107 protein-coding genes, 1 other RNA gene and 2 pseudogenes (2 of these 110 running past the window's edge) are annotated in these 112,037 nt (G+C 60.2%); 64 read left to right on the top strand and 46 right to left on the bottom strand.

Annotated features, from left to right (window positions below):
- The 4 genes in view from GJU48_RS23775 to GJU48_RS23760 are tightly spaced (at most 35 nt apart) and all read right to left on the bottom strand, a layout consistent with a single transcriptional unit that may run on beyond the window.
- On the bottom strand, positions 1–718 hold the 5' portion of the coding sequence (locus GJU48_RS23775; RefSeq protein WP_094948767.1) for a penicillin-binding protein activator LpoB. The gene continues 23 nt to the left of window position 1, outside the view; only the first 718 of its 741 coding nucleotides appear in the window; it begins with the start codon at positions 716–718; its stop codon lies off the left edge, out of view.
- A gap of 3 nt (positions 719–721) precedes the next feature.
- Complete coding sequence (gene lpoB / locus GJU48_RS23770; protein WP_094948768.1) at positions 722–1,309, bottom strand: penicillin-binding protein activator LpoB; 588 nt, start codon at positions 1,307–1,309, stop codon at positions 722–724.
- A 35-nt stretch (positions 1,310–1,344) separates the two neighbouring features.
- Complete coding sequence (locus GJU48_RS23765; RefSeq protein ID WP_008439304.1) at positions 1,345–1,716, bottom strand: YcfL family protein; 372 nt, start codon at positions 1,714–1,716, stop codon at positions 1,345–1,347.
- 10 nt (positions 1,717–1,726) lie between these two features.
- The gene (locus tag GJU48_RS23760) at positions 1,727–3,121 is read right to left on the bottom strand and encodes a COG3014 family protein (RefSeq protein ID WP_094948769.1); all 1,395 of its coding nucleotides are present in this window, start codon (positions 3,119–3,121) and stop codon (positions 1,727–1,729) included.
- Between the two features lie 267 nt (positions 3,122–3,388).
- On the opposite strand from GJU48_RS23760, the gene GJU48_RS23755 reads away from it, so the two are divergent.
- Both GJU48_RS23755 and GJU48_RS23750 read left to right on the top strand, forming a co-directional pair.
- Entirely contained in the window at positions 3,389–5,284 is a 1,896-nt protein-coding gene (locus tag GJU48_RS23755; protein WP_094948770.1) for an FTR1 family protein, read from the top strand.
- A gap of 2 nt (positions 5,285–5,286) precedes the next feature.
- Positions 5,287–5,742, top strand: a complete 456-nt coding sequence (locus GJU48_RS23750) for a YaiI/YqxD family protein (RefSeq protein ID WP_094948771.1) — start codon at positions 5,287–5,289, stop codon at positions 5,740–5,742.
- A gap of 77 nt (positions 5,743–5,819) precedes the next feature.
- Here the strand turns inward: GJU48_RS23750 and elbB are convergent, their stop codons facing one another.
- A complete protein-coding gene (gene elbB, locus GJU48_RS23745; protein ID WP_094948772.1) occupies positions 5,820–6,485 on the bottom strand; it encodes an isoprenoid biosynthesis glyoxalase ElbB in 666 nt (221 codons plus the stop codon).
- A gap of 116 nt (positions 6,486–6,601) precedes the next feature.
- Between elbB and GJU48_RS23740 the strand changes: the two genes are divergently transcribed.
- Positions 6,602–7,837, top strand: coding sequence for a sterol desaturase family protein (locus tag GJU48_RS23740; RefSeq protein ID WP_094948773.1), 1,236 nt, complete (start codon positions 6,602–6,604; stop codon positions 7,835–7,837).
- Here the strand turns inward: GJU48_RS23740 and GJU48_RS23735 are convergent.
- Positions 7,818–8,462 (bottom strand): DedA family protein, encoded by a 645-nt coding sequence (locus GJU48_RS23735; protein ID WP_094948835.1) that lies wholly within the window; start codon positions 8,460–8,462, stop codon positions 7,818–7,820. The genes GJU48_RS23740 and GJU48_RS23735 overlap by 20 nt on opposite strands.
- Positions 8,463–8,670: 208 nt before the next feature.
- On the opposite strand from GJU48_RS23735, the gene hemB reads away from it, so the two are divergent.
- Both hemB and ppk1 read left to right on the top strand, forming a co-directional pair.
- Positions 8,671–9,684 (top strand): porphobilinogen synthase, encoded by a 1,014-nt coding sequence (gene hemB / locus GJU48_RS23730; RefSeq protein WP_094948774.1) that lies wholly within the window; start codon positions 8,671–8,673, stop codon positions 9,682–9,684.
- An 18-nt stretch (positions 9,685–9,702) separates the two neighbouring features.
- The gene (ppk1, locus tag GJU48_RS23725; protein WP_094948775.1) at positions 9,703–11,925 is read left to right on the top strand and encodes a polyphosphate kinase 1; all 2,223 of its coding nucleotides are present in this window, start codon (positions 9,703–9,705) and stop codon (positions 11,923–11,925) included.
- Between the two features lie 136 nt (positions 11,926–12,061).
- Here the strand turns inward: ppk1 and ppx are convergent, their stop codons facing one another.
- Positions 12,062–13,564: an exopolyphosphatase gene (gene ppx, locus GJU48_RS23720; RefSeq protein ID WP_094948776.1), complete on the bottom strand. Its 1,503-nt coding sequence runs from the start codon at positions 13,562–13,564 to the stop codon at positions 12,062–12,064.
- Between the two features lie 483 nt (positions 13,565–14,047).
- On the opposite strand from ppx, the gene GJU48_RS23715 reads away from it, so the two are divergent.
- The 4 genes from GJU48_RS23715 (at position 14,048) to GJU48_RS23700 (ending at position 18,573) form a co-directional block, all read left to right on the top strand.
- Positions 14,048–14,701 (top strand): DUF1120 domain-containing protein, encoded by a 654-nt coding sequence (locus GJU48_RS23715; protein WP_094948777.1) that lies wholly within the window; start codon positions 14,048–14,050, stop codon positions 14,699–14,701.
- A gap of 135 nt (positions 14,702–14,836) precedes the next feature.
- Positions 14,837–15,523, top strand: coding sequence for a fimbria/pilus chaperone family protein (locus GJU48_RS23710; protein ID WP_256589191.1), 687 nt, complete (start codon positions 14,837–14,839; stop codon positions 15,521–15,523).
- A 7-nt stretch (positions 15,524–15,530) separates the two neighbouring features.
- Entirely contained in the window at positions 15,531–18,032 is a 2,502-nt protein-coding gene (locus GJU48_RS23705) for a fimbria/pilus outer membrane usher protein (protein WP_094948779.1), read from the top strand.
- Positions 18,022–18,573: a DUF1120 domain-containing protein gene (locus tag GJU48_RS23700; protein ID WP_094948780.1), complete on the top strand. Its 552-nt coding sequence runs from the start codon at positions 18,022–18,024 to the stop codon at positions 18,571–18,573. The genes GJU48_RS23705 and GJU48_RS23700 overlap by 11 nt, the downstream gene beginning before the upstream one ends.
- Here the strand turns inward: GJU48_RS23700 and GJU48_RS23695 are convergent.
- The 4 genes from GJU48_RS23695 to GJU48_RS23680 are packed head-to-tail and all read right to left on the bottom strand — an operon-like array spanning position 18,545 to position 21,387.
- Entirely contained in the window at positions 18,545–19,282 is a 738-nt protein-coding gene (locus GJU48_RS23695) for an amino acid ABC transporter ATP-binding protein (protein ID WP_094948781.1), read from the bottom strand. The two genes, GJU48_RS23700 and GJU48_RS23695, sit on opposite strands and share 29 nt — an antisense overlap.
- The gene (locus tag GJU48_RS23690) at positions 19,269–19,919 is read right to left on the bottom strand and encodes an amino acid ABC transporter permease (RefSeq protein ID WP_094948782.1); all 651 of its coding nucleotides are present in this window, start codon (positions 19,917–19,919) and stop codon (positions 19,269–19,271) included. Before GJU48_RS23690 ends, GJU48_RS23695 begins: the two co-directional genes overlap by 14 nt.
- Complete coding sequence (locus tag GJU48_RS23685; protein ID WP_094948783.1) at positions 19,916–20,584, bottom strand: amino acid ABC transporter permease; 669 nt, start codon at positions 20,582–20,584, stop codon at positions 19,916–19,918. The genes GJU48_RS23690 and GJU48_RS23685 overlap by 4 nt, the downstream gene beginning before the upstream one ends.
- Before the next feature lie 17 nt (positions 20,585–20,601).
- Positions 20,602–21,387, bottom strand: coding sequence for a transporter substrate-binding domain-containing protein (locus tag GJU48_RS23680; RefSeq protein ID WP_017530859.1), 786 nt, complete (start codon positions 21,385–21,387; stop codon positions 20,602–20,604).
- Positions 21,388–21,642: 255 nt separating this feature from the next.
- Between GJU48_RS23680 and GJU48_RS23675 the strand changes: the two genes are divergently transcribed.
- The 6 genes from GJU48_RS23675 to GJU48_RS23650 all read left to right on the top strand — a co-directional run bounded on the left by GJU48_RS23675 (position 21,643) and on the right by GJU48_RS23650 (position 28,939).
- Positions 21,643–22,338 (top strand): FadR/GntR family transcriptional regulator, encoded by a 696-nt coding sequence (locus tag GJU48_RS23675; protein WP_094948784.1) that lies wholly within the window; start codon positions 21,643–21,645, stop codon positions 22,336–22,338.
- A gap of 121 nt (positions 22,339–22,459) precedes the next feature.
- Positions 22,460–22,789, top strand: a complete 330-nt coding sequence (gene trxA, locus GJU48_RS23670) for a thioredoxin TrxA (RefSeq protein ID WP_094948836.1) — start codon at positions 22,460–22,462, stop codon at positions 22,787–22,789.
- A 236-nt stretch (positions 22,790–23,025) separates the two neighbouring features.
- Positions 23,026–24,285 carry a transcription termination factor Rho gene (gene rho, locus GJU48_RS23665; RefSeq protein ID WP_094948786.1) on the top strand — a complete coding sequence of 420 codons (1,260 nt, stop codon included), beginning with the start codon at positions 23,026–23,028 and terminating at the stop codon, positions 24,283–24,285.
- A gap of 156 nt (positions 24,286–24,441) precedes the next feature.
- The gene (locus tag GJU48_RS23660; protein WP_094948787.1) at positions 24,442–26,445 is read left to right on the top strand and encodes an acyltransferase family protein; all 2,004 of its coding nucleotides are present in this window, start codon (positions 24,442–24,444) and stop codon (positions 26,443–26,445) included.
- Between the two features lie 59 nt (positions 26,446–26,504).
- The gene (gene ubiD / locus GJU48_RS23655) at positions 26,505–27,971 is read left to right on the top strand and encodes a 4-hydroxy-3-polyprenylbenzoate decarboxylase (RefSeq protein ID WP_094948788.1); all 1,467 of its coding nucleotides are present in this window, start codon (positions 26,505–26,507) and stop codon (positions 27,969–27,971) included.
- Positions 27,971–28,939 (top strand): CDP-6-deoxy-delta-3,4-glucoseen reductase, encoded by a 969-nt coding sequence (locus tag GJU48_RS23650; protein ID WP_094948789.1) that lies wholly within the window; start codon positions 27,971–27,973, stop codon positions 28,937–28,939. Before ubiD ends, GJU48_RS23650 begins: the two co-directional genes overlap by 1 nt.
- A 52-nt stretch (positions 28,940–28,991) precedes the next feature.
- Here GJU48_RS23650 and GJU48_RS23645 read toward each other — a convergent pair whose 3' ends face one another.
- Entirely contained in the window at positions 28,992–29,468 is a 477-nt protein-coding gene (locus GJU48_RS23645) for a sn-glycerol-3-phosphate transporter (RefSeq protein ID WP_094948790.1), read from the bottom strand.
- Positions 29,469–29,768: 300 nt separating this feature from the next.
- Between GJU48_RS23645 and GJU48_RS23640 the strand changes: the two genes are divergently transcribed.
- Together GJU48_RS23640 and GJU48_RS23635 are read left to right on the top strand one after the other, a co-directional pair.
- Entirely contained in the window at positions 29,769–32,156 is a 2,388-nt protein-coding gene (locus GJU48_RS23640; RefSeq protein WP_094948791.1) for a TonB-dependent receptor plug domain-containing protein, read from the top strand.
- 53 nt (positions 32,157–32,209) lie between these two features.
- A complete protein-coding gene (locus tag GJU48_RS23635) occupies positions 32,210–32,863 on the top strand; it encodes a gamma-glutamylcyclotransferase (RefSeq protein WP_094948792.1) in 654 nt (217 codons plus the stop codon).
- Here GJU48_RS23635 and glpT read toward each other — a convergent pair.
- On the bottom strand, positions 32,860–34,197 hold the full coding sequence (glpT, locus tag GJU48_RS23630; protein ID WP_094948793.1) for a glycerol-3-phosphate transporter: 1,338 nt from the start codon (positions 34,195–34,197) through the stop codon (positions 32,860–32,862). The two genes, GJU48_RS23635 and glpT, sit on opposite strands and share 4 nt — an antisense overlap.
- A gap of 285 nt (positions 34,198–34,482) precedes the next feature.
- Positions 34,483–35,460 (bottom strand): NADPH:quinone oxidoreductase family protein, encoded by a 978-nt coding sequence (locus GJU48_RS23625; protein WP_094948794.1) that lies wholly within the window; start codon positions 35,458–35,460, stop codon positions 34,483–34,485.
- A 150-nt stretch (positions 35,461–35,610) separates the two neighbouring features.
- Between GJU48_RS23625 and GJU48_RS23620 the strand changes: the two genes are divergently transcribed.
- Complete coding sequence (locus GJU48_RS23620) at positions 35,611–36,018, top strand: flagellar basal body-associated protein FliL (protein ID WP_094948795.1); 408 nt, start codon at positions 35,611–35,613, stop codon at positions 36,016–36,018.
- A 141-nt stretch (positions 36,019–36,159) separates the two neighbouring features.
- On the opposite strand, the gene GJU48_RS23615 is transcribed toward GJU48_RS23620, so the two are convergent.
- From GJU48_RS23615 to GJU48_RS23600, 4 genes are all read right to left on the bottom strand, one after another.
- Positions 36,160–37,278: an ABC transporter permease gene (locus GJU48_RS23615; RefSeq protein ID WP_094948796.1), complete on the bottom strand. Its 1,119-nt coding sequence runs from the start codon at positions 37,276–37,278 to the stop codon at positions 36,160–36,162.
- Positions 37,278–39,995, bottom strand: a complete 2,718-nt coding sequence (gene rbbA, locus GJU48_RS23610; protein WP_094948797.1) for a ribosome-associated ATPase/putative transporter RbbA — start codon at positions 39,993–39,995, stop codon at positions 37,278–37,280. The genes GJU48_RS23615 and rbbA overlap by 1 nt, the downstream gene beginning before the upstream one ends.
- Positions 39,992–40,960, bottom strand: coding sequence for an HlyD family secretion protein (locus GJU48_RS23605; protein WP_094948798.1), 969 nt, complete (start codon positions 40,958–40,960; stop codon positions 39,992–39,994). The genes rbbA and GJU48_RS23605 overlap by 4 nt, the downstream gene beginning before the upstream one ends.
- Before the next feature lie 65 nt (positions 40,961–41,025).
- Positions 41,026–41,469 carry an EVE domain-containing protein gene (locus GJU48_RS23600; protein WP_155296084.1) on the bottom strand — a complete coding sequence of 148 codons (444 nt, stop codon included), beginning with the start codon at positions 41,467–41,469 and terminating at the stop codon, positions 41,026–41,028.
- A gap of 193 nt (positions 41,470–41,662) precedes the next feature.
- Here GJU48_RS23600 and GJU48_RS24975 point away from each other — a divergent pair, with 193 nt between their 5' ends.
- The gene (locus GJU48_RS24975) at positions 41,663–41,812 is read left to right on the top strand and encodes a hypothetical protein (protein ID WP_010207387.1); all 150 of its coding nucleotides are present in this window, start codon (positions 41,663–41,665) and stop codon (positions 41,810–41,812) included.
- A gap of 6 nt (positions 41,813–41,818) precedes the next feature.
- Here GJU48_RS24975 and GJU48_RS23595 read toward each other — a convergent pair whose 3' ends face one another.
- The 4 genes from GJU48_RS23595 to GJU48_RS23580 form a co-directional block, all read right to left on the bottom strand.
- Positions 41,819–42,448, bottom strand: a complete 630-nt coding sequence (locus GJU48_RS23595) for a 5-formyltetrahydrofolate cyclo-ligase (RefSeq protein ID WP_094948800.1) — start codon at positions 42,446–42,448, stop codon at positions 41,819–41,821.
- Between the two features lie 58 nt (positions 42,449–42,506).
- A non-coding RNA gene (gene ssrS / locus GJU48_RS23590) (6S RNA) lies at positions 42,507–42,685 on the bottom strand.
- Positions 42,686–42,715: 30 nt separating this feature from the next.
- Positions 42,716–43,033, bottom strand: a complete 318-nt coding sequence (locus GJU48_RS23585) for a cell division protein ZapA (protein WP_003213956.1) — start codon at positions 43,031–43,033, stop codon at positions 42,716–42,718.
- Positions 43,030–43,239 carry a TIGR02449 family protein gene (locus GJU48_RS23580; RefSeq protein ID WP_003177365.1) on the bottom strand — a complete coding sequence of 70 codons (210 nt, stop codon included), beginning with the start codon at positions 43,237–43,239 and terminating at the stop codon, positions 43,030–43,032. Before GJU48_RS23580 ends, GJU48_RS23585 begins: the two co-directional genes overlap by 4 nt.
- 138 nt (positions 43,240–43,377) lie before the next feature.
- On the opposite strand from GJU48_RS23580, the gene GJU48_RS23575 reads away from it, so the two are divergent.
- The 9 genes from GJU48_RS23575 to gcvH all read left to right on the top strand — a co-directional run bounded on the left by GJU48_RS23575 (position 43,378) and on the right by gcvH (position 52,770).
- Positions 43,378–43,935 carry a YecA/YgfB family protein gene (locus tag GJU48_RS23575; protein WP_094948801.1) on the top strand — a complete coding sequence of 186 codons (558 nt, stop codon included), beginning with the start codon at positions 43,378–43,380 and terminating at the stop codon, positions 43,933–43,935.
- 20 nt (positions 43,936–43,955) lie between these two features.
- Positions 43,956–45,278 carry a Xaa-Pro aminopeptidase gene (gene pepP, locus GJU48_RS23570; protein WP_094948802.1) on the top strand — a complete coding sequence of 441 codons (1,323 nt, stop codon included), beginning with the start codon at positions 43,956–43,958 and terminating at the stop codon, positions 45,276–45,278.
- Positions 45,275–46,462 (top strand): 2-octaprenyl-6-methoxyphenyl hydroxylase, encoded by a 1,188-nt coding sequence (gene ubiH / locus GJU48_RS23565; protein WP_094948803.1) that lies wholly within the window; start codon positions 45,275–45,277, stop codon positions 46,460–46,462. Before pepP ends, ubiH begins: the two co-directional genes overlap by 4 nt.
- On the top strand, positions 46,455–46,940 hold the full coding sequence (locus tag GJU48_RS23560; RefSeq protein WP_094948804.1) for a DUF4442 domain-containing protein: 486 nt from the start codon (positions 46,455–46,457) through the stop codon (positions 46,938–46,940). Before ubiH ends, GJU48_RS23560 begins: the two co-directional genes overlap by 8 nt.
- Before the next feature lie 9 nt (positions 46,941–46,949).
- Positions 46,950–48,167 (top strand): 2-octaprenyl-3-methyl-6-methoxy-1,4-benzoquinol hydroxylase, encoded by a 1,218-nt coding sequence (locus tag GJU48_RS23555; protein WP_176462877.1) that lies wholly within the window; start codon positions 46,950–46,952, stop codon positions 48,165–48,167.
- Between the two features lie 151 nt (positions 48,168–48,318).
- The gene (locus GJU48_RS23550) at positions 48,319–49,323 is read left to right on the top strand and encodes an extracellular solute-binding protein (protein ID WP_094948806.1); all 1,005 of its coding nucleotides are present in this window, start codon (positions 48,319–48,321) and stop codon (positions 49,321–49,323) included.
- A gap of 155 nt (positions 49,324–49,478) precedes the next feature.
- Positions 49,479–51,095 carry an ABC transporter permease gene (locus GJU48_RS23545; RefSeq protein ID WP_094948807.1) on the top strand — a complete coding sequence of 539 codons (1,617 nt, stop codon included), beginning with the start codon at positions 49,479–49,481 and terminating at the stop codon, positions 51,093–51,095.
- A gap of 156 nt (positions 51,096–51,251) precedes the next feature.
- Complete coding sequence (gcvT, locus tag GJU48_RS23540; protein ID WP_094948808.1) at positions 51,252–52,334, top strand: glycine cleavage system aminomethyltransferase GcvT; 1,083 nt, start codon at positions 51,252–51,254, stop codon at positions 52,332–52,334.
- Positions 52,335–52,386: 52 nt separating this feature from the next.
- On the top strand, positions 52,387–52,770 hold the full coding sequence (gcvH, locus tag GJU48_RS23535) for a glycine cleavage system protein GcvH (RefSeq protein ID WP_094948809.1): 384 nt from the start codon (positions 52,387–52,389) through the stop codon (positions 52,768–52,770).
- Positions 52,771–52,893: 123 nt separating this feature from the next.
- Here the strand turns inward: gcvH and GJU48_RS23530 are convergent, their stop codons facing one another.
- The 6 genes from GJU48_RS23530 to GJU48_RS23505 all read right to left on the bottom strand — a co-directional run bounded on the left by GJU48_RS23530 (position 52,894) and on the right by GJU48_RS23505 (position 58,144).
- Positions 52,894–54,036: a DegT/DnrJ/EryC1/StrS family aminotransferase gene (locus GJU48_RS23530; protein WP_094948810.1), complete on the bottom strand. Its 1,143-nt coding sequence runs from the start codon at positions 54,034–54,036 to the stop codon at positions 52,894–52,896.
- Between the two features lie 156 nt (positions 54,037–54,192).
- Positions 54,193–54,507, bottom strand: a complete 315-nt coding sequence (locus GJU48_RS23525) for a DUF2388 domain-containing protein (protein ID WP_043046966.1) — start codon at positions 54,505–54,507, stop codon at positions 54,193–54,195.
- 69 nt (positions 54,508–54,576) lie between these two features.
- A complete protein-coding gene (locus tag GJU48_RS23520) occupies positions 54,577–55,023 on the bottom strand; it encodes an NfeD family protein (RefSeq protein WP_094948812.1) in 447 nt (148 codons plus the stop codon).
- A 10-nt stretch (positions 55,024–55,033) separates the two neighbouring features.
- Entirely contained in the window at positions 55,034–55,954 is a 921-nt protein-coding gene (locus tag GJU48_RS23515) for an SPFH domain-containing protein (protein WP_024077991.1), read from the bottom strand.
- A 77-nt stretch (positions 55,955–56,031) separates the two neighbouring features.
- A complete protein-coding gene (locus tag GJU48_RS23510) occupies positions 56,032–57,723 on the bottom strand; it encodes a GspE/PulE family protein (RefSeq protein WP_094948813.1) in 1,692 nt (563 codons plus the stop codon).
- An 82-nt stretch (positions 57,724–57,805) separates the two neighbouring features.
- Entirely contained in the window at positions 57,806–58,144 is a 339-nt protein-coding gene (locus GJU48_RS23505) for a hypothetical protein (RefSeq protein WP_094948814.1), read from the bottom strand.
- A gap of 127 nt (positions 58,145–58,271) precedes the next feature.
- Between GJU48_RS23505 and GJU48_RS23500 the strand changes: the two genes are divergently transcribed.
- On the top strand, positions 58,272–58,736 hold the full coding sequence (locus GJU48_RS23500; protein WP_094948837.1) for an Lrp/AsnC family transcriptional regulator: 465 nt from the start codon (positions 58,272–58,274) through the stop codon (positions 58,734–58,736).
- 88 nt (positions 58,737–58,824) lie between these two features.
- Here the strand turns inward: GJU48_RS23500 and GJU48_RS23495 are convergent, their stop codons facing one another.
- Positions 58,825–60,192 (bottom strand): CYTH domain-containing protein, encoded by a 1,368-nt coding sequence (locus GJU48_RS23495; RefSeq protein ID WP_094948815.1) that lies wholly within the window; start codon positions 60,190–60,192, stop codon positions 58,825–58,827.
- A 158-nt stretch (positions 60,193–60,350) separates the two neighbouring features.
- Here GJU48_RS23495 and argE point away from each other — a divergent pair, with 158 nt between their 5' ends.
- A complete protein-coding gene (argE, locus tag GJU48_RS23490) occupies positions 60,351–61,499 on the top strand; it encodes an acetylornithine deacetylase (RefSeq protein WP_094948816.1) in 1,149 nt (382 codons plus the stop codon).
- A 133-nt stretch (positions 61,500–61,632) separates the two neighbouring features.
- Positions 61,633–62,931, top strand: coding sequence for an amino-acid N-acetyltransferase (gene argA / locus GJU48_RS23485; RefSeq protein WP_094948817.1), 1,299 nt, complete (start codon positions 61,633–61,635; stop codon positions 62,929–62,931).
- Positions 62,932–63,078: 147 nt separating this feature from the next.
- On the opposite strand, the gene tauA is transcribed toward argA, so the two are convergent.
- Positions 63,079–64,065, bottom strand: a complete 987-nt coding sequence (gene tauA / locus GJU48_RS23480) for a taurine ABC transporter substrate-binding protein (protein WP_094948818.1) — start codon at positions 64,063–64,065, stop codon at positions 63,079–63,081.
- Positions 64,066–64,435: 370 nt separating this feature from the next.
- Here tauA and GJU48_RS23475 point away from each other — a divergent pair.
- The 8 genes and pseudogenes from GJU48_RS23475 to GJU48_RS23440 form a co-directional block, all read left to right on the top strand.
- A pseudogene (locus GJU48_RS23475) lies at positions 64,436–64,717 on the top strand (OprD family outer membrane porin); the annotation flags it as partial.
- A gap of 398 nt (positions 64,718–65,115) precedes the next feature.
- Positions 65,116–65,754, top strand: a complete 639-nt coding sequence (locus tag GJU48_RS23470) for a peroxiredoxin (protein ID WP_094948820.1) — start codon at positions 65,116–65,118, stop codon at positions 65,752–65,754.
- Positions 65,755–66,072: 318 nt separating this feature from the next.
- Complete coding sequence (ssuE, locus tag GJU48_RS23465; RefSeq protein WP_094948821.1) at positions 66,073–66,666, top strand: NADPH-dependent FMN reductase; 594 nt, start codon at positions 66,073–66,075, stop codon at positions 66,664–66,666.
- A gap of 94 nt (positions 66,667–66,760) precedes the next feature.
- Positions 66,761–67,729 carry a sulfonate ABC transporter substrate-binding protein gene (locus GJU48_RS23460; RefSeq protein WP_094948822.1) on the top strand — a complete coding sequence of 323 codons (969 nt, stop codon included), beginning with the start codon at positions 66,761–66,763 and terminating at the stop codon, positions 67,727–67,729.
- A 25-nt stretch (positions 67,730–67,754) separates the two neighbouring features.
- Positions 67,755–68,903, top strand: coding sequence for an FMNH2-dependent alkanesulfonate monooxygenase (ssuD, locus tag GJU48_RS23455; protein WP_094948823.1), 1,149 nt, complete (start codon positions 67,755–67,757; stop codon positions 68,901–68,903).
- Positions 68,904–68,912: 9 nt separating this feature from the next.
- Positions 68,913–69,701: an aliphatic sulfonate ABC transporter permease SsuC gene (ssuC, locus tag GJU48_RS23450; RefSeq protein ID WP_094948824.1), complete on the top strand. Its 789-nt coding sequence runs from the start codon at positions 68,913–68,915 to the stop codon at positions 69,699–69,701.
- A complete protein-coding gene (gene ssuB, locus GJU48_RS23445) occupies positions 69,698–70,501 on the top strand; it encodes an aliphatic sulfonates ABC transporter ATP-binding protein (protein ID WP_155296083.1) in 804 nt (267 codons plus the stop codon). The genes ssuC and ssuB overlap by 4 nt, the downstream gene beginning before the upstream one ends.
- A gap of 20 nt (positions 70,502–70,521) precedes the next feature.
- Positions 70,522–70,737, top strand: a complete 216-nt coding sequence (locus tag GJU48_RS23440; protein ID WP_003213899.1) for a TOBE domain-containing protein — start codon at positions 70,522–70,524, stop codon at positions 70,735–70,737.
- A gap of 60 nt (positions 70,738–70,797) precedes the next feature.
- Here GJU48_RS23440 and GJU48_RS23435 read toward each other — a convergent pair whose 3' ends face one another.
- Both GJU48_RS23435 and GJU48_RS23430 read right to left on the bottom strand, forming a co-directional pair.
- Positions 70,798–71,439 carry a TetR/AcrR family transcriptional regulator gene (locus GJU48_RS23435; protein WP_094948826.1) on the bottom strand — a complete coding sequence of 214 codons (642 nt, stop codon included), beginning with the start codon at positions 71,437–71,439 and terminating at the stop codon, positions 70,798–70,800.
- A 237-nt stretch (positions 71,440–71,676) separates the two neighbouring features.
- Positions 71,677–73,053, bottom strand: coding sequence for a glutamine synthetase family protein (locus GJU48_RS23430; RefSeq protein WP_003213894.1), 1,377 nt, complete (start codon positions 73,051–73,053; stop codon positions 71,677–71,679).
- Positions 73,054–73,807: 754 nt separating this feature from the next.
- Here GJU48_RS23430 and GJU48_RS23425 point away from each other — a divergent pair.
- The 7 genes from GJU48_RS23425 (at position 73,808) to GJU48_RS23395 (ending at position 82,149) form a co-directional block, all read left to right on the top strand.
- A complete protein-coding gene (locus GJU48_RS23425) occupies positions 73,808–75,166 on the top strand; it encodes a glutamine synthetase family protein (RefSeq protein WP_094948827.1) in 1,359 nt (452 codons plus the stop codon).
- A 60-nt stretch (positions 75,167–75,226) separates the two neighbouring features.
- A complete protein-coding gene (locus tag GJU48_RS23420; protein ID WP_094948828.1) occupies positions 75,227–76,591 on the top strand; it encodes an aspartate aminotransferase family protein in 1,365 nt (454 codons plus the stop codon).
- Positions 76,592–76,798: 207 nt separating this feature from the next.
- Positions 76,799–77,893 carry a polyamine ABC transporter substrate-binding protein gene (locus tag GJU48_RS23415; RefSeq protein WP_094948838.1) on the top strand — a complete coding sequence of 365 codons (1,095 nt, stop codon included), beginning with the start codon at positions 76,799–76,801 and terminating at the stop codon, positions 77,891–77,893.
- Positions 77,894–78,041: 148 nt separating this feature from the next.
- The gene (locus tag GJU48_RS23410) at positions 78,042–79,136 is read left to right on the top strand and encodes a polyamine ABC transporter substrate-binding protein (RefSeq protein ID WP_094948829.1); all 1,095 of its coding nucleotides are present in this window, start codon (positions 78,042–78,044) and stop codon (positions 79,134–79,136) included.
- 72 nt (positions 79,137–79,208) lie between these two features.
- Positions 79,209–80,351: an ABC transporter ATP-binding protein gene (locus GJU48_RS23405; RefSeq protein ID WP_094948830.1), complete on the top strand. Its 1,143-nt coding sequence runs from the start codon at positions 79,209–79,211 to the stop codon at positions 80,349–80,351.
- Positions 80,348–81,268, top strand: coding sequence for an ABC transporter permease subunit (locus GJU48_RS23400; protein WP_094948831.1), 921 nt, complete (start codon positions 80,348–80,350; stop codon positions 81,266–81,268). Before GJU48_RS23405 ends, GJU48_RS23400 begins: the two co-directional genes overlap by 4 nt.
- Complete coding sequence (locus tag GJU48_RS23395; RefSeq protein WP_083356229.1) at positions 81,265–82,149, top strand: ABC transporter permease subunit; 885 nt, start codon at positions 81,265–81,267, stop codon at positions 82,147–82,149. Before GJU48_RS23400 ends, GJU48_RS23395 begins: the two co-directional genes overlap by 4 nt.
- Positions 82,150–82,274: 125 nt before the next feature.
- On the opposite strand, the gene GJU48_RS23390 is transcribed toward GJU48_RS23395, so the two are convergent.
- Positions 82,275–82,916, bottom strand: a complete 642-nt coding sequence (locus GJU48_RS23390) for an HD domain-containing protein (RefSeq protein WP_094949232.1) — start codon at positions 82,914–82,916, stop codon at positions 82,275–82,277.
- Positions 82,917–83,187: 271 nt separating this feature from the next.
- Here GJU48_RS23390 and GJU48_RS23385 point away from each other — a divergent pair, with 271 nt between their 5' ends.
- A complete protein-coding gene (locus GJU48_RS23385; RefSeq protein ID WP_094949231.1) occupies positions 83,188–84,153 on the top strand; it encodes a GlxA family transcriptional regulator in 966 nt (321 codons plus the stop codon).
- Here the strand turns inward: GJU48_RS23385 and GJU48_RS23380 are convergent.
- On the bottom strand, positions 84,131–84,484 hold the full coding sequence (locus GJU48_RS23380) for a carboxymuconolactone decarboxylase family protein (RefSeq protein ID WP_083356232.1): 354 nt from the start codon (positions 84,482–84,484) through the stop codon (positions 84,131–84,133). The two genes, GJU48_RS23385 and GJU48_RS23380, sit on opposite strands and share 23 nt — an antisense overlap.
- Before the next feature lie 99 nt (positions 84,485–84,583).
- On the opposite strand from GJU48_RS23380, the gene GJU48_RS23375 reads away from it, so the two are divergent.
- Positions 84,584–85,486 (top strand): AraC family transcriptional regulator, encoded by a 903-nt coding sequence (locus tag GJU48_RS23375; protein ID WP_094949230.1) that lies wholly within the window; start codon positions 84,584–84,586, stop codon positions 85,484–85,486.
- 131 nt (positions 85,487–85,617) lie between these two features.
- On the opposite strand, the gene GJU48_RS23370 is transcribed toward GJU48_RS23375, so the two are convergent.
- Positions 85,618–87,972, bottom strand: coding sequence for a penicillin acylase family protein (locus tag GJU48_RS23370; RefSeq protein ID WP_094949229.1), 2,355 nt, complete (start codon positions 87,970–87,972; stop codon positions 85,618–85,620).
- Positions 87,973–88,139: 167 nt separating this feature from the next.
- On the opposite strand from GJU48_RS23370, the gene GJU48_RS23365 reads away from it, so the two are divergent.
- Both GJU48_RS23365 and GJU48_RS23360 read left to right on the top strand, forming a co-directional pair.
- Positions 88,140–89,246 (top strand): GNAT family N-acetyltransferase, encoded by a 1,107-nt coding sequence (locus GJU48_RS23365; RefSeq protein WP_094949228.1) that lies wholly within the window; start codon positions 88,140–88,142, stop codon positions 89,244–89,246.
- Complete coding sequence (locus tag GJU48_RS23360) at positions 89,243–90,121, top strand: hypothetical protein (RefSeq protein WP_094949227.1); 879 nt, start codon at positions 89,243–89,245, stop codon at positions 90,119–90,121. The genes GJU48_RS23365 and GJU48_RS23360 overlap by 4 nt, the downstream gene beginning before the upstream one ends.
- Here GJU48_RS23360 and GJU48_RS23355 read toward each other — a convergent pair.
- The 4 genes from GJU48_RS23355 to GJU48_RS23340 all read right to left on the bottom strand — a co-directional run bounded on the left by GJU48_RS23355 (position 90,099) and on the right by GJU48_RS23340 (position 92,757).
- Complete coding sequence (locus GJU48_RS23355; protein WP_094949226.1) at positions 90,099–91,322, bottom strand: DegT/DnrJ/EryC1/StrS family aminotransferase; 1,224 nt, start codon at positions 91,320–91,322, stop codon at positions 90,099–90,101. The genes GJU48_RS23360 and GJU48_RS23355 overlap by 23 nt on opposite strands.
- Positions 91,319–91,732, bottom strand: coding sequence for a DMT family transporter (locus GJU48_RS23350; RefSeq protein WP_094949225.1), 414 nt, complete (start codon positions 91,730–91,732; stop codon positions 91,319–91,321). Before GJU48_RS23350 ends, GJU48_RS23355 begins: the two co-directional genes overlap by 4 nt.
- Positions 91,732–92,088 carry an EamA family transporter gene (locus tag GJU48_RS23345; RefSeq protein ID WP_094949224.1) on the bottom strand — a complete coding sequence of 119 codons (357 nt, stop codon included), beginning with the start codon at positions 92,086–92,088 and terminating at the stop codon, positions 91,732–91,734. The genes GJU48_RS23350 and GJU48_RS23345 overlap by 1 nt, the downstream gene beginning before the upstream one ends.
- Before the next feature lie 90 nt (positions 92,089–92,178).
- Positions 92,179–92,757, bottom strand: a complete 579-nt coding sequence (locus tag GJU48_RS23340; protein ID WP_094949223.1) for a DUF6436 domain-containing protein — start codon at positions 92,755–92,757, stop codon at positions 92,179–92,181.
- Between the two features lie 99 nt (positions 92,758–92,856).
- Between GJU48_RS23340 and GJU48_RS23335 the strand changes: the two genes are divergently transcribed.
- Entirely contained in the window at positions 92,857–93,798 is a 942-nt protein-coding gene (locus tag GJU48_RS23335) for an alpha/beta hydrolase (RefSeq protein WP_094949222.1), read from the top strand.
- A gap of 7 nt (positions 93,799–93,805) precedes the next feature.
- Here the strand turns inward: GJU48_RS23335 and GJU48_RS23330 are convergent, their stop codons facing one another.
- A complete protein-coding gene (locus GJU48_RS23330; protein ID WP_094949221.1) occupies positions 93,806–94,558 on the bottom strand; it encodes a DUF2059 domain-containing protein in 753 nt (250 codons plus the stop codon).
- Between the two features lie 131 nt (positions 94,559–94,689).
- On the opposite strand from GJU48_RS23330, the gene GJU48_RS23325 reads away from it, so the two are divergent.
- Both GJU48_RS23325 and GJU48_RS23320 read left to right on the top strand, forming a co-directional pair.
- Positions 94,690–95,322: a 2OG-Fe(II) oxygenase gene (locus tag GJU48_RS23325; protein ID WP_094949220.1), complete on the top strand. Its 633-nt coding sequence runs from the start codon at positions 94,690–94,692 to the stop codon at positions 95,320–95,322.
- Positions 95,323–95,324: 2 nt separating this feature from the next.
- Entirely contained in the window at positions 95,325–95,810 is a 486-nt protein-coding gene (locus tag GJU48_RS23320; protein ID WP_094949219.1) for a DUF523 domain-containing protein, read from the top strand.
- Between the two features lie 54 nt (positions 95,811–95,864).
- Here GJU48_RS23320 and GJU48_RS23315 read toward each other — a convergent pair whose 3' ends face one another.
- On the bottom strand, positions 95,865–96,350 hold the full coding sequence (locus GJU48_RS23315; RefSeq protein ID WP_094949218.1) for a transporter substrate-binding domain-containing protein: 486 nt from the start codon (positions 96,348–96,350) through the stop codon (positions 95,865–95,867).
- Positions 96,351–96,484: 134 nt separating this feature from the next.
- Here GJU48_RS23315 and GJU48_RS23310 point away from each other — a divergent pair, with 134 nt between their 5' ends.
- Positions 96,485–96,925 carry a DUF4399 domain-containing protein gene (locus tag GJU48_RS23310; protein ID WP_094949217.1) on the top strand — a complete coding sequence of 147 codons (441 nt, stop codon included), beginning with the start codon at positions 96,485–96,487 and terminating at the stop codon, positions 96,923–96,925.
- Between the two features lie 67 nt (positions 96,926–96,992).
- Here GJU48_RS23310 and serA read toward each other — a convergent pair whose 3' ends face one another.
- On the bottom strand, positions 96,993–98,222 hold the full coding sequence (gene serA / locus GJU48_RS23305) for a phosphoglycerate dehydrogenase (protein ID WP_010167810.1): 1,230 nt from the start codon (positions 98,220–98,222) through the stop codon (positions 96,993–96,995).
- A 225-nt stretch (positions 98,223–98,447) separates the two neighbouring features.
- Here serA and GJU48_RS23300 point away from each other — a divergent pair, with 225 nt between their 5' ends.
- From GJU48_RS23300 to GJU48_RS23285, 4 genes are all read left to right on the top strand, one after another.
- Positions 98,448–99,842: an FAD-binding oxidoreductase gene (locus GJU48_RS23300; RefSeq protein ID WP_094949216.1), complete on the top strand. Its 1,395-nt coding sequence runs from the start codon at positions 98,448–98,450 to the stop codon at positions 99,840–99,842.
- A gap of 22 nt (positions 99,843–99,864) precedes the next feature.
- On the top strand, positions 99,865–100,530 hold the full coding sequence (locus GJU48_RS23295; protein ID WP_094949215.1) for a fumarylacetoacetate hydrolase family protein: 666 nt from the start codon (positions 99,865–99,867) through the stop codon (positions 100,528–100,530).
- A 241-nt stretch (positions 100,531–100,771) separates the two neighbouring features.
- Complete coding sequence (locus GJU48_RS23290; RefSeq protein WP_094949213.1) at positions 100,772–101,695, top strand: SdiA-regulated domain-containing protein; 924 nt, start codon at positions 100,772–100,774, stop codon at positions 101,693–101,695.
- Between the two features lie 120 nt (positions 101,696–101,815).
- Entirely contained in the window at positions 101,816–102,724 is a 909-nt protein-coding gene (locus tag GJU48_RS23285; RefSeq protein WP_094949212.1) for an SdiA-regulated domain-containing protein, read from the top strand.
- Here the strand turns inward: GJU48_RS23285 and GJU48_RS25420 are convergent.
- Positions 102,725–102,844 (bottom strand): annotated as a pseudogene (locus GJU48_RS25420) (hypothetical protein); the annotation flags it as partial.
- Positions 102,845–103,027: 183 nt separating this feature from the next.
- A complete protein-coding gene (rpiA, locus tag GJU48_RS23280; protein WP_094949210.1) occupies positions 103,028–103,699 on the bottom strand; it encodes a ribose-5-phosphate isomerase RpiA in 672 nt (223 codons plus the stop codon).
- A gap of 137 nt (positions 103,700–103,836) precedes the next feature.
- On the opposite strand from rpiA, the gene ilvA reads away from it, so the two are divergent.
- Genes ilvA through GJU48_RS23260 form a run of 4 tightly spaced genes read left to right on the top strand, consistent with a single transcriptional unit; the run spans position 103,837 to position 107,544 of the window.
- On the top strand, positions 103,837–105,351 hold the full coding sequence (gene ilvA, locus GJU48_RS23275; protein ID WP_094949209.1) for a threonine ammonia-lyase, biosynthetic: 1,515 nt from the start codon (positions 103,837–103,839) through the stop codon (positions 105,349–105,351).
- A gap of 40 nt (positions 105,352–105,391) precedes the next feature.
- Positions 105,392–105,805, top strand: a complete 414-nt coding sequence (locus GJU48_RS23270; protein WP_094949208.1) for a DUF2269 family protein — start codon at positions 105,392–105,394, stop codon at positions 105,803–105,805.
- Between the two features lie 9 nt (positions 105,806–105,814).
- A complete protein-coding gene (locus tag GJU48_RS23265) occupies positions 105,815–107,080 on the top strand; it encodes an SDR family oxidoreductase (RefSeq protein WP_094949207.1) in 1,266 nt (421 codons plus the stop codon).
- On the top strand, positions 107,077–107,544 hold the full coding sequence (locus tag GJU48_RS23260; RefSeq protein WP_094949206.1) for a DUF2269 family protein: 468 nt from the start codon (positions 107,077–107,079) through the stop codon (positions 107,542–107,544). The genes GJU48_RS23265 and GJU48_RS23260 overlap by 4 nt, the downstream gene beginning before the upstream one ends.
- A gap of 101 nt (positions 107,545–107,645) precedes the next feature.
- On the opposite strand, the gene GJU48_RS23255 is transcribed toward GJU48_RS23260, so the two are convergent.
- Positions 107,646–108,302, bottom strand: a complete 657-nt coding sequence (locus GJU48_RS23255; RefSeq protein ID WP_094949205.1) for a histidinol-phosphatase — start codon at positions 108,300–108,302, stop codon at positions 107,646–107,648.
- Positions 108,303–108,445: 143 nt separating this feature from the next.
- Here GJU48_RS23255 and GJU48_RS23250 point away from each other — a divergent pair, with 143 nt between their 5' ends.
- Together GJU48_RS23250 and ptsP are read left to right on the top strand one after the other, a co-directional pair.
- Positions 108,446–108,925 carry an RNA pyrophosphohydrolase gene (locus GJU48_RS23250; protein WP_003176750.1) on the top strand — a complete coding sequence of 160 codons (480 nt, stop codon included), beginning with the start codon at positions 108,446–108,448 and terminating at the stop codon, positions 108,923–108,925.
- A 22-nt stretch (positions 108,926–108,947) separates the two neighbouring features.
- Positions 108,948–111,227, top strand: a complete 2,280-nt coding sequence (gene ptsP, locus GJU48_RS23245; protein ID WP_094949204.1) for a phosphoenolpyruvate--protein phosphotransferase — start codon at positions 108,948–108,950, stop codon at positions 111,225–111,227.
- Between the two features lie 99 nt (positions 111,228–111,326).
- Here the strand turns inward: ptsP and GJU48_RS23240 are convergent, their stop codons facing one another.
- A protein-coding gene (locus tag GJU48_RS23240) for an NRDE family protein (RefSeq protein ID WP_094949203.1) crosses the window boundary here: on the bottom strand, positions 111,327–112,037 show its 3' portion. The gene runs 36 nt beyond the window's last position; 711 of the gene's 747 nt are visible here — the last part of the coding sequence; its start codon lies beyond the right edge, outside the window — the gene reads right to left on this strand; it ends in the stop codon at positions 111,327–111,329.

The following is a 112,037-nucleotide window of genomic DNA, read 5'->3' as shown; positions in this document are numbered from 1 at the left end:
CATCCCTTGGCAGGTTATTGCGCAGCGCAGGCTTGCCCGGGTCTTGATACCCGCCGCCCAATTGCTCCGCCAACTGCCGTGCCACATCCTCACCCAAGGCTTTCGACACTTCCTTCACCACGCGCGGCCGGTTCAAGCTCACGCGAACATCGCGGCTGTTCACCAGCTTCGTGTCCTGGCCTTCACCCATGGCGGTAAACGCCGAGGTGATCTCAAAGGTGCGCGTGTTGATCAGGCTAAAATCCGCCACCAGCGTCAGGCCGAGCACGGCCGAATAGCTATTGGTGTGGTCCAGGGCGTTGATGTCCTGGGTGAAGTCGATGTCTGACAGGGTGCCGAACAACACGTAGTCCGCGCCCTTGAAGTTGCCGGCCTTGATGCGCTTGATCACGTCATACACGTCACCCTTGGCATCGGCGGTGTAAGGCGTGCCCTGCACCAGCTGGAACTGGCGCGACTTGAGAATCTCGCCCTTGATATCACCGCTGAATTTACGCAGCTCGGTCTGTTCGATGTAGCTGGTGCGGCTTTCGTACTCGCTGTAGCTCGACGCACCGCTGGCGTTATACGCGCTGGCTTGGAAGTTATTGCTGGCCGAAACCGCGTGGATGTATTCCTCGACCCGCGCCTCGTAGGCAAGGTCGGTCACCGCGATCTTCGGGGCGGCCGAGGCGCCAAAGGCGCACAGCAGGCCGATCATGCCGATCCATGCACGCATTGCTTAGCGCTCCGTGGTTTTGCGGATTTCTTTTTCGTCCATCCATTCGGCCAGGCCGCTCTCGACGTCGATCAGTTGCAGGCTGAACTTGTAGAACACGTCCTTGTAGTCCGAGCTGCGTTTGACGATGGAGCTGATGGAGCCTTCCAGGCGGTACTTGGCGGCGACCATGTTGCCGGTCTTGCTGACCGTGGATTTCTTGTACAAGCCGCTCTGGTTCTGCAACTTGAGCTGGTCGACCTGGCTTTGCATGTCGGTGTTATCGCTGGCGAAGCGGGCGGTGCCGGTCTTCATCAATTGGGTCTTGATCGACGTGGTGATCTCGCGGGTGTCGATGTACTCGCTGGTCTTGTTCTTCACGTCATACACCTGCACCACCGGGCGGCCTTGCAGGATGCCGGACTGAGCCAGGGAGCGGGTCATGCTTTCGGCGATCATCTGCAGGTCGGTGGAACCGAACTCGTTGGTCACCAGTTCCACAGCCTTGGTGTCGCCGTAGCTGATGTTCTTGCCGCCGAGTACCGGCGAGGTGTTGGAGCAACCGCTGGCCAGAAGGGCGACGACGGCGATGATCGAGAAGCGTGCAAACATGGGGAAATCTCTCTGAATTCTGATAGAGCAGCGGCTCAAGGGGTTTTCACTTCAAGACGGAAGTCCGCGGCCTGGGGCAGGTTAGCGATGGCCGGCAGGAAGGTTGCCTGGTTGGCGTACAGGTTCAGCACTTTCCAGGTTTCTTCATCGCCTACCGGGAAGCCATCGGCACCCAGCCAGGCGAAGCGGTAGTACATCATCTGGTTGCTGCTGGTGATGTTGCTCAACTGCACCTTGGCGGTGAGGAAGCCGTTTTCACGGGCCACACGAATGGCGCCGACGGCGATGCCCTTGAATTTGCCCATCACCACGATTTTGCTGGCGGCGCTGCCAGGCTCCGGCGGCGGCGGGGTGGCGCAGCCGGCGAGCAGGACCAGCGCCAGGGCGCCGAGGATGAAATGACGCATAGCGTGCTCCTTAAGGTTGTTTGAGGGCGATGGCTTGAGTGGAAGTGCTCGGCACTACACGGGCCGCGAGGCCGCCGGCGAATACTTGGTTGCCGACCACGCGCAGGGTGATCACTTGGTAGCGCTGATCGGCCTTGACCGTCACCAGCGTGCCGCCCAGGGCGTTGGGCAGGCTGACCTGATGGTCACCGTGCTTGAGGCGCAGGCGCGTCACTTGGGTCATGTCCGGCAGCGTGCGCCAGGTGCGGGTGTCGGCCCCTTCGGTCACGGCCGAGGCGATGCCCAGTACCAGACCTGCCATGGGGTTGGCCTTGTTCAGGTTGTTTTGCGCAATGCCACGGCTGACCGCACGCACGGTGGTGCGCAGGATGATCCCCGGCATGTCGTCACGCAGGGCGCGGCGCGACATGGCGGTGGTGCTGTTGAGTGCGGTGAGGTTCTGTTGCTTGCCGTCGACGCCGATCTGGGCAAAGGTCGCCGTGGAGTTGTCAGCCTTGATCACCGGGAACGACAGCGGCGTGATCACCAGGCGGCCGTCGATCGGGATCGGCAGTGGCAGGCGAATCGAGTCGCGCGCCGGTGCCAGGCCGCTCTGGACCACAATCAGCACGTCGGTCTCGTCGGCACCGACCTTGGATTTGTCCAGGTTCAGCAACGCTTGCTCCAGCAGCGGCGTATTGGGGCGCAGCTCGGCGGCCTTGCGATAGCCGGGCGCCGCCAGGTCTCTTTCGCCCAGGGCTTCGTAGACAAAGCCCGCCAGGTAATGGCTGAACGCACTCTGGTAGCTGTTTTTCAGGCCGACCACTTCCGGCGCATCCAGTGCTTCTATCGGGTAGCCGCGCAGGTCTTTGATCTGGGTAGTGACGCCCTGGCGCTCGGCTTCGTTTTCGCGCTTGAGGTATTCCTTATCGCGCAAGTCGGCGATGACCGCTTCGCGCTCGTGGGTCTTCTTGATCTCGGTGCGGGCACCATCGAAGTCGTTCAAAGCCAGCAGGTTCAAGGCCATCTGGGTGGTCAGCATGACTTTTTCGTAGTCATAACCCTCGTAGCGACGCACTTTGTCGTTGACCATGAAGCTGCCGAACTGGGCGAGGTACTTCTCGCTGTCGAACTTGACCGACTCTTCCCACTTGTAGACTTGCAGGTCGGCGCTGCGCCAGGCGGTCTGGCTTCCGGTGAGGTCGCCTTTGGCCCGTAACAGCTCGCCCTTTTCAAAGAAATAGAGCAGGTCCTTGTCTTCGCCGGTGTTGTTCTTTTCCAACAGGGTCAGGGCGCCGTCGACATTGCCGGTGGCCAGCTGTTGGTTGGTGGCTTGCAGCTCGGTGTCGTAGCTGCGAAACATCGTACAACCGGATAACAAGGTAACCGCCGCGAGTGCGAGTGGGGTCAAGGCGCGAAATGCCATGTAAACGTCTTCCCTGAAAGTCATCAGCCGATGTGCTAGTTCCTCATAAGAACGAGGAAATAAATTCCCTTTCGCAATAACAGGGCGCGGCATTATAGGCGCCGCGAGTGGCAAAACAATGGCTTTTTGCTGTGATGTAATCGACAAATGCCATCGCCGGTATCTCGAAATAACGCATCCCTTCCGACGAGAAATCATTAACGCCTTGAGTCAAACCTTTTAACGATAAACAATGTGTTACTTCGCATTTCCACTTGAGATTCATTCATGACTGCCCCCTACCGTTTTCTCGCCTGGCTGCTGTTGCCGGTGTTGATGTCGTGCAGCTTCAACCTGCTGGCTGCGACTGCCGAAGGCGCCCCGCAAGCCCTGCATCTGCTGGATTACATTGGTGCTGACTACCCACCGACGGTGGAGGCGGGCAAGGTTATCGATGAGTCTGAATACCGCGAACAGCTAGAGTTTCTCGGCGTTTTGCAGGGCTTGGTGGCTGAACTGCCGCAAAGGCCGGAGCGCGCGGAGCTGGTCAAGGGCGTCGACGAATTGTTAGCGGCTGTAACCGCTCATCAGGATGGCGCGACAGTCGCCCGCCAAGCCCGTCAGTTGGGCGCCAAGCTCGCGGTGGCGTATGAAGTCAGCCAGGCGCCGGCGATCACGCCAGACCCCGCGCGTGGCGCACCGCTCTATGCCCAGCATTGCTCGGTATGCCACGGCACTGCGGGCGCGGGTGATGGCCCAGCGTCCACAGGCATGACGCCGCCGCCCGCTAACCTGCGCGATGCCGTGCGCCTTGATCGCCTCAGCCTCTATGCGATCTACAACACGCTCGGCCTGGGCGTTGAAGGCACCGACATGCCGTCCTTCGCCGATCAGTTGGACGACCGTCAGCGCTGGGACTTGGCAACCTACATCGCCGGCTTCACGGCTGACCCGGCCGCGGCCAAAAGCGAACAACCGTTCAACCTGGCCGACCTGGCCCGCCAGACCCCCAATGAAGTGCTGGCGGCCAGTGGTCCGGGCGCGGCCGCGACGTTCCGCGCCCAGCGCGCGCAACCGCCGCAGGTCAAGCGTGGCCCGGCGCAGTTGCTCGATTACACCGCCAGCACACTGGACAAGAGCCTCGCCGCGTTCCGTAACGGTGATCACGAGCAAGCTTACGACTTGTCGGTGGCCGCGTACCTGGAAGGCTTCGAGCTGGTGGAAAGCTCGCTGGATAACGTCAATGCCAACGTGCGCAAGGACACCGAGAAAGCCCTGATGGCGTACCGGCAGTCGTTGCAGGACGGCCTGCCGATCGAGCAGGTGCAACAGCGCCTGGACGTGGCCAAGGGCAAACTCACCGAATCTGCCGGCTTGCTGGGCAGCGATGGCTTGAGCTGGTCGTTGAGCTACATCTCCGGCTTGCTGATCCTGTTGCGTGAAGGCCTGGAAGCGATTCTGGTGCTGGCGGCGATCCTGGCGTTCCTGCGTAACACCGGCCAACAGTCGGCGGTGCGCAGCGTGAACGTCGGCTGGGGCCTGGCGCTGTTGGCCGGCCTGGCGACCTGGGCATTGGCGGCGTATGTGATTGACGTCAGCGGCGCCCAGCGCGAATTGCTTGAAGGCTGTACGGCGTTGTTCGCCAGCGTGATGGTGTTGTGGCTGGGCGTGTGGATGCACGACCGACGCCACGCAGCGGCTTGGCAGGATTACATCAAGAGCAGCCTGGTGGGCGGCGGCGGGCGATTTGGCTTTGCGGTGCTGGCGTTCTTCTCGGTGTACCGCGAGTTGTTCGAAGTGATCCTGTTCTACGAAACCCTGTGGCTGCAAGCCGGCCCCGCCGGGCACAACGCGGTACTGGCGGGCGGCGCCACGGCGCTGGTGTTGCTGGTGGGCCTGGCGTGGGTAATCCTGCGCGGTTCGGCGAAGCTGCCATTGGCGTTGTTCTTTGGCATCAACGCGGCGCTGCTGTGTGCCTTGTCGGTGGTGTTCGCCGGGCATGGCGTCAAAGCGTTGCAGGAGGCGGGCATTTTCGGCACGCGGCCGGTGGCGTTCTTTGACTTCGACTGGCTGGGCATCCACGCCGATGCCTACTCATTGAGTGCGCAGGCGGTGGCGATCCTGGCGATTGTGGTGCTGTACGGCCGCAGCCGCCTGACTGAAAAACGCCGCGTGGCGGCCTAACCATGCGCGTATGGATCGATGCCGATGCCTGCCCACGGGCGGCCAAGGACCAAGTGGTGAAGTTCGCCCTCAAGCGCGAGTTCGAGGTGGTGCTGGTGGCGGGGCAGAGCCAGATCAAGCCGAGTTTCGCCTGTGTAAAGCTGATTGTGGTGCCCAGCGGCCCAGATGCGGCGGATGACTACCTGGTGGAGCACGCGGTGCCTGGGGAGTTGGTGATCTGCAGCGACGTGCCCCTGGCCGACCGCCTGGTGAAGAAGGGCGTGACGGCCCTCGACCCACGCGGTAAGGAATTCAGCCCGGCGAACATGAGCGAACGGTTGGCGGTGCGTAACCTGTTTACCGATCTGCGTGAGCAGGGCCAGATGGGCGGCGGCCCACCGCCCCATGGGGAAAAGGATAAGCAGGCTTTTGCCAATGCGCTGGACAGGATACTGACCAAGTTGATGCGCCAGGCCTGACCTCTTGTGAGCAGGCTTTTGTGGCGGGCTTTTCGTGGCAAGCCCGCTAGCCACAACATAAGTGTTCGGCGACCCGATCAATCATTCTCGTGGGTCAATTCCAACACCCGATCCACCAGTTTGTTGATGCCTGACGCCACTTCACTGATGCTCTTGCCGAGCATGTAGGCCGGGGTGCTCACCAGTTTGCGTGCCTTGTCCTCGACAATATCCTCAACCCCGCATTCCTGGTGGGTGGCGCCCATCTTGTCCAGGGCAGCGGCGGTGTCGGCGCAATTGCCGATGGTGCAGGTGACGCCGGGGCCGTAGATCTTCGCGGCGAGTGCTGGCGAGATACAGATCAGCCCCACCGGCTTGCCCGCTTCAGCAAACGCTTCAGCCAGCGCCAGCACCTGCGGGTTGACGCTGCAACCGGCGCCTTCCACGGCAAAGTTCGACAGGTTCTTCGCCGCGCCAAACCCGCCGGGCACGATCAGCGCATCGAAGTCTTCGGCGCTGGCCTCACGGATGTCCTTCACGTCACCCCGGGCGATGCGCGCCGATTCGACCAGCACATTGCGCGACTCAGGCATTTCCTCGCCGGTGAGGTGGTTGATCACGTGGTGTTGAGCGATATCCGGCGCAAAGCATTGAACCTGGGCGCCACGCTGGTCCAGGCGCAGCAAGGTGATGACGCTTTCGTGTATCTCTGCACCGTCGTACACGCCACAGCCGGAAAGGATCACTGCAACTTTTTTGCTCATGAGTATTTCTCCCTATTTCATGGCGTTAAATGTCTACTAATTTGTCACCTGTTGCCAATGGGATCTTGCTCCGCTACACCTAATCTTGATGTAACAAAAATAGACCGGACTAGCCCATGGACTTCGTGCCTTACGCGGTACCGTTTTTCATCGCCTTGATCGTGGTTGAGCTGCTCGCCGACCACTGGCGCGGCGAGCGCAACTACCGGGTGGCGGACGCCATCAACAGCCTCAGCACCGGCGTGCTCTCGACCACCACGGGGCTGCTGACCAAAGGCGTGGGCCTGCTGACCTACGCGTTCGCCCTCAAGCACCTAGCACTGATCGAACTGCCTGCCCAGAGCGTGTGGACCTGGGTGTTCGCCTTCGTCTTCTACGACTTCTGCTACTACTGGCTGCATCGCTGCGGCCATGAGCGCAATATTCTGTGGGCCGCGCACTCGGTGCATCACCAGAGTGAGGACTACAACCTGACCACCGCTTTGCGCCAGACCAGCACCGGCTTTCTGCTGAGCTGGATCTTCTACTTGCCTCTGGCCGTGGTGGGCGTGCCGCTGGTGGTGTTTATCAGCGTGGCGTCGCTCAATCTGCTGTATCAATTCTGGGTGCACACCCGCCATGTGCCCAAGCTCGGCTGGTTCGAGTGGTTCTTCGTCACACCGTCCAATCATCGGGCCCACCATGCACAGAACGCTCTCTACATGGATCGCAACTACGGCGGGGTGTTCATTATTTGGGACCGCCTGTTCGGCAGTTTCCAGGAAGAAGACGATAACGAACCGGTGATCTTTGGCGTCACCACGCCTTTAGCCAGTTGGAACCCGCTGTGGGCCAACCTGCAGTTTTATGCGCAGTTATGGAGTGACGCACGACGTACCGAGAGCGGGTGGGACAAGCTGCGCATCTGGTTCATGCGCACCGGCTGGCGCCCGGCAGACGTTAAAGCCAAATACCCGCTGGCTAAGCCTGACTTGAGCCAGTTCCGCAAATTCGAAGTGCCGTTGGACGCGCGCCAGCAGGTCTACATCGCCCTGCAATTTGCAGCGTATGTGGGGTTTGGCAGTTATCTGATGAATTTTGGCGAAGGGCTGTCTACGGCGGCGCTGATCCTGGGCTGGAGTGCGATGGCGTTGGGGTTGTTTACGCTGGGCGTGGCCCTGGAGAACCGCCCTTGGGCGCTAAAGGCTGAGCTGGTGCGCCTGGGGCTGAATGTGCCGCTGGTGTGGCTGGCGCCGGCGGTCGGGCTGTGGCCGGCCAGCAACTTAGGCTGGCTGGGCCTGGTGAGTTACAGCTTGCTCAGCGTGATCGGCCTCTACTGTTGCAGAGACCGGCTTACTCGATTGGCGTCTTAGGCGCCTCGACCGCCTCGACCGCGGCGGGCTCGGCGGCGAGCCGGGCTTTTGCATCTTCGCAGGCCTGGCGGGCAATGCGTGCGTTTTTGAAGCGGCGACGCAGCCACAGGCCTAAGCCCAGCAGCAGTAGCGCGCCCAACACCCACAGCTCATATTTCTTGATGCTGCCCAGCATGCCTTCCAATACCGCGCCAAAATGGTACGCCGCAGCGCCAAGCGCTGCCGCCCACACCGCTGCGCCAATGCCGTTCAGCACCAAATAGCGCAAAGGCGGGTAACCGGACAAGCCAATCGCCACAGGCATGACGGTGCGCAGACCATAGACGAACCTGAAGCTCAGCACCCAGATGTCCGGATGCTTACGGATATGTTCCAGCGCTTTGTCGCCCATCAATTGCCAGCGCGGCTTGCGCGCCAGCAGTTTGCGGCCGTGCTTGCGCCCCATGAAGTACCACAGCTGGTCGCCGGCGTAGCTGCCACAAAAGGCAACGACCACGACCAGATTGATATCCATGTATCCACGGAACGCCAAGAAGCCTGCGAGAACCAGGATGGTCTCGCCTTCAAAGAACGTGCCCAAGAAGAGCGCAAAGTAGCCGAAGTCATGCAGAAATTGTTGAAGCATGGTCTGGGGTGCTGGCGAAATGAACGCGCAGCCTACGCCTTCGTGAACATTCATGAAAGTATCGAGATGTGTCACGAAGTGAACAATTCCTACATAAACGACGAATGCGACTACAGGTCGCATCGATAAGCACAACTGTCATTCCTTCGTCATAATGGCCGCTTATAACTGCAACGCTCGCCCGTAAACGCGGGCTCAGGAGTCTGTCGTGAGCTTTACCCCTGCCAATCGCCTGTTCCCTGCCACCCGCCTGCGCCGTAACCGTCGTGATGATTTTTCTCGCCGCCTGGTCCGTGAAAACGTGCTGACGACGAATGATCTGATCCTGCCGGTGTTTGTGCTGGACGGTGAAAATCGTCGGGAAGCAGTGGCGTCGATGCCGGGTGTGGAGCGTTTGACCATTGATCAGTTGCTGATCGAGGCGGCGAACTGGGTCGAACTGGGGATCCCGGCGGTTGCGCTGTTTCCGGTGACGCCGTCTGAACTCAAGTCGCTTGATGCTGCGCAAGCCTGGAACCCGCAAGGTATCGCTCAGCGCGCCACCCGCGCCTTGCGCGAGCGTTTCCCGGAACTGGGGGTGATCACCGACGTGGCGCTGGACCCGTTCACCACCCACGGCCAAGATGGCATTCTTGACGAAGACGGCTATGTTCAAAACGACATTACCGTCGATGCGCTGGTTAAACAGGCGTTGTCCCACGCAGCCGCAGGCGCCCAGGTCGTCGCGCCGTCGGACATGATGGATGGCCGCATCCAGGCGATTCGCGAAGCCCTGGAGCTGGCCGGTTACGTTAACGTACGGATCATGGCCTACTCGGCCAAGTACGCCAGCGCCTATTACGGCCCGTTCCGCGATGCGGTGGGCTCGGCGCTGAACCTGGGCAAGGCCAACAAGGCCTCGTACCAGATGGACCCGGCCAACAGCCATGAAGCCCTGCACGAAGTGGCGGCCGACCTGGCCGAAGGTGCCGACATGGTGATGGTCAAGCCTGGGATGCCTTACCTGGACATCCTTTATCGGGTCAAAGAGGAATTCAAGGTGCCGACCTTTGTCTATCAGGTCAGCGGTGAATACGCCATGCACATGGCCGCGATCCAGAATGGTTGGTTGAGTGAAGGGGTGATCCTCGAATCCCTGACTGCCTTTAAACGTGCTGGCGCTGATGGCATCCTGACCTACTTCGCCGCCCGCGCTGCCCAATTGCTTAGAGAGCAACAATAGCCCTCACAGGAACACTCGATGAATACCGAAGGACTCTCAGAAGTTGCCGTAAAAGACGCTCACCCGGTGGTGGAACAAGTCACCGAGACCCCGCCGGAGCTGGAGCCCGCAGCGCCTGCGGTAGTGGCCGAAGCCCCGGCGCCAGCCCCGGTGGTCGCGGTGACCAACCTGGATGACAGCAGCCTGTACATCCACCGCGAGCTGTCACAACTGCAATTCAACATTCGCGTGCTCGAGCAGGCGCTGGATGAGTCCTATCCGCTGCTGGAGCGGCTGAAATTCTTGCTGATCTTCTCCAGCAACCTGGACGAGTTCTTCGAGATCCGTGTCGCCGGCCTCAAGAAGCAAATTACCTTCGCCCGCGAACAAGCCGGCGCCGACGGCCTGCAGCCGCATCAAGCCCTGGCGCGCATCAGCGAGCTGGTGCACGGCCATGTAGACCGCCAATACGCGATCCTCAACGACATCCTGCTGCCGGAGCTGGAAAAACATCAGGTCCGCTTCATCCGTCGTCGCCACTGGACCACCAAGATCAAGACCTGGGTGCGCCGTTACTTCCGTGACGAGATTTCACCGATCATCACCCCGATCGGCCTCGACCCGACGCACCCGTTCCCGCTGCTGGTAAACAAGAGCCTGAACTTCATCGTCGAGCTGGAAGGCATTGACGCCTTCGGTCGCGACTCGGGCCTGGCGATCATCCCGGCGCCGCGGTTGTTGCCACGGATCATCAAGGTACCGGAAGAGGTGGGTGGCGCTGGCGACAACTATGTATTCCTGTCATCGATGATCCACGCGCATGCCGATGACCTGTTCCAGGGCATGAAGGTAAAAGGCTGCTACCAGTTCCGCCTGACCCGTAACGCCGACTTGGCACTGGACTCCGAAGACGTCGAAGACTTGGCCCGCGCCCTGCGCGGTGAGCTGTTCTCGCGCCGCTACGGTGACGCAGTGCGCCTGGAAGTGGCCGATACCTGCCCTAAACACCTGTCCGACTACCTGCTCAAGCAGTTCAACCTGGCTGAGTCCGAGTTGTACCAGGTCAATGGCCCGGTGAACCTGACGCGCCTGTTCAGCATTACCAGCCTGGACAGCCACCCGGAACTGCAATACACGCCGTTCACGCCGCAGATCCCGAAACTGCTGCAAAACAGCGAGAACATCTTCAGCGTGGTGAGCAAGCAGGACATTCTGCTGTTGCACCCCTTCGAGTCCTTTACCCCGGTGGTCGACCTGCTGCGCCAGGCCGCCAAAGACCCGCATGTATTGGCCGTGCGCCAGACCCTGTACCGCTCCGGCGCCAACTCAGAAATCGTCGATGCGCTGGTAGACGCCGCGCGTAACGGTAAGGAAGTCACCGCGGTGATCGAGTTGCGTGCGCGGTTTGACGAAGAGTCCAACCTGCAATTGGCCAGCCGCCTGCAGGCAGCCGGTGCGGTGGTGATCTACGGCGTGGTCGGCTTCAAGACCCACGCCAAGATGATGCTGATCCTGCGTCGCGAAGCCGGTGAGATCGTGCGTTACGCGCACTTGGGTACCGGTAACTACCACGCCGGTAACGCCAAGCTCTACACCGACTACAGCCTGTTGACCTCCGACGATGCCTTGTGTGAAGACGTCGGCAAGTTGTTCAGCCAGTTGATCGGCATGGGCAAGACCTTGCGCATGAAGAAGCTGCTGCACGCGCCGTTCACGCTCAAGAAGGGCATGCTCGACATGATTGCCCGCGAAACCCAGTTCGCCCTCGACGGCAAACCGGCGCACATCATTGCCAAGTTCAACTCGCTGACCGATCCGAAGATCATCCGCGCGCTGTACAAGGCCAGCCAGTCCGGTGTGCGCATCGACCTGGTGGTGCGCGGCATGTGCTGCCTGCGCCCAGGTATTGTCGGCGTGTCGCATAACATCCATGTGCGCTCGATCATCGGCCGCTTCCTGGAGCACACGCGGGTGTTCTACTTCCTCAACGGCGGCGAAGAGCAGATGTTCCTCTCCAGTGCCGACTGGATGGAGCGCAACCTCGATAAGCGGGTGGAGACGTGCTTCCCGGTGGAAGGCAAGAAGCTGATCATGCGCGTCAAGAAAGAGCTGGAAAGCTACCTGACCGACAACACCCACAGCTGGAGCCTGCAATCGGACGGCCGTTACGTGCGTAACACCCCGACCGGCAACCAGAACCCACGCAGTGCGCAGGCGACGTTGCTGGAGAAGCTGGGTAGCCCGATTCTTGTGGTGAATTAAGGCTGTACCTGGCACCCAAAAAATGGCCCTTTAGAGGGCCATTTTTATTTGCACTTTTGAGTGATGGGCAGGGCAGTGGTGGCAAGCCCGCTCGTCACAACAAGCCCGTCTGCCACGATAGCCATCAGCGCCCGGGTTAGCGCAGGTTTAATGTGAACCCCACCCGCGTCAGCCACTCCGCTTCCTGGGCGAAGTCCGCCTGGGTCAGTTGGTTTTCATCGAGCCAGCCTTTGGGGAACACCACGTCCAGGCTGTCGCCGTTGGCGCGCAGGGCCACCTGGGGCATTTCCTGGGTGCCACGGATGTGGTGGAACAGGATCGCAAAGCGCAGCAGCACGCACAGGCGGATCAGCTTGCTGCCCTCGCTGCCGAAGTCGGCAAACTTGTCCTTGGGGATGTTGCGGCGATGGCCGCGCACCAGCAGGGCGAGCATCTGTTGGTCTTCGCGGGAGAAGCCGGCGAGGTCCGAGTGCTCGATCAGGTAGGCGCCATGCTTGTGGTAATGGTAGTGGGCGATGTCCAGGCCCACTTCATGCACCTTGGCGGCCCAGCCGAGCAGCTCGCGCCAGACGCCGTCTTCCAGGTCCCAGTCTTCGGCTACTTGGTCGAAAGCATGCAGGGCTTTGCGTTCCACGCGCGCGGCTTGTTCCAGGTCGACGTGATAACGCTCCATCAACGAGCTGAGGGTGCGCTCACGCACGTCTTCATGGTGATGGCGGCCCAGCAGGTCGTAGAGCACGCCTTCGCGCAGGGCGCCGTCGCAGTGGTCCATGCGTTGCAATTCGAGTGCGTCGAAGATCGCCTCGAGGATCGCCAGGCCGGCCGGAAAGATGGTGCGACGGTCGGGCTTGATACCGTCGAAATCGATTTTCTCTGCATCGCCCAGCTTGAACAGCTTGCGCTTGAGCCACGCCAGGCCTTCGGCGTTGACCTCACCGGTGCCATGGCCGCCAGCTTTCAGCGCCAGGCCAATAGCGCGAATGGTGCCGGACGAGCCGATGGCCTCATCCCAGGTCAGGCGGTGCAGGGCGTGCTCGATGCTCATGATTTCCAGGCGCGCGGCCGTGTAGGCCTGGGCATAGCGCGCCGGGGTGATCTTGCCGTCCTTGAAATAACGTTGGGTGTAACTGACGCAACCCATCTGCAGGCTTTCGCGCAGCAGCGGTTCAAAACGCTGGCCGATGATGAATTCGGTACTGCCGCCACCGATGTCGGCCACCAGGCGCTTGCCGGGGGTGTCAGCCAGGGTGTGGGACACGCCGAGGTAGATCAGGCGTGCTTCTTCGCGGCCCGAGATGACTTCTACGGGGTGCCCGAGGATTTCCTCGGCGCGGCGGATGAATTCGCCGCGGTTGCGTGCTTCACGCAAGGCGTTGGTGCCGACGATTCGCACGGCGCCCAGGGGCATGCCGTTGATCAGTTGGGCAAAACGCTTGAGGCAATCGAGCCCGCGCTGCATGGATTCTTCATTGAGCTGGCGCTCGTCGTCGATCCCGGCAGCCAGTTGTACTTTTTCGCCGAGCCGCTCAAGGATGCGGATTTCGCCGTTCTGGGCCTTGGCCACGACCATGTGAAAGCTGTTGGAGCCCAGGTCGATGGCGGCGATCAGGGACAGATTCTTGGCTTGGGATTGCGGCATGGTTTGGGGGTCTCGGTCGATAACCCGACCATCGTGCCACGATCGACCGCCGCCGCCAACGCGTGTGCTTCAGTAATTTGCGTGATGCTGTCTGTGAGGAATTCTTGTGGGAAATGTAGGATTGTTTTGTAAGTGTGCGTTGAATGAGGTGTTCGATACTGTAGGGGGTTTTAACTGTCTACTGTTGCAAGGCGCCTTAATGTTTTTCCTACAGTGGAAGAGTCGATAGGGATCTTTATTGTTTTGCTCAGTACTACATTGTCGATGGGTTAAGGCGATTATTTGTTTTTACTATTCCCACAGTGACTGATGTGTTGTCTGATTCTTTAAGTCAGTGCCAAAGCGACAGACTGTCATCGGCAATTTTGCCTGGGTGGTATTTATTTATCGTCGTGCATGTCCCGGAAGATAGTTGTTAGGCGATGGAGTCGCCAAGGCGCAAATAAAAAACACCTGATAACTTATTTTAGTGACAGGATAAAAATGAAAAGAATTGTTGGATTGACTCTCGGTATCGCGTGCCTGACTGCAGCCTTGAGTGCTCAGGCAGCGGGCAGCGCCCAATTAAGCGTCAAGGGTACGATCAAACCTGCAGCCTGTAGTCTTAGCCTGACGGGCAACGGTGAGATCAACTACGGCACGATTCACTCCGGCGATTTGTCCCAGGCAGCGTTCACCCCGCTCGCAGAGAAGACCACTGGCTTTAACGTCAGGTGCGATGCGAAGAGCACGTTCGCAATCACCTTCTCCGATTTACAAATGGGCAGCAAGGTGACGAATATCCTGGGTGCGGGGTATAGCGAATCGCAAAACTTTGGTTTGGGGGCTGTAGGCGCCCAGCGCACCGGTGGCTATTCGGTCACTATCCGGGACCTGGTGGCGTCCGGTACAACCCTACAGCCAATCATGCGTAACAGCAGTGGTAACTCTTCCGCCCCGTGGCAGCTCAGTGATGGCAAAGTTGCACAACTCAGCCAGTACTCGTGGCGCTATGGTGCTGCCGTCGCACCCGCTTCTATTAGCCAGTTGACGGGCACTATTGCGGTGAAAGCGGTCATCAATAGGGCGGCGGATCTAAACTTGACCAACGAAGTCCGCCTTGATGGGCGCGCGACGATTGTATTGAATTACACCTAAGCAACGGAAAACAGCCGATCAAGAAACTAACACTTCCTGATGGGCTGTTTTTTTATGGGTGTTTGTCTGCCAATGGTCAGCTTTATCGGTTGCGGGGAACATTGAGTGCGTAATTGTTCAGTACTAAGTTGTGCCGTGTTGTTGAGTGCAAGTGCTTGTCTGTTATTTACTGCCGTTGCAGCGGCGGACGGCATGCAGCCTGAAACAACTGTGGTGGTGCTTTATGAAGAAGAAGGCGAAGCCACAATAAATGTTAAGAATACCGATGCAGGGCCGGCGTTGCTTCATTCGGTCGTGGAGAACGTGCCCGAAGACCTGGAGCTGCTACTGATCGTCACACCGCCCATCGCCCGTGTGGAGGCGGGAGACACGCAATTGGTGCGTTTCATCAGCACCTTGAAGGAGCCGCTCAAGACTCAACGGCTCAAGCGCGTTTCCTTCGAGGGCATTCCCCAGGCGCGCGCAGCGAAAGGCGCGACCATCGGTATCACCATTCGCCAGAACTTGCCGTTGATCCTGCACCCACAAGGCCTGCCTCGGCATAACACACCCTGGGAGTTGCTGAAGTGGAAACGCGTGGGGGAGCGTCTTACCGTTCATAACGACAGTGCCTATATCGTGCGCATGACGGCGGATGTGCAGCTGCTTCCACAAGGCGTCAACGCTGTGATGCCGCGTACTTACATCTTGCCGGGCGAGGCGCTGGCGGTGACAGTCGACAGCCCTTTGGGCAGTGTGGCTGAGGTCGAGATTCAGCCGGCTACTGTCTATGGGTTCGCAGTAGACAGGTATCGGGCCCCGATCAATGCCGATGAGGGTTGATCGACGCATGGCAAGCCCATCGAATAGGACCATCACGGCGTCTTTTTGGCTTGGCAGGCCGACGCTGCTCATGGGGTTTGCGACGCTGTGGGGGTTGCCCGGCCTTGTATCTGCGCAGGAGCTTGGTGAGGGGTTCGACCTTGCGGCACTGACAGCCCACGGTATCGACCCGAAGGTCTCCGATTACTTTCGCAACGCGGCGCGCTTTCGTGAGGGCGTCCAAGTGGTGGGGTTGCGCGTCAATGGCAACCCGCTTGGGCTGGTAGATGCACGGTTCGATCAAGAAGGCCGGTTATGTTTCACCCCTGGGTTTCTGGAAAAAGCCGGGCTGGTAACGCCTCGCGCAATCATTCAAGAGAACGCCACGCCGGACCAGGCCTGCCATGACTTCTTCGGGCAATTCCCGACGACGATGGTGAGGCTGCGTCCCGGCATTGACGAGGTGACGCTGGTAGTACCGACCCAGTCATTGCGTGATCCCCAGTGGGATGCGGGGCATTTCTCCAAAGGTGGGGCAGCGGCGTTGTTCAACTATGAAGTGCTGGGTTTCGACAGCCGTTCGCGCAGTGGGCCCAGCCGGTTCGTCTCCGCCTATACCGAGGCGGGTTTTAACCTTGATGACTGGATTGTTCGCAGCCGCCAGTTCTATGTGTCTGACAACGGTAAGGCCCGTACCGAACACCTCTACGCTTATGCACAGCGGGATATCGCCGCGCTGCAGTCGACTTTTCAGGTGGGCCAGATCTCCAGTAATAACCCACTGTTTGGCGGCGTGCAGTTGTCCGGCCTGCAGTTTTCCCCTGATGGGCAATCACGCACGCCTGCAGGCAGCAACAATGCCGTGGTGGAAGGGCTTGCGCAGAGCCAGTCACGCATTGAAGTTCGTCAGTCCGGCGTATTGGTCCACAGCACGCTAGTGCCCGAGGGCCCCTTCCGTTTGACGGGGCTGGCATTGCTCAATGGCACCAGTGACCTGGAGGTCAGCGTAATCGATGTGCGTGGCGCCAGGCGTAGCTTCGTGGTGCCGGCGGCTTCATTCGCGGGGGCTGTGCCGGCGGCACCGGGTTACTATTTTTCTGCCGGTAAGCTGCGCAAAAATGCGGGCGAAGAAGGCCCGACGCCGGTGGTTGCCATGGGCAGCGGCACCTGGGGGTTGGGTCGCGACTCGTCTGCAGGCTTTGGCTTGTTGAGTACCGATGACTACTGGGCGGCAGGCGGCACACTGAGCAGCATATTCTTCCAGCGGGTTTCCGTGGGCACACGGCAGAACTTGTCCAGAGACAGCAAAAATGCAGTGTCCGGGGTGCGTAGCAGTGTGTCGGTTAGCAGCCCGCTGGCCGCCAATATCGACGTCAGCCTCAGCGCAACGAACCAAACGCGGGGTTATCGCGAGGTACTTGAAGTCGGCCGGTCATACAGGGGCGATGAGCTCAATTCGCGTTTCAAGAACCAGTACACGGCAAGCGTGAGTTGGGCGGATGCCACGCTAGGCGTTTTCTCTGCGGGCTATACCCGCAGTTCTCAATTTGACGGGCAAACCGCCGAACATGTGTCGGCCTCGTGGAACACATCATTCAGTCGCGCTGATGTTGCATTGATTGCCGATGCGCAAGTAGGCGGCACGCAGTCTGGCCGCGACACCACGCTTGCCGGCCGGCGACGTGATAACAGTCAGGAGAATGACCTGTCCTTGCGGCTACAGGTCAGCGTGCCCCTGGGCGGGGACCGTCGCGTGAGCAGCTACACCAGTCGCCGTGGCGACCGGTTCACCGCGGGTGCAGCGCTCAGTGAGCGGGTCAATGAGTACGTGAATTACGAAGTAGGCGTCGAACGGGACATCAGGGCTCGGGAGCAATCTGTTCGCGGGAACGTGGACGTCCTGGCGCGTTATTCCCGCGTTGGCCTGGGTGTCAGCCGTGATCCGCTGGGCACCAACTACACAGGGCAGTTGCAAGGTGGCGTGGTGGCTCACGAAGGAGGGGTGACCTTCTCGCCTTATACCGTGCAGGACACATTCGGCATCGTCTCGGTAGGCGACATTGGCGCTGCAAAAGTCGAAACGCCCCAAGGCCCGGTGTGGACCGATTCCAGCGGGAAGGCGGTGATCGCCGGTTTGCCGGCCTACACCAACAGCCGAGTCGAGGTACAGACCCAGTCCTTGCCCAAGCGCGTGGACCTGAAAAACGGCACCCAGGTGCTCACTGCCGGGCGCGGTTCCTTTAATGCCGTGAATTTCGACGTAGTGAAAGTGCGCCGCGTATTGCTCACCGCGAATGATCAGCAGGGCCGACCATTGCCCCAGGGCGCCTCGGTGTTCGGTAAGAACAATCGCTTCCTGACCAGCGTGGTGGGTGAAGGCATGATTTTCCTCAACGACGTCGATGAGGCGCAAAGCCTGCGGGTTTCGTTGCCGGATTCTTCCACCTGCCTGTTGCGCATTGACCTCGAGACCCCGCCAGACAATGACAAGTTCTATGAAACCAACTCGGCGGTGTGCCATGGCCAATAAGCTTAAGAACCTACCTTTGGCGTTGCTCTGCACAGTGCTGGCAGTGCCTGACGCTTGGGCCGAAAACTGTCGGTTATCGCTGAGTCAGCCGCGCATCGACTATGGCGCTATACGCCGAGAAGCGCGCGTTGAAAGCGCCTCCTTGGTGCTCGGCACTCGCTCGTTGCGCCTGAGCGTTCTTTGCACTGAGCCTGCGGCCATAGCGCTGCGTTTTATCGGCATAGCGGCCGATGGGCAGGGTTTTCAGTTTGGTCGCCAGGGGCGTTTTCGCTTGACCCTCAAACACGCCCAGGTGGATGGGCATGCAGTCGGCTGGGTTGCTGCGCAGCTGCCCGGCGAGCCTGCCAGTGGGCAACTGCTGCCCGGCCAGACGTTGATGGCGCGAATAGCAGGGATGCCCTTGGTAGGCCGGCAATTGACCGCCCAAGTTGATATCGACACCGAACTGCCCGCCGACGCCTTGCACGTGCGCGACGAGACGCGCCTGGAAGGGCTGGGCAGTTTCGAGCTGGTCAGCCCGGCTGTTCCACCGAGCCAATGAAGTTGGCAAGTTCCGGCGTTCTGGGGTTGGCGAACAAGGTCTTGGGATCGCCCACTTCATGCACCTTGCCTTGGTGCATAAACACCAGCTTGTCGCCGACTTCCCGGGCAAAACGCATTTCGTGGGTCACCATGATCAAGGTCATGCCGTCTTTTGCCAGTTGGCGCACCACACTGAGCACTTCATTGACCAATTCCGGGTCCAGGGCCGAGGTGATTTCGTCGCACAGCAGCACCTTGGGTGACATGGCCAGTGCACGCGCAATGGCCACGCGTTGCTGCTGGCCGCCGGACAGGCGATCCGGGAAGGCGTCGAACTTCTCGCCCAGCCCCACGCGTTCCAGCATCTGCCTGGCAAGCTGTGCGGCTTTGGCCTTGGGCACTTTCTGCACCACTTGCGGCGCGAGCATGACGTTTTCGCCCACTGTCAGGTGTGGGAACAGGTTGAACTGCTGGAACACCATGCCGACCTTCTGCCGCAGGCTGCGCAGGTCGGCGCGCGCGGCGTCAAGGTACTCGCCGTCGACTTCGATCACGCCGTCGTTAATCGATTCCAGGCCATTGAGGGTTCGCAGCAACGTGGATTTGCCCGAGCCACTGCGGCCGATGATCGCCACCACCTGGCCTTCATCCACCGTCAGGTCGATGCCCTTGAGTACGTGGTGGTCGCCGTAATACTTATGCAGGGCAGAAATTCTAAGCAGAGGCATGCAGTCTCCTTTCCAGGTAGCGGGCACTGAGGGACAAGGGGTAGCAGAGCAAAAAGTAACCGAGGGCCACCAAGCCGTAGACCATAAAGGGCTCGAAGGTGGCATTGGCGAGCATGCCGCCGGTCTTGGTCAGTTCGGTAAAACCGATAATCGAGGTCACGGCGGTGCCTTTGACCACTTGCACCGAGAACCCCACGGTAGGCGCCACGGCAATGCGCAGGGCTTGGGGCAGGATCACGTAGCGCAGTTGTTCAAGCGGGTTGAGGGCCAGGCTGGCCGACGCTTCCCATTGCCCGTGGGCGATGGATTCGACGCAGCCGCGCCAGATCTCGGCCAGGTAAGCGCTGGTAAACAGGGTCAAGGCAACTGCCGCCGCCAGCCAGGGCGAGATATCCACCCCCAGCAGGGCAATGCCGAAAAACACCAGGAACAGCTGCATCAACAGCGGCGTGCCCTGGAACAGTTCGATATAGGTGCGCGCAACATTACGCGGGAAGGCTTTGCGGCTGATGCGCATCGTCATCACCAGCAAGCCGATCAGACCGCCGCCGATAAACGCTACCAACGATAGCAACAGCGTCCATTGCAGGCCGGTGGCCAGGTTGCGCACGATGTCCCAGAACGAAAAATCACTCATCGGCTGTTCCTCATCACAAACCGGCGGCCAATCCAGTTGAGCAACTGGCGAATCATCAACGCCATGCACAGGTACACCAGCGTGGTCAGTGCGTAGGTTTCAAAGGCGCGGAAGTTACGCGACTGAATAAAGTTGGCGGCAAAGCTCAGCTCTTCGGTGGCGATCTGCGAACACACCGCCGAGCCGAGCATCACGATGATGATCTGGCTGCTCAGCGCCGGCCACACTTTGCCCAGCGCCGGCAGCAGCACCACGTGGCGGAACGCCTCGAAACGCGTCATCGCCAAGGCGGCAGCGGCTTCCAGCTGGCCGCGCGGGATGGCCTGGATGCCGGCGCGGATGATCTCGGTGGAATAGGCCCCCAGGTTGATCACCATCGCCAGCACGGCGGCTTGCCATTCGGTGATTTTCAGCCCCAGGGACGGCAGGCCGAAGAAGATGAAAAACAACTGCACCAGGAACGGCGTGTTGCGGATCAACTCGACATACACACCGAAGAACCAGGCGAACGGCTGGATCTTCCACGCCCGCACCACGGCGCCGACGGTGCCCAGGGCCACCCCCAATATCGCGCCGATGACCGTCAGCTCAAGCGTGAACAGCGCGCCGCGCAACAGCAGGTCGGTATTGGCCAGCACGGGCATAAAGTCGAATTGATAGGCCATCAATCAGCTCCATTGCTTCAAAGATCAGCAGGCAGCGGCTCTTTAAGCCACTGCATTGCATTCTTTTCCAGGCTGCCGTCGGCCTTGGCCGCCACCAGGATCTGGTTGACCTTCTCCAGCAGCGCCGGCTCGTTCTTGTTCACGCCCACGTACACCGGCGAGTCCTTGAGTTTCACTTTCAGCGCCGGTACGCGTTTTGGGTTGCGCTCACTGATCGCCACCATCACCACGTTACCGCTGGCGATCAGGTCGACCTGGCCGGCCAGGTAGGCGGCGATGGTCGAGTTGTTGTCTTCAAAGCGCTTGATGGTGGCTTCCTTGGGCGCAACAGCGGTCAGCTCGATGTCTTCAATGGCGCCACGGGTCACGCTGATGGTCTTGCCCTTGAGGTCGTCGGTGCTGCTGATGGCGGCGTCAGGTGGGCCGAACACGGCCAGGTAGAACGGCGCGTAGGCCTTGGAGAAATCGATGACCTTTTCCCGCTCGGGGTTCTTGCCCAGGCTGGAAATCACCAGGTCGACCTTGCCGGTGGTGAGGAACGGAATACGGTTGGTGCTGTTGACCGGGGTCAGCTCCAGCTTGACCTTGAGTTGGTCGGCCAGCAGCTTGGCCGTGTCGATGTCCAGGCCGCGGGGCTTCATGTCGGGGCCGACCGAGCCGAACGGCGGGAAGTCCTGAGGCACGGCGACCTTGAGGGTGCCACGGGCGACGATATCGTCCAGACCATTGGCCTGGGCGGGTGCCTGGCTCAGCATCAGGCTGGCAAACAGGGCAGTGAGCAGGGCGCTGTAGCGCTTGGTCATGGCAACTCTCCGAAAAAGGCGAAGGGGTTTTCTGACTTTGCTCAGTGCACAGCCCATGCCATCACTGTCTGAATCGTCCGCGAAGCCGGTATTTGTTGAGCTGCAGTGGTCTTACTGGTCTGAACAGTGCTTAGGCTTTTCGCACCCTTTTCGAGCGTCGACAAAACCGTGCGAGCCCCTTTGGGGCGTGGCTTGCCGCCAGCCGCGAATAGCTTTACAACTACTCGCTACGTTGACTGCAACCTTGAGTTTTTTATGAATTCCATCGCCCAAGCCGTACCGGAAGCGGCCCTGCAGGCCATCCGCAAACTGATCAAGGAACAGGGCTTCGCAGCGGGCGATGCGTTGCCGTCCCAGCGCGACCTGGCGGTGCAGTTGGGCGTCAGCCGGGCGTCGTTGCGCGAGGCGTTATCGTCTCTGAGTGCCTTGGGCGTGGTCAGCGTGCAGCCCGGCAAAGGTGTGTTTGTGCAGGCGGCCGACGAGTCTCCGGGGTTTGCCTGGCCGTTCGCAGCCCAGGCCACGCCGCTGGATATCTTCCAGTTGCGCTATGCCTTGGAAGGGTTTGCTGCGGGGCTGGCTGCCGTGACGCTGACGGTCGAGGAGCTGGATGGCCTGCAAGATAATGTCGAGGCCATGCGCAAGGTGCTCAAGGCCGGCGACTTTGAAGCCGCCGCCCGGCTGGACTTCGAATTTCACCAGCGGATCCTGCTGGCCAGCGGTAACCAGGCGATGGTGAGCATCCTGAGTGCCAGCGCCGAGGTGTTCCTGGAGAGCCAGAAGCTACCGTTCATCCGGCCGGAACGGGCGATGGAAACCTGGCAGGAGCACCGCAAGATCCTGCGCGCGCTGGCCCGCCGCGCCAGCGCGGCGGCACAGAAAACCATGCAGGAACACGTGCGCAATGCGGCATTGCGCACGGGCATCGCGTTCGTCACGCCCGTGTCGCCCTGAGGTGGGCTATACCCAAACTCATGCACGGTCATAGCAAGACTCAATTAGAGGCGGCTTCCTGAACGAGGGAAGGGCAGCTATGATGGGCAACGTTTTTTTTGCTTACAATCCGGAGACATCCATGAGCAACGATCTTATCAAGCACGTCACCGACGCGACCTTTGAGGCCGAAGTACTCAAGGCTGCTGGCCCGGTGCTGGTTGACTACTGGGCTGAATGGTGCGGCCCTTGCAAAATGATCGCTCCGGTTCTGGACGACATTGCAACCACCTACGAAGGCAAGGTAACCATTGCCAAGCTGAACATCGACGACAACCAGGATACCCCGCTCAAGCACGGCGTGCGTGGTATCCCGACGCTGATGCTGTTCAAGAACGGCAACGTCGAAGCCACTAAAGTGGGCGCGTTGTCGAAGTCTCAGTTGCAAGCTTTCCTCGACGCGAACATCTAAGCGTCGTCAAAAAAGCCCCGCAAAATAGCGGGGCTTTTTCGTGAAACAGGGCTAGACGCTCCGAAACTCAGGTGGTACATTCGGCCCCGCACTGGTTTCTCCACTGCCCCCTGCAAGCCGTCGCCGACGCATTCCTTTTCGATTAGTACGCGATCCTGTCGCCTTCTCTGCGGCGCGGCCTCATTAAGCCAAAAGCTTAATTTTCCCCCCTCCATAAATGATTACGTCATTCCTATATGAATCTGACTGAACTCAAGCAAAAGCCGATTACCGACCTGCTCCAACTGGCCGAAGAAATGGGCATAGAAAATATGGCCCGTTCGCGCAAGCAGGACGTGATTTTCTCCCTGCTCAAAAAGCACGCGAAAAGCGGCGAGGAAATCTCCGGTGATGGCGTGCTGGAGATTCTCCAGGACGGCTTCGGCTTCCTCCGCTCCGCTGACGCTTCCTATCTCGCCGGCCCAGACGACATCTACGTCTCGCCGAGCCAGATCCGTCGCTTCAACTTGCGCACCGGTGACACCATCGTTGGCAAGATCCGTCCTCCGAAGGAAGGTGAGCGTTATTTCGCCCTGCTCAAGGTCGACACGATCAACTTCGATCGCCCCGAGAACGCGAAAAACAAGATTCTCTTTGAGAACCTGACGCCGCTGTTCCCGACCGTGCGCATGAAGATGGAAGCCGGTAACGGTTCCACCGAAGACTTGACCGGTCGTGTCATCGACCTGTGCGCCCCGATCGGTAAAGGCCAGCGCGGCCTGATCGTCGCACCGCCGAAAGCCGGTAAGACCATCATGCTGCAGAACATTGCAGCGAACATCGCCCGTAACAATCCTGAAGTTCACCTGATCGTGCTGTTGATCGATGAGCGTCCGGAAGAAGTAACCGAAATGCAGCGCACCGTGCGCGGCGAAGTGGTTGCCTCGACGTTCGATGAGCCGCCAACCCGCCACGTGCAGGTTGCCGAAATGGTGATCGAGAAGGCCAAGCGTCTGGTTGAGCACAAGAAAGACGTGGTGATCCTGCTCGACTCCATCACCCGTCTGGCCCGTGCCTACAACACCGTGATCCCGAGCTCCGGCAAGGTCCTCACCGGTGGTGTCGATGCCCACGCCCTGGAGAAACCAAAGCGTTTCTTCGGCGCCGCGCGGAACATCGAAGAAGGCGGCTCGCTGACCATTATCGCCACCGCGCTGGTTGAAACCGGCTCGAAGATGGACGAAGTGATCTACGAAGAGTTCAAGGGTACCGGCAACATGGAACTGCCTCTGGACCGCCGTATCGCGGAAAAGCGTGTGTTCCCTGCGATCAACATCAACCGCTCCGGCACCCGCCGCGAAGAGTTGCTGACCGCCGACGACGAACTGCAGCGCATGTGGATCCTGCGCAAGCTGCTGCACCCGATGGACGAAGTCGCCGCCATCGAGTTCTTGCTCGACAAGCTGAAAGCCACCAAGACCAACGACGAGTTCTTCTTGTCGATGAAGCGTAAGTAATACGACGCTTCAGGTCCGAAAAATGGCGCCCTTTGGGGCGCCATTTTTTTTGCGCTGAAAAAAGGGAGGTTTGCACGGCAGGAGTGTCAGTAAAGAAACAAAAAGGGTAAGTGCGCCTACGCTTGCCTCCATCTGTATCAGAACTGACTACGATTTATGACTGCGCTTGCTTACCGAAGAGACATTGACGGCCTGCGTGCCATCGCTGTCCTGGCTGTTGTGCTTTTCCACTTTGGGGTTCCAGGCGTTACCGGCGGCTTTGTCGGCGTTGATGTGTTCTTTGTGATTTCAGGTTTCCTGATCACCTCGATCATCTGGCGCGAACGCGAAACCGGGCGTTTCAGTTTCCTCGATTTTTGGGCTCGACGCGCCCGGCGTATCCTGCCGGCGCTGATTGTCATGATGCTGGCGTCATTGGTGGTCGGCTGGTTTCTGATGGCGCCCAAGGACTACGAAGAGTTGGGGCGCTCGATTCACAATCAGGCGATTTTCATCTCTAACCTGTTCTTCATGCGTCAGGACGGCTACTTCGATACGGCCTCCGACATGAAGCCGATGCTGCATACCTGGTCGCTGTCGGTTGAAGAGCAGTTCTACATCGCATTTCCGCTGCTGCTGGTGTTGCTGTCGAGCCGGCTGAAGCAATGGCGTGGTGCTTTGTTTGTGCTGTTGCTGGTTTCATTTGCGGCGAGCGTGTGGGCGGTCTCTCATGAGCCTGAAAAGGCCTTTTTCCTGTTGCCTATGCGCGCCTGGGAGTTGTTGGCAGGCGCCATGCTGGCCGTCTTGCCGGTGCGTACTCAACGCGTAAGCCCGAGGCTGGCCCAGGCTGTCAGCCTGATCGGCCTGGGCCTGATTCTAGTGGCGGTATTGGGTTATGACGCCGACACGGCCTTCCCTGGGGCCACGGCCCTATTGCCGGTGTTGGGTGTGGTGGGCCTGATTTGGGCCAACGGCCAACACACGACGCTGGTCGGGCGGTTGCTGGGCAGTCGTGTATTGGTGGGCATAGGGCTGATTTCCTATTCCTGGTACCTGTGGCACTGGCCGGTGCTGGTGTTTGGCAAGTACGCCAGTATCTTTGGCCTGGCGCCCTGGGAGCTGACGGCGCTGTTCTTCTTGAGCCTGTTACTGGGTTATGGGTCCTGGCGGTTTGTCGAGGGGCCGTTTCGTGAGCGGCGCCTTTTAGCGGGGAGCCGGTCGGTCCTGGTTGCGGGTGTCATGGCCCTCGTAGGCCTGGGCCTGGCCGGCAAAGGCCTGGTCTGGTCGGATGGGTTTGCAGAGCGCTTGTCACCCCAAGCACTGCAGTTTGCCCAGGCGCATACTTGGAGCCCTAAGCTCATGAGTTGCCTGGGCGATGACAAGAAAAACACTCACCGTGAACCTTGCCATTTTGGCCCGCAAACGAGCGCGGCGCGGGCCCTGGTATGGGGTGACAGCCATGCCTCGGCGCTCATTCCGGCGCTAAGCGACGCTTCGAGCAGGTACGACTTCAGCATCACCCAGGCCGGTTACGCCGGTTGCCTGCCTTTCTACAGAAAAGAAAACACGCCCGGATGCAGAGCCTTCAACGAGCACGTCACCCAACTGCTGAGCCGCGAGCAGTTCAGTGATGTGGTGCTGGTCGCGCGTTGGAGCCTTTACGTTTATGGAGAGCGTTCCGGTGATACGGGCGCGTCCATTCATGACCCGGCGACCGGGAAGTATGACCGCGCCATCGCTCAACAACTGTTTGCCGACGGTTTGAGTGCGTTGGTGCAGCAAATTCGGGCCAGTGGCCACCGGGTATGGCTGGTCAAGGAAGTGCCGCTGCAGGACTTCAACGTCCCTTATCGGCTCGCCCGCTTGGCGATGTTGGGGCGCCCAACCGATAAAGAAGGCTTGCCACTGGCCGAACATCTGGAGCGCCAGGCTTATATAAGCCGCGTGTTTGAGCGAATCGCGGCGGCGGATTCAGGGGTTCGAGTTCTGGATCCGGCGCCTAAGCTGTGTGATGTGAACGGCTGGTGTCGGGTCGAGCTTGATGGCCACTCGCTCTATACCGATGACAACCACCTATCAATCGCGGGCTCGCGGCTTGTTGAGGGGTTCCTTGAACCCTTCTTCCACGCGCTGCGCAACACATCCACTGAATCAGATGTGAGTCGCACTGACGTGCAATAAGCTGTCAGCGCTCTTAAGAGCAGGTAGGATGTACGCCTATTTTACGGGTGGCATGGTTAATGAAATTCAAGGATCTTCGGGATTTCGTGCAGCAACTTGAGCAGCGCGGAGAGTTGAAACGCATCCAGGTGCCGGTTTCCCCGGTACTGGAAATGACTGAGATTTGCGACCGTACCCTGCGCAACAAGGGCCCGGCGCTGCTGTTCGAAAAACCGACCGGCTTTGATATCCCGGTGCTCGGCAACCTGTTCGGCACCCCGGATCGCGTCGCCTTCGGCATGGGCGCTGAATCGGTCAGCGAACTGCGCGAGATCGGCAAGCTGCTGGCCTTTCTCAAGGAGCCCGAGCCACCCAAGGGCCTGAAGGACGCCTGGTCGAAGCTGCCGATCTTCCGCAAGATCATTGCCATGGCGCCTAAAGTGGTCAAAGACGCCGTGTGCCAGGAAGTGGTCATCGAAGGCGATGACGTCGACCTGGCCATGCTCCCGGTGCAAACCTGCTGGCCCGGCGATGTCGGCCCGCTGATCACCTGGGGCCTGACCGTTACCAAAGGCCCGAACAAGGATCGTCAGAACCTCGGCATCTACCGTCAGCAAGTGATTGGCCGCAACAAGGTCATCATGCGCTGGTTGAGCCACCGTGGCGGCGCCCTGGACTTCCGTGAATGGTGCGAAAAGCACCCCGGCAAGCCATTCCCGGTGTCCGTGGCCTTGGGCGCTGACCCGGCGACCATCCTCGGCGCCGTTACGCCTGTGCCCGACAGCCTGTCCGAATACGCCTTCGCCGGCCTGTTGCGCGGCAACCGTACCGAACTGGTGAAGTGCCGCGGCAACGACCTGCAAGTGCCGGCCACTGCGGAAATCATCCTCGAAGGTGTGATTCATCCGGGCGAAATGGCCGATGAAGGCCCTTACGGCGACCACACCGGCTACTACAACGAAGTCGACAGCTTCCCGGTGTTCACCGTCGAGCGCATCACCCACCGAATCAAACCGATCTATCACAGCACCTACACCGGCCGCCCGCCGGATGAGCCGGCCATTCTCGGCGTGGCACTCAACGAAGTGTTCGTGCCGATCCTGCAAAAGCAGTTCCCGGAGATCACCGACTTCTACCTGCCGCCCGAAGGCTGCTCGTACCGCATGGCCATCGTGACCATGAAGAAGTCGTACCCAGGCCATGCCAAGCGGGTAATGCTCGGTGTGTGGTCGTTTTTACGACAGTTCATGTACACCAAGTTCGTTATCGTCACCGACGACGACATCAATGCACGGGACTGGAACGACGTGATTTGGGCCATCACCACGCGCATGGACCCCAAGCGCGACACGGTGATGATCGACAACACGCCGATCGACTACCTCGACTTCGCTTCGCCGGTGTCGGGCCTGGGCTCGAAGATGGGCCTGGATGCTACCCACAAATGGCCGGGTGAAACCACTCGCGAGTGGGGCCGGGTGATCGTCAAGGATGAAGCCGTGACTGCTCGTGTCGATGCGATGTGGAAAGAATTGGGAATAGATTGATGCGTGTAACCCTGCAACCTTCCGGCGCGGTACTGGAACTTGTCCCTGGCGAGCGAATCCTCGAAGGCGCGCGCCGCCTGGGCTACGAGTGCCCGCAAGCGTGCCGCAATGGTGTGTGTCATGTGTGCGCGGCATTGCTGGTGGAAGGCCGGGTGCAGCAAGCCGGTGAGGTGCGTGACCATGGTGAGTTCTACACCTGCATCGCCGAGCCGCTGGAAGATTGCATCGTGTTATGGGATGGCGTGTTGGCGCCGGGAGAGTTGCCGTTGCGCAAGTTGTCGTGCCAATTGAGTGAGTGCGTGGAAGTCGGTGGCGATGTATGGCGCGTGCGCTTGCGGGCTCCGGCCGGCAAAGCAGTGCGTTACCACGCCGGGCAATACCTGATGATCGAGCGGGAGAATGGCGAAAAGTCGGCGTTCTCCCTGGCCTCGGCGCCCCACGCCGGGCGTGAGCTGGAGTTGCATGTGCTGGTCCGCGAGGACAGCGCCCGCAGCCTGATTGAGCAACTGCAGCGTAATCAGATGGCCCGTATCGAGCTGCCGTTTGGTGATACCCACCTGGCCGAGCTGCCAGACGGGCCGTTGGTGCTGATCGCCGCCGGCACCGGCATGGCGCAAATGCACAGCCTGATTGAGCATTGTCGCGCCTCTGGCTTCAAACACCCGGTGCACCTGTACTGGGGCGTGCGTCGCCCGGAAGACTTCTACGAAATCGAGCACTGGGACCAATGGAAGCAACTGCCTAACTTGTTCCTGCACAAAGTCGTCAGCGACCTGTGCGGTTGGGAAGGGCGTTGCGGGTTGCTGCATGAAGCAGTGTGCGAAGACATCAGCGACCTCAAGGCCGTGCACGTCTACGCCAGTGGTTCACCGGCGATGATCTACGGCACCTTGGATGCGCTGGTCGATGCTGGCATGGACGCGCACCAGATGCGCGCCGATGTCTTCGCCTACGCGCCGCGCCCTTAATGTGGGGCTGGCTCGCATGCAGCAGCCAGCCCCACACTGATAAGCGGTGCTGTCAGAAACGCACCCCCGCCGTCAGCATCGCCGCATTAAAGCCCAGCAACACCAACTCGCTGGCCACCGGGCCGAAGTTCACGCCCACCGAGGGGATGATCGCCGGTGCCACGCCAAAGCGGTTGAGGGGGATTTTGTCTCGGTACTTGCCGCGATACCCCTGAAGCGCGCCTGCAGTCACCTTCACGTAGAACGGCGAATCGCCAAGGTCGTAGCGTTTGCCTGCGTAAACGTAATATGAACGCTGGCTGAACGAGTTGCGAAAGGTCGCCCCGCCATACACCAGCCCGGACGCTTCGTTGCGTTCCAGGTTGATCAAATCCTGGTTGTTGTTGTGCTTGGGGTCCGGTGAAAAGTGCTGGGTGTAGACGCTCGTCTGGGCATACCAGAAGCCCTTATCGTCTTTGGCGGTAGCCTCAGAGGCCAAGGCGGTGGCGGCTTGTGCCATAAGCAGCAAGCCGGAATAAAAGTACTTCATGGTCCGACCTCGATAGTCGTTTGAATAGGCGGCTAATGTGGGGTCGCTAAACTTCTACAGTTTGGCGGCTAACGTCCTGCGCGGCCTGAACCTGCGCTGAAGGTTTGGTCGCCTATGCTTATGCATTTACGGTATTATTTATGTAGGAAAAATCTCCTTAAGCTATAAGCAACGGACTACCGACTATCTGCCAATAACCAATAGATGACCGCCACCGCCCGCCAGCCGGATCGATCGTATGAACTCAGAGCATTGACGTTCTGATTGTCGATTCCTGGGTTTTAAAAGGAGGGGAGCGGTATGGGGCGCTACAACAAGCACGCGCTGTACACAGCGATTTTGTCGGCTAATTTGCTGACCGCTGTGGGATTCAATCCAGTCCAGGCGGCCGAAACAGCGGCTGGCGACGCACCAAAACTCGACACCGTGATCGTCACCGGCACCCGCGCCCAAGAGCGCACCGCCAGTGCTTCGCTGTCGCCCATCGATGTGATCTCCGGCGAAACCCTGCGCAGCACCGGCTCCGATGAGCTGGGTGCGGTGTTGGCGCGCTTGATTCCGTCGATCAACTTCCCACGCCCAAGCCTGGTGGATGGCGCCGAACTGGTGCGCCCTGCGCAGTTGCGCGGCTTGTCGCCGGACCAGGTGTTGGTGCTGGTCAACGGTAAACGTCGCCACACCAGTGCCTTCGTCAACCTCGGCGGCGCCGTGGGCCGAGGCTCGGCACCGGCGGACTTGAATGCCATCCCGCTGTCGGCGGTCGATCATGTCGAAGTGCTGCGCGATGGCGCGTCCGCGCGTTATGGCTCGGATGCAATTGCCGGGGTGATCAACGTGATCCTCAAGCACGACGACCACGGCGGTTCGGTCTCGACCCAGTTCGGTGAGTACAAGAAGGGCGACGGCATCCAGCGCAATGTCAGCGGCAATACCGGGTTTGCCTTGGGCGACAACGGCTTTATTAACGTCTCCGGCGAAGGTGCCGACAACGACTACACCAACCGCGCCGGTGACGATTTGCGCCCGGGCAGCGTAGGCTCCACCACCTACGGCCAGCGCGTATTCCGTCAGGGCGAGCCGGCCACCAATGAAGGCAAGTTCCAGTTCAACTCTGAATACTCCTTCAACGATGCAGCCGAGTTCTACACCTTCGGCGGCTACAGCAAGCGGCGCGGCGAGACGGCGGCGTTCTACCGTGCGAGCAATGCGTCCAATAACATCCGCGCACTCAACCCCAATGGCTACCTGCCGCTGATCAAGGGCAACCTGGAAGACACCTCATTGGTCGTCGGCCTGCGTGGCTTGCTGGCCTACGACTGGCATTACGACCTGTCGGCCAACTACGGCAAAAACCAATACGCGTTGAGCACTGAAACCATCAACACCTCGCTGGGCCTGGCCACCCCGCGCAAGTTCGACAACGGCACCCTGAGCAACGACCAGAAACAAATCAGCCTGGACCTGTCGCGCGAATTCGACGTGGGCTTCCTGCCGTATCCGGTTTCCGTGGCGTTTGGCGGCGAATACCTACGCCAAGGCTATGAAATCGAAGCCGGTGAGCCTGCGTCCTACTACCAGACCGGCAGCTCGGGCCTGGGCGGTTTCCGTGATGCCGACGCTGGCAGCAGCTCGCGGCACAACTGGGCCCAGTACCTGGACCTGGAAACCAACTTCACCGAAAAACTCAGCGCTTCGGCCGCCGTGCGGCATGAGGACTACAGCGACTTCGGCTCCAACGTCAGCGGCTCGCTGTCGGCGCGTTATGACTTCACCCCACACGTAGCGTTGCGTGGCAGCATTTCCAACGGCTTCCGCGCGCCTTCGCTGGCCCAGCAGAACTTTGCCTACACCTCGTCACAATTGATCGGCAGCACCATTCAGGAAGCGGGCACGTTCCCGGCCAACAGCAAGGTGGCCCGCCTGCTGGGCGCTGAAGACCTGAAGGCCGAGAAGTCGCGCAACTACAGCCTTGGCCTGGTGCTGGAGCCGGCGGATGACCTGACTGTGACAGTCGACGTCTACCGCATCGACATCCGCGACCGCATCAGCCTGTCGTCCAACCTCACGCTCAACCCGGCGACGGTGGCTTACCTGCAAGCCAATGGTGTGGGCAACATCAACTACACCACCGCGCGTTACTTCACCAATGCCACCGACACCAGCACCGACGGCGTCGACCTGGTGGCCAACTATCGCTATCAGTTCGATAACGGCATCCGCTGGAACAGCACCGTGGGCTACAACTACAACCACACCAAAGTGACCGACGTGAAACCCAACCCGGCCATTCTGGACAGCCTGGGTGCCAACCTGGTGCGGGTGGACCGTCGCGAGCGCATCGGTTTGCTCGGTGATACCACGCCGCAGCACAAACTCAGCCTGGGTAACGACTTCACCTACGGCAATTGGGCGCTGCACAGCAACCTGGTGCGCTATGGTGAATTCACCAGTTACCAGGCGGACAAGGTCAACGACCAGACCTTCAAGGCGGCGTGGGTGTTGGACCTGTCGGCGGATTACAAGTTGAAGAACTGGACCTTCACGTTGGGCGGCGACAACGTCACCGACAAATACCCGGAAAAGGTCAATGCCTACGCCAGCAGCGGCGGCAACCTCGCCTATAGCACTTTTTCGCCGTACGGTTACAGCGGTGCGTTCTATTACGGTAAAGTTGCTTACAACTGGTAATAGATTCTCGTAGCAGCATTGTGCAGTGGTAAAGGAGACCTAATCGATCCGCCATGACCGTCATTGAAACCGATCTTTTGCAATTGGCTTACCCTCCGCGGCTCGATCTGGGGCCGCAACTCACTCACGAACAGTTGATGAGCTCGATGCAGGCCACCATGGCCAAGCATAAGGGTGGGCCGGTCTGGCTATTCGCTTATGGTTCGCTGATCTGGCGGCCTGAATGTTCGTCGACCTTGAGAATGCGGGCGCGAGTTCACGGTTATCACCGGGGCTTGTACCTGTGGTCCCACGAGCATCGGGGCACGCCGGAGTCACCGGGTTTGGTGTTCGGGCTGGATCGCGGGGGTTCCTGCAGCGGGTTTGCCTACCGCTTGCCGGAAGATCAGCTGGAGGCCTCGCTTTACGCCTTGTGGCAGCGCGAGATGCCTTACCCCTCTTACCGGCCGCACTGGCTCAGCTGCCGTCTGGAAGATGGCAGTCAGGTGCAGGCATTGGGGTTTGTGTTGGAGCGGCATTTGCCCAGCTATGCCGGCAACTTGCCCGACATCGTGCTTAACCACGTACTGCAAAGCGCTTGCGGGCGTTACGGCACTACTCGCGATTATGTCGAGCAGACCGTGAACGCCCTGCGTAGCCACGCCATGCCAGATAAGAATCTGGAGGCGCGGCTCAAGCGTTGTGCAAAGGATTGCTCAGGCGGTTAACGCGCTGTGCTGACGCTGTTGGTGTGCCACAGCGTTGGGATCAGGAAGGCGATCGCCAACAGGCATGCGCCCACCAGCAACACAAAACCACCATCCCAGCCGAAATGGTCAACCGTGTAGCCCATGGCTGCACTGGCTGCCACCGAACCACCCAGGTAACCGAACAAACCGGTGAAGCCCGCAGCGGTGCCAGCGGCTTTCTTCGGTGCCAGTTCCAGTGCCTGCAGGCCGATCAGCATCACTGGGCCGTAGATCAGGAAGCCGATGGAGAACAGCGCGATCATATCGACCATCGGGTTGCCTGGCGGGTTGAGCCAGTAAACCAGGGTGGCCACGGTCACTAGGGCCATGAACACGATGCCGGTCAGGCCACGGTTGCCACGGAAGATCTTGTCCGACATCCAGCCGCACAGCAGCGTGCCCGGAATACCTGCCCACTCGTAGAAGAAGTACGCCCACGAGGTTTTATCCACGTCGAAGTGCTTGGCTTCCTTGAGGTACGTCGGTGCCCAGTCGAGTACGCCGTAGCGCAGCAGGTAGACGAAGACGTTGGCGAAGGCGATGTACCACAGCATTTTGTTGCGCAGCACGTACTTGACGAAGATTTCCTTGGCGCTGAATTCGTCTTCGTGGGTGGAGTCGTAACCTTCCGGATAGTCGTTCTTGTATTCCTCAATCGGTGGCAAGCCTACCGATTGCGGGGTGTCGCGCATGGTAATGAAGGCAAACGCCGCCACCAGCAAGGCCACGGTCGCGGGCACATAGAACGCCGCGTGCCAGTCGTTGAACCACGCCATACCCAGCAAGAACAGCGGGCCGATCAGGCCGCCGCCGACGTTATGCGCCACGTTCCATACCGACACCACGCCGCCGCGTTCTTTCTGCGACCACCAGTGCACCATGGTGCGTCCGCTGGGTGGCCAGCCCATGCCTTGGGCCCAACCGTTGATGAACAGCAAAATGAACATCATGGTCACGCTGGACGTTGCCCAAGGTGCGAAACCGAAAATGAACATCACCCCGGCCGATATCAGCAGGCCGAAGGGCAGGAAGTAGCGCGGGTTGGAGCGGTCGGACACCAGGCCCATGAGGAACTTGGACAAGCCGTAGGCAATCGCGATTGCCGACATCGCCAAGCCCAGCTCACCACGGGTGTAACCCTCGTCGATCAAGTAGGGCATGGCCAGGGAGAAGTTTTTGCGCAGCAGGTAGTAGCCGGCGTAGCCGAAGAAAATACCGGCGAAAATCTGCCAGCGCAGTCGTCGGTAGGTACTGTCTATTTTTTCTTCAGGCAGAGGCGCCTGGTGTGCGGCAGGACGAAAGAAAGCAAACATTCAAGAGCTCCAAATTTCTTGTTTTGACTGCGGATGCGAATGTTACAGTTTCGTTACCGAAAATAGCATCGCCTCTTATCTGCAAACACAGGAAATCAGAGCAATTGCATGTTCTCTTATGAGCATGTCGCAAATGGATAAGTGTGGGTCGGTATCAGTGCTTGAGACCTATGGAGATCAACTGTGGGAGCAGACAAGCCAGCTCCCACAGTTAGTTGAGACCTATGGAGATCAACTGTGGGAGCAGACAAGCCAGCTCCCACAGTTAATGGCATTTCAAGTCGGTCAGCGGGTTTGCACGACGACCTTGCCCACCGCCTTGCGCTGCCCCAGGTCATTGATCGCTTGGGCAGCCTGCTCCAGCGGATACACCTTCGACACCAATGGCTTCAACTTCCCCTCGGCATACCAACTGAACAACTGCTGGAAGTTCGCCGCATTGTCCTGCGGCTGGCGCTGGGCGAACGAGCCCCAGAACACCCCGACCACCGAGGCACCTTTGAGCAGCGCCAAGTTCACCGGCAACTCGGGAATGCGCCCGCTGGCAAAACCCACCACCAACAGGCGGCCGTTCCAGGCGATGCCCCGAACGGCTTGGTCAAACAGGTCGCCGCCGACCGGGTCGTAGATGACGTCGACACCGTTGCCGTCGGTCAGGCGCTTGATTTCATCCTTGAGGCTGGCTTCGCTGTAGTTGATCAGCTCATCCGCGCCGGCCGCCTTGGCCACGGCGAGTTTGTCGGCACTGCTGGCGGCGGCGATCACCCGCGCGCCCATGGCCTTGCCGATTTCCACGGCGGCCAGGCCCACGCCACCCGAGGCGCCGAGCACCAACAGGGTTTCGCCGGGTTGCAGGTGGGCGCGTTGTTTCAGCGCATGCATCGAAGTGCCGTAGGTCATGCTGAACGCGGCGGCGGTGTTGAAATCCATGCTCGGCGGGATCGGCAGCACGTTGTAGCCCGGCACCGCGACCTGCTCGGCAAAGCTGCCCCAGCCGGTCAAGGCCATGACCCGGTCGCCGACTTTCAGGTGGCTGACCTTCTCGCCCACTTCACTGACCACGCCCGCTGCTTCGCCCCCCGGTGAAAACGGGAAGGGCGGCTTGAACTGGTATTTGCCCTCGATGATCAAGGTGTCCGGGAAATTCACCCCGGCAGCGTGCACGTCCAGCAGGATTTCGTTCTTCTTGATCGCGGGGCTGGCGATCTCTTCCAGCACCAGGGTTTCGGCGGGGCCGAAGGCTTTGCACAGCACAGCTTTCATCGGGCTATTCCTTTTGGTGTCGTGGCCGATAAGTGTAGGAGGGTACGCCCGTGGGTCAACGAGCATGCCCGGGCCTGATAAGTCGCCATAAGCTTGTGCTCAGCCTTGCTAGCGTTATGCTACCCGGCAACCGAATTTGAGGAATGAACTGTGAAAGCGTGGATCCTGTTGATGCTCGCCCTGACCTTGCCGATGGCAGCCCAGGCCGAAGAAGCAAAAGAAGGTGAGGCACCGAAGGTCAGCTATATCAGCCTGACTCCGCCGTTCGTGGGCAACTACGGGCTGGATGGCACGGCAAAACTCAAGGTATTCAAAGCCGATATCGCTCTGCGCGTGACCGGGCCGGAAGCCGCGGCGGCGGTCAAAGCCAACGATCCGCTGATTCGTAACCAGTTGGTGGCGTTGTTCACTCAGCAGACCAACGAGGCCATGAGTACGGTTGAAGGCAAGGAAAAGCTGCGCCAGGAAGCCCTGAAGCAAACTCAGCAAGTGATGAGCGACGAGACCGGCAAACCGGTGGTGGAAGACCTGCTCTTCAATAACCTGATCATCCAGTAAAGCGGGCGCTTCGCGCCATCGCGGGCAAGCCCGCTCCCACATTTGGAATGCACTCACCTGTGGGCGCGGGCGCCGCCCCACATTTGGAATGCACTCACCTGTGGGCGCGGGCTTGCCCGCGATGACGGCAGTAGATACGCCTCAAGACGCCAGGCTCTTCCTGAACCTGGCCAGCGCCACGGAAAAAAACACCAAGCCAATCCCCGCCAGCGCCAGCAAGTCCGGCCACACCACGCTCACGCCCGCATCCCTGAATAAAATCGCCGCGCTCAAACTCACAAAGTGCGTGGACGGCGAGCCCTGCATCACCCACTGCAACCACTCGGGCATGCTGTCCAGCGGCGTGCTGCCACCTGACAGCAACAGCATTGGGATGATCACCGGAATCGCCAGCAAGCCGAACTGCGGTGTCGAGCGGGCGAGGGTGGCGAGGAAGATCCCCAGCGCGGTACTCGCAAACAGGTACAGCGCCGTCACAAACAGGAACAGACTCAAGGAGCCGGCCAGCGGCACGCCGAGCAAGCCTTTGACCACCAGCTCCAGCGACAGCCACGTACACAGCACCACCACCAGCATGTTGCTCCAGATTTTCGCCAGCATGATTTCCAGCGCGGTCAGCGGCAGCACCAGCAAATGATCGAGGGTGCCGTGCTCGCGTTCGCGCAGCAGTGCGGTGCCGGTGAGCACGATGGCGAGGATGGTGATGTTGTTGACGATCTGGATCACCGCCAGGAACCAGCCGCCTTCCAGGTTGGTGTTGAACAGCGCACGGGTCGTCAGCAATGCGGGCGCCTTTTGGCTAGCGTCGGCCTGGCCGCTGTAGTTGAGCAATTCACGCTGGAAAATTCTGCCGATGTAGCCTGCGCCCATAAACGCCTGGCTCATCGCCGTCGCATCCACATTGACCTGCACACCCGGCTGGCGACCCGCCAACAAGTCGGCTTGGAAATTCGCCGGCACGTTGATCACAAAGGTGTACTCACCGCTGTCCATGACCTTGTCCAGTTGGTCGTAGGCCAGCGGCGCGGGCGGCTGAAACTCGGGAGGCTGCAACGCCTCGGCCATCTGCCGCGAGAGCGCGCTGTGGTCTTCATCGACAAACGCCACGCTGGCGTTGTGCACGCCAATCACCGAACCGGCGGCGGGCATGTAGATCGCGACTGTGAAGGCATAGGCCAGAAACAGCAGCAATACGCTGTCATGGCGCAGGCTGGTGAGTTCCTTGAGGCCCAGGCGCAGGATGTGAGCGAGCTTGTGCATCAGGCCTCCTGCTTCTTGAGCATGATCAGGCTTAACCCGGTGAACCCGACAAAAAAGCCGAACAGCGCTAGGCATTGCGGCCACAGCTGGCGCAGGTCCAGGGCCTTGGTGAAGGTGCCCACGGCGATGTCCAGAAAGTGCCCCGCCGGAAACAGCATGCCCATCCATGCGGCCGCGCCTTCCAGGGATGAGCGCGGCACGATCAGCCCGGAGAATTGGATGGTCGGCAGGCTGGTGATGATCATGGTGCCGAGGATCGCCGCGATCTGGGTGCGGGTGAATGCCGAAATCAACAAGCCCATGCTGGTGGTGGCCAGCACATACAACAGGCCGCCGACTGCCAGCGCCAAGGCGCTGCCCTTGAACGGTACACCGAACAGCCAGCGGTTCATCGCCACCAGCAGCGCCAGGTTGACCAAACTCACGGCCAGATACGGTGCCTGTTTGCCCAGCAGGAACTCCAGGCGGGTCAGGGGCGTGGCATAGAAGTTGGTGATCGAACCCAGCTCCTTTTCGCGCACGATGCCCAGGGCGGTGAGCATTGCCGGGATAAACGCCAGGATCAGCGCCATCACGCCCGGGCCGATGGCATTTACGCTGACCACGTCCTGGTTATAGCGAAAGCGCGTTTCCAGCTTGGCGGCGGCTTGGCTGCTGCGGGGCACGCTGCTCAATTCGGCCAGTTGCGCAAGATTGCCTTGGTGCACGGCCTCCACGTAATTGCGGCTGGTTTCCGCGCGAAACGGCATGCCGCCGTCGATCCACGCCGCTACCGTGGGTTGGCGACCGGCGTACAGGTCACGGCCAAAGCCCGGCGGGATTTCCAGGGCTAATTTGATTTCCGAGCGTTGCAGGCGTCGGTGCAGTTCGGTCGCGTCGCGGATGGGCGCCTGTTCGGCGAAGTAGCGCGAACTGCGGAAGGCTTCTAAGTAAGCGCGACTTTGTGGGGTCTGGTCCTGGTCGTAGACGGCGAAGGCGAGGTTTTCCACGTCCAGGGAAATGCCGTAGCCGAAGATCACCATCATAAACATCGCCCCGAGCAGGGCGAAGGCCATGCGCACTTTGTCGCGCAGCAGCTCTTTGCCTTCGCGGCTGGCGACCGCCAATAGCCGAGACACGCTGAAGCCACGTTTGCTCACGGGCGGCGCGCTGGTTTCGCTGACGGTAGCGCTGGGCGTGGCAGGTTCGGCTTCGCCTTGGGCCTGCTCCAGGCAGGTAACGAAGGCGGCTTCCAACGTGTCGCCGTGGAATTGCTGTTGCAGTGCCTCGGGTGTGTCGCAAGCCAGCACCTTGCCTGCATGCATCAGCGAGATGCGGTCGCAGCGCTGGGCTTCGTTCATGAAGTGGGTGGACAGGAAGATCGTTACGCCTTGCTCGCGGGACAGTTCAATCAGCAGCCGCCAGAAATCATCCCGTGCTGCCGGGTCAACGCCCGAGGTGGGTTCATCGAGGATCAGCACTTCCGGGCGGTGCAGCACCGCCACGGCCAATGACAGGCGCTGGCGCAGGCCGAGGGGCAATTCGCCGGAAGGCTGCTCGGCCACCTCGCCGAGGTCGAAGCGCTGAATCAACTCGTCGATACGCAGGCCGCTGTCAGCCTTGGGTAAGTCGAACAGTTGCGCGTGCAGCACCAGGTTCTGGCGCACGCTGAGTTCGCCGTACAGCGAGAAACTTTGCGACATGAACCCCACACGCTTGCGGGTCGCCAGATCCTTGGCGTTCACCGGGTTGCCGAGCAGCGTGGCACTGCCTTCGGTGGCCGGCATCAGCCCGGTAAGGACTTTCATGGTGGTGGTCTTGCCGCAGCCGTTGGAGCCGAGAAAGCCAAAAATCTCGCCGCGGCCGATGGCGAAGCTGACGGTGTTTACTGCCGTGAAATCACCAAAACGCAGCGTCAGGTCGTGGGCTTCGATGGCGATATCGGTGTTGCCGCTTTCGCGCGGGGGGATCACCAGTGGCTGATTGTTGTGGGCGCTGTCGCCCTGGAAATGGGTAAAGGCTTCATCGAGTTTGCCGCTGGGTGTGGCGGCCGCCAGTTCGCTGCTCAAGCCATCGGCAATGAGTTTGCCGCGATCGAGCATCAGGCAATGTTCGAACTGTTCGGCTTCTTCCATGTAGGCCGTAGCCACCAGTAGCGTCAGTTGCGGGCGCTCTCGGCGTACGCTGTCGACCAACTCCCAGAAGCGTCGGCGCGACAGTGGGTCGACGCCGGTGGTGGGTTCGTCGAGGATCAGCAGGTCCGGGTCGTGGATCAGCGCGCAGCACAGGCCGAGCTTTTGTTTCATGCCGCCGGACAACTTGCCGGCCGGCCGCTCGGCGAAGCGCGCAAGGTCGGTGGCCAGCAACAGGTTGTGCATGCGCTGCTCGCAGTCAGCTTTCGACAGGCCGAACAGTGTGGCGAAGAAGCGGATGTTTTCGCTGATGGACAATTCGGGATACAAGTTGCCGCCCAGGCCTTGAGGCATGAAGGCAATGCGCGGGTACAGGCTGTTGCGGTGACGGCGGTCTTCGATGGAACCGCCGAGCACTTCCAGCTGCCCGACTTGAAGCTTTTTAACCCCGGCGATCAACCCCAGCAGGCTCGACTTGCCCGCGCCATCCGGGCCGATCAGCCCGCAGCGAGTGCCGGCGGGCAAGCTGAAGGCGATGTCGACCAGTGCCTGTTGCTTGCCGTAGCGGTGGTTGATACCCGTGGCGTGCAGCGCCAGGCCGGTCATTGCAGGTTGGCCGGCCAGTCGATATCAGCCGTGCGCACGTAGCCGGCGCCGGGCATGCCCGGTTTGGCTTGCGGTACAGCACTGGGTTGAGTCAGGCGTAGTTTGACGCGGAACACCAGCTTCTGGCGTTCGTCGCGGGTTTCCACTTCCTTGGGCGTGAACTGCGATTTGGCGGCGACAAAGCTGATTTTGGCCGGCAACGGTTGCTGGGGCAGGGCGTCGAGCAGGATGCGCGCATCACTGCCGACGGTCAGGCGACCGGTGACGGAGGCGGGCAGGTAGAGGTTCATGTACTGGTCATTCGGATCAATCAGCAGCAACACGCGGCCGCCCGCGCCGAGCACTTCACCCGGCTCGGCCAGGCGTAATTGAATAATGCCGTCGATGGGCGCGCGCAGGCTGCTGTCGTCGATTTCGCTGGTGAGCTGGGCCACTTGGGCCACGGCGGCGCCGATGGCGGCCTTCACCGAGTTGACCTGGGCTTGCGCGGCAACCACGGCAGCATTGCCGGTGTTCTGGCGCGCTTGTTGTTGGTCGATCAACTGGCTGCTGGCGAAGCCGCGCCGGTACAGCTCTTGGGTGCGCTTGAGTTCCTGATTGGCCAGCAGTTGTTCGCTCTGGCGCAACTGCACGTTGGCCTCGGCGGCGGCGAAGTTTTCTTTGGCACGCAGCACTTCGGCTTCGGCCTGGGCGCGCTGGGCTTCGAGGGTGCGGGTGTCCATGCGCGCGAGCAATTGGCCCTTGAGCACCTTGTCGCCTTCATCCACGCGCACTTCGGCCAGGCGCCCGGGTATCTTGGCGGCGATCTGCACTTCGGTGGATTCCAGGCGGCCGTTGCCCATGCTCAAACCTTCGGGCAGGCGGTCCTGGGTCGATCGCCAGTAACCGAAGCCACCGGCGCCCAGCAGCAGCACGATCAGGGCGATGGCGAAAAGGCGCGACATAGTAGGGTGGTTCGTTGACATGGCTGCATCCTGCGGCATTAGCATCCTAGTTTGACCGGTATCGCCCCGAGGGCCGTTGATACGGGTCAAGAGGCAAGCGCCGCCCATTGATCGGCCGTCACCGGCATTACGGATAACCGGCTGCCTTTTTGCACCAGCGGCAACTCGGCCAGTGCCGTTTGTTGTTTCAGGTAGCCCAGGCCCAGCACCTTTGAAAACGTCTCGACGTGCGCCACGTTGATCGCACTCCACGGATTTTTCTCCGGGCTGGCCTTGGCGTCGAAATAGTGGCTATCCGGTTCCAGCGCGGTGGGGTCCGGATAGGCGGCTTCGATGATTTTGCCAATGCCGGCAATGCCTGGTTCGGGGCAACTGGAGTGGTAGAAGAAGAACTCATCACCCACGGCCATTGCGCGTAGGAAATTGCGCGCCTGATAGTTACGCACCCCGTCCCAACGGGCTTCGCCGAGCTTTTCAAGACCCGTGATGGACAGTTCATCGGGCTCGGATTTCATCAGCCAGTAGGCCATTTTTGGGCTCCTGAAAAAGGCATTGGGCAAGTTGTCCGGCAATTCCATGACAAACCGACAGTCGGTTGGCGTCAAGGTTTGCGTGTTGGTTCACGTTACCGCAGAATGCCCGCTTTTAAGCTTGACGCAGCTGCAACGGACTACATTGGAACGTTGTTGTCATCGTGTACGAGTGCCTGAAGGGGGGCAATCGATGCAACGTAAACCGGATTTACTATGGATTTTGGTTATTTTGTTTGGTCTGGGCGTCGTGACCACCGGGTATGCCCAGAGCTTGTGGTCGAACAAGACGGATGCACCTGTTGAGCTGGCTCAGCAGCAGCCACAACCGTTCAAGCGTTAAAACTATTCAAGACGTCGCTGGTTCCAGCGACGTTTCTGCGACATACCAGTGCTTATCGGTGATGGTGCCCGCCAACGGCACGTCCCAGCTCGCCTGCGCCAAGCGCTCGACCTTCTGACATTCATGGGCCAGCCCCAGCAGCGTCGGCTTGCGCCAGCTCTGGCGCCTGGCGAGGTAGGCCAGGCTGCGGTCGTAAAAGCCGCCGCCCATGCCCAATCTTCCGCCCCCATCGTCGAACCCCACCAGCGGCAGCAACACCAGATCGAGTGTCCAGACTTGGCGCTGGCGATTGGCGTTCACTCGCGGTTCTAGGATGCGAAAACGGTTGGGCAGCAACTTATCCCCAGGCCGCACGCGCTGGAACACCATCTTGGTTCGCGGCCAGGCGCTGAGTACCGGCAGATAGGTAGCCTTGCCCCGGCGCTGAGCGGCGCGCAGCAGCAGGAGCGGATCGATTTCACCGTCCGTCGGTAGGTATAAAGAAATATGCTTGGCCCGGCGAAACAGCGGGTGCTGTGCCAGTTGCCGATACAGGCCTTGGGCGGCCTGGCGCTGCTTGCTCGGCGTGAGGGCGCGGCGGGCTTTGCGCAACATGCGTCGAAGTTGCGGACGGGAAAGCGGCGCAGGTTCGGTCATGGTTTTTCGGCTCATAAAACAATGCCAGTCCTAAGACTGGCATTGAGTTTGGGAATTCAGGCTCCCCGACAGAGCCGCTGTCGACTTAGCCCTTGAACCCGAAAGTTCAAGGTGGAAGATGCAGTAGGCTTTAAGGCTTTCCGTCTAGCGGACATGCACACCAGCCCAACGTGCAACTTCCAGGGTAGTGCGAATCGGCTCAGGGACATCGCCGACTGGCAAACACGCCAGGGAGTGGGGCGAGTATACCTTAAACAGACTCGGCAATCAGCCCTTGGGTGGCTCTGGATCGGTAGAAAGTACCAGATCAACCCGCTCCAGCAGGTCACGCACTTGCTCGCGCGTCGAGCCGCTGGCCTGCACGTCAGGCCGCTCCTGCTTATGCAGCAAATCGTGGGTAATGTTCAGTGCGGCCATCACAGCGATACGATCGGCGCCGATAACTTTGCCGCTGCTGCGGATTTCACGCATCTTGCCATCCAGGTAGCGGGCAGCACTCACCAGGTTGCTGCGTTCTTCCTGGGGGCAGATGATCGAATATTCTTTGTCGAGGATCTGCACGGTAACGCTATTGCTTGAACTCATGAGTCTTGCTCCAGGGCCTTCAGGCGCGAAATCATCGATTCGACCTTACGCCGGGCGATTTCGTTTTTTTCAATGAGGTGCGCGCGTTCCTCGCGCCAGGTCTTTTCCTGAGCTAATAGGAGTCCGTTTTGACTCTTAAGTTGCTCGACCCGATCAATTAGCAGCTCGAGTCTGGCCATCAGCGCTTGCAGGTCGGTGTCTTCCATTGGGTTCCACTGGATTTGTCTGATGAATGGCAGCTGCAGGATAAACGATCTGACGCCCTCGATAGTCTTGGTACGTCTGCCGGTGCTAGGATACAGCGCTTCATTCTAGACATTGCGCCGTCTGGCGCCTAGCTCACCATGCCTATTCAGAACTCCCCGTACGATGCTTTTTCCAAACTGCTGAGCACCAGCGGTCATCCTTGCTCGCCTGCCGAACTGCACGGCGTGCTGTTGGGCCGCAGTTGCACCGGTGTTGGCTTTGATGCTGACAACTGGCTGGCTGATGTGGCCGAGCTGCTCGAAACCGAGCCGACCGAGAACGTGCGTAACGCGCTGATCGGCCTGCAAGAGATGGTCAAAGGCGAGCTGACCGGTGACGACGTCACCGTAGTCCTGCTGCTGCCGACCGACGACGCGCCGCTCGCCGAACGCGCTGCCGCGCTGGGCCAATGGTGCCAGGGTTTCCTCCACGGTTTCGGCGTGAACGCCGGCGGCCTGGAGCTGAGCACCGACGCCAAGGAAGTGCTGCAGGACCTGGCGGCGATCTCCCAGGTGCAAGACGCCTTGGAAGAATCCGAAGACGGTGAAGGCGACTACATGGAAGTGATGGAATACCTGCGCGTCGCGCCGCTGCTGCTGTTCACCGAGACCAAAAAATCCGCTGAGCCAGCCGCAGCCAAGCCGTCGCTGCATTAAGAAAGGAAGCCCATCTGCCCATGATCCATATCCCGAAAGCGGAATACACCCGTCGCCGCAAGGCGCTCATGGCGCAGATGGAACCCAATAGCATCGCAATCCTGCCGGCTGCCGCCGTGGCGATCCGCAACCGTGATGTCGAGCACGTCTACCGCCAAGACAGCGACTTCCAGTACCTGAGCGGCTTCCCCGAACCGCAAGCGGTGATCGTGCTGATGCCCGGTCGCCAACATGGCGAGTACGTGCTGTTCTGCCGCGAGCGCAATGCCGAACGCGAATTGTGGGACGGCCTGCGTGCCGGTACCGAAGGCGCGATCCGTGACTTTGGTGCCGACGATGCGTTCCCCATCACCGATATCGACGACATCCTGCCCGGCCTGATCGAAGGTCGCGACCGGGTGTACTCGGCTATGGGCAGCAACGCCGAATTCGACCGGCATGTGATGGAGTGGATCAACGTGATCCGCTCTAAAGCGCACCTGGGCGCCCAGCCGCCGAATGAATTTGTTGCCCTGGATCACCTGCTCCACGACATGCGCCTGTATAAATCGGCGGCAGAAGTGAAGGTGATGCGCGAGGCCGCACGAATTTCCTGCGCCGCCCACGTGAAGGCGATGCAGGCCAGCCGCGCGGGGTTGCATGAATTCAGCCTGGAAGCCGAGCTGGATTACGAATTCCGCAAGGGCGGCGCGAAAATGCCCGCCTATGGCTCCATCGTCGCCGCCGGGCGCAATAGCTGCATTCTGCATTACCAGCAGAATGACGCGGTGCTCAAGGACGGCGACCTGGTGTTGATCGACGCCGGTTGCGAGATCGACTGCTACGCCAGCGACATCACCCGCACCTGGCCGGTTAACGGCACGTTTTCGCCCGAGCAGAAGGCGATCTACGAGATTGTGCTGGCCTCCCAGGAAGCCGCTTTTGCCGAGATCGCGCCGAACAAACATTGGAACCAGGCCCACGAGGCGACGGTGCGCGTCATCACCGTCGGGCTGGTGAAGCTGGGGTTGCTGCAAGGCGACGTCGACGAGCTGATCGCCGGCGAAGCCTGTCGCGCCTTTTATATGCACCGCGCCGGCCATTGGCTGGGCATGGATGTGCATGATGTGGGCGAGTACAAGGTGGGCGGTGAATGGCGGGTGCTGGAAGTCGGCATGGCGTTGACCGTGGAACCTGGCATCTATATTTCGCCCGACAACCAGAACGTGGCGAAGAAATGGCGTGGCATTGGCGTACGCATCGAGGACGACGTGGTAGTGACCAAGCAAGGCTGTGAAATTTTGACCGGCGGCGTGCCCAAGACCGTCGCCGAGATCGAAGCGCTGATGGCGGCTGCCCGATGAGCCGGGTCAACGTGGCGATTATTGGCGGCGGTCTGGTGGGTGCCAGCCTGGCGTTGGCGTTGCAGGCGGGTGCCAAGGCACGCGGCTGGAAGATCGTGCTGATCGAACCGTTCGCGCCGGGTGACAGTTACCAGCCGAGCTATGACGCGCGCTCTTCGGCGTTGTCCTACGGCGCTCGGCAGATTTATCAGCGCTTGGGCCTGTGGCAGGACATTTCCCGCCGCGCCGAGCCGATCAAACAGATTCACGTGTCGGACCGTGGCCGCTTCTCCACTGCGCGCCTGTCTGCCATGGAGGAGGGTGTGCCGGCCCTCGGCTATGTGGTGGAAAACGCCTGGCTCGGCCAATGCCTGTGGAAAGGCCTGGACAAAGACGTGGTCAGTTGGCGTTGCCCGGCGGAAGTCACCCGCATGGAGCCGCTGGCCGATGGCTATCGCCTGACCCTCAACGATGAAACCGTGCTGGAATGCGACCTCGCGGTATTGGCCGATGGCGGTCGCTCCGGTTTGCGCGAGCAATTGGGCGTCGGTGTGAAAACCCGGCCCTACAACCAGAGCGCGTTGATCGCCAACATCACCCCAAGCGAAGCCCACAATGGCGAGGCCTTCGAGCGTTTCACCGATGAGGGCCCCATGGCCCTGCTGCCGCTGCCGGACAACCGCTGCGCGCTGGTGTGGACGCGCATCGGCATGGACGCCCAGCGCCTGGCCAACCTTGATGAGCGCAGCTTCCTCAGCGAATTACAGGGCGTGTTCGGCTATCGCCTGGGCACGTTGAAGCAAGTCGGCGCGCGGCACCTGTACCCGCTGACGCTGGTGGAGGCCGAAGAACAAGTACGCTCGCACCTGGCCATCCTCGGTAATGCCGCCCACAGCCTGCACCCGATTGCCGGGCAGGGTTTCAATTTGTCCCTGCGCGATGCCAACGCCTTGGCCGAAGCCTTGCTGGCCGGGCCTGAGGTGCCGGGCGATTTGGCAACCTTGGAACGCTATCGCGAGCGCCAACGCCTGGATCAGAAATTGACCGTAGGTTTCTCCGATCAAGTCACGCGGCTGTTTGGCAGTGCTCAACCGTTGGTGGCCTTGGGCCGTAACATGGGCTTGCTGGGCCTGGATTTGTTACCGCCGGCCAAACGCTGGTTCGCCCGTCAGGCCATGGGCCTGGGCACGCGCCCCGATGCGTAACTGGCTGACCCGACGCCTGGGCAAGGCGCGGCTGTTGCGCTGGGCTCTGTCCTTGTACCCGCCGTACCTGGGCGCTGGAATCCGGGTGCAGGCACTCAGTGCGGATTTGCGCTATGCCAAGGTGCGCATGGGCCTGGGCTGGTACAACCGCAATTACGTCGGCACGCAATTCGGCGGCAGCCTGTATTCGATGGTCGACCCGTTCTACATGCTCTTGTTGATGGAAAACCTGGGCCGCGACTACATCGTCTGGGACAAAGCCGCGAGCATCGACTTCGTGTCGCCGGGCAAAGGCCCGGTGTACGCCGAATTTTCCATCGACGAGGCCTTGCTGGACGAGATTCGCAGGCAGACCGAAGGTGGCGAGAAGTACTTGCCCCACCTCAAAGTACAGATTCATGACGGCTCCGGCACCTTGGTGGCGCGGGTCGAAAAAACCCTTTACGTGCGGCGCAAGCCGCCAGCAAAGCAGGCTTAAAGCATGGACATGCGCGCAGATGTGCTGATTGTCGGGGCCGGAATGGTCGGGAGCGCCCTGGCGCTGGCGTTGCAGGGCAGTGGCCTGCAGGTGCTGCTGCTGGACGGCAGCCCGCTGAGCGTCAAACCGTTCGACCAGGATGCGGCCTTCGAACCCCGCGTGAGCGCCTTGTCGGCCGCCAGCCAGCGCATCCTCGAGCGCCTCGGCGTGTGGGACGGCATCGTGTCGCGACGCGCCAGCCCTTATGGCGAGATGCAGGTGTGGGACGGCAGCGGCACCGGGCAGATCCACTTTTCGGCGGCCAGCGTGCATGCCGAAGTGCTTGGGCATATCGTCGAGAACCGTGTGGTTCAGGATGCCTTGCTCGACCGCCTGCACGACTGCGACCTGGGCCTGCTGGCCAACGCGCGCTTGGAACAGATGCGCCGCTCCGGCGATGACTGGCTGCTGACCCTGGCCGATGGGCGCAAATTGCGCGCGCCGCTGGTGGTGGCCGCCGACGGCGCCAATTCCGCCGTGCGCCGCCTGACCGGCACCACGACCCGCGAATGGGATTACCTGCATAACGCCATCGTCACCAGCGTGCGCAGCAGCCAACCGCACCAGCGCACGGCCTGGCAGCGCTTTACCGATACCGGCCCGCTGGCATTCCTGCCGCTGGTACGCGATGGGCAAGAGGACTGGTGCTCAATCGTCTGGTCGACCACGCCGGCGGAATCCGAACGCCTGATGGCGCTGGATGACGAAAATTTCTGCCGTGAACTGGAGCGCGCCTTTGAAGGGCGACTCGGTACGGTGATCAGCGCCGACCCGCGTGTCTGTGTGCCGTTGCGCCAGCGCCACGCCAAACGCTACGTGGCCGAAGGCCTGGCGTTGATCGGTGATGCGGCCCATGTGATCCACCCGTTAGCGGGCCAGGGCGTTAACCTGGGCTTCCTCGATGCGGCGGTGCTGGCCGAAGTGCTGTTGGCGGCGACCGAGCGCGGCGAGCGCCTGGCGGATGTGAAGGTGCTGAGCCGTTACGAGCGTCGGCGCATGCCGTATAACCTCGCGCTGATGGCGGCGATGGAAGGCTTTGAACGGTTGTTCCAGGCTGACCAGCTGCCATTGCGCTGGTTGCGCAATGCCGGGTTGAAAATGGTCGACCAGATGCCGGAAGCCAAAGCCATCTTCGTGCGCCAGGCCTTGGGCCTGACTGGCGATCTCCCGGAGCTGGCCAAGCCCTGAACTTGAAATGCGATCGTCTGTGGGAGCGCTCCGCGATGAGACAGCCTCACGTAAATCGCGGCCATGCAACATCTGGTAACGCCTCCACCGAGCGCCACTAAATGTGAGTCCCTATCATTTGCTTTCCATTTGCATATGAGAGACCGCACCCATGTTGGCACCCAAACGCCTCCTGACTGCCCTGGCACTCACCCTCATCGGCAGCACCACCGTGCAGGCAGCCGACGAAGTCGTGGTCTACTCCTCGCGCATCGACGAACTGATCAAGCCGGTGTTCGACGCCTACACCCAGAAAACCGGCGTACAGGTGAAGTTCATCACCGACAAGGAAGCCCCGCTGATGCAGCGGATCAAGGCCGAAGGCGAAAACGCCACCGCCGACCTGCTGCTCACCGTCGACGCCGGTAACCTCTGGCAGGCCGAGCAAATGGGCATCCTGCAGCCGTTCACCTCGGCGGTAATCGACAAGAACATTCCTCTGCAATATCGCTCTTCAAAGCATGCCTGGACCGGCTTGAGCTTGCGCGCGCGGACCATCGCCTATTCCACCGACCGGGTAAAACCGGGTGACCTGACCACTTACGAAGCCCTGGCCGACAAGCAATGGGAAGGCCGCCTGTGCCTGCGCACGGCGAAGAAGGTCTACAACCAGTCGCTGACTGCCACCCTGATCGAAACCCACGGCGCGGCCAAGACCGAAGAAATCGTCAAAGGCTGGGTCAATAACCTGTCCACCGACGTGTTCTCCGATGACATCGCCGTGCTCGAAGCCATCAACGCCGGGCAGTGCGACGTGGGTATCGTTAACACTTACTACTACGGCCGCCTGCACAAGCAGAAGCCGGACCTGGCGGTGAAGCTGTTCTGGCCGAACCAGGGCGACCGTGGCGTGCATGTGAACCTGTCGGGCATTGGTCTCACCAAGCATGCGCCACACCCGGAAGCCGCCAAGGCGTTGGTGGAATGGATGACCACGCCTGAGGCGCAGAAAATATTTGCCGATGTGAACCAGGAATTCCCGGCCAACCCGGCCGTGCCGCCATCGGCGGAAGTGGCGACCTGGGGCAAGTTCGTGGCCGATACACTGCCGGTGGAAGTGGCCGGTAAGCGTCAGGCGGAGGCCATTCGCTTGATGGATCGCGCTGGCTGGAACTAAGTACAATTTGTAAAACGCCGCCGATCTAGAATGTGGGAGCCGGGCTTGCCCGCGATGCAGGCACCTCGGTGTGTGCCGAGCCCGCTCCCACGCCAGCCCGCTCCCACATTGGTTGGTGGTGTTTTCAAGACAACTGACACTCTGAGAGTTTTTCCTTGGCCCACCCCGCCCAACGTCGCTGGTACCTGCCGGTCTTCACCGTCGCCGCATTGGTGCTGCTGCCGCTGAGCGTGCTGTTGCTGTCCTGGCAAAGCATCGATCAACAGATCTGGTCCCACCTGTGGGAAACCCAGATGCCGCGCCTGTTGGGCAACACCCTGACCCTGGTGTTGGGCGTCGGTGTCGGCGTGACACTGTTGGGCGTGAGCCTGGCCTGGTTGACCAGCCTGTGCGAGTTCCCCGGGCGGCGCTGGCTCGACTGGGCGTTGATGCTGCCTTTCGCGATTCCCGCCTACGTGCTGGCCTTTGTGTTTGTCGGCCTGTTGGATTTCGCAGGCCCGGTGCAAACCCTGCTGCGTGAATGGTTCGGCAGCGGCTTGCGTCTGCCACGTGTGCGCTCCACCAGCGGCGTCATCATCGTGTTGGTGCTGGTGTTCTATCCCTATGTCTACCTGCTGGCGCGCACTGCGTTCTTGGCTCAGGGCAAAGGCTTGATGGAGGCGGCACGGGTGCTTGGCCAATCGCCATGGCAGGCGTTCTGGCGTGTGGCGCTGCCCATGGCACGGCCGGCGATTGGTGCTGGCGTAGCCTTGGCGCTGATGGAAACCCTGGCGGATTTCGGCGCCGTCTCGGTATTCAATTTCGACACCTTCACCACGGCCATCTACAAGACGTGGTACGGCTTTTTCAGCCTGTCCAGCGCCGCCCAACTGGCCAGCCTGTTGCTGCTGGTGGTGATGTTGGTGCTCTACGGCGAACGGCGTGCTCGCGGAGCCAGCCGCCCGAGCAATGAGCGGCCACGGGGCAAGGCGTTGTACCACTTGCGCGGGTTCAAGGCCGCAGCGGCCAGTACCTGGTGTGGCTTGGTGTTCGCGTGCGCCTTTGTCATCCCCATGCTGCAACTGGTCGTCTGGTTTTGGCAGCGCGGCCGGTTTGACCTGGATGAGCGCTATAGCGGCCTGATCGTCCACACCCTCTACCTGGGCGGCATCGCCGCGCTGATCACGGTCAGCGTTGCGCTGATATTGGCGTTTGCCAACCGTCTGGCGCCGACCCGGGCGATTCGCTCTGGTATCAGCCTGGCTAATGTCGGCTATGCCTTGCCGGGCTCGGTGTTGGCGGTGTCGATCATGCTGGCGTTCAGCTACCTGGACCGTGAGCTGGTGGTGCCGTTGTCGGGTTGGCTCGGCGGTGCGGGCAAGCCCTTGTTGCTCGGCAGCCTGTCGGCGTTGGTGCTGGCGTATTTGGTGCGTTTCCTGGCGGTGGCCTATGGGCCGTTGGAAAACAGCCTGGCGCGAATCCGGCCCTCTTTACCGGAAGCGGCGCGCAGCCTTGGCGTGAGTGGGCCACGACTGTTTTGCAAAGTGTATCTGCCACTGCTGTTGCCCGGGACGTTGAGCGCGGCGCTGCTGGTGTTCGTCGATGTGCTCAAGGAAATGCCCGCGACCCTGCTGATGCGCCCGTTTGGCTGGGACACCCTGGCGGTGCGGATTTTTGAAATGACCAGCGAAGGCGAGTGGGCGCGTGCATCGTTGCCGGCGCTGACACTGGTATTGGTGGGGCTGTTGCCGGTAATCGGGCTGATCCGGCGCTCTGCCCGGCAAATCGCTTAGGTGCCAGTCCTACGGCTTACGGCTACAATGCGCGGCATTCGGTGCGCTCCGTCTTTCGGAGCGAGTCGCTGTATGTCACTGCAGGCCTTGTAATACGGGGTTCTCAGCGTAAACGGTAACTCTGCGCATCTTCGCCAAGCCCGGAAGGAGAAACCCATGGGACAGCGTACGCCTCTGTATGACCTGCATCTCGCCCTCGGCGCGAAAATGGTCGATTTTGGCGGTTGGGATATGCCTTTGCACTACGGCTCGCAAGTTGAAGAACACCATCAGGTGCGACGCGACTGCGGGGTGTTCGATGTATCTCATATGACCGTGATCGATGTTACAGGCCAACAGGCCAAGGAATGGCTCCAGCACCTGCTGGCCAATGATGTCGATCGTTTGCATGGCTGCGGCCGTGCACTTTACAGCGCCATGCTTAATGAGCAGGGCGGCGTAGTGGACGACATGATTGTCTACCGCACCGAGACCGGTTATCGGCTGGTGGTAAACGCCGCCACGCGTGATCAGGATATGGCCTGGATGCAGGCGCAGTTGGGCAACTACGCGGTGCAACTGCATGAGCGGCCCGAGTTGGCCATGCTCGCCATACAAGGCCCGCACGCCCGGCAGAAAATCGCCGAGCTGGTTACCCAGTCTCGTGGCACCCTGATCCACCAACTCAAGCCCTTTGAAGGCCAGGCAGACGGCGACTGGTTTATCGCCCGCACGGGTTATACCGGCGAAGACGGCCTGGAAATTGTCCTGCCGGCCGATCAGGCGCCAGGCTTTTTCAACGACTTGGTCGGTGCCGGTATTTCACCCATCGGCCTCGGCGCCCGCGATACCCTGCGCCTGGAAGCCGGCATGAACCTGTATGGCCAGGATATCCACCAGAATGTTTCGCCCCTGGCGGCCAACATGGCTTGGAGCATTGCCTGGGAACCTGTCGAGCGCCAATTCATCGGCCGCGCCGCCCTGGAGGCGGAAAAAGCCGCCGGTGTGCAGTTCAAATTGGTCGGTTTGGTACTGGAAGAACGTGGCGTTTTGCGCGCTCACCAAGTGGTTCGTATCGCCAATGTTGGCGAAGGGGAGATCACCAGTGGTAGTTTCTCTCCTACGCTGAGCAAATCCATTGCCCTGGCGCGCGTACCGACGGCAACCGCCGACCGGGCCGAAGTGGAAATCCGCGGCAAGTGGTACCCGGTTCGAGTGGTCAAACCGACCTTCGTGCGCCATGGCAAAACCTTGATCTAACGATTACCGGCAGCCCAGAGGCCGCTGACATTTCTTCTTGAGGACACAGACTATGAGCAATATCCCTGCCGACCTGCGTTTTGCCGAGAGTCACGAATGGGCCCGTCTAGAGGCTGACGGCACCGTGACCGTCGGTATCTCCGACCATGCTCAGGAAGCTTTGGGTGATGTGGTGTTTGTTGAGCTGGCTGAAGTTGGCGCCAACTTTGAAGCTGAAGGCCAGGCGGGTGTGGTCGAGTCGGTGAAAGCGGCGTCGGATATCTACTCGCCGATTGCTGGCGAAGTGATCGCGGTGAACGACGCCTTGAGTGGCGAGCCTGAGCTGCTGAACTCCGACCCGTACGGCGCCTGGATCTTCAAACTCAAGCCAAGCAACCCGGCTGATCTGGAAAAACTGCTGGATGCTGCTGGCTACAAAGCCGCCATCGGCGAGTAAACACAAGCAGCTGTAACAGCACAAATCAATGTGGGAGCTGGCTTGTGTGGGAGTCGGGCTTGCCCGCGATGCATGCACCTTGGTGTTTCAGTCACACGGGGCACAAGCCAGCTCCCACATGGTTTAACCGGCTTTCAATACCGCTTTAACCGCTGCTACAGACCGTTCCACGTCCGCCTCTGTCATCGCCGTGAACATCGGCAACGACACGATCAAACGCCCAACACGCTCCGCCACCGGGAACATGCCTTCCTTGAAACCTTGTGCCCGATACAGGCTCAGCAGGTGGATCGGCGGGTAGTGATAGCCAATGCCGACGCCGTGGGCCTGCATTTGCTCCATGAAGGTAGCGCGCGCCGGCAGCCCATCCTGACGTTCCGGCAATACAAGCTGGAACAGGTGCCAGTTGCTGTTTTCGAAATCCGCCGGCGGCAATTGCGCGCCGTATTGCTCTTCAAAGTCACTGCCGAAGCACTTGAAGTAATGTCGCGCCAGGTTCTGGCGATGCGCCGTGATCTTCTCGATATACGCAAACTGCCCCAGGCCGATGGCTGCAGCAATGTCGGTCATGTTGAACTTGCCACCCAACACGTCCACATCCAGGCCGTCGAAACCTGTACGGGTAACGCCCTGCAGGCGATACTTTTCGGCCAAGCGGGCCTCTTCGGCGTTGTTCAACACCAGGCAACCGCCTTCGGATGACGTGATGTTCTTGTTCGCCTGAAAGCTGAACGATACGAAATCACCGGTAGCGCCGATACGCTCGCCATCCCAGCTCGACCCCAAGGCCTGGGCGGCGTCTTCGACGATGCGCAGGTTGTACTTGTTGGCCAGTGCATACAGCATCGGCATGTCCAGGGGCAGCCCCGCCAGGTACACGGGGATAATTGCTTTGGTACGCGGGGTGATCGCGGCTTCCACCTGGGCCAGGTCGATATTGCGGGTGACCGGGTCGATATCGGCAAACACCGGCGTGGCGCCCACTTCCAGAATCACGTTGGCCGTCGCGACCCAGGAAATCGGCGTGGTGATCACTTCATCCCCAGGCCCGATACCGGCGATGCGCAACGCGATCTCCATGGTGCAAGTGCCGGAGTTGAAGGTGCGTACCGGGCGGCCGCCAAAGTATTCCGACAGCTGTGCCTCGAATGCCTGCACTTTCGGCCCGCTGGTGATCCAGCCCGAGCGTAAGACATCGCCGACCGCCGAGATGGTGGCTTCATCAATGGTAGGTTTGGAAAACGGCAGAAAGGGCTGTTGGCTCATAACGACGAAGGCATCCGTTTCAGGTAGGCGATGAGTAAAGGGTGTATCCGTACCGGCATGGTTACACGGTTCGACTGAATATAGCCTGTCGCCCGTGAATGAATCGTCATCTAGCGCACAAAAAATCCGCTAAGCGGATTTTTTTTGGTTCGGGGTTTACTCGGTTACGGCATTTTTTGCGAGGATGGCGTTGGCCAGCTCCATGTCCGTGGCTTTGAGGCCAGGGTTGTCGGCGCGGACTTTCTGCATGGCAGCTTCAAGGTATGGGCCGCGGATGCCGCCGTCGCTGGCAACGAAGCTGCCCGCGTCGTCTTGGGCGGCGACCACCAGCTTATGGTCCTTGAAGGTCAGGTACGTCGAGCCGGTAGTGGCGCCCGACGAAATGACGTTGCGCCAGAAACTGTCGGCCATGGCTGAGCCGACAGGAAGGGAAAGCACAGCGAGGGTTGCGACAGCATATTTGAGACGCATGATGGGTGACTCCGACTGGGTTATCTGAACAGTTTGATTGTAGTTAGCCCAAGCGAGTTCCATCACTGACTAAACAGTTTCCACCTGTAAAATTACACCGTCCTGACCCGTGACACGCACATGAGCGCCCACGGGACTGTCCGGTCCGGTTGCCATCCACACACTGTCGCCGACTTTTATTTTGCCCCGGCCATCCATGATCGCCTGATGCACCACAAAGGTGCGGCCGATCAACTCCGAGCCACGCATGTTCAGCCCTGGCTGGTCGCTGACCTTCGCGCTGCTGCGCTGGCGTTTCCACCAGTACACCGCAGTCAGGATCGATAACACGGCGAACAACAGCAGTTGCCATTCCAGCCCGAGCGGCGGGACCAGGAACTTGATCACGCCCACGGCGGCGGCGGCGATCCCCATCCACAACAGGTAGCCACCGGTACCGAACACCTCAAGAATCAATAGCACCGTACCCAGTGCCAGCCAATCCCAGAACGACAGATGCTGCAGGAAATCCCACATGGCGATGGCCTCAGCCTTTCTTATTGTCGAAGGTTGCCTTGACGATTTCGCCGATACCGCCGACGGCGCCAATCACCTGGCTGGCTTCCAGCGGCATCAAGATGACTTTGCTGTTGTTGGCCGAGGCCAGCTTGCCCAACGCATCGATGTATTTTTGCGCGACGAAGTAGTTGATGGCCTGCACGTTACCGGTGGCGATAGCTTCGGACACCACTTGGGTCGCACGGGCTTCAGCTTCGGCCTGACGTTCACGGGCTTCAGACTCCAGGAACGCGGCTTGACGGCCACCTTCTGCTTCGAGGATCTGCGCCTGCTTCTTGCCTTCGGCGGTCAAAATCGCCGAGGCCCGCAGGCCTTCGGCTTCGAGGATCTGCGCACGCTTGATCCGCTCGGCTTTCATCTGGCCGGACATGGCGGCCATCAGGTCGGCAGGCGGGCTGATGTCCTTGATCTCGATCCGAGTGATCTTGATGCCCCACGGCGCTGTGGCTTCATCAACGGTACGCAGCAGCTTTTCGTTGATGCCGTCACGCTGGCTCAGCATTGCGTCCAGCTCCATGGAGCCGAGCACGGTACGGATGTTGGTTTGCAGCAGGTTACGGATGGCGTGCTCGAGGTTGTTGACCTCGTAGGCGGCCTGGGCGGTATTGACCACCTGGAAGAAGCACACAGCGTCGATCTGCACGGTGGCGTTGTCGGCGGTGATGACTTCCTGGGGCGGGATATCCAGCACGCTTTCCATCACGTTGATCTTGCGACCGATGCGGTCCATGACCGGGATGATGATGTTGAGGCCGGGTTTGAGAGTGTTGGTGTAGCGGCCGAATCGCTCGACTGTCCATTGGTAGCCCTGAGGCACTACTTTAAAGCCCATGAACAGGATGGCCACGGCCAAACCCACGAAAAGAAGCAGTACGGTTCCGATCTGCATTGCGATTCCCTATCTGATGATGTCAGTGAAACAACGTTCGGGCGATTGTAACGGTCTGGTCACAGATAAGGACGGTTTCACGGCCCAACAATAAAAGCATTTGTATCTGAATCCCCGGGCGTTACCCGCATTACTTCTGCCGGGGTTGTCAGCCCGGCGTTCACCTTGTCGATACCGGCCATGCGCAAGCTGTGCATGCCTTGCCCCAGCGATGCCCGGCGCAGAGCCTGCACGTCGGCGCCGGGAGTGATCAGCGCCTTGAGTTTTTCGTCCACAACCATGATTTCGTAGAGCCCGGCCCGGCCGCGATAACCGCTGTCACGGCATTGCGCACAGCCCACCGCCTCATGAACATTATCCAGCGCATTCGCCGGACGTTTGCAGTGCGGGCACAAAAGCCGCACCAAGCGCTGCGCCATCACGCCTATCAGCGTAGCTTTGATCAAATAATGAGCAATGCCCAGTTCTTGCAGGCGACTGATGGCGCTGGGCGCATCGTTAGTGTGCAGTGTGGACAGAACGAGGTGCCCGGTCAGCGCGGCCTGGATCGCCATCTCTGCGGTTTCCTGGTCACGAATCTCGCCGATCATGATGATGTCCGGGTCCTGTCGCAGCAGGGCGCGGATGCCACTGGCAAAGGTCAGGTCGATGTTGTGCTGCACTTGCATCTGGTTGAAGGCGGGCTCGACCATTTCTATCGGGTCCTCCACCGTGCACAGGTTGACCTCGCGGGTCGCCAGGCGCTTGAGCGTGGTGTAGAGCGTGCTGGTCTTGCCCGAGCCGGTCGGCCCGGTGACCAGGATGATGCCGTTGGCCTGGCCGGTCATGGCGTGCCAGCGCTGTTGGTCCTCGGGCGACAAGCCAAGCTGGTCGAAATCCTTGAGCAGCACCTGCGGGTCAAAAATCCGCATCACCAGTTTTTCGCCAAACGCCGTCGGCAAGGTTGAAAGGCGTAGTTCCACTTCAACGCCCGCTGGGCTTTTGGTCTTGACCCGGCCGTCCTGGGGTTTGCGTTTTTCCGCCACGTTCATCCGGCCCAGGCTCTTCAGGCGGCTGACCACGGCCATGGTGACCTGGGCTGGAAATTGGTAGACGTCATGCAGCAGCCCGTCGATGCGAAAACGCACACGGCCCTGGTCGCGACACGGTTCGATATGGATATCACTGGCCCGCTGCCCGAAGGCGTACTGCAACAGCCAGTCGACGATATTGACGATATGCGCGTCATTGGCGTCTGGTTCTTTGTCGCTGGCACCCAGGTTGAGCAGTTCGAAATTGCCGGCCGCCGCGACCTTTTGATCAGCGCCGCTGACCGACTTGGCCAACCTGTAAAACTCGTTGATGCAGCGCTGAATGTCCTGGGGGTTGGCGACCACGCGCTTAACCGAGCGCTTGAGCACCTGCGCCAACCCGGCTTCCCATCCGCTAATATGCGGCTGTGCGCTGGCGACGGTGACACTCTGCGCATCCACGGCCACCGCCAGAATGGCGTGGCGCTGCGCGAAGGCGTGAGACATCAGCGGCACAACCGTTGCCACGTCGATCTTCAGCGGGTCGATACGCAGATAGGGTTGGCCGACATGCCCTGCCAGCCATTGAGTCAGCGCTTCCAGGCAAGGCCCTTGCGCCGCGATGCATTCCAAAGGGTGTTGCGTGGAGGGCGCCGTCGCCAACCTTTGCGCCACGCCCGCTGTCACCAGCCCTTGCTCAAGCAAGGCAGGCAGCAGTTGATGCAGTTCCAGTGGGTGATCGTGCAAGGCCGCGGGCATGAAGATTTCCTGGGTGGCGTGGGCTGTAATCCCAGGCTAGTCAGCCCCTGAAAATCCTCCTCCCAGTGTGTATTGCAGGCTTTTACTGAGCTGCTGCCGCCACCGCCTGAGGCCGCACGGAATCAGCTGGCCACAGCTCCAGCGTGCATACGCTGATCACGTTTCGAATCTTTTCACCGATCACTTGGGCGCGGTGCCAGCTCAAACCGTCCATCACAATTTCAATGTTCAGCAGGTCGCCCTCGCGGTTCACATTAACCTGTTGCGGCGTCAGAAATTGCAGCGCGAAGTAGTTGAGCACCCGGCACAGCACATCCGGCTCAGCCTCGGCGATGATCTGATAATGCGCCTGGCAATGGGCGCTGTTGACGGCCCACGCATCGACGCGGGTAGCGGGGTGGCGGGTTTCGACGGCGTGCATGCTGACTCTCCAAGTTCGACTGGAGAAATTTTTACATTCGCCTGCGGAGATTTCTTATCTAAGATGAGCCGTATTAACAGTAAATCGACTTAAATAATTCAAGTTAAGCATCATCATGGGTATTTTTATGCACAGCGAGTTGGACGCCTACGACCGCCGCATCCTGGCCTTGTTGCAAGAGGATGCCTCGCTTTCCAGCGCACAGATCGCCGAGCAGGTCGGCCTGTCGCAATCGCCGTGCTGGCGGCGTATTCAGCGGCTCAAGGAAGAAGGCGTGATCCGTGGCCAAGTCACCTTGCTGGACCGCAAGAAGATTGGCCTTAATACGCAGATTTTTGCCGAGGTCAAACTCAACGCCCACGGCCGATCCAACTTCACGGAGTTCACTGAAGCAATTCGCGGGTTTCCGGAGGTGTTGGAGTGTTATGTGCTGATGGGGGCGGTGGATTTTCTGCTGCGCATCGTCACCTCTGACATTGAGGCGTATGAGCGGTTTTTCTTCGAGAAGCTGTCGATGGTGCCGGGGATTCAGGAGGTGAACTCGATTGTGGCCTTGTCGGAGATCAAGTCCACCACCAGCCTGCCGGTTTAGCGCTAAACCTGTGGGAGCGAGCAAGTCGCACCGCCGCTCCCACATCTGCGTGCACCGCCGCTCCCACATCTGATCGATTTGCCTGGTATTACAGGCGCAGCAGGGTTTTCCAAGCACGATTCTGATACACCGCAATCGCCTGATGCATACGCGCATCCAGAGACTCATCGGTAATCGGCTGGTTAGCCAATTGCGCCAGCTTGTTCAGCTCGCCGTACAAACGGTCCAGTTCAGGAATGTCCACCACCTGACGTGCATGGTGCAGCCAAGCCTGGATACGTTCGATGCGCGGCAGTTGCTCGGCCAGGTCTTCCGGTTGCTGCTGGTAACGCTGCAGTTGCAGGGCAACGGCGTCGTCAGCCAACAGGCGTGGCAGCCAGTTGGTGATCTGCGCGGCGCCCTGGCGGTTGCCACGTACGTTGCGATCGGCGGTCCAAGTGCGGGCCAGCAGCCAGCGCGAGGTGTTCAACGAGAACAAGCCCCAGCGCACGTCTTGCAGTTCTTCAACAAACTGTTCAGGTGCGGCTTTGCGGATGTCTTCGTCGTCGTCACCGGCCTGCACCAGTGGGCGCCAGTCTTCCAGCAACGCATCCAGTGCGCTGCGCAGTTCGCTGGTGGATTGACGCGGTGCGGCCTGGCCGAGGCTGCCGATCAGCGCGCGCAGTTCGCCGAGGTTTTCGACCCAGTCCTGCAGCAGGCGCCAGTGGCCATTGAAGCGATACTGCTCAGCCAGGCGCTGGCTGCTGCCGAGCAGGTGCCACATGATCGCGGCGAACGCATCATCCAACGGCATTTCGGCCTGAATCTGTGGGGCCGGCAGGCTCAGCGAGTAGCTGCTGGCGTCATACAGACGGTAGCCGCGTTCGGCCTTGCTGATGTCGCACGGCATCAGGGCCAGGGTCGCGGCGAGTTCGGCGGCCAGCTCAAGCAGGGCGGCCGGTTCACCTTCGCGCAGTTCCAGTTCCAGCTCGCAGATTTCTTCTTTCTGCTTGCCGACCACAACATGGCCCAGGTCCAAAGCGGCTTCGATCACTACCTTGGCCTTGCCACGGCCCCAGGCGATTTCGGCGCGTTCACGCACAAAGTCGGTGGTGAAGATCGGCTTGAGGGTCTTTTTGTCCAGCTCGGCCAGTTGCTCGGGCCAGCATTCGCCGTCGAGTTTCTTCACGTCGAGCTTGGCTTTGGGCAGGTCCCAGTTGTACTCATTACGTTCCGACAAGCCTGCGACGCTTTGGCCGCGGGTCTTGAGGGTCTGGATGATTTCGTCACCGTCCTTGCGCAAACGCAGGGCGACTTTAGCCTGGGCCAGGTCGCGCTCAGGGGTGTCGAAATACTGGTTCATCAACTCACGGCGTTCCCAGCCACTTTTGTTGCGTTTTTTCAGTAACGGGTGCTCACGCAGCGCGGCGAGTGTTTCGCGGCTGACGCGGAGCTTGATTTCGGTTTCTTTCTGCATGGCCGGAAAATCCAGGATCGGGAGCGCAGCCGGGAAAAAGAGTGGCTGCCAAGGTCGTGCAGTGTACAGGACTGAGCCCGGCAACGCGCCGCAACGGTTTATTGTCGCGTGCAGATGGTTCTATAGTGGGGCTCATCCGGGAAGTTGAGAGGCCGCGCATGCCGTTACCGTCTATGAAAGAGCAATTCGCCGCGCTGATTGCCGCGCCGTCGGTCAGTTGCACCCAAGCGTCTCTCGACCAGACCAACCGCCCGGTGATCGATCTGCTCGCCGGTTGGCTGGGCGACCTGGGTTTCGCCATCGACATCCAGCAAGTCAGCCCCGGCAAGTTCAACCTGCTGGCCAGTTTCGGCAGCGGCCCTGGCGGCCTGGTGCTGGCCGGCCATAGCGATACCGTTCCCTACGATGCTGCGCTGTGGAAGACCGACCCGCTCAAGCTGACGGAAGTTGACGGCCGCTGGGTAGGACTGGGCAGTTGCGACATGAAGGGCTTTTTCGCACTGGCGATTGAAGCCGTGCTGCCGCTGCTGGACCAGCCGTTCAAGCAACCGCTGCTGATCCTCGCCACCTGTGACGAAGAAAGCTCCATGTCTGGTGCCCGTGCGCTGGCCGAGGCCGGGCGCCCGTTGGGCCGCGCAGCGGTGATCGGTGAGCCGACGGGCCTCAAGCCTATCCGCCTGCACAAAGGCGTGATGATGGAACGCATCGACATCCTTGGCCAAAGCGGCCATTCGTCGGACCCAAGCCTGGGCCACAGCGCCCTTGAAGCCATGCACGACGCCATCGGTGAGCTGCGCGGCCTGCGCCTGGCCTGGCAGCGTGAGTACCGCAACCCGCAATTCAGTGTGCCGCAACCGACCATGAACTTCGGCTGCATCCATGGCGGCGACAACCCTAACCGCATCTGTGGCCAATGCTCCCTGGAATTTGACCTGCGGCCCTTGCCGGGCATGGACCCGCAGGTATTGCGCGCGGCGATCCGGCAGAAGCTCGCGCCTTTGGCCGAGCGCCATAAAGTCAAGATCGACTACGCGCCGTTGTTCCCCGAAGTGCCGCCGTTTGAGCAGGCCGAAGACGCTGAGCTGGTGCGGGTGGCGGAACGATTGACCGGCCATCGTGCCGAAGCAGTAGCGTTCGGCACAGAAGCGCCTTATCTTCAGCGCCTTGGTTGTGAAACCCTGGTGCTTGGCCCTGGCGATATCGCCTGCGCCCACCAGCCGGGTGAGTACCTCGAAATGTCACGCTTGACGCCTACAGTGCGTCTATTGCGGGAACTGATCGACTATTACTGCCTGAAACCCGCATAAATTAACCCCTGCCCATTCGTACATAAGGAGAGCGAGCGTGTCGCCAAGCCTGTTCCGACGATAACCATCAGCCCGCTGTGCGCTTTTACGATTCATCCTTTTTTGGCTGCTTTTTATTACAGGCCCAGGTTTTATGCCCGAATACGTCAATTGGCTTCGTCACGCTTCGCCCTACATCAACGCCCACCGCGACTGCACCTTTGTGGTCATGCTGCCCGGCGATGGTGTGGAACACCCCAACTTCGGCAATATCGTCCACGACCTGGTGCTGCTCCATAGCCTGGGTGTGCGGTTGGTATTGGTTCACGGTTCGCGCCCACAAATCGAAGCGCGCCTTGAAGCACGCGGCCTCACCCCGGCTTACCACGAAGGTTTGCGCATCACCGATGCCGCGACGCTGGAGTGTGTGATCGACGCGGTCGGCCATCTGCGGATCGCTATCGAAGCGCGCCTGTCGATGGACATGGCCTCCTCGCCAATGCAGGGCTCGCGCTTGCGCGTGGCGAGCGGCAACTTGGTCACCGCGCGGCCAATCGGCGTGCTTGAGGGCGTGGATTACCACCACACCGGCGAAGTACGTCGTGTCGACCGCAAGGGCATCAATCGCCTGCTGGACGAGCGCTCCATCGTGTTGCTGTCACCGCTGGGTTATTCGCCCACCGGCGAAATCTTCAACCTGGCCTGCGAAGACGTCGCCACCCGCGCCGCCATCGACTTGGGTGCCGACAAGCTGCTGCTGTTTGGCGCCGACTTGGGCCTGATCGACGAACAGGGGCGGCTGGTTCGTGAGCTGCGCCCGCAACAAGTGCCGGCGCATTTGCAACGCTTGGGCAGCAACTACCAAGCTGAACTGTTGGATGCGGCTGCCGAAGCGTGCCGTGGTGGAGTAGGGCGCAGCCATATCGTCAGCTACGCCGAAGACGGCGCGTTGCTCACTGAGCTATTTACCCGGGACGGTGGCGGTACGCTGGTGGCCCAGGAGCAATTCGAACTGGTGCGCGAAGCGGCGATTGAAGACGTCGGCGGCTTGCTCGACTTGATCAGCCCGCTGGAAGAGCAGGGCATTCTGGTTCGGCGCTCGCGAGAAGTGCTGGAGCGTGAGATCGAACAGTTCAGCGTGGTCGAACGCGAAGGCATGATCATCGCCTGTGCGGCGCTGTATCAGATCGCGGATTCGGATGCGGGTGAACTGGCGTGCCTGGCGGTCAACCCCGAGTACCGCCACGGCGGGCGCGGCGATGAGCTGCTGGAGCGCATCGAGACGCGTGCTCGGGCAAAAGGCTTGAAGACGCTGTTTGTACTCACCACCCGCACCGCGCACTGGTTCCGTGAGCGGGGGTTTGTGCCGAGTAGTGTGGACCGCCTGCCATCGGCGCGGGCCTCGCTGTACAACTATCAGCGTAATTCGAAGATTTTCGAGAAGGCTCTCTAAGCCCGTTTTTCCTGCTTAATAAAGAGCTGGTTCTTGTGGGAGCTGGCTTGCCTGCGATGCTGGCGACTCGGTCTTTCGGATAAAACCGAGGTGATGCTATCGCAGCGATGCGGCGTTCCGACAAGCCAGCTCCCACATTTGATTGCCTTACTTGCTGATAAATTTGTCAGTCACAAAGGCCGAGTAGTCCGGCAACACCGCTTCAACCTTCCCCTGCTCCTTCAAAAACTTCGCTGTCTCCCCAATCGCCTTCGCCGTGCCGCCTTTAAGCAGGGCATCGGTTTGTTGCGCCTGGGCATCTGGGAACGTGGTGCCGGCCAGCAGCTCAGGAATGTCGGCCGCATTTGAGCCTGTCAATTTAGCGATTTTCTGCACGGGTTCGGAATCTACCGTCCAGCTGTCTTTGTGGGCGGCATAGTCGGCGAACGAGTCGAGGGTGACTTTGGCAAACTTGGCCACTACGTCAGGATGTTTTTCCGCGAAATCCTTACGCGCCACCCACACTTCGAACGTCGGTGCGCCCCACTGGCCCACCTGGGCTGCGTCTGTCAGGGTTTTCCCGGTCTTGCGAATCTCGCCCAGGGCCGGTGACCACACGAACGCGCCGTCGATATCGCCACGTTTCCACGCGGCGGCAATTTCCGCCGGTTGCAGGTTCACTACTTTGACTTGCTGAGTGTTCAGCCCCCAATGCTTGAGCGCACCGAGCAGGCTGTAATGAGAGGTTGAGACGAACGGCGTGGCGATGGTCTTGCCGACCAGATCTTGCGGTTTGTCGATACCGCTGCCGTTACGCACCACCAAGGCTTCAGAAGCATTGATCTGGGCCGATACGACAAAGGCCACGATCGGTAGATTGCGTGAAGCCGCCGCTGCAAGGGGGCTGGAACCGAGGTTACCGATTTGCACATCGCCGGAGGCAATGGCAGTGACGACTTCGGGCCCGCTGTTGAATCGGCGCCAGGCGATCTTCTCGCCAATGGCCTTTTCATAGAGGCCGTCGGCCTGGGGAACTTTGCTGGGGTCGATGCCGGTTTGGTAGCCAATGGTTAAATCGGCCGCTTGGACACCAAAAGAAATTATTAGTGACACAAAAACTGTAACAAATTGACGGGAGGATGTGCGTTTGGCCATGATGGCGTCGCCTTTTTGATCGTGAGTGACGTATGCAACCGTACGGCAACACTAATCGATCTAAAAAAAGGCTGGTAAATACCCTTTAGGAATTAGCTTATGGAGCAGGTGGTCTATGCTGATCAGCTTGCTGCGTGAAAAGTCTTATTCCTGAATCGTATGAAAAAGGATGAAACAATTCTTTTTGGGTGTATGAAAAACTCATTACCCTGCAGGGACCAAATCAACTGCGGTTAGACGAAGGTAGTAGACGTCAAAAGTTACGATTGACTTGGTAGTCACTATCCGGCGCTAATCGCGCATCTGTGGATCGAGGGCGTTAGACCCGAGACCAAAGAAATACAAAAATTAGAAATGAGAGGAGCGGTACATGAAGAAGTCCACCTTGGCTTTGGCTGTTGCTTTGGGCGCAATCGCCCAGCAAGCAGGCGCTGCCGGTTTCATTGAAGATAGCAAGGCAAGCGTCAGTTCCCGAACGTTGTATTTCGATAACGACCAGCGTGATGGCGGGGCAGATCAGCGCGAAACAGCCACAGGCTTGAAGTTCAACTACCTGTCTGGTTTCACTCAAGGCGTTGTTGGCTTTGGGATTGACGCTCAGGCACTGGTTGGTTTTCATCTGGACGGTGGTCGTGGCCATCACCCAAACAGCCTCTGAAGGGCTTCGGCACCACACTGCGTCACGGTGCTTATCGTGGCAGCGGTACTGGTATCCAGGACCAGGATCAGACTCGCCTGATCTTCAACTACACCTATAGCTTCCTGTAACACCAAGGGAAGTTGTTGAAAAACCTCGCGCTTGCGCGAGGTTTTTTTTGCGTTTTCTCAAGTCGGGCTCAACCCCCGCAAGCCCTTCTTGAATTCCTCTTTGTACAGCGTCTCAAGGCCTTCTCGAACCTTGGAATGGATGTTGATCCTCACCAGTAGAAAAGTCCAATGAACAGAATTTTAATATTCGTTTATCGTCTAAATAAATCGATATTTATTCTTTTTAAATAATCTCCAACCCATGCACAGTGGGCTCCATAAGCACTCACTAGGAGCCACACCATGAGCCTAAGATTGGGCGACATCGCCCCCGACTTCGAGCAGGATTCCAGCGCCGGCAAGATCCGCTTCCACGAATGGCTGGGCGATAGCTGGGGCGTGCTGTTTTCCCATCCGGCGGACTTCACTCCGGTGTGCACCAAAGAGCTTGGCTTTACCGCCAAGCTCAAGGACGAATTCGCCAAGCGCGGCGTCAAGGCGATTGCTTTGTCGGTAGACCCGGTGGACTCGCACCACAAGTGGATCGAAGACATCAACGAAACCCAGAACACCGTCGTCAACTTTCCGATCCTGGCGGATGCCGATCGCAAGGTCTCGGACCTCTACGACCTGATCCACCCGAATGCCAGTGACACCCTCACCGTGCGTTCCTTGTTCGTGATCGACCCGAACAAGAAGATTCGCCTGACGATCACCTACCCGGCCAGCACCGGCCGCAACTTCCACGAAATCCTGCGGGTTATCGACTCGCTGCAGTTGACCGACACCCACAAGGTCGCCACGCCCGCTAACTGGCAGGACGGTGATGAAGTGGTGATCGTGCCGTCGCTCAAGGACGAGGAAGAGATCAAGAAGCGCTTTCCGAAGGGCTATCGCGCGGTGAAGCCGTACCTGCGGCTTACCCCACAACCTAACCGCTAAGGCTGAGACCGCCATCGCGGGCAAGCCCGGCTCCCACAGTTGACCGCATTCCCCTGTGGGAGCCGGGCTTGCCCGCGATGGCGGCCTCCAGGCTGATGCAGGATTCAAGGTGTAAACCGTCTCACATAGCAGGGGTTTTCAGGCCGTTTCGACGGCCTTTTTTTTCGTCCTAAGCTCTATAAACTTCATATGCATTTATGGAATAAACAAATGAATAAATAAGATTTATAGATATATAAATCTGCTGCTAAGGTCTGTCACACCTTGGCGCCATCGCCACACAGCGAACCGCCGACACTTGCTCAAGGAATTTCCTACATGCTGGTCGTAACACTTGGAGGCAGTCCCAGCCAGCGTTCCCGCTCTGGGGTCTTGCTGGAAAAAACCCGTCAGTGGCTGCAAGACAAAGGCGTGGAAGTGGTGAGTTATCAGATACGCGACTTCCCGGCCGAAGACTTGCTGCACGCGCGCTTTGACAGCCCAAAAGTCATCGACCTGCTGCAACAAGTCGCCAACGCCGATGGCTTGGTCATTGCCACGCCGGTGTACAAGGCCTCGTTTTCCGGCGCGCTGAAAACCGTGCTGGACCTGCTGCCCGAACGCGCCCTGGCGCATAAGATCGTGTTGCCCATGGCGACCGGCGGCAGTATCGCGCACATGCTGGCAGTGGATTACGCCTTGAAACCCGTGTTGTCGGCCCTGAAAGCCCAGGAGTTGCTCCACGGCATTTTTGCCGAAGACAGCCAGATCGCTTACGCCGAAGGCAGTGCCCAGGCGCAATTGGTGCCGGTGCTTGAACAGCGTTTGCACGAGGCCCTGGAAACGCTCTACGGCGCCATGGCCCGTCGCCCGAAACCGCTTGACCCCAATGTGTTGAATGAACGTTTGTTGAGTGCTCGCTGGAGCATCTGAGCCTTACCCGATTGTGTAGTACTCACCTTACTCAGCCGCCAACGGCCAAGCAGGTGCAGCCAACCCCCTAATCGCAATTTTTGGAGAGAGCGCCATGCGCACTGTCATCTTGCGTCGTGGTCTGGTCGCACTGTTTGCTGCGGCTGTGTCCTTCGGCGCCATTATTCAAGCCCAGGCCGCCGAAACCCTGCGCATCGGTTATCAGAAGTACGGCACGTTGGTGCTGCTCAAGGCCAAGGGCACGCTGGAAAAACGCCTGGCCGCCCAGGGCGTACAGGTGCAATGGACTGAATTCCCCGGTGGCCCGCAATTGCTGGAAGGCCTGAACGTCGGCTCCATCGACTTCGGCGTCACCGGCGAAACCCCGCCGGTGTTCGCCCAGGCGGCCGGTGCCGACCTGCTCTACGTCGCCTACGAACCGCCAGCGCCGACCAGTGAGGCGATCCTGGTGCCCAAAGATTCGCTGATCAAATCCGTGGCTGAGCTCAAGGGCAAGAAAGTCGTGCTCAACAAAGGCTCCAACGTGCACTACCTGCTGGTACGTGCGCTGGAAGATGCCGGCCTGAAATACACCGACGTACATACCGTGTTCCTGCCGCCCGCCGATGCCCGCGCTGCATTCGAGCGTGGCAGCGTGGACGCCTGGGTGATCTGGGACCCGTACCAGGCCGCCGCCGAGAAACAACTGCAAGCGCGCACCCTGCGTGATGGCACCGGCATCGCCGACAACCACCAGTTCTACCTGGCCACTAAGCCGTATGCCACGCAGCACCCGGAAGTGATCAAGGCGCTGGTGGAAGAAGTGCGCGCGGTGGGCGAGTGGTCCAAGGCCAACCCGCAAGAAGTCACCGAACAAGTCGCCCCGCTGCTTGGCTTGCCGGCTGACATCACCCTGACGTCGGTGAAGCGCCAAGGCTATGGCGCGCTGTTCCTGACCCCGGAAGTGGTCGCCGCCCAGCAGAAAATCGCCGACAGCTTCTACCAGCTCAAATTGATCCCCAAACCCTTGAGCATCAAGGACGTGATCTGGACTCCACCCGCCGCCGTCGCCACAGCGCCGTAAGCCGATTTATTCAGGAGACAACTCCATGAGCCTCAATATTTTTTGGTTCCTGCCTACCCACGGCGACGGCCATTACCTTGGCACCGCCGAAGGCGCCCGCGCCGTTGACCACGGTTATCTGCAGCAAGTGGCCCAGGCCGCTGATCGGCTGGGTTTTGGTGGTGTGCTGATCCCTACCGGCCGCTCCTGCGAAGACTCCTGGCTGGTGGCCGCCTCGCTGATCCCGGTGACCCAGCGTTTGAAATTCCTTGTCGCACTGCGCCCCGGGATCATTTCCCCGACGGTGGCTGCGCGCCAGGCCGCGACCTTGGACCGTTTGTCTGGCGGGCGCGCACTGTTCAATCTGGTGACCGGTGGTGACCCGGAAGAGCTGGCCGGTGACGGTTTATTCCTCAGCCACGAAGAACGCTACCAGGCCTGCGTCGAATTCACGCGCATCTGGCGCCGCGTGCTGGAAGGCGAAACCGTGGATTACGACGGCGAGCACATCAGCGTCAAAGGCGCCAAGTTGCTCTACCCGCCGATCCAGCAACCGCGTCCGCCGCTGTATTTTGGTGGTTCCTCTGAAGCGGCCCAGGACCTGGCAGCCGAACAGGTGGAAATGGTGCTGACCTGGGGCGAGCCACCGGCTGCGGTCGCGGAAAAAGTTGAACAGGTGCGCGCCAAAGCCGCAAAACTTGGGCGCACTGTGCGCTTCGGCATTCGCCTGCATGTGATCGTGCGCGAAACCAACGATGAAGCGTGGAAAGCCGCCGACAAACTGATCTCCCACCTGGACGACGAGACCATCGCCCGTGCCCAGGCATCCCTGGCGCGCTTCGATTCCGTCGGCCAGCAACGCATGGCCGCTTTGCACGGTGGCAATCGCGACAACCTTGAAGTCAGCCCCAACCTGTGGGCCGGCGTCGGTCTGGTACGTGGCGGTGCCGGCACCGCGCTGGTGGGCGATGGCCCAACTGTTGCTGCACGCGTCAATGAATACGCTGCATTGGGCATCGACACCTTCATTTTCTCCGGTTATCCACACTTGGAAGAGTCGTATCGGGTTGCTGAGCTGTTGTTCCCGCACTTGGATATCGAACGTCCCGAGCTGCCGAAAAGCGCCGGTTACGTCAGCCCGTTCGGCGAAATGGTCGCCAACGACATTCTTCCCAAAGCTGCGTCGCAGAGCTGAGGCGTCGTTATGAACTTTGAAAAATTGAGCCATCGTGTCGCGCCCTGGGTGCTGCCGATCTTGTTACTGGCGGTGTGGCAGCTGTCGGTGTCGGCAGGCTGGTTGTCGACCCGTATTCTGCCGGCGCCGAGTGCGGTGATCGAAGCCGGGGTCAACCTGGTTCGCACTGGGGAAATCTGGACGCACCTGGCCATCAGCGGCTGGCGTGCGGGCTTGGGCTTTGTGATCGGTGGCAGCATCGGTTTGGCCTTGGGTTTTATCACCGGCCTGTCGAAGTGGGGCGAACGCCTGCTCGACAGCTCGGTGCAGATGATCCGCAACGTGCCGCACCTGGCGCTGATTCCGTTGGTGATCCTGTGGTTTGGCATTGACGAGACCGCGAAGATTTTCCTGGTCGCCCTCGGCACGTTGTTCCCGATCTACCTGAACACCTATCACGGCATCCGCAACGTCGACCCGGCGCTGGTGGAAATGTCGCGCAGCTACGGCTTGTCTGGCTTCAGCCTGTTCCGCCAGGTCATCCTGCCGGGCGCGCTGCCGTCGATCCTGGTGGGCGTGCGCTTTGCCCTGGGCTTTATGTGGCTGACGCTGATCGTGGCGGAAACCATCTCGGCCAGCTCGGGTATTGGTTACCTGGCGATGAATGCCCGCGAATTCCTGCAAACCGACGTGGTGGTGTTGGCCATCGTCATGTACGCCATCCTCGGCAAGCTGGCCGACCTCGCCGCTCGTGGCCTGGAGCGTGTGTGGCTGCGCTGGCACCCGGCTTACCAAGTGAATAAAGGAGGTGCGGCATGACTGCTCAACAACCTCCGCGCCTGCTCAAGGGCATCCCGCTGGCAGTGCGCAAATTGCGCAAAGCCTTTGGTGCGCGGGAAGTACTCAAGGAAATCGACCTGCACATTCCGGCTGGCCAGTTCGTGGCGGTGGTCGGTCGCAGTGGCTGCGGCAAAAGTACCTTGCTGCGCCTGCTGGCCGGTTTGGACAAAGCCAGTGGCGGCGAGCTGTTGGCCGGTTCCGCGCCGCTCGCCGAGGCGATTGAAGACACGCGGTTGATGTTCCAGGAAGCGCGCTTGCTGCCGTGGAAAAAGATCATCGACAACGTGGGCCTGGGGCTCAAAGGCAACTGGCGGCCCAAGGCTTTGGAAGCCCTGGAAGCGGTCGGCCTGGCCGAACGCGCGAATGAGTGGCCTGCGGCGTTGTCCGGTGGCCAGAAGCAGCGTGTGGCCCTGGCGCGTGCGCTGATCCACCAACCGCGCTTGTTGTTGCTGGATGAGCCGCTGGGCGCGTTGGATGCCCTGACCCGCATCGAGATGCAGCAACTGATCGAAAACCTGTGGCAAAAGCACGGTTTCACCGTATTGCTGGTGACCCACGATGTCAGTGAAGCCGTGGCCATTGCCGACCGGGTGATCCTGATCGAAGACGGCGAAATCGGCCTCGACCTGATCGTCGACCTGCCGCGCCCACGTGCGCGAGGCTCTCATCGCTTGGCCGCACTGGAAGCCGAAGTGCTCAATCGTGTGCTGTCGTTGCCAGGCGTGCCGCCGGAACCTGAACCTGTTTCACCGCTGCCTACGCAATTGCGTTGGGCATAGCCGACCCGAGGAGAAATCGTATGACTATTAAAGCCATCAACGTGCGTAACCAGTTCAAGGGCACCATCAAGGAAATCGTCGAAGGCGACGTGTTGTCGGAGATCGACGTGCAGACGGCGTCCGGCATCGTGACGTCTGTGATCACGACTCGCTCGGTCAAAGAGTTGGAACTGGTGATTGGCAGCGAAGTGATTGCCTTCGTTAAATCCACCGAGGTGTCGATCGCCAAGTTGTGATATACGCTCAATGTGGGAGCGGGCTTGCCCGCGATGGCGCCCGCCCAGGCAGTACATGACTCAGGCAGCCACCACCCGCTTGGGCAAATACGCCGGCAAATAAAGCCCCACATACGCATCGAACACCCGCATCCCTTCCTCGGCCATGCGCGAGGTAATCTGCCCATGCTGATGCACCGAGCGCGCATACACGCGGTCGCTCAACTCCAGCGCTAGGGCAAACACGTCCACCTCTTCAGGCAAGGTCGGCACCTCGAAGTGGCGGTTGAAGACTTCGAACATCAAGTCGCCCAATTCCAGATCATGCTGACGATCAGCCTGTGTCACCTCGGTAAGCCCATGCTGCGCCAGGATCAACTGCCGCGCGGCAGCGTCGTTGCTGTAGATGCTGAGCATGCGCTGTTCGACGATGTAGGACAGGTCGCGCCAGTGCTTGAGTGAATCATGGTCGATAGGTGCCTGAATCGCGGCGCGGAAAGCGGCGTGCACATCGGCGGTCAACGCCTCCAGCAATGCCGGCACACTCGCGAAGAAGTGATACACCGACGACGGCGGAATCTGCGCGCGCTCGGCCACGCTGTAGATCGACAAACTGGCCACGCCTTCGGTCGCCAGCAAGGTGCGGGCGGCATCGAGGATCGCACCGATCCGGGCCTGGCTGCGGGCGCGGGGTTTGCGAGGGGCGGCGGGGCGAGTTGTCATGGAAGTCTCCTACAAGGCAGCGGGCATTGTATGAGCAGGAAGGTGTGTTGTCTGCCGGGCCGCCATCGCAGCGGTGCGACGATTCGACAAGCCCGCTCCCACCTTTTTGATTTGTGAATACATTCAAGTGTGGGAGCTGGCTTGCCAGCGACAAAGCCACCGCGGTCTACCTGACGAAACCCATAAAAAAAGCCGCAGGCCCTAAAGCCTGCGGCATTCTTTTATTGCAGCAACCGCTTACACGGTATGCAGGTACCAGTTGTACTCAAGGTCGGAGATGGAGTGTTCGAACTCTTCCAGCTCACTTTCCTTACAGGCAACGAAGATATCGATGTACTTAGGATCGATGTACTTGGCCATCACCTCGCTGTCGTCCAACTCGCGCAATGCATCGCGCAGGTTGTTTGGCAGGCTTTGTTCGTTCTGCTCGTAGCTGTTGCCTTCCACTGGTGCGCCAGGTTCGATCTTGTTGGTCAGACCGTGGTGCACGCCTGCCAGGACCGAAGCCATCAGCAGGTAAGGGTTGGCGTCGGCGCCGGCCACGCGGTGTTCGATACGTACGGCATCGGACGAGCCGGTCGGTACGCGAATCGCCACGGTGCGGTTATCCAGGCCCCAGCACGGCGAGTTCGGCACGTAGAACTGTGCGCCGAAACGACGGTAGGAGTTGACGTTAGGGCACAGGAACGCCATTTGGGCGGGTAGGGTCTCGAGCACACCGCCGATCGCGTGACGCAATGCGGCGTTCTGCTCGGGATCCTCGCTGGCAAAGATGTTCTTGCCGTCCTTGTCCAGGATCGAAATGTGTACGTGCAAACCGTTGCCTGCCTGGCCTGGGTAAGGCTTGGCCATGAAGGTGGTGTCCATCTCATGGTCGTAGGCGATGTTCTTGATCAGGCGCTTGAGCAGTACCGCGTAGTCGCAGGCCTTGATCGGGTCGGCCACGTGGTGCAGGTTCACTTCGAACTGCGCCGGGGCACTTTCCTTGACGATGGCGTCAGCCGGGATACCTTGCTCTTTGGCACCTTCCAGAATGTCCTGGAGGCAGTCGACGTATTCGTCGAGGTCGTCGATCAGGTAGACCTGTGTCGAGTGCGGACGTTTGCCGGAGATCGGCGAGCGGGGCGGTTGTGGGCGGCCGTTCACGTTCTCCTGGTCGATCAGGTAGAACTCAAGCTCGAAGGCGGCGCAGATGGTCAGACCAAGGTCGTCAAATTTGCTTACAACTTGGCGGAGCACTTCGCGAGGATCGGCGAAGAAAGGTTCACCTTCAAGTTCGTGCATGGTCATCAGCAATTGCGCGGTTGGGCGCTTTTGCCAAGGTTCATTGCACAGGGTGTCGGGGATTGGATAACAGATTCGGTCAGCATCACCGATGTCCAGACCCAGGCCGGTGCTTTCCACCGTCGAGCCGTTGATATCCAGGGCAAATAAAGAGGCAGGCAGGTTAATGCCCTTCTCGTAAACCTTGTGGAGGCTGGTGCGTTCGATGCGCTTGCCGCGCACCACACCATTCATATCCGCAATTAGAAGGTCTACGTACAGAACCTCAGGATGATCCTTAAGGAACGCGTTCGCTTCGTTAAGCTGAACGGCACGCGGGGGTACCGACATGATGCAACACCTTTGTTGTTAAAAATATCAATCATTGATCTTTCTGGTTTCAGTCAACCCGAACGGCATGCCGAAGTCAAGCGAGGCCTTTTTTGCCCTAAAAAAGCGCCTTGAGGCCTTTTTTGAGGCTTTTTGGGGCGATTTTTTGGGTTTGACCGGCTTGGGACTAGCAGGCTTGAGCGGGCCGTGTTGTATTTTTTACGGGGGTGTTGTGTAAAAAAATGAACAAGGCTAAGCTCGATTCAAACCCATAACAGCAATAATACCGGGGTGCTTCATGTCTCGCCTGCCGCTACTCGGCGTTTCAACCTGCTTCAGACAAGTCTTGTCACCAGTCCAATTTTTCCTTGTCAATGATCGCGCCCCGGCCAATATTCTTGACGCCTTGGGCGACCTCTTTTTTGCCTCCTCATTTCCCTCGCGCCTGCCACTGAGCGGCTCCCACCCAGGGTGCTGCTCATGATTCTGCACGAGTTTGGCCTGAGGAATGCACGCTGCAGTGATCGCGCCCCGGCCAATATTCTTGACGCCTTGGGCGACCTCTTTTTTGCCTCCTCATTTCCCTCGCGCCTGCCACTGAGCGGCTCCCACCCAGGGTGCTGCTCATGATTCTGCACGAGTTTGGCCTGAGGAATGCAACGCTGCAGCAAATGGCAGGTAAGCTCCTAACCTGAACGAAAAAGACGACGCGGATGCTGCGTCAAACAACGCCTGACCTTTAATGGATGTCAGGAAACCCAGCCCAGAGGCATTTATGAGTAACAACCTCGACCAGCTCACCGATTGGTTGAAAGACCACAAGATCACAGAAGTCGAATGCATGATTGGCGACCTGACGGGCATCACCCGGGGCAAGATCTCGCCGACCAACAAGTTCATCGCCGAAAAAGGCATGCGCCTGCCCGAGAGTGTTCTGTTGCAGACCGTGACCGGCGACTATGTCGAAGACGACATCTATTACGAATTGCTCGACCCGGCCGACATCGACATGATCTGCCGCCCCGACCAGAACGCGGTGTTCCTGGTGCCTTGGGCCATCGAGCCCACCGCGCAGGTGATCCACGACACCTACGACAAGCAAGGCAACCCGATCGAGCTGTCGCCGCGCAACGTGCTCAAGAAAGTCCTCAAGCTGTACTCCGACAGAGGCTGGCAGCCCATCGTGGCGCCGGAGATGGAGTTCTACCTGACCAAGCGTTGCGAAGACCCGGACTTCCCGCTGCAACCGCCGATCGGCCGTTCCGGTCGCCCGGAGACGGGCCGTCAGTCCTTCTCTATAGAAGCAGCCAACGAATTCGATCCATTGTTCGAAGACGTCTACGACTGGTGCGAACTGCAGGAGCTGGACCTCGACACACTGATCCACGAGGACGGCACGGCGCAGATGGAAATCAACTTCCGTCACGGCGACGCACTGTCGCTGGCCGACCAGATCCTAGTGTTCAAGCGCACCATGCGTGAAGCCGCGCTCAAGCACAACGTGGCCGCCACGTTCATGGCCAAGCCGATGACCGGCGAGCCTGGCAGCGCGATGCACTTGCACCAGAGCATCATCGACATCGCCACCGGCAAGAACGTCTTCTCTAATGAAGACGGGAGCATGAGCCAGCTGTTCCTTAACCACATTGGTGGCCTGCAGAAATTCATCCCTGAATTGCTGCCACTGTTTGCCCCCAACGTGAACTCGTTCCGCCGCTTCCTGCCCGACACCTCGGCGCCGGTGAACGTGGAGTGGGGCGAAGAGAACCGCACCGTCGGCCTGCGCGTACCGGATGCCGGCCCGCAGAACCGCCGCGTGGAAAACCGCCTGCCGGGCGCCGACGCCAACCCATACCTGGCGATTGCCGCCAGCCTGCTGTGCGGCTACATCGGCATGGTCGAAGGCCATAACCCGAGCGCGCCCGTGGTGGGCCGTGGTTACGAGCGCCGCAACCTGCGCCTGCCGTTGACCATCGAAGACGCCCTGGAACGCATGGAAAACAGCAAGACCATCGAGAAATACCTGGGTCAAAAATTCATCACAGGTTACGTCGCGGTCAAGCGGGCCGAGCATGAAAACTTCAAGCGCGTGATCAGTTCGTGGGAGCGGGAATTCCTGCTCTTCGCCGTCTGATCCGCTGGGCGCGTCGCAGGAAAAGACGCGCCCTCACCTGAAAAAGTCTAGGAGATTGGTATGTCCAGCAACAACCCGCAAACCCGTGAATGGCAAGCCTTGAGCAATGATCACCACCTGGCACCGTTCAGTGACTTCAAGCAATTGAAGGTGAAAGGCCCACGGATCATCACCAAAGCCCACGGCGTTTACCTGTGGGACAGCGAAGGCAACAAGATCCTCGACGGCATGGCCGGCCTGTGGTGCGTGGCGATTGGTTACGGTCGCGCTGAACTGGCTGACGCCGCCGCCAAGCAGATGAAAGAACTGCCGTATTACAACCTGTTCTTCCAGACCGCTCACCCGCCGGTGCTGGAGTTGGCCAAGGTCATCTCCGACATCGCGCCAGCGGGCATGAACCACGTGTTTTTCACCGGTTCCGGCTCGGAAGGCAACGACACCATGTTGCGCATGGTCCGCCACTACTGGGCGATCAAAGGTCAGCCGAACAAGAAAACCATCATCAGCCGCAAGAATGGCTACCACGGCTCCACCGTGGCCGGCGCCAGCTTGGGCGGCATGATCGCTATGCACGAACAGGGCGACTTGCCGATCCCAGGCATCACCCACATCGCGCAGCCGTACTGGTACGGCGAAGGCGGCGACATGAGCCCGGAAGAGTTCGGGGTGTGGGCTGCCAACCAACTGGAAGAGAAGATCCTGGAACTGGGCGTGGACAACGTCGGTGCCTTTATTGCTGAGCCGATCCAGGGTGCCGGTGGCGTGATCGTGCCGCCAGCCACCTACTGGCCGCGCATCAAGGAAATCCTCGCCAAGTACGACATTCTGTTCGTCGCCGACGAAGTGATCTGCGGTTTCGGCCGTACCGGTGAGTGGTTCGGTAGCGACTTCTACGACCTCAAGCCCCACATGATGACCATCGCCAAGGGCCTGACCTCGGGTTACATCCCTATGGGCGGCCTGATCGTGCACGATGACGTGGTTGCCGTGCTGAATGAAGGCGGTGATTTCAACCACGGTTTCACGTACTCCGGTCACCCGGTGGCGGCAGCAGTGGCCTTGGAAAACATCCGCATCATGCGCGATGAAAAAATCGTTAAGCGTGTGCACGACGAAACGGCACCGTATTTGCAGAAGCGTCTGAGGGAGCTGGCTGATCACCCGTTGGTGGGTGAAGTTCGCGGTGTGGGCATGCTCGGGGCGATTGAGCTGGTGCAGGACAAGGCCACGCGCAAGCGTTACGAAGGCCGTGGTGTGGGCATGATCTGCCGCACGTTCTGCTTCGAGAATGGCCTGATCATGCGCGCCGTGGGCGACACCATGATCATTTCGCCGTCGCTGGTGATGAGCAAAGCGGAAATCGACGAGCTGGTGACCAAGGCTCGCCATTGCCTGGACCTGACTTTGGCGGCATTACAGGGCTAAATGCTAGGCTCAGTGCGCAGCGGCTTCGGCTGCTGTGTCTGAGCAGTTAGAAATCTGCATTGATAAAAAGGGTGCTTTGGTTGAAAGCCGGCACTCGAACTTGCCAGACTGTCGCCCTGTTTTGTTGCCCTTTAGACGGGCCGCTAAACATTAAGAACGTGGCCCAAAAAAGAAAAATTGGAGCATCACCAAATGAAGGCATTAGGTTTGAAGAACGCTGGCAAGACCCTCCTCGCCTTGTCCCTGATGGGCGCAATGGTGGGCGCGGCCCAGGCAGGCGATAAAGTGCTGCACATCTATAACTGGTCTGACTACATTGCACCGGACACCATCGCCAACTTTGAAAAAGAGTCGGGCATTAAAGTGGTGTACGACGTTTTCGACAGCAACGAGACCCTGGAAGCCAAGTTGCTGGCAGGCAAGTCCGGCTACGACATCGTCGTACCGTCGAACAACTTCCTCGCCAAGCAGATCAAGGCCGGTGTCTATCAGGAGCTGGACAAGTCCAAGCTGCCCAGCTACGACAACCTGAACAAATCCCTGCTTAAAGCCGTGTCGGTGAGCGACCCGGACAACAAGCACGCCTTCCCGTACATGTGGGGCTCCATCGGCATCGGTTACAACCCGGAGAAGGTCAAGGCTGCGCTGGGCGTGGACAAGATCGATTCGTGGGACGTGCTGATGAAGCCGGAAAACATCGCCAAGCTGAAAAGCTGCGGCGTGAGCTTCCTCGACTCGCCAACCGAAATGCTGCCGGTTGCGCTGCATTACCTGGGCCTGCCGACCGACACCCAGAAGAAGGCTGATCTGAAACAAGCCGAGGACCTGTTCCTCAAACTGCGCCCATCGATCGGCTACTTCCACTCGTCCAAGTACATCTCGGACCTGGCCAACGGCAACATCTGCGTGGCCGTGGGTTACTCGGGTGACATCCAGCAGGCCAAGTCCCGCGCGGCTGAAGCCGGTGGCAAGGTCAAGGTTGCCTACGACATTCCAAAAGAAGGCGCCGGCAGCTTCTATGACATGGTCGCCATCCCTAAAGATGCCGAAAACGTCGAAGCCGCCTACAAGTTCATGAACTACCTGCTGGAGCCAAAAGTGATGGCGGCCATCACCAACAGCGTACGTTTCCCGAACGGTAACGAGAAAGCCACCGCACTGGTCGACAAAGACATCACCAGCGACCCGGGCATCTACCCGGCGGCGGATGTGCAAGCCAAGCTCTACGCCATTGCTGACTTGCCGGCTGCAACCCAGCGTGAAATGACTCGCAGCTGGACCAAAATCAAATCGGGCAAATAAGCCTTGATACCGGTGGGGGCGGCGAATGGCCGCTCCCACAAATTAAATGACATAAAGCTTTGCCGGATCGGTTTATCGAGGGTAAGTTGCGCGCCGGTTTTGTTGCCGGGCAACAACTTTGGGCCCAACTATTTAAGAGGACCTCCACTTGCCAATTTCTTTATTTCGCAAAGCCATGCTGGTGGGTGCAGGTATCACGCTGGCTGTGAGCGTGCAGGCCGCACCGACGGTGCATATTTATAACTGGTCGGACTACATTGGCCCGGACACCCTGGTCAACTTTGAAAAGGCCACCGGCATCAAGCCTGTGTATGACGTGTTTGATTCCAACGAGACCCTGGAAGGCAAGTTGCTCGCCGGGCGTACCGGTTACGACGTGGTCGTGCCGTCCAACCACTTCCTCGGCAAGCAGATCAAGGCCGGGGCGTTCCAGAAGCTCGACAAGTCATTGCTGACTAACTATTCCAACCTCGACCCGGTGCTGCTCAAGCGTCTGGAAAAGAATGATCCGGGTAACCAGTACGCCGTGCCGTACCTGTGGGGTACCAACGGCATCGGTTACAACGTCGACAAAGTCAAAGAGGTGCTGGGCGTCGATCACATCGATTCCTGGGCTGTGCTGTTCGAACCGGAAAACATGAAGAAGCTGGCCACCTGCGGCGTCTCGTTCATGGACTCGGCGGATGAAATGCTGCCGGCGGTGCTCAACTACATGGGCTTGAACCCTAACAGCACTAACCCCGAAGACTACAAAAAGGCCGAAGAGAAGTTGCTGAAAGTGCGGCCCTACGTGACCTATTTCCACTCGTCCAAATACATCTCGGACCTGGCCAACGGCAACATCTGCGTGGCGGCGGGTTTCTCCGGTGATGTGTTCCAGGCCAAGGCCCGCGCAAGCGAAGCCGGCAAGGGGGTGAACATCGCCTACACGATTCCGAAAGAAGGCGGCAATTTGTGGTTTGACGTACTGGCGATTCCCGCGGACGCCGCCAACGTCAAAGAGGCCCACGCCTTCATCAACTATTTACTGCAACCTGAGGTGATCGCTCAGGTCAGTGATCAAGTCGGTTACGCCAACCCTAACCCAGGGGCGGACAAACTGATGGAGCAATCGATACGCACTGACGCAGCGGTTTACCCACCGCAGGCGGTTCTCGACCGGACGTTTGTCAACTTCGAGCTACCCCCGAAAGTGCAACGTTTGATGACCCGTAGCTGGACCAAGGTCAAGACGGGCAAGTAAGGCTTAAAGCTCAAACTATCCAAGGTTTCGCCCGTATTGGGTGAACCTCAAATTTTGTTGGGAGTTTCGTAAATGGCAGTTGCCTCCGGCGCCTATAAGAAAGCCCTCGAGGGCGACCAGACACCGAAAAAGGTGCTGGTCAAAATCGACCGGGTCACGAAGAAGTTCGACGAGACGATTGCCGTGGACGATGTGTCCCTGGAAATCAAAAAAGGCGAGATCTTCGCCTTGCTCGGCGGTTCGGGTTCGGGCAAATCCACCTTGCTGCGCATGCTCGCAGGCTTCGAGCGCCCAACGGAAGGTCGCATTTACCTCGACGGTGTGGACATCACCGACATGCCGCCGTACGAGCGGCCGATCAACATGATGTTCCAGTCCTACGCCTTGTTCCCGCACATGACCGTGGCGCAGAACATCGCCTTCGGCCTGCAACAGGACAAGATCTCCAAGGCTGAAGTCGACGCCCGCGTGGCCGAGATGCTCAAGCTGGTGCAGATGAGCCAGTACGCCAAACGCAAGCCGCATCAGCTGTCTGGCGGTCAACGTCAGCGTGTGGCGTTGGCGCGTTCCCTGGCCAAACGCCCGAAACTGCTGCTGCTCGATGAGCCGATGGGCGCACTCGACAAGAAGCTGCGTTCGCAGATGCAGCTGGAGCTGGTGGAGATCATCGAGCGCGTGGGCGTGACCTGCGTGATGGTGACCCACGACCAGGAAGAGGCCATGACCATGGCCGAGCGCATCGCGATCATGCACCTGGGCTGGATCGCCCAGATCGGCAGCCCGATCGACATCTACGAAACGCCTACCAGCCGCCTGGTGTGTGAGTTCATCGGCAACGTGAACATCTTCGACACCCAAGTGGTGGACGACGCCGAAGGCCACGCGGTGCTCAAGTGCACGGACCTGGACCGCGACATCTACGTGGGCTACGGCATCGCTACCTCGGTGGAAGACAAGTCGGTGACTTACGCCATCCGCCCGGAAAAGCTGCTGGTCACCACTGAAATGCCGACCTGCGAACACAACTGGTCCAGCGGCAAGGTGCATGACATCGCCTACCTGGGCGGCCACTCGGTGTTCTACGTGGAATTGCCGAGCGGCAAGCTGGTGCAGTCCTTTGTCGCCAACGCCGAACGCCGTGGCCAGCGCCCAACCTGGGGTGATCAGGTGTACGTGTGGTGGGAAGACGACAGCGGCGTGGTACTTCGCTCATGAATATGAAGAAGTTCAAGCGGCGCTTGGATCGCATAATCCCCAGTGGCAAGCAGGTGGTCATTGGGATTCCTTTCCTGTGGCTGTTCCTGTTTTTCGCACTGCCGTTTTTCATCGTATTGAAAATCAGCTTTGCCGAAGCCGATGTGGCGATACCGCCGTACACCGAGATCTACACCTACGTTGAGCAGAAGCTGCAACTGGTGCTGAACCTGGCGAACTACAGTTTGCTGGCGGGCGATGAGCTGTATATCGCCGCGTACCTGGGCTCGCTGAAGATGGCGTTTTTCAGCACGCTGTTGTGTCTGCTGATCGGTTACCCGATGGCCTACGCCATTGCCAGCGCGCGTAAAGAGATACAGACGGTGCTGGTGCTGCTGATCATGATGCCGACCTGGACCGCGATCCTGATTCGCGTGTATGCGTGGATGGGCATCCTCAGCAACAACGGTTTGCTCAACAGCTTTCTGATGTCCATCGGCTTGATCAACGAACCGCTGCAGATCCTCAACACCAACATCGCGGTGTACATCGGCGTGGTCTATTCGTACCTGCCGTTCATGATCCTGCCGCTGTATGCCAACCTGGTGAAGCATGACCAGAGCCTGCTGGAAGCCGCGTCCGACCTGGGCTCGAGCACCTTCAACAGCTTCTGGAAGATCACCGTGCCGCTGTCCAAGAACGGCATCATCGCCGGCTGCATGCTGGTGTTCATTCCAGTGGTGGGCGAGTTCGTGATCCCGGAACTGCTCGGCGGGCCGGAAACCCTGATGATCGGTAAAGTGTTGTGGCAAGAATTCTTCAACAACCGTGACTGGCCGGTGGCGTCTGCCCTGGCGGTGGTGATGCTGGCGATCCTGATTGTGCCGATCATCCTGTTCAACCGCAGCCAAGCCAAAGAGCTGGAGGGCAAGATATGAAGCGCTTCAGTTTCTCGAGTTTTATGCTGGTGGCGGGGTTGTTGTTTATCTACCTGCCGATGCTGATCCTGGTGATCTACTCGTTCAACGAATCCAAGCTGGTGACGGTGTGGGGCGGTTGGTCGATCAAGTGGTACGTGGGCCTGTTGGACAACACCCAACTGATGGGCTCGGTGGCCCGCTCCCTGGAAATCGCCTGCTACACGGCGGTGGCCGCCGTAGCGCTGGGTACGTTGGCGGCGTTCGTGCTGACGCGCATCAGCCAGTTCAAGGGCCGCACGCTGTTCGGCGGCTTGGTGACGGCGCCGCTGGTAATGCCTGAGGTGATCACCGGTCTGTCGCTGTTGCTGCTGTTCGTGGCCATGGCGCAGATGATCGGTTGGCCGCAGGAACGTGGCATTGTCACCATCTGGATCGCCCACACCACGTTCTGTGCGGCGTATGTGGCGGTGGTGGTGTCGGCGCGCTTGCGTGAGCTGGACTTGTCGATCGAAGAAGCGGCCATGGACCTCGGTGCGCGGCCGTGGAAGGTGTTCTTCTTGATCACCATCCCGATGATCGCACCGTCGTTGGCGGCGGGCGGCATGATGTCGTTCGCGCTGTCGCTGGATGACCTGGTACTCGCCAGCTTCGTGTCGGGCCCGGGCTCGACCACCTTGCCGATGGAAGTGTTCTCGGCGGTGCGTCTTGGGGTTAAACCTGAGATCAACGCCGTGGCCAGCTTGATCCTGTTGGCGGTGTCGCTGGTGACCTTCCTGGTGTGGTTCTTCAGCCGTCGTGCTGAAGAGCACCGCAAGAAAGCCATCCAGCAAGCGATTGAAGAAGCCGCGGCCGATGGCTGGCAGCAGCCGGACAAGCGCCGGGCGGCTGCACCGGTTTAACTGCCGGAGTGGGATGAAAAATGTGGGAGCTGGCTTGCCTGCGATAGCGGTGTGAGTCGCAAGTCGACTGGCAGGGCCTCATCGCAGGCACGCCAGCTCCCACAGTTGATTGCATTCCAAGTCAACTAGGCAGCCCACGGCGACTTACGAATCACCTCCACAAAATTCATCGGCTTGAACCCCGGCTCCTGATCCACCAGCACATCCGTCTTCACGTTGCCAAACGTGGTCTGCGGGCGATGGCGCAAGCCGTCGGCAAACGCGCAGATGATGCACTCCTTGAACCCCTCACCACGTGGATGCGCATGCACCACGGCTTCGCGCTGCACGCTGGTAAAGGCGGCGTAGTCCATGCCCAGCACGTCCATCTCGACACCGGCGGTCACCAGCGCCACGGTGGGGCGCAGATGCTGCGGCACGCCCGGCGTGGTGTGCAGGGCGATCGACAACCACACTTGCTCGATATCGTCATCACTCAGCCCGTACGGCTTTAGGAACGCGGCGGCGGCGTTGGCGCCGTCCACTTCGAAACGTTCGTTGTCACTGCGATGGCCTTCAACCAGGCCCAGGTCATTGAACATCGCGCCGACGTAAAGCAGCTCCGGGTTGTAGGCCAATTGTTTGCGTTCGCCGCTCAACGCACCGAACAGGAACACCCGGCGGGAGTGGTGGTAGAGCAGGTCGGATTCGACGTCGCGGATGTATTCGGTGGTGGCCTTGGCCAGGGCGCTGTCCGGGATCTGGATGCCGGCGATGGTGGGGCTCATGGTCGTTCTCCTCAAGCAAGCGCCGGTGGGGCGCCGATGAGTGAAGTCTGGTCGCGCGCTCGCGACGGGGCTATTGCCGCGAGGGTGCGATCCCGGCCAATGTGCCTCGATATCGCGCCAGATGCGGTCAAATGTGGGCGCTGGCTTGCCTGCGATGCTGGCGACTCGGTCTGTCAGTTAGACTGGAGTGATGCGATCGCAGCGATGCGGCGACCCGACAAGCCAGCTCCCACAGGGGGTTTATGTTCTTCCAGTAGAAGGTGAGTTGTTCATGGGCAAAACCGTCGCCATCCTGATCTTCCCCGGCGTCCAGTCACTGGACGTGACCGGCCCCATGGATGTGTTTTGCGAGGCCAACCGTTTCCTGCCGCCCGAAGACCATTACCAACTCGAAGTGATCGGCCTGGGCCACGGCACCATGGCGGCCTCCAACGGCTTGTCGTTGCAGGCCCACCGGCATTACAGCGAAGCCCTGAGCGCCTACGACCTGCTGCTGGTCGCCGGCGGCCCGCAATTGCCCTTCGAAAATTTCGGCGCGGCGTTTGATGCTTGGCTATGCGACGCCACCGCCCGAGCGCAGCGCTTCGGCTCGATCTGCAACGGCGCCTTCATGCTGGCCCGCGCCGGGTTACTGAATGGCAAAACCGTCACCACCCATTGGAACGATGCCGCTGACCTGGCGCGCTTGTGCCCCTTGGCCCAAGTCGACGCCGACCGCCTCTACGTGCAGGACGGCAACCTCTACACCTCGGCGGGTGTCACGGCGGGCATCGATCTGTCGCTGTTTCTACTGGCCCAGGACCACGGCGCGGAAGTCGCGCTGAGCGTGGCCAAGCGCCTGGTGGTGTTCACCCAGCGTGCGGGCGGGCAGTCGCAGTTCAGCCCCTTCCTCACACCCCACGCCGAAAGCACCTCGGCGGTGGCGCTGGTGCAGTTGTACGTGCTGGCGAACCTGACCGGGGATTTGACCATCGCCGACCTGGCCAGGGCGGCCAATATGAGTGCGCGCAATTTCTCTCGCGTGTTTGCCCGTGAGGCGCGCATCACCCCGGCGGAGTTTGTCGAGCGGGCGCGGGTGGACGCGGCGCGGGTGATGCTCGAAAGCAGCCCCGCGCCGCTCAAGACCGTGGCCTACCAATGCGGGTTTCGCGATGCCCAGCACATGCGCAGCGTGTTCAACCGCCGGCTGGGCGTGACGCCGCAGCAGTTCAGGCTTAACTTTGCGGCGCTGGTTTGAGCGTGTCGTAGGCTTCCAGGGCGCGCAGTGAGTAGATATATGCCGCGCCCGCGTTCATGGAAATTGCGGTGGCCAGGGTCGCGGCCACTTCCTCGCGGGTCGCGCCGGCTTTGATCGCCGCATCCGCATGCACGCCGATGCAGCCGTCACAGCGCGTGGTGATAGCCACGGCGATGGAAATCAGCTCACGGGTCTTGGCGTCGAGCACGTTGTTTTCCTCGGCAGCCTCGTCCAACGCCATGTACGCTTTGACCATCTTCGGGTTGCTCTTGCCCAGCGCGCCAAAGGCTTTCTTTACGGTAGGCAGCAAGTCGGACCAGTTATTGAACATTGCGGTAACTCCTGAACAGGTTGGGTGTGAAGCCAGTCTGTGCTGTTCGGGGTTAGGGGCATTGTTCAATCCGCTCATCTTTTTGACCGATGTTCGCAAATGAATTCGATCGACACCCTTATCAAGATGGCCAACCTGCGCGGCAGCCTGGATTTGCGTTGCCAGTTCCAGGGCGACTGGGCGCTGGATCACACGCCGGAGAATTTGGGCGTGGCGCCGTATCACATTGTGCTCAGCGGCACCTGCCGCGCCGAGTTAACGAGCGGGCAGCACGTAACGCTGGGGGAGGGCGATATCCTGCTGATGCCCGGTGGCGCCACCCATTTGTTGCGCAGTCCAGGTTCACGCATCCAGCCGATGCCACCGACGGTGATTGAGGGCGGTTTACTTCCGGTTCATCGCCTGGGTGGCGAACGGGTGGACTTGGACATGCTCTGCGGCAGCTTTCACTACAACCGGCAGTCGTTGTTGTTTGCCGCGTTGCCGGAGTATCTGGTGGTGTCCAGTCGGCAGTGGCAGGGCGATGGGCAATTGGCTGCGTTGATTGCTTTGTTGCGCAGCGAAGCGGATGGGCAACAACTGGGCGCCCGCTCGTTTATCGATGCACTGTCGTCGGCCTTGTTCACCCTGATCCTGCGCACCTGGCTGACCCTTCAGGCGCCGGTGGCCGGCACCTTCGCCTTGCTCGCCGACAAGCGCCTGAGCAAGGCCTGGCAGGCGATGCTGGCCGAGCCCGGCCATGAATGGACCATCGACAGCCTGGCCTTGGTTGCGACGATGTCGCGAGCGACCTTCATGCGTACCTTTGTGAAGGTGGCGGGTGTATCCCCGTGGGTGCTGCTGACCCAGTTGCGTATGGAGTTGGCGTTCAATCTGCTGCACCAGTCACGCCTGAGCCTGATGGATATCGCCGCCCAGGTGGGTTATCAGTCCCAGGCAGCGTTCAGCAAGAAGTTCAAGGAAACCTACGGCGAGGCGCCGGGGCGCCTGAGGGCGCGGTAGCCGTCACAACCAAGATCAAATGGGTGAGCTGGTTTGCCCTGCGATGGTGGTGCGTCAGTCGACAGATGAGTCGACAGACATGGCCTCATCGCAGGCAAGCCAGCTCCCCCATTGACCGGGTTTCCAGGCGGTTATCTGGCAGGCAGTAATTTCAGCGTGCCCCGCGTATTCGCCGTCACTTCCTCATCACTGAAATGCGCCTGCTCGTACCCGCCTTCAATGTAGGTTTCCGCTTGGTCGCCATAGTGCGAGTCAAACGGCACACCGCTTTGCCCCACCGGGTTGATGGTCAGTGCGTGGGCCGGGTCGGCGAAGTCGATCAGGCGGCGGGTCGATGGGCCGTAGGTCACCGGCCACGGCGCGGGGCCAATCATGGCTGTCTGGTTGTTCGGTACTTCGTGGCTGCCAGGGGCGGGGAAGGGGCCGACGTTGAAGACTATATCCAGCGGCTTCTGCATACCCAGCGGGTGGCCGTGGGTCAGGGTGTGCGCCTTGCCCCACTGCCATTGAGTCGGGTCATCACCGAAGGTGGCTTTGAGGTGTGTCAGGCTGTTGTCCCAGGCGAGCTTGACCGTGTCGGCGCGCTTGCCGTCCCACCAGGGCGAGTCCGGCGAGGCGGCCAGGCGTGGCAGGGCGGCATCGATCACCCGCGTAGTCAGCAGGGTCTTGAACATGGCATCGCCCAGTTTCGGGTGGAAGGCCGCGTCGGCGAGGTTGAACAGGAACTGGTTGAACAGCGTGGCGCTGGTGGAATCCAGCGGGTAGTCACCCTTCCAGCTTGCAAGCTGCTCCACCAGTTTCAACTGTGCCGGGTCCTTGACCACCTCGCGCAGCACCGGCAACAGCGGCGCCAGCAGGCGTGGGCCGTAGGCGGTGGTGGTGCCCAACTGCAAGGCCTGGCTGTTGGTCACGTCCCACTTCACGCTTTTGTCGCTCAGTTGCGTGTTCAACTGCTGGCCACGGTCGGCGAGGTTGTAGTAACCGGGGATTTCCATGCCGGTGGGCGAGACCGGCTGGGCATTGGCCGACACCACATAACCGCGCGCCGGGTTTTCTTCCTGGGGGTTGGCGCTGAATGGGTAGAAGCCCAGCTTGTCGGCCTGGGCGGTGCTGCCATCGAGAATAAAACCGGCATTCACCCCCGCCGGGCGGATTGGCAACTGCGCCGCCGCCCACCAGCCGATGTCGCCCTTGGCATTCGCCCACACAATGTTCAGGCCCGGCGCCGAGACCTTGGCCGCTGCCGCGCGGGCCTTGGCCAACGTGTCGGCGCGGTTGAGCTGGTAGAAACCTTCAAGGATCGGGTTTTCGGTGCCCAGGAACGCCCACCACATCGCGATCGGCGTCTTGCCGGCATTTTCGCCGAGCACGTCATTGATGATTGGGCCGTGGGGCGATTGGCGCAGCGTCAGCGTCACCGGCGCCTGGCCCTTGACCGCGATCTGCTGCTCGCTGCTGGTCATGTCGACCCATTGGTCGTGGTACCAGACTTGGTTGGGGTTGTCCGGGTTGACCTTTTCGGCGATCAAGTCGAGGTCGTCGTTCTGGAACATGGTCAGGCTCCAGCCGAAATCCAGGTTGTGGCCCAGGAACGCTACCGGCACCAGCGCGTTGTGATAGCCGTAGAGCTCAAAGCCCGGCGCCGACAACTGCGCCTCGTACCACACCGACGGCACCGAGAAGCGAATATGCGGATCGCCCGCCAGCAATGGCTTGCCACTTTTGGTGCGGCTGCCGCTGATGGCCCAGGCGTTGCTGCCTTCGAACTGCGGCAAACCGTTGTCGGCCAGGGCCTGATCGCTCAACGAGGCGAGGGCGCCGAGGGTTTTCCAGTCGCTGGCGGCAAGGTTGAGCGCGCCTTTGGTCTGCCAGTCCAGGTCGAAGACTTTCAGGTAATCGCTGCCCAGCTGGTCGCGTACGTAAGTCAGCAGCGGCTCGGTACGAAATGCGGCGGCAAAGCTGTAGGCCATGTACCCGGCAACGCTGATGGTGTCCTCGGCAGTGAACGGTCGCTTGGCAATGCCCAGCACGTCGAACTCCATCGGGCTGGCGTGGCTGTCCTGATACTGGTTGATTCCGTCCAGATAGGCTTGCAAGGCCTTCCATGCCTTGGAGTCGTGGTCGGTGTGTTCCACGTAACTCAAGGCACGCTCGCGAATACGCAGGCTGCGAAACAGCTTGTCGGTGCTCAGCAGCTTGGGGCCGAGCACTTCAGCCAGTTCACCACGGGCCAGGCGCCGCATGATCTCCATTTGGAACAGCCGGTCCTGGGCATGCACGTAGCCCAGGGCGCGATACAGGTCGGTCTCGTTCTCGGCGCGGATGTGCGGCACGCCACGGTCGTCGTAACGCACCGTGACCGAACCTTGCAGGTTGGCCAGTGTTTCGGTGCCCTGGCGGGTCGGTTGCTTGCTGTAGACATACCAGCCGGCGCCAGCCAAGAGGGCGGCAATCAGCAGAGCGAGCACGGTCAGGCTGCGTTTCATGGACGATCCTTGGTCATTCGCCTTTTAGGTCAACGGAGTCTAATAGGTTTGGTGAGGGCTGAGGGAAATGCTGATAACGCGCCCGATGTGCCTCGCCGACAGCCGAGGTTCAAGTGACCGGCAAGTCAAAAGGCTAGTATTGCGCTGTCATCTATGAGCTTTTTTCCATGACTTGCGCCACGCAACCATTGCCAGAACCCAGCCGCGCCGAGGCGACTTACGCGTGCTGCTTGGAAGCGCAATCGCTGATCAAGCGCTTTTTGCAGCACCCGCCGGAGGGCTTCGACGCCCGGCTATCCGAGCAGGGCCTGCCGTATTTTTTCACGCCATTCGACCTGTTGACCACCGCCGACGATGGGTTCGAGCAGCGCGTTCGCAACTGGCCGGGGTATCGGTTTTGGCGTTCGTGGCTGCGTATCGACAGCTGCTTCGTGGGCACTACCGTCAGTGAGTACTCGCCGTTTCCCCAAGGCGTGTCGCCCCAGGACCTCGCGCAGTGGCTGCAATATGAATGTGCACCGCAGCGCAAACTCACCGTGATCAAAGACGTGCCGTACAACTCACCGTTGCTCAGCGACGCGGACAACCTTTACGCGCAAGCCTTGATCGACGATTGCACCCGGCGTGGCTTCATCAGCCTGGAAGGCCAGGCGCTGGCCTATGTGCCGATCAACTTCACCAGCATCGACGAATACTTGGCGCGCTTGTCCCACAGCCGTCGGCGCAATATCCGGCGCAAACTGCGCAGTCGTGAAGCGATGCGCGTGGAAGTCCTGGAGACCGGCGATGCGCGCTTCAACGATGACGCCTGGCTCACGCACTTGTACGGGCTGTACAAGGCGGTGTACGACCAGAGCGAGATCCACTTTGACCTGCTCACCCCTGAATTTTTCCGTGGCTTGTTCCGCGACGCCAGCAGCAATGGGCGCGTGTTCTGCTACTGGCACTGCGATGAACTGATCGGCTACAACCTGTGCTACGTGGAAGGCGACAAGCTGCTCGACAAGTACATCGGCCTCAATTACCCGCTGGCGCTGGAATTCAACCTGTACTTCGTCAGTTGGTTTGTAAACCTTGAGTACGCGCTGGCCAATGGGCTGAAGTTTTACGTGGCTGGCTGGACCGACCCACAGGTCAAGGCCAGCCTTGGCGCCGACTTTACCTTCACCCGCCACCTGGTCTGGGTGCGCAACCCGCTGCTGCGCAAGCTGGGCAGTCGGTTCCGCCATCACTTTGAAAGCGATGCCCAGTGGCAACAGGAGCACACCTCATGAGCCTGGCCCGACCGCCGCTGATTCTGGATTTTGATGGCGCCGTCAGTGACATCCCCGGCGCGACCACCTTAGCGCTACAGGCCTGGCAGGAAAAAATCCGCTTCGGCTGCCGGTGGGCGCAGTTCAAGGCGCTGGAGACGGCCCTGCACGCGCAAATGCCCGGTGACTACGGCTGTGTGTTTACCGGCAGTGGCGACTATCACCACCTCAGCCAGTTGTTGCTGAACCGACTGCCAACGCAGCAGAAGTTCCAGCTGATCATTTGCGACAACCACCCCGACAACATGCGTTACCCGTTCGGCATCCATTGCGGCTCGTGGGTCTATTGGGCCAGCCGCTTGCCGCAGGTCGAGCATGTGCATGTGCTGGGCATCGGCTCGCAGGATATCGGCCTGGGCCACGCCTGGGAGAATCACTGGTCGCCGCTGCTCAAGCGCAAGCTGACCTACTGGAACGTCAACGTCGACACGCGCTGGATGAACTGGGTCGGCGCCGGTCGCAGCAATCGCGCCTTCAGCAACCCGGACGATTTGATGCGCGCGTTCTTGGCGCAGTTTGACCGTTCGTTGCCGGTTTACCTGTCCATCGACAAAGACGTGTTGAGCCCCGAGGTGGTGAACACCAACTGGGACCAGGGCGAGTTTCTGGAGCAGCACTTGAACGACCTGATCAGCGCCTGCCATGGCCTGATCATCGGCGCGGACATTACCGGCGACGTGTCGGCGTACCACTATGAAAGCAAGTTCAAGCGTTGGTTGAGTGCTTCCGATGGCCAAGAGGCGCTGCCTGAGGCGCAAGTGCAGATTTGGCAACAGCAACAGAACGCGCTGAATGGCCGTTTGGTGGACCGTATCAATCAGGGCTGGCGACAATAACCTTGAGCTGAGCCAGTACCTGTTCGAAGTGTTCGTCCGTCAGCCAATGGCTGTTGCTGATTGACAGTGTGCGGGCGGCGAAGGCTTGGGCCTGGGTAAGGTCGCCGCCTGGCTGCAACAGCGGGGCCGCCGCCGGATAGTCCGGCAAGGTGTGGATAAACAGGCGGGTCACGCCCAGCCCTGAGGTCCACAGCTGCGCCATCGCCGCATCACGTGTCTGTGCAGACGGCATCATCACCATCAAAAAAGGCCAGGTGCCTTGCTGCCCGGGCCGGTCCATTACCACCGAGACGCCGGGCAAGGCATTTAAGCGTGCTGCACGGCGTAAGGCGCGGGTTTGGCCCTGTTGCAAATAATCCGGCAGGCGCGCCAGCGCGGCGGCCCCGACCTTCTGGCGATAGCCGCCGAGACGGTGCAATGGGATGTCGTTAACCGAAAAGTCGTCGCCCACGGCGGCCACTTCATCGCCTTGGGCCAACGCTTTGCGCAGCGCCTTGCCATACACGTAATACAAGCCACGCGGCTGATAGGCCAGGGCGTAACCCCACAGTTCGGCGCTGCGTTGCAGCTCCCAGCGCAGGCTGAAGGGCAGGTCTTGCCGGCACTGGCGGTGCAGCGCCTGGTGCAACACCGGGTCGCGACTGAACAGCACACCGCCTTCGGCTGTCGTCAGGCCTTTACCCAATGCCAGGCTGAAAAAACCTACGTCGCCTTTGAGCCCAACGCTACGGCCATCGTCAAGGGCGCCCATGGCTTGCGCGGCGTCCTCGATGACTGCCGCACCGACGGCGTCGGCAATACGCTTGGCGGCACCCACATCGGCCACGCGCCCAGCCAGGTGAGTGACCACCACCGCCAGCGTGCTGTCGTCGCACAGGTGCGCCAGTTGCTGTTCATCGAGGTCAATGCTGTTGGGCTGCAAATCACAGGGCACTACTCGCAGCGGCGGGCAGTAATGCGCGGCCAATGCCACCAAGGGGCAGGTGTAGGCGGGCACGATGAGGCGCGTGCGGCCGGGCATACGCTGCTGCAAGGTGCGCAGGGCGATGATCAGCGCAGCGGTGCCGGAGCAGGGCAGCGCCGGCCGTGGAATCGAGAATTGGCGGGCCAGCGAGTCGGCCAGGCCGCCCGAGAAACCGAGTAAATCCCGCCAGCGCAAAGGCAGCCCTGCGGTCGGCGGGATTTCCCATGGGTGTGTCATGACACCGGGGCCTGCGCCGGCTCGACCTCGACCTGTTTGCTCTCTTTGTCTTCGCTGCGCGCCAGGCAGAGGATGCCGGCGATAATCAGCGCGCCACCGATGATTTTAGGCAGGGTCAAGGTGTCATCGAACAGCCACACGGAGATCAGCGTCACACTGATCAACTCCAGGTGGGAAGCCGCAAACGCCGGGCCCACGGGGGCGTATTTGAGCAAGGTCATCCAGGTGAAGAAGGCGCCGATATAGCCCACAAAGGCGCCGTAGATCCACGGTGCGCCAAACACCCGGACCAGCCAGGCGACGTCCATGGTCAGCGGTTCGGCATGCACCGAGGCGAATTTGAAGCTGACCTGCGCCAAAGTGTCGAAAATGATCAGCGCCAGAAAACCCAGGATATAGAAACGTTTCATCATTCAAACCCTACGACAGTCACGCCACAGGCGATCAGCATGATGCCGATCAAGCGCCATTTGCTCAGGTTCTCTTTAAACAGGAAACGCCCGGCAATCATGATCACGACAATATTGATGGAGCCCAGCATCACACCAACCGACAGTGGTACGAGTGTCAGGAACGCCAGCCACAACACGAATTCGAAGACATAACAGATCACGCCCAGCCAGATCCATGGACGCTTGAGCATGTGCTTCCAGTGGGCCAGACCGTCATGTTCGGCGCTGGCTGAGGCGGCGGCTTTAAAGGCCAGCTGGCCGGACGTATCAACGATAACGTTGAGCATCCAGAGGATGATGGTTAACTGGCTCATGTATTCCTACGCTTACAATCTCACTGAAAACGTACGATACAGCAGGCTGTGAATCGGGTAATTGGAGTTTGCCAGTTGAACAGCCTGTGTTCAGTTTGACGCCTTGCTCCACGCGCAATAGCAGCCCACTGCCAGGGTGTGGGTGGCGTCTACTTCGCGTCCGGCCTCAAGGGCTTGCAGGATCGGCTCAATGAAACTGTTGCTGGAATTACACGTGAGCCCTTCGCTATAGGGCCCGAAATACGCGAGCTTGCCCGTGCGATCCCAAATACCCACGGCAGGCGTGGCCGGTACCTGATCGGCGCCGGGCAAGGCGTTGAGGGTTTTCATCTTGCGCAGGTTGTCGGGCAACTGGCCGTGGCTGCCGGCTTTTTGCAGGGCGTAGAACTCGACGCCTTGGGGCGCGTACTGCTCGATCAACTCGCCCAGGTGCTGTTGGTTGCCGACGTTGCACGGGCAGGCCGGGTCCCAGAAGTGCACCAGGCGGATCGGGCCGGGGCCTGAGAGTTCGGCGGGCAGGCGCAGGGCATCGCCGGAGAAGACGGCCGTGTGTTCGCTGAATGCGCGCAAGTAGCGACCCTGGAACCAGTCATACGCCGCCCACAGCACGCCGGCGCAGATGATCAGGGTCAGGCTGGCGAACAAGGCGGAACGGTAGGGCTGTCGCATTCAGAACTATCCTCACAGGTCGCGTAGCTTGCCATGCTTGCCCGGACAGATGAATATCGCAGCTCGATATTCATCTTCACCGCAAGTCTGGAACCTTTTATGCCTGTCAGCTTTGACCCCGATCATCTGCGTGAAAGCTTGCGGCCACTTGTGGACGCGCAACCGCTCAGCGCCGAGGCGCGGGTCTACCAGCGCTTCTACGGGCTGGACCTCGCCGCGCGCAAAGTACCGGCGGTGAGCCGCCTGGGGTGTTTTGAGGTGGACGGCTTTGAGGTTGTCGCCCAAGTGTGGTGGCCGCCTGTGCCTGTGGCGACAATGTTCATGTTTCACGGCTTCTACGACCATATGGGTCTGTACCGCAACGTGGTGGACTGGGCGCTGGACCAAGGCTTCGTGGTCATCGGCTGCGATTTGCCGGGCCATGGCCTGTCGAGCGGCGCACGTGCCAGCATCGACGATTTTGCGGTGTATCAGGACGTGGTGCAGGCGCTGTTCGCCCAAGCCAAGGCGCTGCAACTGCCACAGCCTTGGCACCTGTTCGGGCAAAGCACGGGCGGCGCGGTGGTGGTGGACCATTTGCTCCATCACGGCGCCGACAGCCCGGCGCAGGGCAAGACCTTCCTGCTGTCACCCTTGGTGCGCCCGCGTGCGTGGGGGTGGTCGCAGGTCAGCTATTACCTGCTGCGGCCCTTCGTCAAAGGCATCGCCCGTCGGTTCAGCGAGAACACCAACGACCCTAAGTTCAAGCCGTTCCTGGAAGCTGACCCGCTGCAGCCGCGCCAGTTGCCCACCGCCTGGGTTGGCGCACTGGCGCGCTGGATCAAACGCATCGAAGCCGCCCCGCGCAGCCCGCGGCGGCCGGTGATTGTGCAGGGTGAGGAAGACATGACGGTGGATTGGCAGCACAACTTGCAGGTGCTGCGGGGCAAGTTTGATCAGCCTGAGGTGTTAATGATCCCGCGTGGCAGGCATCACTTGGCGAATGAGATTGCGCAGATTCGTGAGGAATACTTCAAGTACCTCACCGACCATCTGAAGTAGCACATGATTACGGCGCCAGGCTTGAGGTGCTTTGGCCGACCGCCAAGCCTGCGCGAATGGCTGCAAGCGCCGCTTTGTAATACGTCCGACCCTCCGGCGACTCCGCAAACGTGGCGAATTCTTCCAGCTCCGGGTCAGACAAATCCCGATAGACGTACAGCAACGTGTTGTTCAGGTCATTGCCAATCTGCTGCATCAGCCGCTCACGCTGGCCATTCAACATGCCTTGAGCCTGACCACCGCCCAACAGGCCCGGGATCATCTGGCTTAGGCTATCGGCCGCCACACCGGCAATCGCCAAGCTGACTTCCGCGCCGGCTTCACGGGCGGGCAGCGCCTGGGCCAGGTGGCCGATGATCAGGCTGCGGGTGGCGTCGGCTTCGATGTGCGGCAGGCCCTTTGAGTTTTTTGCAAGTTGGTCGCGGCGCGTAGCCAGCAACTCGGCGGCGACAATCTTGCGGCCCAACGGCGATTGGAAAAACGCCAGGGCCGGTTTCGGGTCCGTGAGGTTCTTACGCAATTGCGCTTCGGCGCGTTGGTCCACGGCTTGGGCGGCAAAGCGTTTATTGCTGTTGTCCACCAGCGCCTGGTACACCGCCGGCGGCAGGCTATTGCGGTAGCGTTGCTGGGCGGCACTGAGGGCGTCATTGAAATGCGCACGTTGTTCGGCCCAGCCGGCGACCTTGTACAACTGGTCATGGCCGTCTGCCCACGCGGGCAAAACGCAGAACATCAGCATGGAAAAAAACAAACGACGCATATGGACTCCTGTCAGTCGGCCACTATTGTCCGTGTCGGGCGTAGGATTTGTCGAGAAATCCTATCGGTCACCTGACTAAAGTGTATTCAGACGCTCGGCGGCTCTGTCGGATTCACAGGCGTATGGATACTATGCGCGCCATGCAAATACCCCTTGATCATCCCCTGCTGCAACGCATCGTCGACGACCTGGCCGAAAAAGGTTGGTCGCAGCAGAACGGCTTCCTGCCCCAGGCTCTGACCCTGGAACTGGCGGCTGAGTGCCGTAAACGTGCGGCAGAGGGTGAATTGGCGCCTGCAGCCGTAGGACGCGGCCCGGCCCAGGAGATTCGCGAGGGGATTCGCGGTGACCATATCCAGTGGCTGGAAGAGGGGGATGCCGCAGTCTGCGAGACCTACATGGGCGTGATGGACAGCCTGCGCCAGGCGATGAATCGCGGCCTGTTTCTGGGCCTGGAAGACTTCGAAAGCCATTTCGCGATGTACCCGCCGGGGGCGTTTTACCTCAAGCACGTGGACCGTTTTCGCGACGATGACCGGCGCATGGTCTCGGCCGTGGTGTATTTGAACGATGCCTGGCTGCCCGAGCATGGCGGCCAGTTGCGCATGTACCTCAAGGGCGGCGTCGAACATGACGTGGTGCCCACCGGCGGCAGCCTGGTGGTGTTCCTGTCCGGGGAGGTGCCCCACGAAGTCCTGCCCGCCACGCGCGAACGCCTGTCCCTGACCGGCTGGTTTCGCCGCCGGGGTAACGAGCCTTTTTAACCATGCAAAAGATTCTGATCAGCCGCTGCCTGCTCGGGCACAAGGTGCGCTACGACGGCGGAGCCAGTGGCCCATTTGATCAATTGGCGGCGTGGCAGGCTGAAGGCCGCGTGGTTGCCATCTGCCCGGAAGTGTCGGGCGGTTTGCCCACGCCGCGTCCCTCCGCCGAGATACCGGGCGGGCAGGGCATTGATGTGTGGGAAGGCCGCGCTCAGGTGCTGACCGCAGAGGGCGAAGACTTCAGCGCCGCCTTTCTCGATGGCGCCCGCCAGGCGTTGGCGCTGGTGCAGCGCCATGACATCCGCATCGCCATTCTCAAGGCCAATAGCCCTTCCTGCGGCAACCTGTTGACTTATGACGGCACGTTCACTGGTGTAAAGGTGAGCGGTGAAGGGGTGACGGCGGCGTTGCTCAAGCGTCACGGGGTGTTGGTGTTCAGTGAGCTGGAGCTGTCCGAAGCGGCACGGCATCTCTCAAGCCTTATATAAAAATGGGGCTGCGTCGCTATCGCAGGCAAGCCAGCTCCCACATTGACCGAGTATTTATTCGGCCTTCGTATCGTTCTCAAACCACTTCTGCGCCAGCGCCTTCAGTCGACCATCGGCCTTCACGTGCTGTAATGCCTTGTCCAAGCTGCTTTTGAACGCCGGGTTGCCCTTCTGGAACGGAATAACCAGCTCAGGCTTTTCCCGATAAGGCTCACTGAAATCGAAACGATCCTTCAGCTCGGCAGTCATAGCGATATGGTTGATGGCCACGTCGTACTTGCCGGTTTCCACGCCCGGCAGCAGGTCAGTGTCATCGGTGGTGATAAACGAGGGGCGCACGTCCATTTCCTTCGCCAGTTGCTCGCCCAGTTCCACTTCAAAACCGGTGAGCTTGTCGCCGTCCTTGAAGTTGAATGGCGGCGTGTTGGCCTCCAGGGCGATGCGCAGTTCGCCGCGATCAAACACATCATCGATCAATTCGGCGTGAGCCAATGGGCTCAGAAGGGGCAGTAAAAGTACAAGGCCAGGCGAAAAGCGCATGGTCGCTCCTAAAGAATTCGTCTGTGCGAGGCGCCGATCAGCATCGCTTTGCTATGGTGTTCAGTGCCTTGGACAGCAATTTGTCGCGAAGTTGTCATAACCCTACAGATTTCATAGAAAAACTGGAGAAGCGAATGAAAGCCTTTTTGTCCCGTGCCACCCTGGCCAGCCTGTTGCTGGGTGCTTCGATGCTGGCTACTGCGGCTGACGGTATTCCGCGCAGTGCGCCACCTGAAGGTGCCAAAGTGTTTATCGTGTCGCCAAAAGACGGCGCCACCGTCGATAAAACCTTCACCGTCAAATTCGGCATGGAAGGCCTGCAGCTGGCCCCGGCGACCAGCCAGGACCCAGGCACCGGCCACCACCACCTGCTGATTGACCAGAAAGAGCTGCCGGACGCCAGCGTGCCGATCCCGGCCACCGACACCGTGATCCACTACGGCAAGGCCCAGACCGAAACCCAGCTGACCCTCACCCCAGGCAAGCACACACTGCAACTGGTAGCTGGCGACAAACTGCACATGCAGTTCAACCCTACTGTAGCCTCGAAGGTGATCACGGTTAACGTTAAGTAAGATTTGTTCAGACAAAAAAATGGGAGACCCCTGCGGGCCTCCCATTTTTTATGCAGCGTTTAAAGCCTTAGAACAATACGCGGCTACGAATCGTGCCGTTGATGTGCTGCAGCTTCTCTTGCGCCAGGTCCGAGTACTCGGCGTCGACGTCGATCACCACGTAGCCGACCTTCTCGTTGGTCTGCAGGAACTGACCGGAGATGTTGATGCCGTTTTCCGCGAAGACCTTGTTGATCTCCATCATCACGCCAGGGATGTTCTGGTGGATGTGCAGCAGGCGGTGCTTGCCAGGGTGAGCCGGCAGCGCCACTTCCGGGAAGTTGACGGAAGACACCGACGTACCGTTGTCGCTGTACTTGACCAGTTTTTCCGACACTTCCAGGCCGATGTTGGCTTGGGCTTCAGCGGTGGAACCGCCGATGTGTGGAGTCAGGATCACGTTGTCCAGGCCACGCAGCGGGCTTTCGAAGATGTCGTCGTTGGAGCGTGGCTCCACCGGGAACACGTCGATCGCGGCGCCGATCAGGTGCTTGTCCTTGATCGCGTCGGCCAGGGCGTCCAGCTCAACCACGGTGCCACGTGCAGCGTTGATCAGGATGCCGCCTTTCTTGATGGCGCGGATTTCCTTCTCGCCGATCATCCACTGGGTCTCAGCGGTTTCCGGAACGTGCAGGGTGACGATGTCGGACATGCCCAGCAGCTCGGTCAGGCTCGACACCTGAGTGGCGTTACCCAATGGCAGCTTGGTCAGGGTGTCGTAGAAGAACACCTGCATGCCTAAGCCTTCGGCCAGCACCGACAGTTGAGTGCCGATCGAGCCGTAACCGACGATACCCAGCTTCTTGCCGCGGATTTCGAAAGAGTTGGCCGCGCTTTTGATCCAGCCGCCACGGTGGCAGGAAGCGTTTTTCTCTGGGATACCGCGCAACAGCAGGATGGCCTCGGCCAGCACCAGTTCAGCAACGGAACGGGTGTTGGAGTACGGTGCGTTGAACACCGCGATACCGCGCTCACGTGCAGCGTTAAGGTCGACCTGGTTGGTGCCGATGCAGAAACAGCCGACAGCCACGAGTTTCTTGGCGTGGTCGAAGATCTCTTCGGTCAGCTGAGTGCGGGAGCGAATGCCGATAAAGTGCGCGTCGGCGATCTTTTCCTTTAACTGGGCTTCCGGCAGAGAACTGGTGATGTACTCAATGCTGGAGTACCCAGCGGCTTTCAGTACGTCGACAGCCGATGGGTGGACGCCTTCCAGAAGAAGGAACTTGATCTTGCTCTTATCGAGAGAAGTCTTGCTCATCTGCGTAAACCTGTATCCCGGAGAAAAATGGCAGGGAATCGAGCAGTTAGTGCCTTGAATCAGTGCACAAGAGCTGACCCGGACGGCAGGAAAGCCGTCACCGCAGAACGCCCTTGGGCTCTGTCCTGCGGGGGCGGTATGCTAGCATACGCGCCCCGCTAAACACCTATTCCTGCGACGTGAAGCGTTCTCAGGATGACCATGAATTGTTCGAGAGTTCTGTCGATGACCCATCCTGCCCTGATTGATGAGCTGAAGACCCTGGTTGAGCCTGGCAAAGTGCTGACCGATGCAGACTCCCTGGAGGCTTACGGCAAGGATTGGACCAAGCACTTCGCGCCCGCGCCTAGCGCCATCGTGTTCCCCAAGACCACCGAACAGGTGCAAGCCATCGTGCGTTGGGCCAATGAACACAAGGTGGCACTGGTGCCGTCGGGTGGCCGCACCGGTCTGTCGGCTGCTGCTGTGGCGGCGAATGGCGAAGTGGTCGTGTCGTTCGACTACATGAACCAGATTCTCGGCGTGAACCTCACCGACCGCACCGCCGTGTGCCAGCCGGGCGTGGTCACCAAGCAATTGCAGAACGTCGCCGAAGAGAAAGGCCTGTACTACCCGGTGGACTTCGCTTCGTCGGGTTCGAGCCAGATTGGCGGCAATATCGGTACCAATGCCGGCGGGATCAAGGTGATTCGCTACGGCATGACCCGCAATTGGGTGGCCGGCATGAAAGTGGTCACCGGCAAAGGTGATGTGCTGGAACTGAACCGCGACCTGATCAAGAACGCCACCGGCTACGACATGCGCCAGCTGTTTATCGGCGCCGAAGGCACCCTGGGTTTCGTGGTGGAAGCCACCATGCGCCTGGACCGTGCGCCGAAAAACCTCACCGCCATGGTGCTCGGCACCACTGATTTCGACTCGATCATGCCGGTGCTGCATGCGTTCCAGAGCAAGCTGGACCTGACCGCCTTCGAATTCTTCTCCGACAAAGCCCTGGCCAAAGTCATGGGCCGTGGCGACGTACCCGCGCCGTTCGAAACCGACTGCCCGTTCTACGCGCTGCTGGAATTCGAGGCCACCACCGAAGAAGTTGCCAACCACGCCCTGGAAACCTTCGAGCACTGCGTCGAGCAGGGCTGGGTGCTGGACGGCGTGATGAGCCAAAGCGAAACCCAGCTGCACAACCTGTGGAAACTGCGCGAGTACATCTCCGAGACCATTTCCCACTGGACCCCATACAAGAACGATATTTCGGTCACTGTCTCCAAAGTGCCGGCGTTCTTGAAGGAAATCGACGCGATCGTCGGCGAACACTACCCGGACTTCGAAATTGTCTGGTTCGGCCACATCGGCGACGGCAACCTGCACCTGAACATCCTCAAGCCGGAAAACCTGAGCAAGGACGAGTTCTTCGCCAAATGCGCCACCGTCAACAAGTGGGTGTTCGAAACCGTTCAGAAGTACAACGGCTCGATCTCCGCCGAGCACGGCGTAGGCATGACCAAACGCGATTACCTGACCTACAGCCGCTCACCGGTTGAAATCGAATACATGAAGGCAGTGAAGGCGGTGTTCGACCCTAACGGCATCATGAACCCTGGCAAGATCTTCGCTGTTTAATCGCCCCTGAAGGAGTCGTTCCATGAGCTACCAGCACAAGTATGTCGACGGCACCAACATCCACTTTCCCCTGGGTAAAGTGGTGTGCATCGGGCGTAACTACGCCGAACATGCCAAGGAACTGGACAACCCGGTGCCGACCGAGCCGCTGCTGTTCATCAAACCGGGCAGCTGCGTGGTCGCACTGGAAGGCGGCTTCACCATCCCTACCGAGCGCGGTTCGGTGCATTACGAAGCGGAAATCGCGGTGTTGATCGGCAAGCCCTTGTCGACCAAACCCAGCCGTGAAGAAGTGCTGGACGCCATCTCCGGCTTCGCCCCGGCCCTGGACCTGACCCTGCGCGACAAGCAGGCCGAGCTGAAAGCCAAAGGCCTGCCGTGGGAAATCGCCAAGTCGTTCGACGGCGCCGCTGTGATTGCCCCGTTTGTGGTGAGTAGCACCTTTGCGGACGTGACCGACATCGGCATCCGCCTGACCATCAACGGCCAAGTGCGCCAGGACGGCAACAGCGCGCAGATGCTCAACCCGATCATCCCGATGATCCAGCACATGGCCGGCTGCTTCTCGCTGCAGGCCGGCGACGTGATCCTCACCGGCACCCCGGCGGGTGTGGGGCCGTTGAATGTGGGGGATGAGTTGGTGCTGGAGTTGGCGGGCGTGAGCCGCTTCGAAAGCAGCGTTCGCTAAAGGCTGGATGCAGTTCAAATGTGGGAGCTGGCTTGCCTGCGATGCGGACACCTCGGTGTATCAGTGATACTGAGGTGATGCTATCGCAGGCAAGCCAGCTCCCACATTCGATTGAGTACATCCTCAGAATCCCAGGCTTTTGCATTTTTTTCACACACCATCCGGATAATTCCAGCCTCCTGCGCGCAGGCCTGTTGATCCTGTGCTATCACCTAACGCTGACTTTCCGGAAAAGCGCTCAATGGCCGTGACCTTGCCCACCGCTGCACCCAAGCCCCGTTCACGTTTTGCCCTGCGCTGGTATTCCTGGCTGTTCCTCGCCGGGGCGATTGTGTATGGCGTTGCCTGGCTCATGCACTGGGACGATCGTGGTGCGCTGTGGGTGGCGGAGCGCTTTGAGACGCCGGCCGAACAACAAGCCAGTGTGTGGCTGCCGGACTATCACGCGGTCATCGACGGCAAGTTGCTGCCCGGCATGGAGAAGGACGAGGCTTCGGACCTGGCCTACAACCCGCAGACCAAAACCCTGTTTTCTGTGATGGGCAAAAACCCGTTCCTGGTTGAGTTGAGCCTGCAAGGCGACGTGCTGCGCAAAATGCCGCTCAATGGCTGGAATAACCCGGAAGGCCTGACGGTGATGGAGAATGGCTTGATGGCCATTGTCGATGAGCGCATGCACACGCTCACCGTGGTGACAGTCGATGCCGGCACTCAACAACTGAACATCGCTGACTTCAAGACCTACGACCTCGGCCCGTCCAAGGACCAGAACAAAGCGTTTGAAGGCATCGCCTGGGACAAGCGCAACCAGCAAATCGTACTCGGCGAAGAGCGCCCACCTGCGCTGTTTACCTGGAAAAGCGATGGCGCCACGCTGACAGGCGACAAGCAAAAAGTCGCCAGCACCGAGTTGGACATGCGCAACCTTTCGGCCCTGGATGTCGACCCGCGCACCGGGCACTTGCTGGTGCTGTCGGCCGACTCCCACCTGTTGCTGGAGCTGGATGCAAAGGGCGAGCAAGTGAGCTTCATGACCCTGCTCGGTGGCTTCAACGGCCTCAAGCACACCATCCCGCGTGCGGAAGGCGTGACCATGGATGAGAGCGGCACGTTGTACATGGTCAGTGAGCCGAACCTGTTTTATCGCTTCGAGAAACAGAAATAACTGACGATTACGTCGGATACAGCGCTAGGAGCGTCATTCGCCAGGCAGTCGGCTGCGTTTAAGTTTAAATTCAGACAGGCGTGATATTCATTCGCCACTTTTTGACGTTGAGCTTGCCTGATGCGCCGACTTACCCGCCCCAAACCCGCGTTTTTTTTGGTGTTGCTGATCGCCTTGGTCACCGGCGCGGTGGTCGCACAGCAATTTCGCTTGTTCGAACGCGCGTGGTTCAACTGGCAGGCGTGGGGCCAGCCCGCCAATGAGCGCTCCATCGGCCTGGCCGATTACCGTGTCAGCCTGGAAGCCAAAGTGATCGAAGGCCTCGACGATGACGTCTCGGCACTCACTTACGACCCGGTGCGAAAAAGCCTGTTTACCGTCACCAACAAAAACGCCGAGCTGGTCGAGCTGTCCCTGGACGGCAAGATCTTGCGGCGCATTGCGCTGGTGGGCTTTGGCGATGCCGAGGCGGTGGAGTTCATCAGCGACAACATCTACGTCATCAGCGATGAAGCCCAGCAGCGGCTGATCAAGGTGCATGTGAATGACGACACCCAGTTCCTTGATGCTGCCGACGCAGAGCAGATGACCTTGGGTGTGCACATCGGCGGTAACAAGGGTTTCGAGGGCCTGGCGTATGACTCGGTAGGTAAACGCCTGTTCGTGGCCAAGGAGCGCGACCCGATGCTGATCTACGAGGTCCACGGTTTCCCGCATTTCAAGCCGGAAAAAACCTACTCGGTGCACGTGATCAACAACCCTAAGCGTGATGCCGGGCTGTTTGTGCGCGACCTGTCGAGCTTGCAATACAACGAGCGCAGCGGGCATTTGCTGGCGCTGTCGGATGAGTCGTTTTTGGTGCTGGAGTTGGACATCGACGGTCGCCCGTTAAGCAGCCTTTCTCTGCTCAACGGGCGCCATGGTCTGCAAAAACGTGTGCCCCAGGCCGAAGGTATCGCCATGGACGATGACGGCAGCTTGTACCTGGTCAGCGAGCCTAACCTGTTTTACGTGTTCAAAAAGCCCTGATCAAAACATCCACTGCACACCCAGCGAATAGCCGGTCTGGCTGCCTTCGGCATGCCCAAGGCGGCTGTTCACCTCGGCGTAAACGCCCAACTGCGGGGTGATCGCCAGTTGGCTGCCGAGGCTTGGCGCACGATTTTGGAGGGGGATGCTGCGAAAAGTAGCGTTTTTGTTACATGGATCTTTCGGACAATGGAATCAAATGTGGGAACTGCGGTGCGGTGTGTCAGTTAAACCGAGGCGATGCTATCGCAGGCAAGTCGAATCGTCGCACCGCAGCTCCCACACAAAGCCAGGCGGTGAGCTTTAGGCCTTGAGGGTTTTCACGCCTTCAGAGGTGCCCAGCAGCAACACATCAGCCGGGCGCGCGGCGAACAAACCGTTAGTCACCACACCGACGATCGCATTGATCTGGGTTTCCAGCTCCACCGGGTTGGTGATCTGCAGGTTGAACACGTCGATGATGATGTTGCCGTTATCGGTCAACACGCCTTCGCGGTACACCGGGTCGCCGCCCAGTTTCACCAGCTCGCGGGCCACGTGGCTGCGGGCCATCGGGATCACTTCCACCGGCAGCGGGAACGCGCCGAGTACCGGCACCAGCTTGCTGGCGTCGGCGATGCAGATAAAGGTCTTGGCCACGGCCGCGACGATCTTCTCGCGGGTCAGGGCTGCGCCGCCGCCTTTGATCAGGTTCAGGTGCTCGTCGCTTTCATCGGCGCCGTCGACGTAGAACTCCAGGTCGCTCACGGTATTGAGCTCGTACACCGGAATGCCATGGCCCTTGAGGCGCGCGGCGGTGGCTTCGGAGCTGGCCACGGCGCCGTCAAACGCGCCCTTGTGCAGGGCCAGCGCATCGATAAAGCAGTTGGCGGTGGAGCCGGTGCCGACGCCGACGATGCTTTTGTCGTCGAGTTTAGGAAGGATTAAATCGACGGCGGCCTGGGCCACTGCCTGTTTGAGTTGATCCTGGGTCATGCGGGCTCCGGAACGGGCGGGGAATTATCGAGGGCGGCGAGTATAACCCAACAAAACCTCGGGATTCGTGTGGTCGCCCGGCTAAACGCTGGGTTAGACTCCTTGGCCCTGCCCAACCCGCCCAGTGATGCTTTCCGATGCTTGAACAGTACGTCAAAAAGATCCTCACCTCGCGCGTTTACGACGTTGCCGTAGAAACCCCCTTGCAGACCGCGCGCCAGCTCTCCGAGCGGCTGGGCAACAAGGTCTGGCTCAAGCGTGAAGACTTGCAGCCGGTGTTCTCGTTCAAGATTCGGGGCGCCTACAACAAGCTGACCCAACTGAGCGCTGAAGAACGCGCGCGCGGCGTGGTCACCGCGTCTGCCGGCAACCACGCCCAAGGCCTGGCCCTGGCGGCCAAGGTGTTGGGGGTCAAGGCCACTATCGTGATGCCCAAGACCACCCCGGAGATCAAGGTCGAAGGCGTGCGTTCGCGTGGCGGCAAAGTGGTGCTGCACGGTGATTCCTTCCCGGAAGCCCTGGCCTACTCGCTGAAACTGGTCGACGAAAAAGGCTACGTTTACATTCACCCCTATGATGATCCGCACACCATTGCCGGGCAGGGCACCGTGGCGATGGAAATTCTGCGCCAGCACCCGGGGCCGCTGGACGCGATTTTCGTACCAGTGGGCGGCGGCGGGCTGATTGCCGGTATTGCGGCGTACGTGAAATACCTGCGCCCGGAGATCAAGATCATCGGCGTCGAGCCGGACGACTCCAACTGCCTGCAAGCCGCCATGGCTGCCGGTGAGCGCGTGGTATTGCCGACCGTCGGTATCTTTGCCGACGGCGTGGCGGTGGCGCAGATCGGCCAGCACACGTTCGACATCTGCAAAGACTATGTGGACGAAGTGATCACCGTCAGCACCGATGAAATCTGCGCGGCGATCAAGGACATCTACGACGACACCCGCTCCATCACCGAGCCGGCGGGCGCATTGGGTGTGGCGGGGATCAAGAAGTATGTCGAGACCCGAGGCATCACCGGGCAAACCCTGGTGGCCATCGACTCCGGTGCCAACGTCAACTTCGACCGCCTGCGCCATGTGGCCGAGCGCGCCGAGCTGGGTGAAGGCCGCGAAGCTATCATCGCCGTGACCATCCCCGAGCAGCCGGGCAGCTTCAAGGCCTTCTGCGAGGCCGTGGGCAAGCGCCAGATCACCGAATTCAACTACCGCTACCACTCCGGCCGCGAGGCGCACATCTTCGTTGGCGTGCAGACTCACCCGGAAAACGACCCGCGCAGCGCGTTGATCGCCAGCCTCACCAGCCAGGGTTTCCCGGTGCTGGACCTGACCGAGAACGAACTGGCCAAGTTGCACATTCGTCATATGGTCGGTGGGCACGCGGCGAAAGTGAGCGACGAGCTGGTATTGCGTTTCGAATTCCCGGAACGCCCGGGCGCGCTGTTCAACTTTCTTAACAAATTGGGCGGGCGCTGGAACATCTCGATGTTCCACTATCGCAACCACGGCGCGGCCGACGGCCGTGTGGTCGCCGGCTTGCAAGTGCCGGCGGACGAGCGCCATTTGGTGCCGGCCGCATTGGCGCAAATCGGCTACCCGTACTGGGATGAAAGCGAAAACCCGGCCTACCAGCTGTTCCTCGGTTGAGCGACTACGCTGACTGAGCGGCCTATAAGGAATCAAGACCATGGAAACGCTGACCACCCTAAAAGTTATCCACATCACCGCCACTGTGTTGCTGTTGCTCTGTGGCCTGGGCCTGGCGGTACTGGCCTGGCGCAAGCGCAGTGCCGGCCCGGCGGTTACCGTGCAACGCCCGTGGGCATTTGTGTGGCTGCTGATGGGGGTTTGCATGGTCAGCATGCCATTCACCGGCTGGTGGCTGGCGCATTTGATCGGCTGGCCGCTGGGGCAAACCTGGATTCTGGGTTCCAGCATCCTCTACACCGTGGCGGCGCTGGCCTGGTTCTGGCTGGTGGCACGGCTTAACCGCCTGCGCCTGGGCGTCGGTGGCAGCCTGAATTTCACCCTGGCGCTGGCCGTGGTCAGCCTGGTGGGGTTTGTGGCGATTGCCGGGTTGATGGGCGCCAAGCCGGTCTAAAGGGGCTTCATGAACGTCCTTCTGGTCGGCGCCACAGGGTTTGTGGGCCGCCATCTGTTGCGCGCCTTGCAGCACGCCGGGCACTGCGTGATCGCGACCTCTCGAACGCCTCAACACCAGAGTTGGCCGGGGGTTGAGTGGCGTTCGCTGGACCTGGGCCGCCTGGCTGTCGACCCCGAGCACTTTGTCTTTCCTGAATCTGTTGATTTATTGATCAATGCGGCGGGCCTGCTCAGCGTGGATGTGGCTGAGTTGAGCCGGGTGCAGGATCAGGGCACTCGCGTGCTGTTTGATCTGGCCGCTCAGCGTGGCGTGCGGGTGTTGCAGATTTCCGCCTTGGGCGCTGCGGCGCAATCCGACCTGCCGTTCCTGGCCAGCAAAGGCTTGGCGGATGATTATCTGCTCAGTCTGGGCATAACCGCTGTGGTGCTTCGGCCTTCATTGGTGGTGGGCGCGGGCGGCACCAGCAGTGCGTGGCTGGCCGGGCTTTCGCCTTGGCCGCTGATTCCGCTGCTCGACCTCAAGGCCCAGGTGCAGCCCGTGCATATCGACGATCTGGTCGGTGCGGTAATGGCCCTGCTGCGCCAGTGGCCTGCTGAATCAATGGTGCTGCCGTTGGTGGGGCCCGAGCCGATGCGGCTGTCGCAGGTCGTTGACCACCTGCGCGCGGCTCAAGGCTGGGAGGCGGGCCGCTACGTGCAAGTGCCGCTGCTGAGGTTGGGCGGTTGGTTGGGTGATCGCCTGGGCTGGCAGGTTTTGAACCGACAAAGTATCGCCCTGGCGCAACAGGACAATGTGGCCGACCCCGAGGTGCTGGCCTCGGTCTGCGGCTATACCGCCGCGCCGCTGGCCTCGCGCCTGCAGGATTGGCCGAACGCGGCCATCAGCAGCCAGCGCACTGTCCGCCCTCTGATGCTGGCGGTGATGGTGCTGATCTGGCTGGGCACCGCAGCGGTCTGCCTTGGCCCGGGTTACGACTGGGGCCTGCGCATCATGGCCGAGGCGGGCGTGCAAGGCACTTGGGCGACACTCGCTGTTATCGGCGGTTCGGCCTGCGATGCCCTGCTGGGCCTGGGCTTGCTGGTGAAGCGCTGGCGCAGGCAGGCCCTGACCCTGCAACTGCTGCTGATGGCCGGTTACACCGTGTTTATCAGCTTTGTTCTGCCCCATTACTGGTTTGACCCTTATGCCGCCGTCGCCAAGAACCTGGTGCTGATGGTGGCGACTGTATGGCTTCTTTGGACTGAACCTTTTTTGAATGAGCCTCGTCGATGAGCGCGTACCTGCTGCTGAAAACCCTGCATATCCTTTCCTCGACCATTCTATTCGGGTTGGGCGCGGGCTCGGCTTACTATGCCTTGCGCGCCTGGCGCAGCGGCAACGTTGAAGTCATCGCCGTGACGTTCAAGCACCTGGTGTTCGCTGACTGGGCGTTTACCGCAACCACGGCGGTGTTCCAGCCCTTAAGCGGGGTTGGCTTGATGCACTTGGCGGGTTGGTCGATGCAGCAGAGCTGGCTGCAATGGACCGTCGGCCTGTATTGCCTGGCTGGGGTTTGCTGGTTGCCGGTGGTGTGGTTGCAGATTCGTGTGCACAAGATGGCGGAGCAGGCGTTGCGCGACGGCACGGCGATGCCGATCAAGGCGACGACCTATATGCGCTGGTGGTTTGGCCTGGGCTGGCCGGCGTTTTTGGCGTTTATGGTGATTTTCTATTTGATGGTGGCTAAGCCGATGTAGGGCTTGGGACTGAGTCGACTTCATCGCAGGCAAGCCAGCTCCCACACTTGAATGTATTCACGAATCTAGGTGTGGGAGCTGGCTTGCCTGCGATGGGGCCATCAGCTTCGCAGTGTTATCACCGGCCAGCCGCGCTTCTGGGCCTCAGCCCGCAAATTCGGATCCGGATCCACCGCCACCGGGTGGGTCACTTGCTCCAGCAGTGGCAAATCATTCATCGAGTCGCTATAGAAATAGCTGTCTTCCAGGCTGTGCCCGGTTTCTTCCAGCCAACGATTCAAGCGCGTCACCTTGCCTTCACGGAAGCACGGCACATCGGTGCTGCGCCCGGTGTAGCGGCCATTCTCCATCTCGCACTCGGTGGCGATCAGGGTATCGACGCCCAGGCGTGCAGCAATTGGCGCGGTGACGAAGCGGTTGGTGGCGGTGATGATCACCAGCTTGTCGCCGGCAGCGCGGTGCTTGGCCAGCAGTTCCACTGCCTGGGGCAGCATGATCGGCTCGATGCAGTCGCGCATGTAGTCGTTGTGCCATTCGTCCAACTGGGCCATCTCGGTGCGGCCGAGGATTTCCAGGCAGAAGTTCAGGTAAGCGGCGTTATCCAGCGTGCCGGCCAGGTAGTCCTGGTAAAACTCGTCGTTGCGGGCCTTGTAGGCCACCGCGTCGAGAATCCCGCGTTCGCAGAGGTAATCGCCCCAGGCGTGATCGCTGTCACCGCCCAGAAGCGTGTTGTCCAAGTCGAATAAAGCCAGGCGCATTGCAGTTACTCGCTGAAAAGTCTGTAAAAAGGCGTCCAGAATACGGTCTTTTCACAAGAGTGCACATAAGGTAAGAAGCCTCGTTGCCGCTGGAACAACCTTTGTGGAACAATGCGGCGACATGCGTTTGCGAGGTTGTTGCCGTGATCGACCCCGATGGTTTCCGTCCTAATGTCGGGATTATTCTTACGAATGATGCCGGACAGGTGCTATGGGCTCGCCGAATCAACCAAGATGCCTGGCAGTTTCCTCAAGGCGGAATCAACCCCGACGAAACCCCTGAAGACGCCTTGTACCGTGAGTTGAACGAAGAAGTCGGCCTTGAGCGTGAAGATGTGCAAATTCTGGCCTGTACGCGGGGCTGGTTGCGCTATCGTTTGCCGCAACGCCTGGTGCGTACCCACAGCCAACCGCTGTGCATCGGCCAGAAGCAGAAATGGTTTCTCCTGCGCCTGATCTCCAACGAGCAGCGGGTGCGGATGGATTTGACCGGTAAACCGGAGTTCGATGGCTGGCGTTGGGTCAGCTATTGGTACCCGCTGGGCCAGGTGGTGACATTCAAGCGCGAGGTTTATCGTCGCGCTCTCAAAGAACTTGCCCCGCGCCTTTTAGCGCGCGACTGACGACGGAGTTCGACCCCGAGCCATGCTCAATACGCTGCGCAAGATCGTCCAGGAAGTTAACTCCGCCAAGGATCTCAAGGCGGCGTTGGGGATTATTGTGTTGCGCGTCAAGGAAGCCATGGGCAGCCAGGTCTGCTCGGTTTACCTGCTGGACCCTGAGACCAACCGTTTTGTGCTGATGGCCACCGAGGGCCTGAACAAGCGCTCCATCGGCAAGGTCAGCATGGCGCCCAATGAAGGTCTGGTGGGCCTGGTGGGGACGCGTGAAGAACCCCTGAACCTTGAAAACGCGGCCGATCACCCGCGTTATCGCTACTTTGCCGAAACCGGTGAAGAGCGCTACGCCTCGTTCCTCGGCGCACCGATCATCCACCACCGCCGCGTTGTCGGCGTGTTGGTCATCCAGCAAAAAGAACGCCGCCAGTTCGATGAAGGTGAAGAAGCCTTCCTCGTGACCATGAGCGCGCAGCTTGCCGGGGTTATTGCTCACGCCGAGGCGACGGGTTCGATTCGCGGCCTGGGGCGCCAGGGCAAGGGCATCCAGGAAGCTAAGTTCGTCGGCGTGCCCGGTTCGCCGGGTGCTGCCGTTGGTACGGCGGTGGTCATGCTGCCACCGGCCGACCTCGATGTGGTGCCGGACAAGACCGTCAACGACATCGACGCTGAAATCAAACTGTTCAAGACTGCCCTGGAAGGCGTGCGCGCCGACATGCGCAACCTCTCGACCAAACTGGCCACGCAACTGCGCCCCGAAGAGCGCGCGCTGTTCGACGTGTACCAGATGATGCTCGACGACGCGTCCCTGGGTAATGAAGTCAAAACCGTGATTAAGACCGGCCAGTGGGCCCAGGGCGCGCTGCGCCAGGTGGTCACCGATCACGTCAACCGTTTCGAATTGATGGACGACGCCTACCTGCGCGAGCGTGCCTCGGACGTCCGTGACCTCGGTCGCCGTCTGTTGGCCTACCTGCAGGAAGACCGCACCACCAACCTGGTCTACCCCGACAACACCATCCTGATCAGTGAAGAGCTGACCGCCACCATGCTTGGCGAAGTGCCGGAAGGCAAACTGGTGGGCCTGGTCTCGGTATTGGGTTCGGGTAACTCCCACGTCGCGATCCTGGCCCGCGCCATGGGCATTCCGACGGTGATGGGCCTGGTCGACCTGCCGTACTCCAAGGTCGACGGCATCGACATGATCGTCGACGGCCATCGCGGTGAAGTCTTCACCAACCCCAGCGAGCTGCTGCGCAAGCAATACGCCGAGGTGGTGGAAGAAGAGAAGCAACTCGCGCTGGGCCTCGACTCGCTGCGCGAACTGCCGTGCGTGACCCTCGACGGCCACCGCGTACCGCTGCTGGTCAACACCGGCCTGCTGGCCGATGTGGCCCGCGCGCAACAGCGCGGCGCCGAAGGGGTAGGGCTGTACCGCACCGAAGTGCCGTTCATGATCAACCAACGGTTCCCGAGTGAGAAGGAGCAGCTGGCGATTTATCGCGAGCAACTGTCCGCCTTCCACCCCTTGCCGGTGACGATGCGCAGCCTGGACATCGGCGGCGATAAGTCACTGTCTTACTTCCCGATCAAGGAAGACAACCCCTTCCTTGGCTGGCGCGGCATTCGCGTGACCCTCGACCATCCTGAAATTTTCCTCGTACAAACCCGCGCCATGCTCAAGGCCAGCGAAGGCTTGAATAACCTGCGCATCCTGCTGCCGATGATCTCCGGCACCCATGAGCTGGAAGAAGCCCTGCACTTGATCCACCGCGCCTGGGGCGAAGTGCGCGACGAAGGCGCTGACGTGCCGATGCCGCCGATTGGCGTGATGATCGAAATCCCGGCAGCGGTGTACCAGGCTAAAGAGCTGGCGCGGCAGGTGGACTTCCTCTCGGTCGGCTCCAACGACCTGACCCAGTACCTGCTGGCCGTGGACCGCAACAACCCACGGGTGGCCGACCTCTACGACTACCTGCACCCGGCGGTGCTGCAAGCCCTGCAACACGTGGTGCGCGACGCCCATGCCGAAGGCAAGCCGGTGAGCATCTGCGGTGAAATGGCCGGCGACCCGGCGGCGGCGGTGCTGTTGATGGCGATGGGCTTTGACAGCCTGTCGATGAACGCCACCAACTTGCCGAAGGTGAAGTGGATGCTGCGTCAGGTGAATTTGAGCATGGCCAAGGAATTGCTGGCCGAGCTGATGACCATCGACAACCCGCAAGTTATCCACAGCTCGCTGCAATTGGCGCTGAAAAACCTGGGGCTGACGCGGATGATTAACCCGGCTTCGGCGAAAACCCTCTAGACCGAGGCGCGGCCATTGCAGGCAAGCCAGCTCCCACAGGGGAATGCATTCCAAACTGTGGGAGCTGGCTTGCCTGCAATGGCGCCAGTCCAGTCACCGCTAAATGTTGAGTTCGACTTCACCCAGCCGGCCACCCAACGGCCCGAAGCTGCGCTCCACCATCCGCCGTGTGCCGTCGGCATTCACAATCAACGCCGTACTCGCCCGCGTCCCGTAACTGGGGCTGGCAATAAACACACTCGACAACAAACTCTCTGTCGCCAGCCCAACGCCGGTGTCCGGCAAGTCGGCAAACGGCGCGGTCTGTGGGTCGCTCAAAATGTCCAGCAAAGCCTCCGGCTGCGGGTTTTCCAGCAAATCGCTCAACGCCGCCTTGGCCTTGAGCAGCTTCGGCCACGGCGTATCCAGCCCGGCGTTGGATAACCCATACACCCCAGCCTCGAGCCGCGTAGGGTCGGTTTGGTTGGCGTTGTAGTGCCACAGCTCATCTCGTGTGCCAATCAGCAGGTTAAAGCCGGCATATTCGATCGATCTTCCGTTAACGTCGGTTAAATAGTCGTCAATCGGTAGCGATCCACTGAGAAAGCGCGCCACCAACTCGCCACGGGACTTGCGTGCGGGCGGCTGGTGCGGGTCGCGGATATTGGTCAGGGCGGCAAAACGCCCGTCGGCGTTCACCCCAAGCCAGGTGCCGCCTGCTTCCTGGTCGCGGCCGGCGTAGATGTGCGGCGCATCCGGCCACTGGGCCAGCGGCAGGCTGGGGCGGGCGTAGAACTCATCACGGTTGGCCGCGACGATCAGCGGTTGGGC

The sequence above is a fragment of the Pseudomonas sp. IB20 genome, from assembly GCF_009707325.1.
In the GTDB taxonomy this organism is placed as follows: domain Bacteria; phylum Pseudomonadota; class Gammaproteobacteria; order Pseudomonadales; family Pseudomonadaceae; genus Aquipseudomonas.
Note: the sequence above shows the minus strand (reverse complement) of the source record. Positions and strands in the feature narration are given on the sequence as shown.

Bases quoted from the DNA above. Each gene is read 5' to 3' on its own strand.
- GJU48_RS23285 (WP_094949212.1), top strand. From the start codon at position 101,816: ATGCGCCGACTTACCCGCCCCAAACCCGCGTTTTTTTTGGTGTTGCTG.
- GJU48_RS23495 (WP_094948815.1), bottom strand. From the start codon at position 60,192: ATGCAGAAAGAAACCGAAATCAAGCTCCGCGTCAGCCGCGAAACACTC.
- GJU48_RS23680 (WP_017530859.1), bottom strand. From the start codon at position 21,387: ATGACCAAGCGCTACAGCGCCCTGCTCACTGCCCTGTTTGCCAGCCTG.
- GJU48_RS23505 (WP_094948814.1), bottom strand. From the start codon at position 58,144: ATGCACGCCGTCGAAACCCGCCACCCCGCTACCCGCGTCGATGCGTGG.
- ssuC (WP_094948824.1), top strand. From the start codon at position 68,913: ATGAACTTTGAAAAATTGAGCCATCGTGTCGCGCCCTGGGTGCTGCCG.
- GJU48_RS23715 (WP_094948777.1), top strand. From the start codon at position 14,048: ATGAAAAGAATTGTTGGATTGACTCTCGGTATCGCGTGCCTGACTGCA.
- GJU48_RS23360 (WP_094949227.1), top strand. From the start codon at position 89,243: ATGAGCCTGGCCCGACCGCCGCTGATTCTGGATTTTGATGGCGCCGTC.
- GJU48_RS23370 (WP_094949229.1), bottom strand. From the start codon at position 87,972: ATGAAACGCAGCCTGACCGTGCTCGCTCTGCTGATTGCCGCCCTCTTG.
- GJU48_RS23560 (WP_094948804.1), top strand. From the start codon at position 46,455: ATGCGTAACTGGCTGACCCGACGCCTGGGCAAGGCGCGGCTGTTGCGC.
- GJU48_RS23355 (WP_094949226.1), bottom strand. From the start codon at position 91,322: ATGACACACCCATGGGAAATCCCGCCGACCGCAGGGCTGCCTTTGCGC.
- GJU48_RS23685 (WP_094948783.1), bottom strand. From the start codon at position 20,584: ATGGCCTATCAATTCGACTTTATGCCCGTGCTGGCCAATACCGACCTG.
- ssuE (WP_094948821.1), top strand. From the start codon at position 66,073: ATGCTGGTCGTAACACTTGGAGGCAGTCCCAGCCAGCGTTCCCGCTCT.
- GJU48_RS23660 (WP_094948787.1), top strand. From the start codon at position 24,442: ATGACTGCGCTTGCTTACCGAAGAGACATTGACGGCCTGCGTGCCATC.
- GJU48_RS23740 (WP_094948773.1), top strand. From the start codon at position 6,602: ATGGACTTCGTGCCTTACGCGGTACCGTTTTTCATCGCCTTGATCGTG.
- pepP (WP_094948802.1), top strand. From the start codon at position 43,956: ATGATCCATATCCCGAAAGCGGAATACACCCGTCGCCGCAAGGCGCTC.
- ptsP (WP_094949204.1), top strand. From the start codon at position 108,948: ATGCTCAATACGCTGCGCAAGATCGTCCAGGAAGTTAACTCCGCCAAG.
- GJU48_RS23615 (WP_094948796.1), bottom strand. From the start codon at position 37,278: ATGCACAAGCTCGCTCACATCCTGCGCCTGGGCCTCAAGGAACTCACC.
- GJU48_RS23600 (WP_155296084.1), bottom strand. From the start codon at position 41,469: ATGGCCTACTGGCTGATGAAATCCGAGCCCGATGAACTGTCCATCACG.
- GJU48_RS23640 (WP_094948791.1), top strand. From the start codon at position 29,769: ATGGGGCGCTACAACAAGCACGCGCTGTACACAGCGATTTTGTCGGCT.
- ubiH (WP_094948803.1), top strand. From the start codon at position 45,275: ATGAGCCGGGTCAACGTGGCGATTATTGGCGGCGGTCTGGTGGGTGCC.
- GJU48_RS23295 (WP_094949215.1), top strand. From the start codon at position 99,865: ATGAGCTACCAGCACAAGTATGTCGACGGCACCAACATCCACTTTCCC.
- GJU48_RS23525 (WP_043046966.1), bottom strand. From the start codon at position 54,507: ATGCGTCTCAAATATGCTGTCGCAACCCTCGCTGTGCTTTCCCTTCCT.
- GJU48_RS23330 (WP_094949221.1), bottom strand. From the start codon at position 94,558: ATGCGTCGTTTGTTTTTTTCCATGCTGATGTTCTGCGTTTTGCCCGCG.
- trxA (WP_094948836.1), top strand. From the start codon at position 22,460: ATGAGCAACGATCTTATCAAGCACGTCACCGACGCGACCTTTGAGGCC.
- ssuB (WP_155296083.1), top strand. From the start codon at position 69,698: ATGACTGCTCAACAACCTCCGCGCCTGCTCAAGGGCATCCCGCTGGCA.
- GJU48_RS23420 (WP_094948828.1), top strand. From the start codon at position 75,227: ATGTCCAGCAACAACCCGCAAACCCGTGAATGGCAAGCCTTGAGCAAT.
- GJU48_RS23510 (WP_094948813.1), bottom strand. From the start codon at position 57,723: ATGCCCGCGGCCTTGCACGATCACCCACTGGAACTGCATCAACTGCTG.
- gcvT (WP_094948808.1), top strand. From the start codon at position 51,252: ATGGGACAGCGTACGCCTCTGTATGACCTGCATCTCGCCCTCGGCGCG.
- GJU48_RS24975 (WP_010207387.1), top strand. From the start codon at position 41,663: ATGCAACGTAAACCGGATTTACTATGGATTTTGGTTATTTTGTTTGGT.
- GJU48_RS23460 (WP_094948822.1), top strand. From the start codon at position 66,761: ATGCGCACTGTCATCTTGCGTCGTGGTCTGGTCGCACTGTTTGCTGCG.
- GJU48_RS23595 (WP_094948800.1), bottom strand. From the start codon at position 42,448: ATGACCGAACCTGCGCCGCTTTCCCGTCCGCAACTTCGACGCATGTTG.
- GJU48_RS23270 (WP_094949208.1), top strand. From the start codon at position 105,392: ATGGAAACGCTGACCACCCTAAAAGTTATCCACATCACCGCCACTGTG.
- ppx (WP_094948776.1), bottom strand. From the start codon at position 13,564: ATGCCGCAATCCCAAGCCAAGAATCTGTCCCTGATCGCCGCCATCGAC.
- GJU48_RS23700 (WP_094948780.1), top strand. From the start codon at position 18,022: ATGGCCAATAAGCTTAAGAACCTACCTTTGGCGTTGCTCTGCACAGTG.
- GJU48_RS23405 (WP_094948830.1), top strand. From the start codon at position 79,209: ATGGCAGTTGCCTCCGGCGCCTATAAGAAAGCCCTCGAGGGCGACCAG.
- lpoB (WP_094948768.1), bottom strand. From the start codon at position 1,309: ATGTTTGCACGCTTCTCGATCATCGCCGTCGTCGCCCTTCTGGCCAGC.
- argA (WP_094948817.1), top strand. From the start codon at position 61,633: ATGCCCGAATACGTCAATTGGCTTCGTCACGCTTCGCCCTACATCAAC.
- GJU48_RS23575 (WP_094948801.1), top strand. From the start codon at position 43,378: ATGCCTATTCAGAACTCCCCGTACGATGCTTTTTCCAAACTGCTGAGC.
- rho (WP_094948786.1), top strand. From the start codon at position 23,026: ATGAATCTGACTGAACTCAAGCAAAAGCCGATTACCGACCTGCTCCAA.
- GJU48_RS23750 (WP_094948771.1), top strand. From the start codon at position 5,287: ATGCGCGTATGGATCGATGCCGATGCCTGCCCACGGGCGGCCAAGGAC.
- GJU48_RS23375 (WP_094949230.1), top strand. From the start codon at position 84,584: ATGAATTCGATCGACACCCTTATCAAGATGGCCAACCTGCGCGGCAGC.
- GJU48_RS23380 (WP_083356232.1), bottom strand. From the start codon at position 84,484: ATGTTCAATAACTGGTCCGACTTGCTGCCTACCGTAAAGAAAGCCTTT.
- GJU48_RS23695 (WP_094948781.1), bottom strand. From the start codon at position 19,282: ATGCCTCTGCTTAGAATTTCTGCCCTGCATAAGTATTACGGCGACCAC.
- GJU48_RS23500 (WP_094948837.1), top strand. From the start codon at position 58,272: ATGCACAGCGAGTTGGACGCCTACGACCGCCGCATCCTGGCCTTGTTG.
- GJU48_RS23425 (WP_094948827.1), top strand. From the start codon at position 73,808: ATGAGTAACAACCTCGACCAGCTCACCGATTGGTTGAAAGACCACAAG.
- ppk1 (WP_094948775.1), top strand. From the start codon at position 9,703: ATGAATACCGAAGGACTCTCAGAAGTTGCCGTAAAAGACGCTCACCCG.
- GJU48_RS23555 (WP_176462877.1), top strand. From the start codon at position 46,950: ATGCGCGCAGATGTGCTGATTGTCGGGGCCGGAATGGTCGGGAGCGCC.
- elbB (WP_094948772.1), bottom strand. From the start codon at position 6,485: ATGAGCAAAAAAGTTGCAGTGATCCTTTCCGGCTGTGGCGTGTACGAC.
- GJU48_RS23530 (WP_094948810.1), bottom strand. From the start codon at position 54,036: ATGAGCCAACAGCCCTTTCTGCCGTTTTCCAAACCTACCATTGATGAA.
- GJU48_RS23440 (WP_003213899.1), top strand. From the start codon at position 70,522: ATGACTATTAAAGCCATCAACGTGCGTAACCAGTTCAAGGGCACCATC.
- rpiA (WP_094949210.1), bottom strand. From the start codon at position 103,699: ATGACCCAGGATCAACTCAAACAGGCAGTGGCCCAGGCCGCCGTCGAT.
- GJU48_RS23255 (WP_094949205.1), bottom strand. From the start codon at position 108,302: ATGCGCCTGGCTTTATTCGACTTGGACAACACGCTTCTGGGCGGTGAC.
- GJU48_RS23645 (WP_094948790.1), bottom strand. From the start codon at position 29,468: ATGAAGTACTTTTATTCCGGCTTGCTGCTTATGGCACAAGCCGCCACC.
- GJU48_RS23585 (WP_003213956.1), bottom strand. From the start codon at position 43,033: ATGAGTTCAAGCAATAGCGTTACCGTGCAGATCCTCGACAAAGAATAT.
- GJU48_RS23470 (WP_094948820.1), top strand. From the start codon at position 65,116: ATGAGCCTAAGATTGGGCGACATCGCCCCCGACTTCGAGCAGGATTCC.
- ubiD (WP_094948788.1), top strand. From the start codon at position 26,505: ATGAAATTCAAGGATCTTCGGGATTTCGTGCAGCAACTTGAGCAGCGC.
- GJU48_RS23300 (WP_094949216.1), top strand. From the start codon at position 98,448: ATGACCCATCCTGCCCTGATTGATGAGCTGAAGACCCTGGTTGAGCCT.
- GJU48_RS23760 (WP_094948769.1), bottom strand. From the start codon at position 3,121: ATGGCATTTCGCGCCTTGACCCCACTCGCACTCGCGGCGGTTACCTTG.
- GJU48_RS23650 (WP_094948789.1), top strand. From the start codon at position 27,971: ATGCGTGTAACCCTGCAACCTTCCGGCGCGGTACTGGAACTTGTCCCT.
- GJU48_RS23580 (WP_003177365.1), bottom strand. From the start codon at position 43,239: ATGGAAGACACCGACCTGCAAGCGCTGATGGCCAGACTCGAGCTGCTA.
- GJU48_RS23310 (WP_094949217.1), top strand. From the start codon at position 96,485: ATGAAAGCCTTTTTGTCCCGTGCCACCCTGGCCAGCCTGTTGCTGGGT.
- GJU48_RS23765 (WP_008439304.1), bottom strand. From the start codon at position 1,716: ATGCGTCATTTCATCCTCGGCGCCCTGGCGCTGGTCCTGCTCGCCGGC.
- GJU48_RS23395 (WP_083356229.1), top strand. From the start codon at position 81,265: ATGAAGCGCTTCAGTTTCTCGAGTTTTATGCTGGTGGCGGGGTTGTTG.
- GJU48_RS23635 (WP_094948792.1), top strand. From the start codon at position 32,210: ATGACCGTCATTGAAACCGATCTTTTGCAATTGGCTTACCCTCCGCGG.
- GJU48_RS23315 (WP_094949218.1), bottom strand. From the start codon at position 96,350: ATGCGCTTTTCGCCTGGCCTTGTACTTTTACTGCCCCTTCTGAGCCCA.
- GJU48_RS23340 (WP_094949223.1), bottom strand. From the start codon at position 92,757: ATGCGACAGCCCTACCGTTCCGCCTTGTTCGCCAGCCTGACCCTGATC.
- GJU48_RS23385 (WP_094949231.1), top strand. From the start codon at position 83,188: ATGGGCAAAACCGTCGCCATCCTGATCTTCCCCGGCGTCCAGTCACTG.
- GJU48_RS23675 (WP_094948784.1), top strand. From the start codon at position 21,643: ATGAATTCCATCGCCCAAGCCGTACCGGAAGCGGCCCTGCAGGCCATC.
- GJU48_RS23365 (WP_094949228.1), top strand. From the start codon at position 88,140: ATGACTTGCGCCACGCAACCATTGCCAGAACCCAGCCGCGCCGAGGCG.
- GJU48_RS23735 (WP_094948835.1), bottom strand. From the start codon at position 8,462: ATGCTTCAACAATTTCTGCATGACTTCGGCTACTTTGCGCTCTTCTTG.
- GJU48_RS23435 (WP_094948826.1), bottom strand. From the start codon at position 71,439: ATGACAACTCGCCCCGCCGCCCCTCGCAAACCCCGCGCCCGCAGCCAG.
- rbbA (WP_094948797.1), bottom strand. From the start codon at position 39,995: ATGACCGGCCTGGCGCTGCACGCCACGGGTATCAACCACCGCTACGGC.
- GJU48_RS23390 (WP_094949232.1), bottom strand. From the start codon at position 82,916: ATGAGCCCCACCATCGCCGGCATCCAGATCCCGGACAGCGCCCTGGCC.
- GJU48_RS23515 (WP_024077991.1), bottom strand. From the start codon at position 55,954: ATGCAGATCGGAACCGTACTGCTTCTTTTCGTGGGTTTGGCCGTGGCC.
- GJU48_RS23605 (WP_094948798.1), bottom strand. From the start codon at position 40,960: ATGTCAACGAACCACCCTACTATGTCGCGCCTTTTCGCCATCGCCCTG.
- GJU48_RS23400 (WP_094948831.1), top strand. From the start codon at position 80,348: ATGAATATGAAGAAGTTCAAGCGGCGCTTGGATCGCATAATCCCCAGT.
- GJU48_RS23705 (WP_094948779.1), top strand. From the start codon at position 15,531: ATGGCAAGCCCATCGAATAGGACCATCACGGCGTCTTTTTGGCTTGGC.
- GJU48_RS23290 (WP_094949213.1), top strand. From the start codon at position 100,772: ATGGCCGTGACCTTGCCCACCGCTGCACCCAAGCCCCGTTCACGTTTT.
- GJU48_RS23265 (WP_094949207.1), top strand. From the start codon at position 105,815: ATGAACGTCCTTCTGGTCGGCGCCACAGGGTTTGTGGGCCGCCATCTG.
- argE (WP_094948816.1), top strand. From the start codon at position 60,351: ATGCCGTTACCGTCTATGAAAGAGCAATTCGCCGCGCTGATTGCCGCG.
- GJU48_RS23755 (WP_094948770.1), top strand. From the start codon at position 3,389: ATGACTGCCCCCTACCGTTTTCTCGCCTGGCTGCTGTTGCCGGTGTTG.
- GJU48_RS23550 (WP_094948806.1), top strand. From the start codon at position 48,319: ATGTTGGCACCCAAACGCCTCCTGACTGCCCTGGCACTCACCCTCATC.
- GJU48_RS23690 (WP_094948782.1), bottom strand. From the start codon at position 19,919: ATGAGTGATTTTTCGTTCTGGGACATCGTGCGCAACCTGGCCACCGGC.
- GJU48_RS23260 (WP_094949206.1), top strand. From the start codon at position 107,077: ATGAGCGCGTACCTGCTGCTGAAAACCCTGCATATCCTTTCCTCGACC.
- ilvA (WP_094949209.1), top strand. From the start codon at position 103,837: ATGCTTGAACAGTACGTCAAAAAGATCCTCACCTCGCGCGTTTACGAC.
- gcvH (WP_094948809.1), top strand. From the start codon at position 52,387: ATGAGCAATATCCCTGCCGACCTGCGTTTTGCCGAGAGTCACGAATGG.
- GJU48_RS23520 (WP_094948812.1), bottom strand. From the start codon at position 55,023: ATGTGGGATTTCCTGCAGCATCTGTCGTTCTGGGATTGGCTGGCACTG.
- ssuD (WP_094948823.1), top strand. From the start codon at position 67,755: ATGAGCCTCAATATTTTTTGGTTCCTGCCTACCCACGGCGACGGCCAT.
- GJU48_RS23350 (WP_094949225.1), bottom strand. From the start codon at position 91,732: ATGAAACGTTTCTATATCCTGGGTTTTCTGGCGCTGATCATTTTCGAC.
- GJU48_RS23430 (WP_003213894.1), bottom strand. From the start codon at position 73,053: ATGTCGGTACCCCCGCGTGCCGTTCAGCTTAACGAAGCGAACGCGTTC.
- tauA (WP_094948818.1), bottom strand. From the start codon at position 64,065: ATGGCCAAACGCACATCCTCCCGTCAATTTGTTACAGTTTTTGTGTCA.
- GJU48_RS23320 (WP_094949219.1), top strand. From the start codon at position 95,325: ATGCAAAAGATTCTGATCAGCCGCTGCCTGCTCGGGCACAAGGTGCGC.
- GJU48_RS23325 (WP_094949220.1), top strand. From the start codon at position 94,690: ATGCGCGCCATGCAAATACCCCTTGATCATCCCCTGCTGCAACGCATC.
- serA (WP_010167810.1), bottom strand. From the start codon at position 98,222: ATGAGCAAGACTTCTCTCGATAAGAGCAAGATCAAGTTCCTTCTTCTG.
- glpT (WP_094948793.1), bottom strand. From the start codon at position 34,197: ATGTTTGCTTTCTTTCGTCCTGCCGCACACCAGGCGCCTCTGCCTGAA.
- GJU48_RS23625 (WP_094948794.1), bottom strand. From the start codon at position 35,460: ATGAAAGCTGTGCTGTGCAAAGCCTTCGGCCCCGCCGAAACCCTGGTG.
- GJU48_RS23345 (WP_094949224.1), bottom strand. From the start codon at position 92,088: ATGAGCCAGTTAACCATCATCCTCTGGATGCTCAACGTTATCGTTGAT.
- GJU48_RS23335 (WP_094949222.1), top strand. From the start codon at position 92,857: ATGCCTGTCAGCTTTGACCCCGATCATCTGCGTGAAAGCTTGCGGCCA.